This window comes from Snodgrassella alvi, assembly GCF_002777855.1.
GTDB classification, from domain to species: domain Bacteria; phylum Pseudomonadota; class Gammaproteobacteria; order Burkholderiales; family Neisseriaceae; genus Snodgrassella; species Snodgrassella alvi_E.
The window spans coordinates 1-115,343 of the sequence record NZ_MEIK01000029.1 but is presented as its reverse complement, the minus strand read 5'-3'; the positions used below and the strand labels follow the sequence as shown (position 1 = coordinate 115,343).

81 protein-coding genes, 2 tRNA genes and 1 riboswitch (1 of these 84 running past the window's edge) are annotated in these 115,343 nt (G+C 43.3%); of the genes, 53 read left to right on the top strand and 30 right to left on the bottom strand.

Features of this window, described 5'->3' with window-relative positions; genetic code table 11:
- From BHC43_RS04365 to BHC43_RS04355, 3 genes are all read left to right on the top strand, one after another.
- On the top strand, nt 1–700 hold the 3' end of the coding sequence (locus BHC43_RS04365) for a M3 family metallopeptidase (RefSeq protein WP_100156716.1). 1,400 nt of this gene lie to the left of the window's left edge; the window shows 700 of its 2,100 coding nt (coding positions 1,401–2,100); its start codon lies off the left edge, out of view; it ends in the stop codon at nt 698–700.
- Between the two features lie 270 nt (nt 701–970).
- Entirely contained in the window at nt 971–2,650 is a 1,680-nt protein-coding gene (locus BHC43_RS10685) for an McrB family protein (RefSeq protein ID WP_180297425.1), read from the top strand.
- 5 nt (nt 2,651–2,655) lie between these two features.
- Entirely contained in the window at nt 2,656–3,786 is a 1,131-nt protein-coding gene (locus tag BHC43_RS04355; RefSeq protein WP_100156622.1) for a 5-methylcytosine restriction system specificity protein McrC, read from the top strand.
- A 519-nt stretch (nt 3,787–4,305) separates the two neighbouring features.
- On the opposite strand, the gene ftsY is transcribed toward BHC43_RS04355, so the two are convergent.
- From ftsY to BHC43_RS10895, 5 genes are all read right to left on the bottom strand, one after another.
- Complete coding sequence (gene ftsY, locus BHC43_RS04350) at nt 4,306–5,580, bottom strand: signal recognition particle-docking protein FtsY (RefSeq protein ID WP_100156621.1); 1,275 nt, start codon at nt 5,578–5,580, stop codon at nt 4,306–4,308.
- A gap of 414 nt (nt 5,581–5,994) precedes the next feature.
- Entirely contained in the window at nt 5,995–6,543 is a 549-nt protein-coding gene (locus BHC43_RS04345; RefSeq protein WP_100156620.1) for a 5' nucleotidase, NT5C type, read from the bottom strand.
- A 41-nt stretch (nt 6,544–6,584) separates the two neighbouring features.
- Nucleotides 6,585–7,163 (bottom strand): Holliday junction branch migration protein RuvA, encoded by a 579-nt coding sequence (gene ruvA / locus BHC43_RS04340; RefSeq protein WP_100151497.1) that lies wholly within the window; start codon nt 7,161–7,163, stop codon nt 6,585–6,587.
- 78 nt (nt 7,164–7,241) lie between these two features.
- Nucleotides 7,242–7,955 carry a septal ring lytic transglycosylase RlpA family protein gene (locus BHC43_RS04335; protein WP_100141055.1) on the bottom strand — a complete coding sequence of 238 codons (714 nt, stop codon included), beginning with the start codon at nt 7,953–7,955 and terminating at the stop codon, nt 7,242–7,244.
- Between the two features lie 360 nt (nt 7,956–8,315).
- The gene (locus tag BHC43_RS10895) at nt 8,316–9,026 is read right to left on the bottom strand and encodes a ComF family protein (protein WP_100156619.1); all 711 of its coding nucleotides are present in this window, start codon (nt 9,024–9,026) and stop codon (nt 8,316–8,318) included.
- On the opposite strand from BHC43_RS10895, the gene bioH reads away from it, so the two are divergent.
- From bioH to BHC43_RS04315, 3 genes are read left to right on the top strand one after another with little or no spacing between them, the layout of a single operon-like run.
- On the top strand, nt 9,025–9,777 hold the full coding sequence (gene bioH / locus BHC43_RS04325; RefSeq protein WP_100156618.1) for a pimeloyl-ACP methyl ester esterase BioH: 753 nt from the start codon (nt 9,025–9,027) through the stop codon (nt 9,775–9,777). The genes BHC43_RS10895 and bioH overlap by 2 nt on opposite strands.
- Nucleotides 9,774–10,583, top strand: a complete 810-nt coding sequence (locus tag BHC43_RS04320; RefSeq protein WP_100156617.1) for a methyltransferase — start codon at nt 9,774–9,776, stop codon at nt 10,581–10,583. Before bioH ends, BHC43_RS04320 begins: the two co-directional genes overlap by 4 nt.
- Before the next feature lie 21 nt (nt 10,584–10,604).
- A complete protein-coding gene (locus tag BHC43_RS04315; RefSeq protein ID WP_100156616.1) occupies nt 10,605–11,495 on the top strand; it encodes a patatin-like phospholipase family protein in 891 nt (296 codons plus the stop codon).
- A gap of 679 nt (nt 11,496–12,174) precedes the next feature.
- On the opposite strand, the gene metE is transcribed toward BHC43_RS04315, so the two are convergent.
- Nucleotides 12,175–14,448, bottom strand: a complete 2,274-nt coding sequence (metE, locus tag BHC43_RS04310) for a 5-methyltetrahydropteroyltriglutamate--homocysteine S-methyltransferase (RefSeq protein WP_100141050.1) — start codon at nt 14,446–14,448, stop codon at nt 12,175–12,177.
- Between the two features lie 301 nt (nt 14,449–14,749).
- On the opposite strand from metE, the gene BHC43_RS04305 reads away from it, so the two are divergent.
- From BHC43_RS04305 to BHC43_RS04295, 3 genes are all read left to right on the top strand, one after another.
- Complete coding sequence (locus BHC43_RS04305) at nt 14,750–15,682, top strand: LysR family transcriptional regulator (RefSeq protein WP_100151493.1); 933 nt, start codon at nt 14,750–14,752, stop codon at nt 15,680–15,682.
- 484 nt (nt 15,683–16,166) lie between these two features.
- Nucleotides 16,167–18,386, top strand: a complete 2,220-nt coding sequence (locus BHC43_RS04300) for a UvrD-helicase domain-containing protein (protein ID WP_100156615.1) — start codon at nt 16,167–16,169, stop codon at nt 18,384–18,386.
- Between the two features lie 53 nt (nt 18,387–18,439).
- Nucleotides 18,440–18,859: an HIT family protein gene (locus BHC43_RS04295; RefSeq protein WP_100141047.1), complete on the top strand. Its 420-nt coding sequence runs from the start codon at nt 18,440–18,442 to the stop codon at nt 18,857–18,859.
- A gap of 535 nt (nt 18,860–19,394) precedes the next feature.
- On the opposite strand, the gene dnaJ is transcribed toward BHC43_RS04295, so the two are convergent.
- Nucleotides 19,395–20,504: a molecular chaperone DnaJ gene (dnaJ, locus tag BHC43_RS04290; protein WP_100141046.1), complete on the bottom strand. Its 1,110-nt coding sequence runs from the start codon at nt 20,502–20,504 to the stop codon at nt 19,395–19,397.
- 277 nt (nt 20,505–20,781) lie between these two features.
- Nucleotides 20,782–22,656, bottom strand: coding sequence for a ribonuclease catalytic domain-containing protein (locus BHC43_RS04285; RefSeq protein ID WP_100156614.1), 1,875 nt, complete (start codon nt 22,654–22,656; stop codon nt 20,782–20,784).
- 889 nt (nt 22,657–23,545) lie between these two features.
- On the opposite strand from BHC43_RS04285, the gene BHC43_RS04280 reads away from it, so the two are divergent.
- Together BHC43_RS04280 and BHC43_RS04275 are read left to right on the top strand one after the other, a co-directional pair.
- A complete protein-coding gene (locus BHC43_RS04280; RefSeq protein WP_440980600.1) occupies nt 23,546–23,776 on the top strand; it encodes an exodeoxyribonuclease VII small subunit in 231 nt (76 codons plus the stop codon).
- Nucleotides 23,760–24,656 carry a polyprenyl synthetase family protein gene (locus BHC43_RS04275; protein ID WP_257377982.1) on the top strand — a complete coding sequence of 299 codons (897 nt, stop codon included), beginning with the start codon at nt 23,760–23,762 and terminating at the stop codon, nt 24,654–24,656. The genes BHC43_RS04280 and BHC43_RS04275 overlap by 17 nt, the downstream gene beginning before the upstream one ends.
- 98 nt (nt 24,657–24,754) lie before the next feature.
- Here the strand turns inward: BHC43_RS04275 and BHC43_RS04270 are convergent, their stop codons facing one another.
- Nucleotides 24,755–25,324 carry an L-threonylcarbamoyladenylate synthase gene (locus BHC43_RS04270; protein ID WP_100156613.1) on the bottom strand — a complete coding sequence of 190 codons (570 nt, stop codon included), beginning with the start codon at nt 25,322–25,324 and terminating at the stop codon, nt 24,755–24,757.
- A gap of 103 nt (nt 25,325–25,427) precedes the next feature.
- Between BHC43_RS04270 and BHC43_RS04265 the strand changes: the two genes are divergently transcribed.
- Entirely contained in the window at nt 25,428–26,171 is a 744-nt protein-coding gene (locus tag BHC43_RS04265) for a HesA/MoeB/ThiF family protein (RefSeq protein WP_257377981.1), read from the top strand.
- Nucleotides 26,172–26,220: 49 nt separating this feature from the next.
- Here BHC43_RS04265 and BHC43_RS04260 read toward each other — a convergent pair whose 3' ends face one another.
- On the bottom strand, nt 26,221–27,423 hold the full coding sequence (locus BHC43_RS04260; protein ID WP_100151489.1) for a CynX/NimT family MFS transporter: 1,203 nt from the start codon (nt 27,421–27,423) through the stop codon (nt 26,221–26,223).
- Nucleotides 27,424–27,448: 25 nt separating this feature from the next.
- On the bottom strand, nt 27,449–28,348 hold the full coding sequence (locus tag BHC43_RS04255; RefSeq protein ID WP_180295810.1) for a patatin-like phospholipase family protein: 900 nt from the start codon (nt 28,346–28,348) through the stop codon (nt 27,449–27,451).
- 1,111 nt (nt 28,349–29,459) lie between these two features.
- Between BHC43_RS04255 and BHC43_RS04250 the strand changes: the two genes are divergently transcribed.
- The 3 genes from BHC43_RS04250 to BHC43_RS04240 are packed head-to-tail and all read left to right on the top strand — an operon-like array spanning nt 29,460 to nt 36,420.
- Nucleotides 29,460–31,820, top strand: coding sequence for a type I restriction-modification system subunit M (locus BHC43_RS04250; protein ID WP_180297424.1), 2,361 nt, complete (start codon nt 29,460–29,462; stop codon nt 31,818–31,820).
- Nucleotides 31,820–33,178 (top strand): restriction endonuclease subunit S, encoded by a 1,359-nt coding sequence (locus BHC43_RS04245; RefSeq protein WP_100156612.1) that lies wholly within the window; start codon nt 31,820–31,822, stop codon nt 33,176–33,178. The genes BHC43_RS04250 and BHC43_RS04245 overlap by 1 nt, the downstream gene beginning before the upstream one ends.
- The gene (locus BHC43_RS04240) at nt 33,175–36,420 is read left to right on the top strand and encodes a type I restriction endonuclease subunit R (protein WP_100156611.1); all 3,246 of its coding nucleotides are present in this window, start codon (nt 33,175–33,177) and stop codon (nt 36,418–36,420) included. Before BHC43_RS04245 ends, BHC43_RS04240 begins: the two co-directional genes overlap by 4 nt.
- Nucleotides 36,421–37,436: 1,016 nt before the next feature.
- Here BHC43_RS04240 and BHC43_RS04235 read toward each other — a convergent pair.
- From BHC43_RS04235 to tsaA, 4 genes are all read right to left on the bottom strand, one after another.
- Entirely contained in the window at nt 37,437–48,506 is an 11,070-nt protein-coding gene (locus BHC43_RS04235) for an ESPR-type extended signal peptide-containing protein (RefSeq protein ID WP_100156610.1), read from the bottom strand.
- Nucleotides 48,507–49,324: 818 nt separating this feature from the next.
- Complete coding sequence (locus BHC43_RS04230) at nt 49,325–49,684, bottom strand: hypothetical protein (RefSeq protein WP_100141037.1); 360 nt, start codon at nt 49,682–49,684, stop codon at nt 49,325–49,327.
- Nucleotides 49,685–49,793: 109 nt separating this feature from the next.
- A complete protein-coding gene (lpxC, locus tag BHC43_RS04225) occupies nt 49,794–50,711 on the bottom strand; it encodes a UDP-3-O-acyl-N-acetylglucosamine deacetylase (protein WP_100141036.1) in 918 nt (305 codons plus the stop codon).
- A 299-nt stretch (nt 50,712–51,010) separates the two neighbouring features.
- Entirely contained in the window at nt 51,011–51,733 is a 723-nt protein-coding gene (gene tsaA, locus BHC43_RS04220) for a tRNA (N6-threonylcarbamoyladenosine(37)-N6)-methyltransferase TrmO (protein WP_257377980.1), read from the bottom strand.
- An 813-nt stretch (nt 51,734–52,546) separates the two neighbouring features.
- On the opposite strand from tsaA, the gene BHC43_RS04215 reads away from it, so the two are divergent.
- The 10 genes from BHC43_RS04215 (at nt 52,547) to BHC43_RS04170 (ending at nt 73,436) form a co-directional block, all read left to right on the top strand.
- Complete coding sequence (locus tag BHC43_RS04215) at nt 52,547–53,296, top strand: electron transfer flavoprotein subunit beta/FixA family protein (protein WP_100151484.1); 750 nt, start codon at nt 52,547–52,549, stop codon at nt 53,294–53,296.
- 11 nt (nt 53,297–53,307) lie between these two features.
- Nucleotides 53,308–54,252: an electron transfer flavoprotein subunit alpha/FixB family protein gene (locus BHC43_RS04210; protein ID WP_100156608.1), complete on the top strand. Its 945-nt coding sequence runs from the start codon at nt 53,308–53,310 to the stop codon at nt 54,250–54,252.
- Between the two features lie 193 nt (nt 54,253–54,445).
- Nucleotides 54,446–55,498 carry a threonine aldolase family protein gene (locus BHC43_RS04205; protein ID WP_100156607.1) on the top strand — a complete coding sequence of 351 codons (1,053 nt, stop codon included), beginning with the start codon at nt 54,446–54,448 and terminating at the stop codon, nt 55,496–55,498.
- The gene (locus BHC43_RS04200) at nt 55,495–56,103 is read left to right on the top strand and encodes an IMPACT family protein (protein WP_100156606.1); all 609 of its coding nucleotides are present in this window, start codon (nt 55,495–55,497) and stop codon (nt 56,101–56,103) included. The genes BHC43_RS04205 and BHC43_RS04200 overlap by 4 nt, the downstream gene beginning before the upstream one ends.
- A gap of 70 nt (nt 56,104–56,173) precedes the next feature.
- Complete coding sequence (gene purD, locus BHC43_RS04195) at nt 56,174–57,451, top strand: phosphoribosylamine--glycine ligase (protein WP_100156605.1); 1,278 nt, start codon at nt 56,174–56,176, stop codon at nt 57,449–57,451.
- A 477-nt stretch (nt 57,452–57,928) separates the two neighbouring features.
- Nucleotides 57,929–58,002, top strand: a tRNA-Gly gene (locus tag BHC43_RS04190).
- Between the two features lie 764 nt (nt 58,003–58,766).
- Entirely contained in the window at nt 58,767–69,794 is an 11,028-nt protein-coding gene (locus tag BHC43_RS04185) for an ESPR-type extended signal peptide-containing protein (RefSeq protein ID WP_100156604.1), read from the top strand.
- Between the two features lie 97 nt (nt 69,795–69,891).
- A complete protein-coding gene (locus tag BHC43_RS04180) occupies nt 69,892–71,037 on the top strand; it encodes a DUF2827 domain-containing protein (protein WP_100141029.1) in 1,146 nt (381 codons plus the stop codon).
- Between the two features lie 3 nt (nt 71,038–71,040).
- Nucleotides 71,041–72,171 carry a DUF2827 domain-containing protein gene (locus BHC43_RS04175; RefSeq protein ID WP_100156603.1) on the top strand — a complete coding sequence of 377 codons (1,131 nt, stop codon included), beginning with the start codon at nt 71,041–71,043 and terminating at the stop codon, nt 72,169–72,171.
- Nucleotides 72,172–72,248: 77 nt separating this feature from the next.
- On the top strand, nt 72,249–73,436 hold the full coding sequence (locus BHC43_RS04170) for a DUF2827 domain-containing protein (RefSeq protein WP_100141027.1): 1,188 nt from the start codon (nt 72,249–72,251) through the stop codon (nt 73,434–73,436).
- 6 nt (nt 73,437–73,442) lie between these two features.
- Here the strand turns inward: BHC43_RS04170 and BHC43_RS04165 are convergent, their stop codons facing one another.
- Nucleotides 73,443–74,375: a D-2-hydroxyacid dehydrogenase gene (locus tag BHC43_RS04165; RefSeq protein ID WP_100156602.1), complete on the bottom strand. Its 933-nt coding sequence runs from the start codon at nt 74,373–74,375 to the stop codon at nt 73,443–73,445.
- A gap of 100 nt (nt 74,376–74,475) precedes the next feature.
- Between BHC43_RS04165 and BHC43_RS04160 the strand changes: the two genes are divergently transcribed.
- Nucleotides 74,476–74,802, top strand: coding sequence for an FKBP-type peptidyl-prolyl cis-trans isomerase (locus tag BHC43_RS04160; protein ID WP_100151477.1), 327 nt, complete (start codon nt 74,476–74,478; stop codon nt 74,800–74,802).
- Nucleotides 74,803–74,880: 78 nt separating this feature from the next.
- Nucleotides 74,881–76,254, top strand: a complete 1,374-nt coding sequence (gene mnmE / locus BHC43_RS04155; RefSeq protein ID WP_373885631.1) for a tRNA uridine-5-carboxymethylaminomethyl(34) synthesis GTPase MnmE — start codon at nt 74,881–74,883, stop codon at nt 76,252–76,254.
- A 73-nt stretch (nt 76,255–76,327) separates the two neighbouring features.
- On the opposite strand, the gene BHC43_RS04150 is transcribed toward mnmE, so the two are convergent.
- Nucleotides 76,328–76,537: a DUF1653 domain-containing protein gene (locus BHC43_RS04150; protein ID WP_100141024.1), complete on the bottom strand. Its 210-nt coding sequence runs from the start codon at nt 76,535–76,537 to the stop codon at nt 76,328–76,330.
- 132 nt (nt 76,538–76,669) lie between these two features.
- Between BHC43_RS04150 and cysI the strand changes: the two genes are divergently transcribed.
- The gene (gene cysI, locus BHC43_RS04145; protein WP_100156601.1) at nt 76,670–78,439 is read left to right on the top strand and encodes an assimilatory sulfite reductase (NADPH) hemoprotein subunit; all 1,770 of its coding nucleotides are present in this window, start codon (nt 76,670–76,672) and stop codon (nt 78,437–78,439) included.
- Nucleotides 78,440–78,538: 99 nt separating this feature from the next.
- On the opposite strand, the gene BHC43_RS04140 is transcribed toward cysI, so the two are convergent.
- A complete protein-coding gene (locus tag BHC43_RS04140; RefSeq protein ID WP_100156600.1) occupies nt 78,539–79,558 on the bottom strand; it encodes a sulfate ABC transporter substrate-binding protein in 1,020 nt (339 codons plus the stop codon).
- Nucleotides 79,559–79,760: 202 nt separating this feature from the next.
- Here BHC43_RS04140 and BHC43_RS04135 point away from each other — a divergent pair, with 202 nt between their 5' ends.
- Nucleotides 79,761–81,056 (top strand): MFS transporter, encoded by a 1,296-nt coding sequence (locus BHC43_RS04135; protein WP_100156599.1) that lies wholly within the window; start codon nt 79,761–79,763, stop codon nt 81,054–81,056.
- Nucleotides 81,057–81,146: 90 nt separating this feature from the next.
- Here BHC43_RS04135 and secB read toward each other — a convergent pair whose 3' ends face one another.
- A complete protein-coding gene (gene secB, locus BHC43_RS04130; RefSeq protein ID WP_100141020.1) occupies nt 81,147–81,611 on the bottom strand; it encodes a protein-export chaperone SecB in 465 nt (154 codons plus the stop codon).
- Between the two features lie 85 nt (nt 81,612–81,696).
- Entirely contained in the window at nt 81,697–81,954 is a 258-nt protein-coding gene (grxC, locus tag BHC43_RS04125; protein WP_100141223.1) for a glutaredoxin 3, read from the bottom strand.
- 144 nt (nt 81,955–82,098) lie between these two features.
- On the opposite strand from grxC, the gene ftsE reads away from it, so the two are divergent.
- Both ftsE and ftsX read left to right on the top strand, forming a co-directional pair.
- Nucleotides 82,099–82,752, top strand: coding sequence for a cell division ATP-binding protein FtsE (gene ftsE / locus BHC43_RS04120; RefSeq protein WP_100141019.1), 654 nt, complete (start codon nt 82,099–82,101; stop codon nt 82,750–82,752).
- Nucleotides 82,749–83,660, top strand: a complete 912-nt coding sequence (gene ftsX / locus BHC43_RS04115) for a permease-like cell division protein FtsX (RefSeq protein WP_100156598.1) — start codon at nt 82,749–82,751, stop codon at nt 83,658–83,660. Before ftsE ends, ftsX begins: the two co-directional genes overlap by 4 nt.
- A 330-nt stretch (nt 83,661–83,990) precedes the next feature.
- Here the strand turns inward: ftsX and aroG are convergent, their stop codons facing one another.
- A complete protein-coding gene (gene aroG, locus BHC43_RS04110; protein ID WP_100156597.1) occupies nt 83,991–85,046 on the bottom strand; it encodes a 3-deoxy-7-phosphoheptulonate synthase AroG in 1,056 nt (351 codons plus the stop codon).
- A 268-nt stretch (nt 85,047–85,314) separates the two neighbouring features.
- Nucleotides 85,315–85,359: riboswitch (PreQ1 riboswitch) on the top strand.
- Between the two features lie 6 nt (nt 85,360–85,365).
- Between aroG and queF the strand changes: the two genes are divergently transcribed.
- The 5 genes from queF to purB all read left to right on the top strand — a co-directional run bounded on the left by queF (nt 85,366) and on the right by purB (nt 90,138).
- Nucleotides 85,366–85,836 carry a preQ(1) synthase gene (queF, locus tag BHC43_RS04105; RefSeq protein ID WP_100156596.1) on the top strand — a complete coding sequence of 157 codons (471 nt, stop codon included), beginning with the start codon at nt 85,366–85,368 and terminating at the stop codon, nt 85,834–85,836.
- A 94-nt stretch (nt 85,837–85,930) separates the two neighbouring features.
- The gene (locus tag BHC43_RS04100) at nt 85,931–86,590 is read left to right on the top strand and encodes a 7-cyano-7-deazaguanine/7-aminomethyl-7-deazaguanine transporter (RefSeq protein WP_100156595.1); all 660 of its coding nucleotides are present in this window, start codon (nt 85,931–85,933) and stop codon (nt 86,588–86,590) included.
- A 129-nt stretch (nt 86,591–86,719) separates the two neighbouring features.
- A protein-coding gene (gene prfB / locus BHC43_RS04095) for a peptide chain release factor 2 (RefSeq protein ID WP_100141014.1) occupies nt 86,720–87,824 on the top strand; the annotation gives its coding sequence in 2 pieces (ribosomal slippage) (nt 86,720–86,800 and nt 86,802–87,824; 1,104 coding nt in all).
- Nucleotides 87,825–87,885: 61 nt separating this feature from the next.
- Nucleotides 87,886–88,698 carry a glycosyltransferase family 2 protein gene (locus BHC43_RS04090; RefSeq protein ID WP_100156594.1) on the top strand — a complete coding sequence of 271 codons (813 nt, stop codon included), beginning with the start codon at nt 87,886–87,888 and terminating at the stop codon, nt 88,696–88,698.
- Nucleotides 88,699–88,767: 69 nt separating this feature from the next.
- Nucleotides 88,768–90,138, top strand: a complete 1,371-nt coding sequence (gene purB / locus BHC43_RS04085) for an adenylosuccinate lyase (RefSeq protein WP_100156593.1) — start codon at nt 88,768–88,770, stop codon at nt 90,136–90,138.
- 148 nt (nt 90,139–90,286) lie between these two features.
- On the opposite strand, the gene BHC43_RS04080 is transcribed toward purB, so the two are convergent.
- The 5 genes from BHC43_RS04080 to BHC43_RS04060 form a co-directional block, all read right to left on the bottom strand.
- Complete coding sequence (locus tag BHC43_RS04080; protein WP_100156592.1) at nt 90,287–90,676, bottom strand: VOC family protein; 390 nt, start codon at nt 90,674–90,676, stop codon at nt 90,287–90,289.
- Nucleotides 90,677–91,021: 345 nt separating this feature from the next.
- Nucleotides 91,022–92,311, bottom strand: coding sequence for a histidinol dehydrogenase (gene hisD / locus BHC43_RS04075; protein ID WP_100156591.1), 1,290 nt, complete (start codon nt 92,309–92,311; stop codon nt 91,022–91,024).
- A 48-nt stretch (nt 92,312–92,359) separates the two neighbouring features.
- Complete coding sequence (locus BHC43_RS10985; protein WP_180297423.1) at nt 92,360–93,847, bottom strand: NYN domain-containing protein; 1,488 nt, start codon at nt 93,845–93,847, stop codon at nt 92,360–92,362.
- 30 nt (nt 93,848–93,877) lie between these two features.
- Nucleotides 93,878–94,531, bottom strand: a complete 654-nt coding sequence (hisG, locus tag BHC43_RS04065) for an ATP phosphoribosyltransferase (RefSeq protein ID WP_100156590.1) — start codon at nt 94,529–94,531, stop codon at nt 93,878–93,880.
- Between the two features lie 99 nt (nt 94,532–94,630).
- A complete protein-coding gene (locus BHC43_RS04060; RefSeq protein ID WP_100156589.1) occupies nt 94,631–95,281 on the bottom strand; it encodes an SCO family protein in 651 nt (216 codons plus the stop codon).
- Between the two features lie 205 nt (nt 95,282–95,486).
- Here BHC43_RS04060 and BHC43_RS04055 point away from each other — a divergent pair.
- From BHC43_RS04055 to nfsB, 3 genes are all read left to right on the top strand, one after another.
- Nucleotides 95,487–95,571: transfer RNA gene (locus BHC43_RS04055), tRNA-Leu, on the top strand.
- 274 nt (nt 95,572–95,845) lie between these two features.
- A complete protein-coding gene (locus BHC43_RS04050; RefSeq protein ID WP_100156588.1) occupies nt 95,846–96,784 on the top strand; it encodes a nuclease-related domain-containing protein in 939 nt (312 codons plus the stop codon).
- A gap of 270 nt (nt 96,785–97,054) precedes the next feature.
- A complete protein-coding gene (gene nfsB, locus BHC43_RS04045) occupies nt 97,055–97,699 on the top strand; it encodes an oxygen-insensitive NAD(P)H nitroreductase (RefSeq protein WP_100151464.1) in 645 nt (214 codons plus the stop codon).
- Between the two features lie 189 nt (nt 97,700–97,888).
- On the opposite strand, the gene BHC43_RS04040 is transcribed toward nfsB, so the two are convergent.
- Nucleotides 97,889–98,491: a 5-formyltetrahydrofolate cyclo-ligase gene (locus BHC43_RS04040; protein WP_100151463.1), complete on the bottom strand. Its 603-nt coding sequence runs from the start codon at nt 98,489–98,491 to the stop codon at nt 97,889–97,891.
- A 201-nt stretch (nt 98,492–98,692) separates the two neighbouring features.
- On the opposite strand from BHC43_RS04040, the gene rpsB reads away from it, so the two are divergent.
- The 13 genes from rpsB to lpxA all read left to right on the top strand — a co-directional run bounded on the left by rpsB (nt 98,693) and on the right by lpxA (nt 111,486).
- A complete protein-coding gene (rpsB, locus tag BHC43_RS04035; RefSeq protein WP_100141004.1) occupies nt 98,693–99,442 on the top strand; it encodes a 30S ribosomal protein S2 in 750 nt (249 codons plus the stop codon).
- Between the two features lie 115 nt (nt 99,443–99,557).
- On the top strand, nt 99,558–100,430 hold the full coding sequence (tsf, locus tag BHC43_RS04030; RefSeq protein WP_100141003.1) for a translation elongation factor Ts: 873 nt from the start codon (nt 99,558–99,560) through the stop codon (nt 100,428–100,430).
- 171 nt (nt 100,431–100,601) lie between these two features.
- A complete protein-coding gene (gene pyrH, locus BHC43_RS04025) occupies nt 100,602–101,321 on the top strand; it encodes a UMP kinase (protein WP_100141002.1) in 720 nt (239 codons plus the stop codon).
- Nucleotides 101,322–101,451: 130 nt separating this feature from the next.
- A complete protein-coding gene (gene frr, locus BHC43_RS04020) occupies nt 101,452–102,009 on the top strand; it encodes a ribosome recycling factor (protein ID WP_100141001.1) in 558 nt (185 codons plus the stop codon).
- A 28-nt stretch (nt 102,010–102,037) separates the two neighbouring features.
- The gene (locus BHC43_RS04015; RefSeq protein WP_100151462.1) at nt 102,038–102,787 is read left to right on the top strand and encodes an isoprenyl transferase; all 750 of its coding nucleotides are present in this window, start codon (nt 102,038–102,040) and stop codon (nt 102,785–102,787) included.
- A gap of 3 nt (nt 102,788–102,790) precedes the next feature.
- Nucleotides 102,791–103,600 (top strand): phosphatidate cytidylyltransferase, encoded by an 810-nt coding sequence (locus BHC43_RS04010; protein ID WP_100156587.1) that lies wholly within the window; start codon nt 102,791–102,793, stop codon nt 103,598–103,600.
- Between the two features lie 7 nt (nt 103,601–103,607).
- Nucleotides 103,608–104,810 (top strand): 1-deoxy-D-xylulose-5-phosphate reductoisomerase, encoded by a 1,203-nt coding sequence (ispC, locus tag BHC43_RS04005; protein ID WP_100156586.1) that lies wholly within the window; start codon nt 103,608–103,610, stop codon nt 104,808–104,810.
- 14 nt (nt 104,811–104,824) lie between these two features.
- Nucleotides 104,825–106,165, top strand: coding sequence for an RIP metalloprotease RseP (rseP, locus tag BHC43_RS04000; RefSeq protein WP_100156585.1), 1,341 nt, complete (start codon nt 104,825–104,827; stop codon nt 106,163–106,165).
- 3 nt (nt 106,166–106,168) lie between these two features.
- Nucleotides 106,169–108,544, top strand: a complete 2,376-nt coding sequence (bamA, locus tag BHC43_RS03995) for an outer membrane protein assembly factor BamA (RefSeq protein ID WP_100156584.1) — start codon at nt 106,169–106,171, stop codon at nt 108,542–108,544.
- Nucleotides 108,545–108,568: 24 nt separating this feature from the next.
- Nucleotides 108,569–109,069: an OmpH family outer membrane protein gene (locus tag BHC43_RS03990; protein WP_100140995.1), complete on the top strand. Its 501-nt coding sequence runs from the start codon at nt 108,569–108,571 to the stop codon at nt 109,067–109,069.
- Between the two features lie 8 nt (nt 109,070–109,077).
- Complete coding sequence (gene lpxD / locus BHC43_RS03985) at nt 109,078–110,139, top strand: UDP-3-O-(3-hydroxymyristoyl)glucosamine N-acyltransferase (RefSeq protein ID WP_100156583.1); 1,062 nt, start codon at nt 109,078–109,080, stop codon at nt 110,137–110,139.
- Nucleotides 110,140–110,143: 4 nt separating this feature from the next.
- Entirely contained in the window at nt 110,144–110,602 is a 459-nt protein-coding gene (gene fabZ / locus BHC43_RS03980) for a 3-hydroxyacyl-ACP dehydratase FabZ (protein WP_100140993.1), read from the top strand.
- A 107-nt stretch (nt 110,603–110,709) separates the two neighbouring features.
- Nucleotides 110,710–111,486: an acyl-ACP--UDP-N-acetylglucosamine O-acyltransferase gene (lpxA, locus tag BHC43_RS03975; protein ID WP_100151456.1), complete on the top strand. Its 777-nt coding sequence runs from the start codon at nt 110,710–110,712 to the stop codon at nt 111,484–111,486.
- A 471-nt stretch (nt 111,487–111,957) separates the two neighbouring features.
- On the opposite strand, the gene BHC43_RS03965 is transcribed toward lpxA, so the two are convergent.
- From BHC43_RS03965 to BHC43_RS03955, 3 genes are all read right to left on the bottom strand, one after another.
- Nucleotides 111,958–112,371 (bottom strand): ExbD/TolR family protein, encoded by a 414-nt coding sequence (locus BHC43_RS03965; RefSeq protein WP_100156581.1) that lies wholly within the window; start codon nt 112,369–112,371, stop codon nt 111,958–111,960.
- 3 nt (nt 112,372–112,374) lie between these two features.
- Nucleotides 112,375–113,040 carry a MotA/TolQ/ExbB proton channel family protein gene (locus BHC43_RS03960; protein ID WP_100140989.1) on the bottom strand — a complete coding sequence of 222 codons (666 nt, stop codon included), beginning with the start codon at nt 113,038–113,040 and terminating at the stop codon, nt 112,375–112,377.
- Between the two features lie 82 nt (nt 113,041–113,122).
- Nucleotides 113,123–113,890: an energy transducer TonB gene (locus BHC43_RS03955; RefSeq protein WP_100156580.1), complete on the bottom strand. Its 768-nt coding sequence runs from the start codon at nt 113,888–113,890 to the stop codon at nt 113,123–113,125.
- A 330-nt stretch (nt 113,891–114,220) separates the two neighbouring features.
- Between BHC43_RS03955 and BHC43_RS03950 the strand changes: the two genes are divergently transcribed.
- On the top strand, nt 114,221–114,952 hold the full coding sequence (locus BHC43_RS03950; RefSeq protein ID WP_218966450.1) for a DUF3472 domain-containing protein: 732 nt from the start codon (nt 114,221–114,223) through the stop codon (nt 114,950–114,952).
- Nucleotides 114,953–115,343: the final 391 nt, after the last annotated feature.

The following is a 115,343-nucleotide window of genomic DNA, read 5'->3' as shown; positions in this document are numbered from 1 at the left end:
GTGCAATTTTACTCCGCCTGTAGCTGGTAATACTGCGCGTCTGAGCCACGAAGAAATTCTGACATTGTTTCACGAAACTGGCCATGGCTTGCACCATTTGCTGACTCAGGTGGATGAGTTGGGCGTATCCGGTATCAACGGTGTGGAATGGGATGCGGTGGAAATGCCGAGCCAGTTTATGGAAAATTTTGTGTGGGAATACGATGTACTGGCTGGCATGAGCAGCCATCAGGACACTGGTGCCATCCTGCCGGTAGAACTGTACGACAAAATGCTGGCTGCTAAAAATTTCCAAACTGGACTGTTTATTTTGCGCCAGATGGAGTTTGCACTGTTTGATATGGAAATTTACAGCCAGCCTGGCTGTGACTGGCAGCAAACATTGCGGGATGTACGTCGCAAGGTTGCGGTGATGCCGCAACCAGACTTTAACCGCTTTGCCCATTCTTTCAGCCATATATTTGCCGGAGGCTATTCTGCTGGCTACTATAGCTATAGCTGGGCAGAAGTTCTATCGGCTGATATTTATGCAGCCTTTGAAGAAGAAGCTGATGCGTCTGCTACCGGCAAACGCTTCTGGCATGAGATTCTTGCCGTAGGCGGCTCACGCCCGGCCATGGAATCGTTTAAAGCTTTCCGTGGCCGCGAACCCAGTATTGATGCATTGCTACGCCATTGTGGCTTGGATGAAGCTGTCTGAATATAAATGGAAAGTAGAAAACGCGGTGCTTGTACCGCGTTTTTTTTTGGTTTGCGATTGAGTGATGAATTAAATTATTCAGTTTAGTTAGTTTTTTTATTTTAAATCAATTGGCTAATCTGTTATTTACACGTTTTAATATATTTTTTTTGAAATCTGATTTCATAGTCAGACTGGATTTATTAAATTTCCTTCACTCATTAATAACAAAATAGATTAACATGTTAAGATAAATATATTATTTTTTTATTGTCTATGCAGATGGGGAAAATGGTTGATACCAGCAAAAACTACTGGTTTTTAGGTGCCTGCCGAGATGGTAATGATGACCTAAGTGAATACTTTATCAATAGCGGAACGTGGCTATATTACGGTCAAAATAATAAGGATATAAATTTGATCCAGTCTATCCAGACCGGAGATAGGATCGCTATCAAGACTGCTTATGTACAGAAAAATAAATTACCTTTTGATAACAAAGGTTATCCCATTCCAGTATTGAAAATCAAAGCGATCGGTACAGTTTTGCAAAATCCAGGGGATGGAAAAAGCCTGAAAGTTGATTGGGATAAAAATTTTTCTGAAAAAAAATGGTATTTTTACTCCAATCCAAAAACAATTTGGAAAGTAATCCCGAGCAACTGGCAAGCTGAAGAGTTAATTAATTTTACTTTTCATAATCAACTTCAGGATATCAACAGATTTTGCAATGCACCATACTGGCAGAAACGTTTTTGTAACGTCGATATAAATAAGCTAGAACTAACCAAATCTAGATGGAAACAAACTGTTTTAGAATTCATTAAGGAATTGTGTCATCAAAATAACAGTGAGATTTTTAGCCGGCAACAAATTCTCGAATATTATCAGCAAAAGTTGAAAGAACTGTTTCCTGATAACAATACTATCGAACAATCTGTAAGCCGAACCTTACAAGAATTACGTGACCAGAATATTTTACAGTTTGTAACAAGAGGGCAATACAAATTATCTGATTATGATCTAGACATTACTGAACACTTCAGTGCAGATATACAGGAAAACAGTCAGGATTACATAGTGAGACCATTTTATTCTCTCAAGGATTTAATCAACGAAGGCTGCTTTGTTGATCCTCAACAATTAGAAATTATTCTGGAAAGGTTAAAAGAAAAGAAAAACCTGATTTTACAAGGACCGCCCGGTACAGGTAAAACTTGGCTGGCCAAACGTCTGGCCAATGTGATGGTTGGTTTCCAAGATTTCGATAATATTAAAGTAATACAGTTTCATCCAAATATGTCTTACGAAGATTTTATTCGCGGTTATCGACCCTCATGTGATGGCAAGCTTGAATTGATTGATGGTCCTTTTATCGAAATGGCCAATCGGGCCAGATACGATCCTAATACAAATTATGTACTTGTAATTGAAGAAATCAATCGAGGCAATCCGGCACAGATTTTCGGTGAAATGCTGACCTTACTGGAGGCAAATAAACGAAATTACCATGAAGCTATGGAATTAACCTATAAGCGTAATGATGAAACCGTTTTTTTTATTCCGGATAATCTATACGTAATCGGTACCATGAATATTTCCGACCGATCACTGGCCATGTTTGATTTAGCATTGCGGCGACGCTTTGCATTCTTCACTCTGCAACCAAACTTTGGCAAGCAGTGGCTATCCTATATGGCAGAAAAAACGGCCATTGCACATGAGAAATTAGAAGACTGGCAGCAACGCATGTTGCTACTGAACCAGAAGATCAGCGATGATCCGATGTTGGGAAAGGCTTTTACCATTGGCCACAGTTATCTGACCACTAATAAACCTGTTCCAGATGCAGATACTTGGTATAAAAACATTATCGACACTGAAATTCGGCCTTTACTAACAGAATACTGGCTTAATGATCCAAATAAAATTGATGAGGCTATTGAAGCCTTACTGTCTGATGTGTGCTGATAGTAATGCAAAAGCCTGAACGATCCACTACCAATAATACCGTCGCTACGATACCCATCAGAAATATCTGGCTGCTGCTATTGTATGCTTCTGATCTGTATAAAACACTTGGTGCGCAGCAAAGGGTAAAGCTGGAACAAAATCCTCAAGAACTGATTATTCTGGTTGCAAAACTATATTGTCAGGCTGTTAGCAAAAGGCTGATGCGCGCATTATCCTGCGGATATCAGCAACATACACAATCACTAACTCGTGTCAGGGGAAAAATAGATCTGCTGACTACCGCACGCCAGCAGTTATTAGAAAAAGGGCGCATTCGATGCCAGTTTGATTCTTTAACCATTGATACCCCGAAAAATCGCTTTATTCATGCTGCCGCGCATGTATTGCTGGCACAGTTAGAAGATAAAACATTAATCCGGCAATGCCAGAACATTATCAGTCGGTTTACGGCGCTTAAGATAGGGCAGTCGACTCAGTATGATCATTTAACTGAATCTTTTGATCAATCTGGCAAACAAGATAAAACGCTGCTTACTCTGTGCCGGCTGATATTTAATATGGCTATACCCACCGAGCAGGCAGGAAGTTATTTACTGGAGCAAGCAGATAAAAAAGATCAGTGGTTGCGGCATTTATTTGAAAAAGCAATAGTTGGATTTTGCCGCACTAATTTGAGTAGTAAGGATTGGATAATAAGCGCCGGCAAACGATTATATTGGCAGCAGCTACAACCCAGTACTGGTATAAAGGATTTTTTACCCAGTATGCAGTCTGATTTGGTAATTGAACGCCGCCAGTGCCGGCATCGCCTAATTATTGATACCAAATGTACGTCTATACATACCCAGTCTTTTCATAAAGACAAGGTGTTTAAAAGTCCTCATATTTACCAGCTCTATACTTATCTGCGCAGTCAGGAAAATCCTGTTGATCCGCCATCACTCAATGCAACCGGAATGTTATTGTATCCTGCAATTAATGAATCGATTAATGAATCTGTCACCATTCAAAATCATCAGTTCCGATTCTGTACTATTGATCTTAATCTGGATTCCGGTTTAATCAGAAAAAATTTATTGGATTTATTAAGTCAGTGGTGCTGTAGTAGTGGCGGCTTTCAGCAAAATGATTAAAAGAGAAGACTATTATCTAAAATAAACTAAGTTTTTTTCTGCGCCATACAGTTTTTATTCGATAATTATTTAATTTATCCTATTGAGATTTTAAACTTGTTGATTTCTCTCAATATGATTTTTTTAATACAACCTAAATAAATAAGTAAAATCAGTTTTTAAAGCAATTTTTCCAGCTTTCATCTACCATATATAAAAGCTAGTTTATAAATGGTTTTTTGGTTTCTGTGCATTGACCTAAGGAATATAATTAATCGGTGGCAATACCAGCTCTGGCACTTTTATTTAGCCTTTTATTAAGTTCAGATCAGTGGATATAACCAAATACCGGCAGAAACAGATTTTAATGCTCATTACTTTTGTCTGATCCACTTTGAATATATTTTATTGGGTAAATTGATTATATTAATTTAAAAAGGCTGTTTATTTCTTCATATAAGGAAACGTATGATAGTCTGTGCTGGCAAATAAAAAGCTGACTATCAATTTCGACAGCCAGCTTTTTTCTTGCCAGAAAGCTTATTCCTCATCCTCAATCAATGCATCTACAAATGCTTTGGCGTCAAACGGGCGTAAATCGTCGATGCCTTCGCCTACACCGATGAAACGTACCGGTATCGGGCGTTTGGCGGCCAGTGCGGCGAGGATACCGCCTTTTGCGGTGCCATCCAGTTTAGAAACGATCAGGCCGGTTAGGCCAAGGGCGTCGTCGAAAGCGACTACTTGATTGATGGCGTTCTGGCCGACGTTGGCATCGAGTACCAGCATGACTTCGTGTGGTGCTTCGGGTAATGATTTTTGCAACACGCGTTTTACTTTTTTGATTTCTTCCATCAGATGCAGCTGGGTTGGCAAGCGGCCAGCGGTATCAGCCAGTACGATATCGATACCACGTGCTTTGGCTGCTTCAAGGGCATCGAAGCAGACGGCGGCAGAATCACCGGATTCCTGCGCAATTACGGTTACGTTATTGCGCTCACCCCATTGCTGTAATTGCTCGCGCGCAGCTGCGCGGAATGTGTCACCTGCGGCCAAGAGGACGCTTTTACCCTGACTTTGAAAATATTTGGCCAGTTTGCCGATACTGGTGGTTTTGCCTGCTCCGTTTACACCAGCCATCATGATAACAAAAGGTTTTTTATCAGCAGGTATGGACAAGGGCTGCTGAAGTGGCTGCAGTAATTCATATAAGGCTTCTTTCAGAGCGCTGCGCAGTTCGTTTCCGTTTTTCAATCCTTTCAGGGTAACGCGCTGGCGTACCTGTGCCAGTAGTTTTTCGGTGGCTTCGATACCCATATCACTGGTGAGCAATACTGTTTCCAGCTCTTCGTACAGGTCTTCATCGATTTTGCCGCCACCAAATACAGACGCTAACGATTTGGCCATCTGGTTGCGCGATTTGCTTAGACCCTGTTTGAGCCGTGCTGCCCACCCTAGTCGTGCTGGTTTGTCTGTATCGCTAGGGGTTTCTGTGGTTTCTACTGGAATCACGATGGTGTTTTCGCTGGCCGGAGCCTGAACAACCTCTGATTCCGTGCTGGTGGCAATGGCGGCCGGCTCATCTACAGCAGCCGGTACGATGATGTCTTCTGTTGTTTCGGTAGCTGTAGATTCGGAGACGGCTGCATTCGCTGTGTGCTCTTCTACGCTTTGGTGAGTAGCAGCCGGGTCAGGCTGAGTATGAGTTTCAGCCGCTGTATCGGGTTGCTCTACTGATTCCGGCTGAGCGGGGTTAACGCTGGCTTGTTCTTGCTCTGGCTCTGTATTTTTTTTTCTTTTAAAAAATCCAAACATGGGTTATTCCTGATGCTAGGTGAACCAAAGTTCTGTAAAAGCTTGTCTTTGGTAATGAATATATGGGTGCTATTGTAGCTTAGAGCCGCTGGTTTGATAATGTGTTATGGTATTTAGGCCAATTTATACGGCCGGTTTGGTTTGCGGGTATTTGAGTTTTTATCAGTCTCTAAGGTTTTTTTCTACTTATGTTGTTGGCAGTTTCAACGATGTTGGCAGAAAGTATTGCCGAAGCGCTCTGAAAACGGATGGATATTTTTTCCGCCATGCTAATGAAAGCACTGTGCATTTCTGAAATAGCCGCTGACGTTATTTTTATTCGCATGTATGCACTGGTTGCGATTGGTAGTGATGTTCCGGATTACTGTTTTTGTTTCGAGTATTGATGCGGTTTTGAATGCTGTTATTGCCGCGTTATTGCAATAATTCGGACCAGCTTTCCGGTTTTTGCCAGTTTACGCGATGGATGTTGGTTGCGTTGCGGTTGTAGGGCTGATCATAAATCCAGTGCTGCCATTGTGGTTTCAGGCTGCCGCTTATCATGGGTTTGTCATCAATGAGGATATCGCCGCGAATCCATGTTTTGTCTTTGGCTAAAATGATGCGGTTTAGCCATTCATCACCTAAGTAGCGGGCGACCCAGTCAAATTTTTCGGATACGCAGTAATGATAATCGTCGATAGGTGAGGTGCAGATGCGTACGTCGTGTCCTGCTTCTAGTAAGCGTCTGGCCGCCTGAATACCCTGATTCATGGGTGGCAAGGAGGCAAAAAAACCCTTACTGCTGTAAATCTGTGTCAGCTGTTGGTGATACTGTGGCGCCATGTCTTCACGCAGGTAGAAATGTCGGCGCTCTGGCAGGGGTAGGGGCTGCTGGTAGGTTAGTTCCCAGCGCTGTCTTACACCCTGCTCAAAATCAGCCAGAACTCCATCCTGATCGAGTAAAATCAATTTGGCTGCCATACGATTTCCTGTGGTGGGGTCTGCGATTATCAGAGTGTTGTTTATAACATGTTTTTTAAGGCAAGTCGTACACCTTCACTGATGTCGGTACCGGCCGGTATGTCTTTGCAGGCGCTGCGGGCTTCTTTATCGGTATAGCCTAAGGCCAGCAAAGTGTTAATTATGTCTTCGTTTGCGCTGGCAGCTTCGGCAGCATACAAACCTAGGCTATCGCCACTGGCAGCTAATTTGCCGCGTAGCTCAAGTACGAGACGCTCGGCTGTTTTTTTACCAATTCCGGGAGCAGCGGTCAGGCGTTTGATGTCTTCGCTGGCGATAGCTGCCGCTAGTTCATCACTGCTGAGGCTGGAGAGTATGCCCAGTGCGCTTTTGGCTCCGATGCCGCTTACTTTGATAAGTGCACGGAAAGTTTCGCGTTCTTCGCGAGAGCCAAAGCCAAACAGCAGATGGGCATCTTCCCGTATTACCAGCTGGGTGTAGAGCGCCGTTTCTTCTCCGACTGCGGGTAGGTTGTAAAAGGTTTGCATGGACACCTGAGCCTCGTAACCCACGCCATGTACATCCAGTACCACTATCGGTGGATTTTTTTCTAGCACGATACCGCGTAAACGACTAATCATTATGTTCCTTTCCTGACGCGGGACAAACAAAAGCCCGTGCATGATACCACGGGCTTTTGTCTGAGTTTGTTGCTGAGTTTACAGTGTGGTCAGCATAGATTTTCTGGCTTCATCAGCACGTTGTTGTTGCTGGAAAGGGCCCATACGGACAACGTAGCTGTTTTTCACTTTCACCAGTTTGGCCTGCTGTGCGCTGCCAGCAGCCTGCAGATGCTGTGTGGTTGCTTTCAGATACTGCTGTGCCAGCTCTTTGTTGGCAAATTTCTGTAAATCAACATAAATGTTGCCACCACTGCCGGCCGGTTGCAGGCTTTCGCCGGGCAGTACCTGTTCTACGCGTACCTGTGCTGTGCCGGCACGGACGAAACCCAGTTTCTGCGCCGCAGCGTAAGATAAGTCCATGACACGATTCGCGTGGAAGGGGCCACGATCGTTTACTCTCACGACGACAGTCTTGCCGTTTGAAAGATTGGTTACCCGAGCATAGCTGGGAATAGGTAGAGTGGGGTGGGCTGCTGTCAGCATCTGGCTGTCAAACCGCTCTCCAGATGAGGTACGGCGCCCGTGAAAATTCTGACCATAGTAAGAGGCTCGGCCTACCTGACTGAAACTGGCCACTTTTTGTAACGGGTAATATCGTTTGCCCGCTACCTGATAGCTAAGGTTAGCTGTTTTATGCAGATGCTCTGCTGGTGCTACTGTAAGATTAGATAGAGATTTTTTAGCATGATAAACCGGCGCTGACAGATGAGCGGTCTGCTTGGCACTGGCCAGGCTTAACCCCAGTATCATGACAACGCTAACAAATAATACTTTAATCCTGATCAAACCGTATTTCCGTTTCTGTGAGTAAAAGACGCAAACACCAGACATGCAGATTTTGTTGTCCACGACAACACGTTAGTCTGGTAAAACTGTATTTATACTAAGACAGCAAAAAAACAGTGGCAGCCACTAAAAAGTGGCAGGAGAGGCAGTAACCTCAATTGGCGGGAACTGACACCGACTGTGGTTTAATACAGCACATTGGCGGGTTCCGAAAGTTGCTTACTAATCGGCTAAAAGCCGAAATGGTAACGCAGTTAATAATTGAATCAGTAATTTATCAGGGCGACACTATGCCAAACAAGCCTTTGTCTGTCAAAGATTTTTTCAATCCGGATGAGCCAGCGACCAAACAAAAACCTGTGCGGCACCCGATTTTTTAAGGGTTTGCGCTAGTTCGGCAATTGTTGCGCCGGTGGTCACAACATCGTCAATTAACAACAGGTTACGTTTTTTTACGGGCTGCTTCAAGTGAAATACACTGCGTACATTACGCTGGCGGGCTGATTTTTTCAATGTCGACTGGGGCGGCCGGTGGGAGCGATCAATGCAGTACGGTGGCAGCAGCGGTAATTCGTAATGGCGGGCAATGCTGGCAGCAAGCAGCTGGCTTTGATTAAAGCCGCGCTTAAACAGCCGCTGACGGCTTAAGGGCATGGCCAGCACTGCGTCTATTTGTGCGGTTTCTAGCCACTGTGGCGGCCGTGCCAGCATTAATGCGGCCAAGGTATCGAGCAGGGCAAGCTGGCGCTGATGTTTGTACGCGCTGAGTATTTGTCGGAGTGGAGTGGCATAGCGGTAACTGGCATAGAGGCGAGCAAATGGCCAATGCTGCCCGCATTGCTCACAAGTTCCCGCTGTCAGATTGCCGGAATGGCATTGCAAACAGATATCACGTTCTGGGCGCTGAAGGCTGCTTATGTCCTGCCAGCACGGATGGCACAAGCCTGAGCCATCAGCATAATCGTGGCATAATAAACAGTGCGGCTTGCCGATACAGGCGTGCCAGAATGAAGTAAGTAATGAAACTATTCCCATGATCACACCTTCTCAAACTTTACTGATACACGGCTGGGGTGCCAATCATCATATTTTCGACCCTTTTCTGGCCAACCTGCCGCTGCCAAATCAAATGCATATGCTTACACCGGATCTACCCGGCCATGGCAGTGCGCCTTTTAATGGTACTTTTGATATAAATGTTATTGCCGATCAGCTGGCAGCGCAGTTATCCACACCAGCTCATATTCTCGGCTGGTCGCTGGGAGGTATGGTGGCCATCAGTCTGGCCGCACGTTATCCAGACAGGGTTGCCACGCTGTGTCTAACAGCCAGTCTGGCTAAATTACTGGCCAGCAGTGACTACCCACAAGGCCTGCAAAAGGTTAGTCTGCATCAGATGGCAGACAAATTCAGGATGGATTATCCCAAATACATGCAACAGTTTCTACAGTTGCAGATGCTGTATGCGGATACGGGAATACAAACCGTCATGCAGCATCTGCTGCCGGCCATTTGCCAGTACGGAGCACCGGTTGCTCTTAACGCGGCTTTGCATGCGTTAGAACAAGCAGATTTACGCCCGCTACTCAGTAGCTTACACTGTCCGGTATTACTGGTTTACGGTGGTCGCGATACCATAACGCCGCCACGCATGGGCGAATATCTGCATCAGCACCTGCCACAGAGTGAATGGCATCTGCTGCCGCAGGCTGCTCATACACCGTTTTTAAGCCATCCTGATGAATTTGCCCGTGTACTGGGTCGGTTTTGGGAACAATACACATGACAACTCTGCCACACCAGCCAGACTGGTTCCTGCATGCACATCTGGCCGCGACGCTAGACGAACGCCTGAGTATTCTGAAACAGCCGCCACAGCACATTTTGCTGGCCGCTGCTGATGGCAATGAAAGCTACCGCTTACTTAAAATGCGTTATCCACAAGCTTGTTTCCATGAATATGATAGTCGCAGCTGCTATCTTCAGGCAGCACAGGCGATTCGAAAAGCCAAACAGAGCTGGTGGCAGAAGCTCAATAGCAGTCTGCCGGAACAGATCGCATCCGACCGGCTGCCGGATAATCAGGCGGCGGATATGGTATGGAGTAATCTTGGCCTGATTCATCAGCCAGATGCAGTAGCGGTGATTGATAACTGGGCTGGTGCTTTGCGCCCTGACGGTCTGCTGTTTTTTAGCCACTTTGGGCCGGATACATTAAAAGAAGTCCTGACACTGTGGCGCGCTGCGGGTATAGTGGTCAGCGCGCCGATGCTACTCGATATGCATGACCTTGGCGACATGCTGTATCAGCACGGTTTTTATGATCCGGTGATGGATATGAATATGCTTACGCTGCAATATACTAAGCCAGAACGCTTTATCGAAGATATGCGCACAGCCGGTCTGTGGCAGAGTCTGAAATTTGACAACGAAATCGAGGCTGTACGTATTCTGGCACAGGCGTGGCAGAATGAAGATATACAGAATATCACGCTGGAACTGGTGTACGGACATGGTGTGAAAAAACAGATTCTTCCAGAGAACGTTGCACCGATACAGTTTTATCCATCGTCTTCCACTCACTCTTCCTAACCTTAATATAAAAATATAAATATGAAATGTACTGTATTGCTGCGTACCTGTGCTGTGACTATTTCGGTTTTCTGTAGTCTTTCTGCTTGTAAAAGCACTACTCCTGTCACCCCAACGCCGGCAACCAAGCCGCGTGCGGTTATCGGGCTGGCACTTGGTGGCGGGGTTTCTAAAGGGTTTGCGCATATCGGGGTAATAAAAGTTTTACAGGAAAACCATATTCCGATACGGGTGGTGACTGGCACCAGTGCTGGCGCGCTGGTAGGCAGTATGTACGCCTCTGGTATGAGCCCCGACCGGCTGGAGCTGGAAGCAGAAATTCTAAATAAAACCGATCTGGTGGATCCGGTGCTGTCTACTTCCGGCTTTATCAAGGGGCAGAAACTACAGGATTACATCAATGCGAAGGTAAAGAATAAACCGATTCAGCAATTTCCTATCCGCTTTGGTGCCGTAGCCACTGAATTCGGTACAGGCCGCATGGCAGTGTTTAATAGTGGCAATGCCGGACAGGCTGTACGCGCCTCGGCAAGCATTCCAAATATTTTTCAGCCAACGGTAATTGGCAATAAACGTTTTGTGGACGGTGGTTTGGTAGCACCAGTACCGGTCACCGCCGCCCGACAACTTGGTGCCAATGTGGTCATTGCGGTGGATATTTCCGCCAAACCGGCGCGCCTGACCAGTGAAGGCTTTTTTTCTTATTTAGACCAGAGCCTGAATATCATGAGCGCTTCGGCACTGAACAGCGAGCTAAGTAAGGCGCAGGTGGTGATCCGGCCACAGGTACAGAAGCTGGGTACTGTTGGCGGCTTCGACCAGAAAACGCAGGCTATTCAGCTGGGTGAGCAAGCAGCGCGTGCCGCTTTACCACAAATTCGCGCGGTTCTGGCCAAATATCAGGTTAACTGAGCGCTCTGTGCCCGTGTAATTGGATGCAGGCTGCCGCTGTGGCAGTCTGCGTTTTTATTCTGGTTAATCTTGTTAAAAATAATGCAATCCATGATAGTGGCAATTTAATGATTATTAACTAAAATAATCAATAATGTTTTATTCATATGCCATGAAAAACATGAGCTAATTCACAATATTAGCGTTAACTGTAAACTGAATGATTTTCAGGCAATCAAGAATTTCATAATTAAAAAATGATAAAAAGATATTGACACGGTTTGTATTTAGTATAAGCAGGAAACCATCTATGTGAATCTACTGGTTGAATAATATGAATAAAACTATTTCTGGCAATTCATTTTAGTTTTTTATATACGCAAGCTTAGTTGTTACAAAATGAATATCTAATTGTTATCAGCAACAACCAAATACTTCCATTTATCATATAGACAGTCAGCCAAAGCACTATAAACAAAACCGTCATTCAGGTAATGCATTTCCTGCTTATGTGTAACGCAGCCAGTATAAAATAAACTGAATACATACCAATAGACATTACCGAACCCCACTGTCGACTCTTTTTATACTTTTCTATGTGCAGCCGTTTTGCTGCAATTTTTATGATAATTATGGAAAACCCAAAAAGAAAACCGCCTTGATAAACGAGGCGGTTGGATAATATGGTACTGAATCAATTTTAGGCTTTTAGTTCAGCACGCAGTTTTTTAGTCACTTTTACCATCACTTCTAGAGCTGCCGTGGTTTCCGGCCAGCCGCGGGTTTTCAGTCCGCAGTCTGGATTTACCCACAAGCGACGTTGGTCGATAACTTTCAGCGCTTTGCGCAGCAGGTGCTCCACTTCAGCTTCGGTAGGTACGCGCGGGCTGTGGATATCATATACGCCGGGGCCGATATCGTTTGGATAGCTGAATTTCACAAAGGCATCGAGCAATTCCATATCAGAACGTGAGGTTTCGATGGTAATAACATCAGCATCCATGCTAGCAATTGCTGGCAGAATATCATTGAATTCTGAATAGCACATATGGGTATGAATCTGCGTACTGTCGTCAGCATCGGTAGACGTCAGGCGGAAAGATTCACACGCCCAATCCAGATATTCATCCCATTGCGCACGTTTCAGCGGCAAAGCTTCGCGAATAGCCGGTTCATCAATCTGAATGACGCGGATGCCGGCTTTTTCCAGATCCAGCACTTCATCGTTTAAGGCCAAAGCAATCTGTTTGCACACCAAGCTCAATGGTACGTCATTGCGCACAAAGCTCCATTTCATCATGGTCACCGGACCGGTCAGCATACCTTTCATCGGCCGTTTGGTCAGCGACTGAGCATAGGCAGACCACGCTACGGTCATGGCTTTCGGGCGGGCGACATCACCAAAGATAATCGGCGGTTTTACACAGCGGGAACCATAGCTTTGTACCCAGCCATACTGAGTAAAGCAGTAGCCATCCAGCTGCTCACCAAAGTATTCCACCATGTCATTGCGTTCGGCTTCACCGTGCACCAATACATCGATATCCAGTTTTTCCTGCTGCTCAACACAGTAGGCGATGTCTTTTTTCATCGCAGCTTCATAATCAGCGGCACTCAGCTCACCTTTTTTGAAAGCCGCACGGGCCTGCCGGATTTCTTGAGTTTGCGGGAAGGAACCAATAGTTGTAGTGGGCAACAACGGCAGCTTCATCCACGCTTGCTGTTTCTCAATCCGCTCTGCAAACGGGCTATGACGTTGGTCGGCATGAGCACGCAAATTAGCTACACGCGCAGCAACCTGATCGTTATGAATCAGTTTACTGGTCTTGCGTCCGGCAGCAGCAGCATCAGAAGCAGCCAGAGCTTCCTGTACCGTGTCCTTACCATGTGCCAGAGCTTGTTTGATAATACCCAGCTCTTGTAATTTCTGGGCAGCAAAAGCCAGCCAGTTTTTGATTTCTGGGTTAAGTTTCTCTTCTACATTTAAATCCTGCGGGCTATGCAACAATGAGCAGCTCGGTGCAATCCACAGATTGTTGCCCAACTGAGTGGCTACCGGTGCCAGCAAATCGATTACTTCACGCAGATTGGCACGCCACACGTTGCGTCCATCAATCAGGCCTACGGACAGAACTTTGTTTTCTGGCCATACATTGGCAAACTCGGCCAGCTGCTCGGGTGCACGGACACAATCAATGTGTACACCATTTACAGGCAAATTTTTGAGTAAATTCAGGTGTTCGGCCACACTACCAAAATAAGTACCGATGATGATGCGGGTACCAGTAATAGCCAGCTCCTGATAGGTAGGTGCAAACGCATCCAGCCATTCACGCGCAATGTCCACCGCCAGAATTGGTTCATCAATCTGTATCCAGTCTACACCGGCATTGGCCAGTTCACGCAGCAGTTTCTGATATTCAGGCAACAGACGTGGTAGCAGTTCCAAACGGTTATGACCGGCATCTTTTTCCTTACCCAGCCACAGCAACGTCAGCGGACCTACCAGCGTCGGTTTGATATCGTGGCCAGTGGCTTTGGCTTCTTCGATCTGTGCAATCAGATTGGCGGCATTGGCTTTAAAGCTGGTGTCCTGATGCCATTCCGGCACAATATAGTGGTAGTTGGTATCAAACCATTTGGTCATTTCCATAGCCACCTGAGTGGCATTACCGCGAGCAAGCTCGAAATACTGGCTAAGAGTAAGCGTGGCCGCATCAAACCCAAAACGAGCCGGAATAGCGCCAAGCGCACACAGAGTATCCAGCACATGGTCATAATAAGAAAAATCACCAACCGGCAGCAAGTCAGCGCCAGCAGCTATCTGAGTAGCCCAGTTTTTCTGGCGAATATCCGCGGCGGTCTGCCGCAGCTCAGCCTCACTTTTGCTGCCTTTCCAAAACGCTTCAACAGCAAATTTGAGTTCGCGTTTAGCGCCAACACGCGGATAACCGGATAAATGGAATGTATTCATAAGTGTTTCTCCCTATTTGTGAAAGATAAATTTCGATAATAGTCAGTGTGCGGGAGTTAAGACATGACGACAAGCGATAAATTTTGCAGTTCTACATGAAAAATTTTAATATACCAATCAAACACTATGCAGTACGAGAATATGATAAGGTATGTAAGTGTATAGTACGAAAACAGATAAATGGCTATTCGAAGAGAAACAATCAGCATAGCCATATCACTCTTAATTAATAAACAAAACGATTGTTTATGAATTTTTTAACTTGTATTCGTGGTTAAAATAATCATTAAAGGCGGAAAATATGGAGTCGATTATTGAGCTGCGTCATTTACGTACTTTGCTAGCTCTCGAAGAAACCGGAAGTGTTTCCATGGCAGCCAAGCGAGTATTTCTGACCCAGTCTGCGCTATCACATCAAATACGGGTGCTAGAACAGTTTTACGGCACACCACTCTTTGAACGCAAATCCAGCCCCATTCACTTTACACCCGTAGGCGAACGCCTACTGCAACTGGCGCGCGAAATCACGCCTCTGGTCACCGTAGCTGAGCTGGATATGGCGCAGATTATTGAAGGCGAAGCAGGGGAGCTGCGTGTGGCTGTGGAATGCCACACCTGTTTCGACTGGCTGATGCCAGCCATGGATGCGTTCCGGCCGCTGTGGCCGAAAGTGGAATTAGACATCGTATCTGGTTTTCAGGCTGATCCGGTTGGATTACTGCTGACCCATCGTGCCGATCTGGCCATTGTGTCTGAATATGCACCTCAACCAGGAATTCTTTTTCAGCCTTTATTTGCCTATGAAATGGTAGGAATTTGCGCCAAAGACCATCCACTGGCCGCCAAAAGTGTCTGGCAGGCGCAGGACTTCACCGACGACACACTGATTACCTATCCGGTACCGGACGATATGCTGGATTTAATTCGTAAAGTATTGAAACCAGCAGGCGTACAGCCCGCACGCCGCAACAGCGAATTAACTATTGCCATCATCCAGCTGGTCTCAAGCCGGCGTGGTATAGCAGCTTTACCATATTGGACGGTGATGCCCTATCTGGAGAAAGGTTACGTGGTGGCACGCCAGATTGGCGACATTCCATTGCAAAGTGAGCTGTATGCAGCGATGCGCGAATCAGACCACAGCAAAAGCTATCTGGATAGTTTCTGCCAAATTGTGCGTGAGCGCAGTTTCGCCGATTTACCTGGTCTTAGCCCACTGAGCACCCCCGATTAATTTCCAACGACACAGACAATTTACATTGGGAGTGGTCCGACAGTTGTAAAAAGTGTTGGCAGCTTGCCGCATCTGAAGCGAATACCAAAGTAGATACAATACCAATTATATTCATGTTTGCGAAAACCAGATAAGCACTCATGATTTCCATCTGCGCTGAACTGGTAGTGAATAAATAACGGCAACCGGAGTGGCTCCGCTACAAGTTATCTGAAGAAGAATAGAAACAGTCTGAGCAGGATACCGTTCTGGCTGCAGGTGAAGACATGTTCACAGTTTATTTGTATACATACACTGAATGCCAGAAAAGCAGAGTTTTTTTCCAAAAAGCACGGTTTTCGCCTACCGGTATTTACCTTATATAGAATTTTCCTGTTTAAACGTTCAATTAAAGCTGATTATTCCTGTTCACAGAAACTGTTAATAATCCATTAACATATTTTTCCTTGCGATTTTTCAGCCTCAATCGGCTACAATAAGCGCTATGGAAATTCTATCTTCTTCCGGTTTACTAACCGGCCTCAATAGTGAACAATTAGCCGCCGTCACTTGGCCGGCGCAGCCTGCTTTGGTACTGGCCGGTGCCGGCAGTGGCAAAACAAGGGTACTTACCACCCGTATTGCTTGGTTATTACAAACAGGCCAAGCCAGTGTCCACAGCATACTGGCTGTTACCTTTACCAATAAAGCAGCCAAAGAAATGCAATTGCGCCTAAGCGCCCTGTTACCAGTATCAGTACGCGCCATGTGGCTGGGTACCTTCCATGGTCTGTGCCATCGTTTTCTGCGCCTGCATTATCAAGAAGCCGGCCTGCCGAAAACGTTTCAGATTCTGGACATGGGTGACCAGCTATCTGTGATTAAGCGCTTGCTCAAACAACTCAATATTTCTGATGAAATCATTGCTCCGCGTAGCCTGCAAGGATTCATCAATGCTCAGAAAGAAAACGGTTTGCGTGCCTCCCAGCTAAGCGCACGCGACCCGCATGAGCGGCAAATGATTGAATGCTACGCAGCCTATGACAGCCTGTGCCAGAATGAAGGTGTAGTGGATTTTGCCGAGCTGATGCTGCGCAGTTACGAAATTCTGCAAAATAATGATGTACTAAGGAGCCATTATCAAAATCGCTTTAACCATGTACTCATTGATGAATTTCAGGACACCAACAAACTTCAGTATGCATGGTTAAAACTGCTTGCCGGAAAACAAGCAGCGTTTTTCGCAGTCGGCGACGATGATCAGAGTATTTATCGCTTCCGCGGAGCCGAAGTAGCCAATATGACCCGCTTTCTGCATGAATTTAACGTGAGCGAACCCATTCGGCTGGAACAAAATTATCGCTCCGTTGGTAACATTCTTACCGCAGCCAATGCCGTGATTGCGCATAATGCCAGCCGACTGGGAAAAAATCTGCGGACCGAAGCAGGCACCGGAGAAAAAATTCGTGTCTTACAAGCGATAAACGATATAGAAGAAGCCCAATTTGTTGTCGATGAAGTAAAAGCTTTGCACCGTGAAGGACTAGACTATATACAGATGGCAATACTGTATCGCAGCAATGCTCAATCGCGTGTACTGGAACAAGCCTTATTTCGCGCCGGTATTCCCTACAAAATCTATGGCGGTTTGCGTTTTTATGAACGGCAGGAAATCAAAAATGCACTGGCATATCTGCGGCTGGCCGTCAATCCCGATGATGATAACGCACTTTTGCGTATCATCAATGTACCCACTCGCGGAATCGGCGCCCGCAGCATTGAAAATATTCAGGCAGCAGCCAACGAAGCCAATACCTCACTATGGCAGGCTGCTACCAATCTGGCGTCCAAAAACAGCAAAATTGCCGCTTTTGTGCGTCTGATAGAAAATCTTCAGCTTCAAGCTACGCAGATTTCCCTGTCGGAAATCATGGCTGCTGCCATCTACGACAGCGGACTGATGGAATATTACCGTACCCAAAAAGGCGAGCAGCAGGAACGCATCAACAACCTAGAAGAACTTCTCAATGCAGCAGTAGCATTCAAGCCACAAGAATCAGGATTTGAATTTGAATCCGACTATGACCCAAACGACCCATTATTCGCAGTATTATCATTTCTAAGCACCGCCTCACTCGAAGCAGGCGAACATCAGGCAGGGCAGGGCGAGGATGCTTTGCAATTAATGACAGTTCATGCGGCTAAAGGTCTCGAATTTGACGGGGTTTTTCTTACTGGACTGGAAGAAGGCCTGTTTCCGAGCGAATACAGTATGGCTGAGCGCGACGGACTGGAAGAAGAGCGGCGTCTCATGTATGTTGCCATTACCCGTGCACGTAAACGCTTGTATCTAACCATGGCCGAGCAACGGCTACTACACGGACAGACTCACTTTGCCTTACCATCACGCTTTGTGGATGAAATACCCGAAGCAGTACTGCAATACCTGTCAGCACACAAAAACTCTTTGATAGCCAGACAGCAGAGCACACAGCGCACCAATCCATTTCATAGCCGCAGCAAACTGGCTGAAACACAAGCCAGCCCAGATTTCGACGGCTTCCAGCTGGGGCAGAATGTGCATCACGAGCGTTTCGGTACTGGTGTCATTATCGATGCCACACATAAAGCAGAAGGCGCGCGTCTGACCATAAACTTCGGCAAACAGGGAATCAAAGAGCTAGATACCGTATTTGCCAAAGACAAACTGACCATTATTTCTTAAACCGTTACTCAGGTAACGCCAAACACACCGACACTCCAGAGAGGAGACCCATCATGCAGCAGTACGACCAAAATAACATCTTCGCCCGAATCATCCGTGGCGAAATTCCGTGTCATAAAGTATATGAAGACGCACAAACACTGGCCTTTATGGATGTGATGCCGCAGGCGCGCGGCCACGTACTGGTAATTCCGAAATGCGAAGCGGTAGAGTTAACCGACATGCCAGATGATTATCTACAAGCAGTATTCAATGCAGCCAGAAAAATCATCACCGCCCAACGTAAAGTGTTACACCGTGATGGCGTAGTTCAGTTGCAGTTGTCCGGCGAACAAGCTGGCCAGTCCGTATTTCACTACCACATTCATCTGATTCCCGGCCACATTCATGAACTCGCCAAGCATGAGAGCACACCTGCTGATCAAGCAGAGCTGGCACAGCTGGCCGCGCAGCTACGCGGTGAACTGGAATGAAACTTCAGTTTGATACAATAATTATCCACAGATTTATCCACAGATAATCAATTTAATAATATAAGCAAAAAAGAAATTAATCCTTTATTCACAAGGATTTCAGAACAAAAGCTAAATTTTATTCAGACAAATACATTAAATTTGTCCACAATATATTTACCCAGACTGCCACCTTTCCACATCGCTTCTGTAGCAAATCATACAGAAGCGATTTTTTACCTGGAGCTATATCAAACAGATTGCCTGTTGAGATTCAGCTTAATCAGCTTTGGCTCTTCATACCAGCCATAATCCGAGTATTTAGCAAACTTTAAACCGGCCAAACACCGACTAACCTTTTTCCCGAACAAGAAAACGACACCACCCAAATTAAAGCATACTGCCTACCGGCTCAGCCTTAAACAGCCTGATTCTTGGCCAAATACAACAAAAGCCCGCTGATTTCATACCATCAGCGGGCTTTAACGTTGCATAACCAATGTTGATTATTTATCTGTCTGGACTAAACTTTTCTAAACCATTCTTTCATCACAGCTTATTCAAACAGGTCACGCAGCTTGTCCATAAACGACTTCTGCCGTGGGGTCTGTGCGCGGTCCATACCAGTAGAAATCTTCTCAAACTCTTCCAGCAATTCACGCTGCCTATCTGTCAGATTTACCGGCGTTTCTACCACAATGTGACAATACAAATCACCCACAGCGGCCGAACGTACAGATTTGATGCCTTTACCACGTACACGCATACGGCGGCCTGTTTGCGTTTCTTTTGGAATATTCAGCTTAACCTTACCATCCAGCGTTGGCACTTCCACCTCTCCGCCAAGCGCCGCAATCGTAAAGCTGATCGGCAGCTCACAATGTAAGTCCATACCATCACGCTCAAATACCGGATGGGGACGCACATTCACCAGCACATACAAATCACCAGCCGCAGCACCATGCTTACCCGGCTCACCCTCACCACTCAGACGAATACGCTGGCCATCATCAATACCGGCCGGAATAGATACCTCCACCGTCTTACGTGTTTTAACCAGACCTTCACCATGGCATTTAACACACGGGTCTTTAATCTGCTTACCACTGCCATGACAAGTTGGACAGGTTTGCTGTAGCTGAAAAATTGCCTGCCGTACATGCACCACACCACTGCCGCCACACATACTGCAAGTAGTAGCAGAAGTACCCGCCTTAGCTCCACTGCCATGGCAGACATCACATTCCTCATGCGTAGGTATGGTAATTTTTTTCTTAATACCGCGCGCAGCTTCTTCCAGCGTGATTTCCACATGATATTGCAGATCAGCACCCTGATGATTCTGCTGCTGCCTACCACCTGCACTGCCACCAAACATCTGGCTAAAAATATCACCAAAATCGAAACCGCCGGAAAATCCTCCGCCGCCACCCATATTACCGTCTACGCCGGCATGTCCAAACTGATCATATGCCGCACGTTTTTGTGAATCAGACAAAACTTCGTAAGCGCGCTGTACTTCCTTGAATTTTTCTTCCGCACCCTTATCGCCCTGATTACGGTCGGGATGGTACTTCATAGCCAGCTTGCGATAAGCCTTTTTGATTTCCTCATCCCCTGCAGTACGGGTTACACCCAGCACTTCATAAAAATCTACTTCAGTCATAATTTTATTCCAAAGGTTTTCCGGCAGACTGTATCAGTACAACAGGTTGCCTGAAAAAAAACCGGATAATAGAAATGCAGCCCATATATGGGCTGCATCTATAAAAACAAGATATTAAAACAAAGTTAATTCCGGCTGAAGCAAAAAGGCCGGTTAACGCCGGCACCAACAAGCACAGACAAACACCATAACAACGATTGCGAATAATCTAAACCAATCGGCACCTATATCCGCATCCAATAGCTGAATCGGCTTGATACAAAACTCATTTATTCCCTCAGGCACCGTTCTGGGGCAACAAAGCATTGATATAATTTAGTCCCACACTCACCTGCACAAGGTCTACACCAGTTATCGCTACTTTCATCCTGCTTTTAGGCAAAGCATCAACTGGTATCCCGCTCACTCTGCTCACCAATGGCAAACCCTCTATCCGCACCAAATCATCGCGGATTAACTGTGCATTCAATTCCTGCAAATGCTCCTGCTGAATATAAATCAGACTCCAGTATGCCTCCATATGGCGCTGAAAATCATTATAGGTAGCATAAGTAGATTCAAAATCTCGCAATACCGCAAACAACATCGCATCCTGCGGTTCAAAGCGGGGAGAAGCATGCGGGTCAAGCAAGCTAATCAGCTGTTTTTGATTAATATAATCAGTGGCGCGACGCAGCGGTGAAGTAAACCATGCATAATGTTTCAGTCCCAGACCAATATGCGGCTCAGAATGCGTACTCATCCTCACCCGCCCCGTAGGCTGAACACGAAACAAACCCGCCATATCCGCAGCATCCAGCATCTGAGCCCAAGTACTGTTGGCAAAAATCATCAGCTCACTTACCAGCATATCAATTGGCGCACCTCGCTCACGTACGGAGATACGCACCTGATTACCCGCTTCCAGCTTAATACCGTAATCATACTGAGACGGGCGAGCCGGATCATATTTTCCGCGTGCCTGCATTCTGGCTACGGCAAAATCATACAGCCAGTTCATTTCTTGCTGATGCGGAAAAATCTCATCATCTGTACGCATCTGTTGCGGCTGAAAGGCCTGCTCAATATGTTCAATCCGTAAATTACGATCTACATAAACCGACTCAATACACGATTTACAATGCACAACCTCAAACTGAGAATTCACTTCAGCATACAGACTGATCGCCGGCCGGCTATCACCCTCATCCAAACTAAAAGCGGCTACCCAGTTATCCGGCAGCATCGTGATTTTTCCGCCCGGATAATAAACCGTACTTAGGCGTTCAAATATCAGCTTTTCCAGCGCCGAATCAGCATCAATGGCCAAGGAAGGTGCAGCAATGTGAATACCCACCAGCTTATTACCATTGGGCAGATCCCGCACACTAAACGCATCATCTACTTCACTAGTATCCGCATCATCAATCGAAAAGGCCCGCACCGCATCATCAGCAACAGGTAAATTGCCAATATCCGGCAACGGATAATCTCCGAATACCATCCCATTAGGAAACTCGGCTAGTAGAAAACCATCCAGAAAGTAGTCCGGCAGCGCAGGCACAGCACCTACACTTTGCATCAGCGCAAACAAAGATATTTTTTTCTGCTCAGCGGCTTTTATCACCGCCTTATAACTCAAACTTTGCTTATCAGGCGCGTGCAAAATCATCTTTGCATCAGCAGCAATAGCAGCGGGGAGGCGGCCAGCTAGCAATTCTTCAATCCAGCCATTAATTTGTTCTTCCTGCTGTTTGCGCCGTTCAATCGCCGCCAAAGCCTGCTGCAAAGTTTCTGCCGGTGCAGCCTTAAACACCCCTTTATTCTTCTTATAAAAGTACATAGGTGCCGCATAGAGCGCCATTAAAACCGCAGCAAGTTCAACCTGACCACTATTACTACCGAAGTATTCAGAAGCAGCCTCGGCTGCCGTAAACTCAGCTTCCACCCCCACAGCTTCCCACAACAGGCCAATATCAATACCAGCTGCAGCAGCACTGGCCTGCTGTAAAAACTGCTCAGCATCACCCTCAAACACCAAAAAAACATGGCTGGATTTAATTTTCGCCCGTTTGCCATGCTGTGTATTCACCAGAAAAGTAGCCTCATTTTCCTGAACCACTTCGGCTACTTTAAACTGACCGGACTCCTCATAAAAAATATGTTTACCCATAACGCCTACTTAAACCTAAGAAACTACCCAAGCAACCTGTAAAAACGATTCAGAACACAGCATTTATTCGATTATAAACAAATGGACTGACATCCAGCTTACACAGAAACCACCATACTATTAACCTATAGACATATCAGCATGAATAGCCCGCCAATACTTCCCCCTAGGCATTTCTTTTATACATAAATTTAATTATCAAAACATACAAATTAAATAGTTCCATGTTTTAATTTTAAAATAAAACAATCACCCCAAGTTAGCACAACATAATTATGCCTTAAACAATATTATGCTTTAAAACCAGTAAAATAAACAGCAAAAAAACACACACCAGCAAACAAATTTCATCAAAACGAATAAAAATTATATAATTCCATATAAATAATATACACAATATTCATCTTAAAAAACGCTGAAATATTCTATCCTAGCTTCCTTGTCTTATAGCGTCAGACATATTTATTCCAAAAGAATAAATACTGACAACCATACTTTAAACCCATTCTTCCATTCAGTACGTTTCCCTATTTTCAACCATTTTTAAGCTTAAGGCAGATAGGATTTATGAATATATAAATAAAATTTATGGGCAGAATTTTCGAATTCATACAAAACACATTCTTCAGCAGATTCAATCCATGATTTAAAGCATCCATGAATCACAGCCAGACAACCACACCATACCACTTATTAATCAGAAAAAAGTTAACAAAAATTTATTAGTATTATTAACAGCAATTCGCAGCTCAGAAACATAATCTACCAGCAGTCGCATTACACTACAAAACTTCAACCCTACTGCTATTCAGCCGACCACTAAGCATATCCACAGCAAGAGCACCGCAGCCAGTGTTACAATATTCCCGATAATATCTAAAGACCCCACATGATGAAGAAAATCACACCCAAAAGCTATGAAGAAGCCATCCAGCAATTGGAAAAAATTACCGAATCAATGCAAAACAATGATCTGCCACTGGAAGAAGCACTAACCGCTTACGAATATGGTCAGGAATTGGTGCAATACTGCCAGCAAAAACTGGCCGAAGTCGAACAAAAACTACAGGTATTAGACAATGGCGAATTAAAGGAGCTGAAACTTGAAGCAGGGGAGTAACTTTGCCCACTGGCAACAACAGGTACAAAACCATACCGAACAAACCCTAAATCGCCTATTGCCCTTATCTGACGAGCTACCAGCACCCCTGATTGATGCCATGCGCTATGCTGCGCTGGATGGCGGCAAACGCTTGCGTCCGATGCTGGTTTTCGCTGCTGCCGAGCTGGGTAACAACATAGCAGAGGCTGTGGATAACGCCATTGCCGCAATCGAATGTATCCACATTTATTCACTGGTACACGACGATATGCCCGAAATGGACAACGACAGCTTACGTCACGGCAAAGCTGCTTGCCACATTCGCTACACACCGGCCACCGCTTTACTGGTTGGCGATGCGCTGCAAAGCATGGCATTCAGCCTACTCAGCCGGCCCACCACACTCTCACCCGAGCGTCAGCTGCAAATGGTACAGACACTGGCTCAGGCCGCCGGCTGTAGTGGTATGGCTGGAGGACAAGCCATTGATCTGGCCTGTGTTGGTAAAAGCCTGAATCAAAATGAACTTGAGCATATGCATCAGCTCAAAACCGGTGCACTAATCCGGTCAGCCGTAGCCCTTGGCGGACTCAGCTGTAACGATATCGAACAGCACCAACTTACTGCTCTTGATGCCTATGCTTGTCATTTGGGTTTGGCTTTTCAAGTAATAGATGACGTACTCGATTGTGAACAGGATAGCGGCGTTCTGGGAAAAACAGCCGGAAAGGATGCACAGGCCAATAAACCCACCTATGTCAGCCTGCTGGGTCTGGCTTCAGCGCGCCAATATGCTGAAAACTTAATACAAAAGGCCTTGGAAGCACTGGCTGGTTTTGACCATCGCGCTGAGCATCTGCGCGAACTGGCTCAATTTGTCATTGCCCGCAATCATTAGCAACATCATCACCGCACAAACCCGCGTGAATTTTGATAACAAATACTTAGATTTCTGCTTTAGTAAACGCGATCAACGATTCACAAAGAGACCGGCAATCAACGCAGCCGTTTACCTGACGCCCAGTCAATAATCTGGCTGGGTTGCCGGCGACCACCGGTTCGACCGCCAAGAATCAACACCTGACGCCCAAACTGACGTCTAACCTCCCGCTCCGTTTTACAGGCTTTTTTACCAGCCCGATTGCATGAAGTGGAGACCAGTGCCGTACCGGCTGCTTTGCACAAAAACCGTGCCGTATCCAGATCAGGAATACGTACCGCCAGATTGTGTCGACCACGCCCCCGCAGCAAAGGCAAAACTCGCTGCCGTGCTGGTAACAACAAAGTTTTAGGCGCTGGCCATTCGCGCATAATAGCTTTAGATTCAGCTGCAGACACAGGTGCCAACAATGGCCGCAATTGTGCAAAATCAGCACCAATCACAATCAGCCCCTTATGCTGAGCCCTTTTTTTTAGCGCGATCAGCCGGCGTAACGCCGGAGCATAATCAGGCAAACAGCCAAGCCCGTAACTGCCTTCCGCCGGATAGGCAATCAAGCCGCCCTTGTGCAGAAACGCTTGCAGATGATGTAAAAATCGGCCGGCCGGCCGAGCACGATGGTGCATAGGTATTCAGAGAAATATAGCTAAGCCCTTATAATAGCAGGGCACAACCATCCACACTACTACTGCATCTTCGGCCACCATCATTCAATCAAACGAGGCTCTCATGATTACCGATGAACAACTACTGCGTTACAGCCGCCATATCTTACTGGATAAACTGGATATAGCCGGACAGCAGGCCATTCTCAGCGCACGCATACTGATAATCGGAGCTGGTGGCTTAGCACATCCGTCGCTTACCTATCTGGTGTCCAGCGGCGTAGGGCATATCACCGTAGTGGACAACGACAGCATCGATATCAGCAATCTGCAACGGCAATATTGGTTTAACGATTCCGATATAGGCGCAGATAAAGCCAGCGTCTTGTGCCAACGCTTACAGGCTCACCACTCACACACACAACTGTATCCCGTTGTTGCCAGAGCAGATGCCACTCTGCTGCAAAAGCTTGTACAGGATACAGACATAGTACTTGATTGCACCGACAATTTTGCCAGCCGCCGTCTAATTAATCAGGCTTGTTTTACAGCCCATAAACCACTGGTTTCGGCCTCAGCACTGATATTTTCCGGTCAGCTGGCAGTATATGATTTTCGCGACGGCCATGGTCCCTGTTATCAGTGCCTCTTTGAAGGTGAAATGAATGATGAAGGTGCCAGTTGTGCCAAAAACGGCGTATTTGCTCCCTTACTCGGTGTCATGGGCGCCGCGCAGGCTGGCGAAGCATTAAAGATCATCACCGGTATTCAACCTACCGGCTGCTGGCTGCACTGCTTTGATGCACAACGCTTTCAATGGCAACGCTTTCAACTGGCACCAAACCCAGACTGTCCGGTATGCGGATAGCCAACTTTATACACAAAATCCTGTGGATAAACTTGTGGATAATTATCTATTACTGAAAATCAGCCAGCTTCCGATCCTGACCAGCTTTCCAGCCGGATACCGTAATCACCAGCGCAGCAAAAAACATCAGCACCAACGCAGGAAACCATGAATGCATGATATCGTGTAACGCCCCCATCAAAACCGGCCCTACAGCAGCAAACAAATATCCACAGGTCTGTGCCATACCAGACAACAATACGCCCTCAGTTACACTGCTACTGCGCAGACTGAAAAACATCATACTCAGACAGAAAGCACCACTGATACCGAGACCCAGCAGCAGCACGGCTGGAAAATAACAGCTACGCCATGGCGACATCAGCAATAACACAGACAGTATCAGCGATACCCCACACAATGCGCCAATCCACTGCTGCTGTTTTAATCTAGCGGCATAAATTGGTATCAGCAGATTAGTTGGCACCATTACCAACTGCATCAGCCCAAGCCAGCCTCCGGCCTCAGTAGCAGACACACCGGCTTTAGCTACAATCTGCGGCAGCCAGCTTACCGTGGAATAAAACAAAAATGATTGAAATCCCATAAACAGCGTCACCTGCCACGCCAGCGGATTACGCCACAAATGTACCGTTACCGGCCGTGAACGCACAGCCGCTCTAGGAATGGCATTCGCTGTTTTAAAAGGCAGCCACCAGATCACCATCGCTACCAGAGCTGGCAATACCCACGCCACCAAAGCGCCACGCCAGCCCCACAAGTTACTATGCGCTAAAGGTGCACTCAATGCCGAACCGGCAGCACCACCCACATTCATAATCAAGGCATATAATGCAGTCACCAAGCCCATCTTAAACGGGAAGTACTGTTTCACCATACTGGGAATCAGCACATTACCCACAGCAATAGCACAGCTAAGCAAAGTTGTACCCGCCAGCAGCAAAAATAGCCCACTGCCACAACGCAACACCAGCCCCAGCGTCAGCACCCACAGAGCAAAAAATACCATCTGCTCCGAACCAAAACGCGCTGCCAGTCTAGGAATAAAAATAGAAAACAAACCAAAGGTCAGCAGCGGCACCGTTGTTAGTAAGCCAGCCAGCGTACTACTGATGTGCAGCTGTGCCTGAATATTCTGCAATAAAGGTCCAACACCCGTCAGTGGACCACGAAGAACAAAAGCCAGTGCCAGAATAGCCACAAAAAGACTAAGACGATGCTGTGTTTTCGATACAGTCGAATCTGTTGTCATTACTTCACCAAATTACCCATTCCCCTTAATCCTGTACATTAAGGCTGAAGAAATCTTTAAATACTGGCCATTGCTGCAGAAATTTTTGTCCACACTCCAGCCCAGCCGCATAACTATAACGCAAACGGCTAGCATCCTGGCACAGGCGTCCAGCCATTTTGCTATTTTCCGGCGGATTGATTTCAAAAATATACCGCGAGTGTTCAGGCCGGCGCATCCATGCCAGCGTAGCATTATAATGCTTTACCCGCTGGCGCAAAGCCCGAGCAAACCCACTGTCAGGCAAGCGCCGTGCCAGCAAAGCATCACCAAATCCACCTTTCTTAACATAAGCATGCGCACGTGTACGGATAACAATAACACCGCCGATATTCGGCTGCGACAGCGCCCACCGCACCGGCAAGGCATCAGCCACACCACCGTCATAATAAGTATCACTACCGATGGGTACCGGTTTACGAATAATAAATGGAATAGAGCTAGAAGCACGCAGCACATCTAAAAAATTTTTGGGTTCAGCCACAGCATAATGTGCCTCCCCTGTAATAGCATTACTAAGCACAATTCTGAAATCACGCTTCTGTGCAAACATACGTTCGCAGTCGAGCGGATTTTCCTGCTGTACCACTCGCCATAACCAGTCAATATCCAATAAATCACCACCAAGGATAAAACGAGACCAGCTGATAAACTGCCGTCGGCACGACTGATTCATCAGCACATCCAGATTACGACCGGTTTGCCCAGACAAATAGCTGGCAATCGTACTGGCACCAGAAGATACACCAACCAGCAAAGTAAACGGATTAAAGTCTGCCTGCAAAAAAGCATCTGTTACCCCGCTGCTGAAAGCGGCACGCATACCACCGCCTTCCACAACCAAAGCAACCTGCATCCCAGACGGTTCCCGCTGCGCATTACACATGGTTTATCATATCCATGTTTATGTAATAATAGATAAATATTAATAAATATATAATACACATAGGCATAAGACAATAAAAGCTGATTCCAACTACATATTATCCACCCGCATTTAACCAGCTCTTTTTGAAAACAACTATACAACACACTATTTGTACCGCCGTCAGTAACTTCCGTTTTATCACCAGATAAAACAAAATCAAACCGGCGTATCAAACAGCGAATTATCGCTTTTTGGTTACAACGGCCGCTGGATTAGAATCAGTAATGTTGAAATCACAAATAACGATTAGCGGTTCTACACCAAATGTCATCGTCCTTTGAAACTGCTTAATGAAATTTCAGAAAAAGAAGCTTAGTTTAATTACGCATCTGAAGATGCAATATCAAACGCACCGGCCCAAAAATATAGCCAAGTGTTAACACAAATCCAAAAGCGAACCGACATGATACAACTCATCATCTTGAGCAACAGAACGAATAAAGAAAAAACACGCTCAAATATTCGACACAGAGTTACACAGCGTCACATAGCACTTAATTATGACAAAAATATAAAAATATTCAGATACCGAAAGGATTAACATCCCATTTCTAAAAACTGCGCCTGACGCTTTCTACTAAAATAATATGTTGCCCCGTTTATCCTTGGAATACATCACGTTTTGTTATTGCTCAAACATCAACACAAACAGAAGCAATTATTTTCATTTGAGCACCCAATTTTTAAATAAAACTTAGAAGCCGCTTATCAAAAGCATCTTCATTAAAATCAGCCCAACTCATCTCACCAACATACCAATAGCATCAAACCAATATCAAAATTTTTATTTAGTTAATACTCTGATTCGAGTGTAAAATTCAAGCTATATCTAATCTTTGGGCTCAGAGCAACCATCACCAGCGCTATGGTTTCTCATCCATATATTACTGTCCAGCCTAAGGGGTTTGTACATACATCTTTGTCATACGTCACCCCCACTGTATCTTTCTTTGTTTTGCATCGCTTGCGATGGCACACAGAGCAGGTATCATCTCGCCTACAGCATTCTGAATTGAATTTTTTGCCTGGGCGCATTTGTACTCTGGCTGCAATCTTTTCCGAGGAACTCATGACAAACACTAATTTTTCCCAAACGGCTGCGTTTATCTGGTCGGTGGCAGATTTACTGCGTGGAGATTTCAAGCAGTCTCAGTACGGGCGCGTGATCCTGCCCTTTACTCTGCTGCGCCGCCTAGAGTGTGTATTGGCAGAAACGAAAGATGCAGTGGTGGCAAAATATGATGAATTTCAAACCAACACACTGCCGGAAGAAAGCTTAGAAATGCTTCTGCAGCACGCCAGCGGACTTACTTTTTACAATACGTCTAAGATGGATCTAGGTAAATTGGGGCAGAACGACATCAAAGCCAACCTAGAAAGCTACGTACAGGCGTTTTCACCTGATGCGCGTGAAATCTTCGATCACTTTAAATTCAGTGAGTTTATCGGCCTGCTGGAAGATGCCAACTTGCTGTATAAAGTGGTAAAAAAATTTGCCACTACCGACCTTAGTCCAAAAGCGATATCCAACTATGAAATGGGGCTAGTATTCGAAGAGTTGATCCGCCGTTTTGCAGAAAGCTCAAACGAAACCGCCGGTGAGCACTTCACCCCACGTGATATCGTCCGTTTAACCACCTCTCTGGTATTAATGAAAGATGATGAAGTGCTGGTCAAGGACGGTATCATCCGCACCATTTACGACCCAACCGCCGGCACAGGTGGTTTTCTCTCTGCCGGTATGGAATATGTGCACGAGCTGAATCCTAAAGCTGTCCTATGTCCTTTTGGCCAAGAGCTAAACCCAGAATCCTACGCCATCTGTAAAGGCGATATGCTCATCAAAGGTCAGGATATCAGCCGAATTAAACTGGGCAACACCCTCTCTAACGACCAGCTACCACTGGATAAATTTGACTATATGCTCTCTAACCCGCCATTTGGCGTAGACTGGAAAAAAATAGAGGGCGAGATTATTGATGAGCATATACAAAAAGGATTTAGCGGCCGCTTTGGCCCTGGCCTGCCGCGGGTTTCCGACGGTTCGCTATTGTTTCTACTGCACCTGATCAGCAAAATGCGCAACAGCCATAATGTAGATGATAGCGTCAGCCACGGCAGCCGTATCGGAATTATTCTTAACGGCTCTCCGTTGTTTACCGGTGGAGCGGGCAGTGGTGAAAGCGAAATCCGCCGCTACATTTTGGAAGCTGATTTGCTGGAAGGCATCATCGCATTGCCAACAGACATGTTCTACAACACTGGCATTGCCACCTACATCTGGATACTCTCCAACAAAAAAGCGCCTGAGCGTAAAGGCAAAGTACAGCTAATTGATGGCACCAACCTGTGCGGCAAAATGCGTAAATCATTGGGCTCCAAACGAAATATGATGGGCGAAGATGATATCAAACTAATCGCCCAAACCTTTGGTGATTTTGCAGTAGTAAACGCCGCCACTCTAGAAAAATTGGGTTTGGAAAAAGCCACCGAGCAAAAATCCAACTGTGGCCGCCAGCCTGCCACCACCAAAACCGAAGCGCCGAAAACCTTCGCCAGTAAAATCTTTAACAATACCGACTTTGGCTACCGCCGCCTGACCATTGAGCGCCCGCTGCGAATATCTGCTCAGGTGACGGATGAAGCAATTGCAACCCTACGCTTTGCACCGAAACCATTTAACGCGCCGATGGAACGCCTGTATAAAGAGTTTGCATCCCAGTGGCAGGACAACACCTACGGCGATTTCTCGGAGCTGGAAGCCGATGCGCGCGCCATCATCAAAGCTGAATTTGCCGAGCTGAAAGAGAAGCAGATTAAAGACCTGCTCGACAGCAAACTGTGGCTGGCGCAGCGTGGGTTAATGGAAAAAGCACAGCAGATACAGGCAGCTCTGGGTACACAGGCGGGTGGCAAAACGCTGGTGAGCAATGACTTCAACCAGTTCCAGTTGACCCTGAAATGTGCCATCAAAACGGCTGGCGTGAAGCTGGACGCTAAAGAGAACAAGCAGTTTATCGACGCCATCACCACCAAAAACCCGGATGCCGAGCCGGTAGTGAAGAAGGTGCTGAAAGAAGCCACTCAGCCGTTGTACGGGGCGTTTGAGTACAAAGGCAAGGTTGTTGAGTTCGAACAGGACGGTGAGCTGCGCGATAACGAAAACGTGCCGCTGAACCCTGCATCGTCCACCAGCGACCTGATTGAAAACTACTTCAAAGCAGAAGTACTGCCGCACGTGAATGACGCGTGGATCAACGCTGATAAGCGTGATGCGAAAGATGGCGAGGTGGGGATTGTCGGTTACGAGATCCCGTTTAACCGCCATTTCTATGTCTATCAGCCACCGCGTCCGTTAAAAGAGATTGATGCCGATCTAGACGCGGTCAGCGCCGAGATTATGAAGCTGCTGCAGGAGGTACATTCCTGATGGCTAAGTATAAAGCGTATCCGGAGTATAAGGATTCTGGAGTTGAGTGGTTGGGGGAGATTCCAACATATTGGCAAACGTTACGTGGCAAATATGTATTCAAAGAGGTAAGAGAGTTATCTACTACTGGGGATGAAACCCTACTTTCTGTTTCTGAATATTATGGAGTGAAACCTAGGCAAGATACCATTGAAGATGGCGACTTTATCTCAAGAGCTGATTCTTTAATTGGCTATAAAAAATGTCAGGTCAATGACTTAGCAATGAATATTATGCTGGCTTGGAAGACTGGTCTTGGCGTTTCAAATTATGACGGAATCATTAGCCCAGCATATTCTGTTTTCAGATTTGACACGGCAAAAGCACAACCTGAGTACATGCACTATTTACTTAGAACTAAAATATACACAACCCAGTTTAAATCGCTTTCTACGGGGGTTATTGATTCTCGTCTTCGATTATATCCAGAAACGTTTGGGATAGTTGAAATTTTATTACCTAGTCTTGGTGAGCAGAAGAAAATATGCGCATTTTTAAGTCACGAAACCGCAAAAATCGATAACCTCATTGAGAAGCAACAGCAACTGATTGAACTTTTGAAAGAAAAACGTCAGGCAGTGATTAGCCATGCTGTCACCAAAGGACTAAACCCTGATGTGCCGATGAAAGATTCTGGTGTGGATTGGTTGGGGGAAGTGCCGGAGCATTGGATACCCGCACGCCTAAAATATCATACACGCCAAATTGTAGATGGTGCACACTTCACACCTACTTACACTGAAAAAGGTATCCCATTTTTACGGGTGACTGATATTCAGGATAAATACATTGATTTTGATAATATAAAATTCATTCCTGAGCATGAGCATAAAGAATTAATTAAAAGATGCAGGCCAGAAAATGGTGATTTACTGTTGTCAAAAAATGGTACTATTGGCGTTCCTAAACTTGTTGACTGGGATTGGGAATTCAGTATTTTCGTTAGCCTGTGTCTGATAAAGTTTAAGGGCACGCTAACACCTGAATATTCAGAGTTTTATTTCAAAAGTCACGAAATCAAAGAACAAGTTTTTGGTTTAATTAAACAAAGCACTGTAATTAACCTGCACTTGGATAAAATTCAGAATTTTTGGTTCTGTATCCCTCCATTAGAAGAACAATATAAAATTGTTAACTATTTAAATGAAAAAATAGATACTCTTGAATGTTTAATTGAAAGTGCAGAATTGACAATCCGACTTGCACAAGAACGCCGCACCGCACTGATCTCCGCCGCCGTCACCGGAAAAATCGACGTCCGCGATTGGGTTATCCCGGACACGCAAGATGTGGAGGAGCTACAGGAGTCCACCGTATGAGCATGGACAGCACCAAAGAGCTGATTTTCCAGAATGACATAATCGCTCAAATGGAAGAGAGAGGCTGGATCCGTGGAAAAACCGACGGCTACGATCGCGAACGTGCGCTTTACTCACAGGATGCACTGACCTTTGTGCAGACCACACAGCCACAGGAGTGGGAGAAGTTTGCCAACATTTATCCCACCGATACCGAGCGTCATTTCCTCGATGCGCTGGTGGCGCAGCTGAAAAAAGCGGATATCAACGCTACCGATAGGCAGTCGCGCACCTACGGCACACTTGGCGTGCTGCGCCATGGTATCAAAAACCATAGTGCGCGTTTTTCTCTGTGCCAGTTTAAGCCAGAACATAACCTCAACCCAGATACGCTAACGCGCTACAAGCAAAATATCTTTCGTATCGTACCGGAGCTGATTTACAGCCCGCATGCGTCAAAAGCGGCATTGGCAGAAACGGGGGTCAAAGCCAAGAAATGGCGTATTGACCTGGTATTGTTTGTTAATGGCCTGCCAATCGCAACACTAGAACTGAAATCTGAATTTAAGCAGGCAGTACAAAACGCCATTACACAGTATAAACAAACGCGTTTGCCCAACTCTGGTACCAATAAGTCTGAACCACTGCTCACCTTCAAACGCGGCGCACTGGTGCATTTTGCAGTTAGCCAGTACGAAGTGTTTATGACTACCAAACTCGCGGGTGATAAAACTTTCTTTCTGCCATTTAACAAAGGCACTCATGATGGCGGGGCGGGGAACGATAGCCCGCAAAATACCAACGACTACGCCACCAGCTACCTGTGGAATGAGGTGCTGTTGCCAGACAACCTGCAGAAAATTCTGGCCAGCTTTATGCACTTGCAAATCGTTGAAAAAGAAGATGCCATTGGCGTGAAGTACAAAAGTGAAAGCCTGATTTTCCCACGCTATCATCAATGGGACGTCGTAAACAAACTCATCACCGCCGCCACAGTAGAAGGCACCGGCAATAAATACCTGATTCAGCATAGTGCGGGGTCGGGCAAATCAAACTCTATCGCATGGACAGCCCATCAGCTTTCGCGCCTATACGATGAAGATGGCGAAAAGCTGTTTAATTCGGTAATTGTGGTAACAGATCGTACTGTGCTTGACGATCAGCTACAGGATACCATCTATCAGTTTGAGCATCAGGATGGTGTGGTCGGCCGCATCAACAACAAAGAAGGGGACGGTTCAAAATCGGAAAAGCTGGCAAGTGCACTGGAAAACTCGCAACCAATCATTATTGTCACCATTCAAACCTTTCCATTTGTCCTAAAAGCGATTGAAAACAGCGTCAGCCTGAAGCAGCGCAAATATGCTGTGATTGCCGATGAAGCACACTCATCACAGAGTGGCTCTACAGCGCGTCAGCTAAAAGAAGTATTGATGACTGACACAATGGATGACGATGTAGAGATATCTTCAGAAGATATTCTAGATGCTACCATTGCCGCACGTAAAGGCAGCAACAACCTTAACTTTTACGCTTTTACCGCCACACCTAAAGCCAAAACGCTGGAGTTGTTTGGCCGTCGACCAAATCCGCAAGAACCAGCTTCAAAAACCAATAAGCCACAAGCTTTCCATGTTTACTCCATGCGTCAGGCCATCGAAGAAGGCTTTATTCTGAATGTACTGCAAAACTACATCAATTACAAAGTGGCCTACAAGCTGCTGCAAAAGCTGGATGATGAAGACCAAGAAGTCGACAGCAAAAAAGCCAAAATCAAATTAAATCAATGGGTCTTGCTTCACGAGCATAACGTATCACAGAAAGTAAAAGTGATAGTAGAGCATTTCCGCAAACATGTGATGCAATTACTGGGAGGGCAGGCAAAAGCGATGGTGGTAACCAGTTCGCGTAAAGCGGCAGTGCGCTACAAGCTGGCATTCGATAAATACATTGCCGAGCAAAAATACGACAAAATCAGAGCCATGGTAGCGTTTTCCGGTGAAGTGGAATTCCACGAAGATGACCATAATAGCTTCGCACTGCTAAATCAAAAGTTTACTGAAATCAATATGAATCCAGGCTTAAAAGGCCGGGATATGCGCAAAGCGTTTGATACTGAAGACTACCAGATAATGCTGGTAGCCAACAAATTTCAAACTGGTTTTGACCAGCCTAAGCTATGCGCCATGTATGTGGATAAAAAGCTGGGTGGTGTCGAATGCGTGCAAACACTATCGCGGTTAAACCGTACCTATCCAGGCAAAGCGGAATCAGACATATTTGTACTTGATTTCTACAACCAGCCCGAAGATATTTTGGGTGCTTTCCAGCCGTACTACCAAACAGCAACACTCACGGATGTTAGCGATCCACAACTCGTCTTTGATTTGTTTGCAAAGCTGCGTACCAGCGGCATTTTCCTATGGAGCGAAGTAGAGCAATTCTGCAAAGTATTTTTCAACAATCATTTACCCATTGCGGCCTTAAGCAATATCTGCAAACCAGCTGTGCAACGCTGGCAGCAACGCTACAATTCGGCGGTTGAGGCGTATGAGAATGCCAAAAAAATTGTTGAACGCACTAAGCAAACCGGCGATGTTGTACTGATTACCAATGCGGAAAACACCTACAAAGCATGCGAACAAGAAAAAAGTAAGCTGCTTATTTTCAAGAAAGATCTCGGCAGTTTTGTCCGTTTTTACGAGTTTATGTCCCAAATCGTCGATTATGATGATAAAGACTTAGAAAAGCTGAGTCTGTTTGCCCGCCATCTGCGTCCGTTGCTGCGTGAACAGCGCATTGAAGATGATAAAATTGATTTAAGCAACGTTGAAATGAGCCATTATCGTATTTCGAAGCTCTATCAGCAAAGTTTACAGCTACAAAAAAATGCTGAAGATGGCAAAATCAATCCAAGTAATGATATTGGTACGGCAAAACCAAAACACAAAAAAGAAGAGTTTCTGTCAAATATCCTAAAACGTTTGAATGAGCTGTTTATCACCGATAATCTAACCGATAAAGACTTAATTAATTATGCTTTCACAGTGCGCGATAAACTGTCAGAAAACCAAACTGTAATGGCACAGATTATGAACAACTCACCAGAACAGGTGATGCTAGGTGATTTCCCGAAAGCCATTGATAATGCCGTGTTGGAGAGCAATGACGCCCAGAAGGAAATGATGATGCAATACCTTTCTAATCCTGAACTGGCAAAGAACTTCGCTCGTGTAGTGTTTGATATGTTGAAAGGGATTTAACGCATTTTCATCAAAGATTAAAGTAAGAAATCCCAAATCCACTTGTGATACACCAGGCATTAAACAAATTTAGTTTTCAGCTTGAGGCGAGAATATTCGGGCCAAACTAAGCCTCAGCATATGCACTCCGGTATAAAAATTATTTATATGGCAAGTGTTGTCAGAATGGTGTTGTTAATAAAATCATGTTAGCCCATGCACCAAAAAACTTTGCCTTAAAAGCGAAAATTAAACTTATTGCAGGCATTCACCACTGCCTTTGGGAAAAGTAAACAGCACAACTACTGCCTTTACAAGAAAAATATAAGCATAGTGATATTTATCGTCTCCGATTTAAATCATAAGTTTCGTGCCATATTGCCTATCTGTGGCCAGACAATCCAACTCATGATGCTATAAGCGATAACAAATATTTCCTTGGCTATCGCGCTAAAGCGCCATGGTGCTGGCCATTCTTAAACAGATAAATCTAGATTTTCAACATGATTCGCATCATGGCATCTTTTATCGTTTCCTATACAGAAACCATATAAAGGCTGAGTAGGGTACGGCCTAGTGAAACATTGCATCACCATTACCAGCTCATAAAACAAACTTAAAGCCAGTACCTCGCCTCGTAGAGCATGCTCTTATCGGCGAAAATTACCTTACTAATCGTTAATGTTTAAATCAGACTTTCTATTCACCAACAGGCAACCAGTAGTTTCAATGCCGAATAGAAATGATTAGATAGTGAGCGGATGAAAGTCTGAAAAACATGAAAACAGCCAAAATTTATTGTTTTAGCAAACTAAAACAAAACAGCAAACAATCCCTAGCAGAAAATATTTCGGCCTTAAATCTATACTCATTATTTGGATAAATATTCATCCAGTCTGGAGCAAATCAACTTCACATTAAATGCAGGCAAACAAATGCATTGCCTGATAAATCTATCAATAAAAGTCACAATCAAACAAAAAACTTCCGGATTTCTTTCGAATCCGGAAGTTTTATTCACGATTCAGCTAAAAGGTTTAGTTGTTGCTCCACTTGAAGCCAACACCGGCATTAAAGCCAACCTCTTTGCCAGTAGTAGAAACACCTGCACCCCAGCCGATATTACCACTATTACTCATTGCCTTGTAGTTGGCGCCTACAGCGGTATAGCCACGATAAGTACCTACACCCACACCAACTGCCTGCTCACCGGCATTCAGAGAAGGCAGATAAGCACCGGATAAGGCCATGGCCAGAGCAGTACCAGAATAAGCACGACGCTCAGTACGCTGAACACGCTCATTTACTTGGTTCACATACTTATTGATGTTCGTAATCTGATTATTAACACCTTTAAGTTGAGCCACATTCACAGCATCAGTGTCAGCAGTACCAGCTGCCACACCAGTTATCTGACGGTATACACCCTTAGATGCATCACCCACAGATACCGCTCCTTCCGTACTTCTTGTGGCACGGATTGCTGCTGCCTGCTGCGATGTTGCCGTTACTGGAATATATCCCACTTTACCAGCAGCTGTGCTTGCTACTGATCCGGAGCCCAGAGCCACACCACCGGACTGTTTCACCTGAGCATTGCTGCCCAAAGCCACGCCATTGGCAGCAGGAGCACTGGCTGAATCACCAATCGCAATCGCTGATGTACCACTAGCCATTGCTGCGCCACCCACTGCTATTGAATCAGCACCTTGAGCAATTGATGCAGCTTTAGCAGAGTTGATCTTCGCATACTTGGTGCCATAATTCTGAATGTTTTGCAAAGCATCAGCGACATTATTTGCTGTTACATTGCCACCAGTAGGCGTAGACGTATCGTATTTAGGTGGATTGATAGCATTCGAACCCGGTGTGTAAGACGTACCCAGACCTGATGCTATGGAAGCAATCTGGCTGCCAACAGCTTGACTGATCGCGGTAGACAGACTATTCAATTGTGCGTCTGAAACCGTACCTGTTGGCAAACTATGTACCAATGTACTCAGATTATCCAGGTCTGTTTTCACATCCCACAACTGACCAGCATTAACTGCCTCTAAAGAACCTTTGTACATTCTACCGTCAGCCACATTGGTAATACGCTGAGCTGTACCGCTGCCATGACTGGCATCATAAGCTCCCAACGTGCCATTCCACTGCAAGGCATTCTTCGTCAGGTTAGTAATATTAGTGATCATTTCGCCTGTCGGAGTATCTTGCAAAATACTGGTGATTGTAGATAATCCGGTCGAAGTAGATGTTGATAAACTTGTCAGTCTTGATCTTTCGATATACAACTGGCCGCCATTTACTGCATCATGTGAATCTTGGTCAACTAAACCATCAGCCACATTGATAATCTTGCCATATTTTCCGTCAAAATCTCGAGTAAGTTTATTTGGTCTTCCAGCATCAAACCCGTTTTTATCATCACTCCATTGCAGGCTCTTATCCTTCAGCTCTTTCACATCTTTTTGAGTATTGCCAAAGCTGGTAGACAGGCTGCTCAGACTGGTGCTCGTGTTTGTAGCCAGCTTATCCAGACTGTCACTGGCTGTACTCAAACTACGTGACAAACTCTCATATCCGGTAGACATAGAGTTACTGATACTGTTGATACCTGAAATCACAGTTGATGAAACTACTGTTGACAGACTATTCAGGCCAGTGGAAGTAGAACCAGACAATGCATACAGCTGGCTACCATTTACCGCATCAGTAGAATCCACTGCTACTCGGCCTGCAGCTACATTGGTAATACGCTGAGCTGTACCACTACCATGACTGGCATCATAAGCGCCCAGTGTGCTATTCCACTGCAAGGCATTTTGCTGCAGGGTAGTCAGGTTTTGATTCGTGCTGCTTAAGCTGGCCGTCAGACTAGTCAGACCGGATGAAGTACTGCTGCTCAGGCTGCTTAAGCCTGTGCTGGCACTAGCCAGTCCTAATTGAGTGGTGCCAGTCAGCGTATCCACTTTGTTATTAACCGTAGTTAAACCTGCTGATGTGGCACTACTTAAGCTGCTCAGTCCCGTACTGCTACTGTTCAATCCTGCCTGCGTCAGAGTAGACAGGCTGTACATCTGAGCACCATTAATGGCATCACTAGAGCCGGCACTGATATTTCCGTCGGCAATACCGGTCAGATTCTGCGCACGACCACCGCGAGTGGCATCATAAGCATTAGCTACACTGTTCCATTGCAGTGCATCCTTTTGCAGATTACCTACATTGGTATTGGTATCACTTAAACCAGTAGACAGACTGCTTACACTTTTTATTACTGTACTGAGGCTTTCAGTAACGATGGTAGACAGACTACCTAGCTGATTTTTAGTTACTTCATTCAGATTAGTAGACAGGCTGCTTAGTCCAGTTGAAGTAGAGCCAGACAAACTAAACAACTGGCTACCGTTAATTGCATCAGTAGAATCCAAGGCTACCCGGCCGGCCGCTACATTGGTAATACGCTGAGCTGTACCACCGCCATGACTGGCATCGTAAGCTGTTAGCGAACTATTCCACTGTAAGGCATTTTGCTGCAAAGTGGTCAGGTTTTGATTCGTGCTGCTTAAGCTGGCCGTCAGACTAGTCAGACCGGATGAAGTACTGCTGCTCAGGCTGCTTAAGCCTGTGCTGGCACTAGCCAGTCCTAGTTGAGTAGTGCTGGTCAGCGTATCTACTCGTTCATTGACAGTAGACAAACCAGCTGATGTAACACTACTTAAGCTGCTCAGTCCCGTACTGCTACTGCTTAGTCCTGCCTGTGTCAGAGTAGACAGGCTGTACATCTGGGCACCGTTGATGGCATCACTTGAAACAGCGCTAATATCGCCACCAGCAATACCGGTCAATTTCTGAGCATGGCCATTACGGGTTGCATCAAAAGCACCGCTCACACTGTTCCACTGTAATGCATTTTGCTGCAAGGCTGCTACATTAGTATTGGTTTCTCTCAGACCCGTAGACAGGCTGCCGATATTATCGGTTACCGTACTGAGACTGTTTGTCACTATAGTAGACAGACTACCCAGCTGATTTTTTGTTACCTCATTCAGATTAGTAGACAAGCTGCTTAGTCCGGTTGAGGTGGAATTAGATAAGGTATACAGCTGGCTGCCATTTACTGCATCGGTAGAGTCTGCAGCAAGACGTCCGGCACTAATATTGGTAATGCGTTGTGCAGAACCATCACGACCAGCATCATAAGCTGAAAGTGAACCATTCCATTGCAAGGTATTAGCCTTCAGCGTCGTCAGATTTTGATTGGTGCTGCTTAAGCTAGCAGTCAAACCAGTCAAGCTTGTTGCTGTATTACTGCTCAGCGTACTCAGATTACTGTTTGTACTACTCAAGCCTGCCGCAGTTACCGTAGACAGACTATAGAATTGTCCGCCGTTAATAGCGTCTGTTGAAGCTGCATTGACTGCACCAGCACCAATACCACTCAATACTTTGGCTTCTCCATTACGGCTGGCATCGTACACACCCTTGCCTGCATTCCACAGCAGCGCATTAGCCTGTAATGAAGATACACTAGCATTAGCTGCCTGTAATCCTTTATCCAAAATCTGTAGATTGGATGAAGTCGTACTGGTTATGGTGCTTAGGCTGTTGTTGATGCCAGTAATACTGTTTGTCGTTGTATCAGACAATTGATTCAGCGCATCTTTAGTGCTACTCAGGCTTGTTGTAAGTGTACTCAGGCTAGTGCCATAGGCAGTAGACAGTGTATTTAACGCTAAATTAGTAGAGCTCAGACTTTGATTCAAAGTATTGACACTGGCTGTTGTACTGGTGGACAAGTTATACATCTGAGCACCATTGACAGCATCAGTAGAGTCTGCAGCTATAGAACCTGCAGCTACCTGAGTAATATTCTGTGCCTGACCTGTACCATGATCAGCTACATAAGCTCCTTTAGTTTTATTCCACTGTAATGCATCTGCCTGCAATGAAGTGACATTACCATTAATCTTACTTAAGCCAGTAGAAAGGCTGCCGATATTATCGGTTATCGTACTGAGACTGTTAATCACAATGGTAGACAAACTGCCCAGCTGATTTTTGGTCACTTCATTCAGATTAGTAGACAAACTGCTTAGTCCGGTTGAAGTAGAGCTAGACAATGTATACAGCTGGCCACCGTTAACGGCATCGGTAGAATTCAGAGCTACCAAGCCCGTAGCTACATTAGTAATACGCTGCGCTGTGCCACCATGTCCAGCATCATAAGCTGACAGCGAATTGTTCCAAAGTAGGGCATTATCTTGCAAAGCAGAAACTTTGGCTGTCGTGGAGCTTAGATCGGTATCTAGTTTATTCAGGCTGTTCGTTGTATTAGCAGTGAAAGTATCCAGTTTGCTGCCAACAGTACTAATACTATTACCTAATATAGTGGAAAGACTGGTATAGCGGTTATCTACCGTTGTTCTGATGCCGGTAGAAAGGCTGTACAACTGAGTACCATTAATTGCATCAGTTGAATCCGGAGCTACGTTGCCGGCAGCTACATTAGTGATTTTCTGTGGCTTATCTGTACCATGATCTGCACTATAGCTACCATTTTTCCACTGAAGAGCATCCTGCTGTAATCCAGCTACGGTACTAGTAGTTGAGCTCACAGTGCTGCTCAGGCGTCCTAGTGTTGTGGATGAACTATTGGATAAACTACTCAGGCTGTTTTGAGTAACAGTAGATAGATTAGCAATATTGTTTGAAAAACTTGTAGATAAGCCGCTCAGCCCAGTAGAGAAGCTAGAAGACAGAATAGCTACACTGTTTGATGTCGTAGAAGACAAGCTGTTGAAAGCATTCGATACCGTAGTAGACAAGCTACTGAAAGTAGTAGAAGTACTAGAAGACAGATTGTTTAGTTTTTCCGGCCAAGATGTAGACAGGCTATCTAATGTCTGTTGGGCTGAATTCAAACCAGATGATAGTGAGCGAGATACATTTGCCAAACTGGTAGAATATCCTGCGGAAGCACGATACAGTTGTGCACCAGTAATCACATCACTTGAATCTACTGTTTCAGCACCTTCTGCAACACGGGTAATTTTAGCTGGCTTGCCAGTAGCATGGCTAGCATCATAACCTACCAGAGCAGAATTATACTGCAGCGCGTTCTGTTGCAACTGGCTTACTTTGCCGCTAATCACCTCGGTAACAGTTGAAAGACTAGATACACCACCGGCTTTGACAATCGTGCTTAAAGAAGATGAAAAATTGTCAAATCCTGTGCTAACACTGTTTGAAAGGCTAGATATTTTGGTATTGGTAGTAAACAACTGGCCAGCAGTCGCTACATCACTGGAATCCTGCGCAAGTGTACCTGCAGCAACATTGGTAATCTTACCTAAAGCACCTGCTGTACCATGACGGGCATCGTAGGCACCTCCATTACCTAAACTATCATTCCACAGCAATGCGTTCTGCTGCAATGTATTCACATTAGCGTTAGTTACTTTCAAGCTGCTGGAAGCAGTAGTAGATAATTCAGTTAGCCTGTTATTGGTGTTGTTCAAACCAGTTGAAAGGCTGGCCAGATTATTAGTATTCATCTCAGTTAGAGAAGAAGACAAGCTGCTTAAACCATTTACCACACTGTCTGAAATCGAGCTTATGCTACCAGACAGTTTGCTAACATTAGTATTGGTTGTAAACAACTGGCCACCAGTAACTACATCACTCGAATCTGCACTTAAAATGCCATCTTTAACATTAGTAATACGCTGATAGATACCATTATGACTTGCATCATAAGCACCTTGACCACCATTCAGATCCTTATTCCACAATAAAGTATTTTGCTGCAGCACACCAATATTGGAATTGGTAGTTTGAAGAGAAGTAGAGGTTGAGGTAGTCAGATCATTCAGTTTGATATTGGTTTTATTTAATTCATCTTTCAAACCAGCAAGACTATTGTTGCTGATATCCTGAAGCGAACTAGATAATTCACCAAATGTAGTACTAACACTTCCAGACAAAGTTGTAAGATTACTATTAGTGGTAAACAGCTGACCACCAGTAACCACATCACTGGATCCAGCTATGGCATTTCCATCCAAAACATTAGTAATCCGCTGAGCCTGTCCATTATGAGTAGCATCATAAGCTTTTAAATCACCATTCCACAGCAATGCATTTTGCTGCAAAGTTGAAAGGCTGGTATTGGTTGCAGTCAGCTTAGAGTCAAAACTACTAGACAGACTACTAATTTTACTATCAGCAAAATTGTTCAAAGCTGTGGATATACTACTGATACCGGTTGAGGCTGATAATGAAATCGAACCAAGAGTACTAAAAGTACTGCTAGATATATCGCTCAAAGTACTATTAGTAGTAAACAACTGGCCACCAGTGACTACGTCACTTGAATTAGCTCCTAAAGTAGCATCGGCCACATTAGTAATTTTTTCTGATCCACCTATCGCACCGTGGCTAGCATCATAAGCATTAGCAGTACTATTCCATTGTAAAGCATTCTTCTGTAATGCTGTCACATTAGCACTGGTAGAAGCCAGACTATTATCCAAAGTTGTAGATAATGATCTTAGTCCAGATTTCAGTGAGTTATCCAGAGTATTAGTCAGATCGATCAAATTATTACTAGTAGCAGTAGATAGTGTATTTAATCCAGTAGACATACTAGTAGACAAGCCACTGACTGCGGTATTGGTAGTATACAACTGGCCACCGGTAACAACATCACTGGAGCCTGCTACGGCACTACCATCAGCTACATTGGTAATTCTCTGTTTTTCATTTGTAGCACCATGACTGGCATCATAAGCATTTACAGTATTATTCCACTGCAATGCATTCTGCTTTAATGAATTCAAATTAGTATTGGTTGTAGTCAGACTGTTTTCAGCAGCAGTAGAGAGAGAACCCAAACCTGTAGACAGGGATTTATTCAGATTAGCTGAAATATTATCTAGACCGGTAGAAGCAGAACCAGATAAGCTTTGTAGTCCATTATTCAGTTTGTCAGTCAAACTACTAACACTAGTATTGGTTGCAAATAGCTGCTTACCTGTAACCACATCACTTGAATCAGCGCTAAGTGTGCCATCTGATACATTAGTAATTTTCTGTGTGGTATTGGCCAAACCATGGCTAGCATCATAAGCACCAATATCATTATTCCATTGCAAAGCATCTTTTTGCAAAGCTGAAATATTTGTATTGGCAGATTGCAGACCAGTACTGAGAATAGTAGACAGGCTTTGTATTCCTTTTGCAGACAAGCCTTCTAATGAAGTAGATAAGCTGTTTAGACTTTCCACCGTAGAGCTAGAAAGCGTATACAACTGTCTACCTGTTGCTACATCTGTTGAATTAGCTGCAAGTGTGCCATCCATTACATTGGTAATACGCTGATTTTCGCCACCATTTCTGGCACTGTATGCTTTATCAGCACCACTCCATTGCAAGGCATTTTTCTGCAGATTAGCAATATCTGCCTGGCTATCACCTACTGCAGACGATAAGCTGCTGATTACAGACTTGGAAGAATTCTGTAATGCAGTATTCAGGCTACTTAAACTATTCGTTGTTGATAAAGACAATGTATCTAGCTTGGTATTGGTTGTGTATAACTGAGCGCCAATAACCACGTCACTGGAATCTGCTGTCAGATCGCCGCCTGCTACCCCTGTAATCTTCTGAGCATTACCACTGCGGCTGGCATCATAAGCAGGTACATTTAGATTTGAATTCCACAAAAGCGCCTGATCTTTCACAGCAGTTAATTTAGTGCTGGTATCTGCCAGACTGGAATTAACTGTTGAAGTAGTACTCGCTAATTTGCCAGCCGTAACAGTGGAAAGACTATACAGCTGACCACCATTAATCGCATCAGTGGAAGCCTGATCAGTACTACCTGCTTTAACATGAGTGATCTTCTGATCCACATCACCATGTCTGGCATCATACGCACCTTCTTTCCACAGCAATGCATTACTCTGCAGCCCAGTAACACTATTACTAATAGTACCTGCTACCAGAGAAACTTTATTAATATCTGCAGTGGTTGAAGAAATTATCTGATCTGAAAGCTGAGACAATCCAGTTGAAACACTACCGGATAAAACTGTCAGATTTGAATTAGTCGTATATAGCTGAGCACCATTGACAGCATCAGTAGAAGCGACAGATGAAATATCACCCGCGGCAACCTGAGTAATTTTTTGAGGGCTGCTACCACGCAGGGCACTAAATGCTTTTAAGTTATCATCCCATTGTAAAGCATCAGATTTCAGATTTTTAATACCTGTAGAAGTAGAACCCTGCACGCTTGATAAACTAGCGCTAACATTACCCAGATTAGTGTTAATGTTAGACACTACATTATCCACACGGCTGGATAGTGCAGTAGATAAGGTTGTAATATTAGTATCAATACTGGTTGATAAAGAAGACAAATCAGCGTTTGCAGACTGTAGGTCTGAACTTGTTGTTGATGTTAAAGTACTGATACTTTTATTAGTGGTAAATAATTGTCCACCTGTAACTAAATCTGAAGATGTAGCCTTGCTGATGTCACCAGCAGCAACATTAGTTACCTTACGATTTGTACCTGCATAGCTGGCATCATAAACATCACCATTAAGCTGCAAAGCCACATCACTAAGATGGCCAATACTGTTTCCAGTAGCCACAGACAATGAAGAAATAGTCTTATTCGTAGTATCAAGTACTGTACCCACAGATGTAGATAGTGAGTCTCTTTTAGTATTTGCGTCCTGAATACTTTGGCTGGTTGAAGTAGACAACCGGCTGAGACTTGAATTCGTTGTAAACAACTGCCCACCGTTAACTACATCAGTAGACGTAGCTTTAGAAATATCGCCGGCGGCAATATTGGTAATTTTTTGTGCTTCACCATTACGGCTGGCATCATACATACCGTTTTTCAATTGCAATGCATCAATATTCAGCTGGCTTAGACTAGTGGACGTACTGGTTACAAGAGTATTCAACTGATTAACAGAAGACGACAGCGTTGTGCTAACAGAAACTGAAGTCGAATTAAAATTATTTACTGCACTACTGATGCTGCCTAATGAAGATGTGCTTAAAGAAGCTAACTCTGTATTAGTAGCATATAACTGCCCACCATTCACAGCATCTGTCGAACCCGGTGCACTAATATCACCAGCACTAACATTAATGATTCTTGCTGTTTTTGCTCCACTGGCTGCATGAGATGCATCATAAGCCAATTCTTTTGTATTCCATTGCAACGCATCATCTTGAAGGTGCTTAATTCCCGTAGATGCTGAAGTATTCAAGGAAGTAATATTAGAATCTGCTTGATTAAAACGAGTGGTAATACTGTTTGTCAGATCAGTTAGATTACTTGTAGTTGTACTTATTGATGTAGAAGCAGTTGCCAGAAAATCAGTTAAATTACTGTTTGTAGTTGATAATCCGGTTGATGTAGACGAAGAAAGTGAACTCAGACTGGTTGATGTGGAAGTGCCCAGACTTTTAAGCTGAGCTACATTCACTGCATCTGTATCTTGTGTACCAGCAGCAAGTCCAGTAATCTGTCGAGTCAAGCCTGAAGCAACGTCCCCAATTGCTACAGCATTTGCTGTGCTGTTCCATACAGGTGAAGCAGTTGCAGCATCGCGGGTAACACTTGTTGATGGATTATACCCGGCCATACCTTTTGAAGTAGAAGCGACAGAACCACTACCCAAAGCAATGCTATCGTCAGATTTGGCAGAAGCACCCTGGCCAATTGCCACACCATTGGTACCACTTACCTGAGTATTATTACCCAATGCCAAAGCATTGGCTGCACTAACTTTAGCCGTATTACCAACAATCATGGCTCCAGTGGCTTGTGCAGAAACAGTGTTACTGCTACCCAGAATTCTTATGTTATCAGCTTTACTAATTCCTTCTGGATCAGTCTGGATAGTATTTTTATTACCAAAAATACCAGTATTATCAGCGGCAATCGTGCCGTTCTGATTACCAAAAGAATAAGTTCCTTCACCGTTGACTATAGTTACACCGGTTGCAGCAGTAGTCTGGGTACCATCTGTACTGTTAAAGCCTGTAGTAGTACCGGAACCACCAATAGCTCCGGAACCTTTACCATTCACCTGATTAGCTGAACCAATACTGATACTCTGCTCCGCATTTGCCTGAGCTGAATTACCGATGGCAAGAGCAGAATCTTTTTTGGCCTGAGACTGTACACCTAAAGCCACCGTACCATCTGCGCTGGCTTGAGACATCAAACCAGCAGCCACACTACCCACGCCATCAGACGAAGCCACAGAGCCTAAAGCCACACTAGATACACCAGTAGCCTGAGCGCCAATACCGAAGGCAACTGCCGCGCGTCCAGAGGCAAGAGCCGCTGTACCGATAGCCATTGCACCACCAGCTGTTGCCGTAGCATTGGTACCAAAAGCTACAGAATAATTACCTGATGCATAGGCACCACAACCAGAAACAAAAGAATATACACCATATGCTACAGGCATTTTACTTTTAGCACCGCCTGTTAATAATCCCTGCATACCGGAGGTGCCTGTAGTTGTAATACCGTCTGTGCTAGCATCTACAGAAGTGGTAGTTGTACCATAAGGAGTATACTTGGTACCTACCCCATTATTTTGAAAAGTCTGATTCTGGGCAAACCGCAGGTATTCATCTAGAGCACTGATACTTGTGCCTGAAATAGTGCGGTTTGGATCTCCTCTTCCTACAACTTCATCTGCACCACATGTATAAGGATAGGCAGCACTACCTGTAGCGTTAAGGTCATTAGCTCCATTAATTACCATAGAACCATGACTGCCATAAGGATAGTTTTGGCTTACACCGTCACTACCTTTATTAGTTCCACCAACAATTGCTGCATTAGAAGCATACGCACTTGGAACAAATATTGATAAATTCAAAACCGCAGTAATAACACCCAGTTTGGAAAGGATATTCTGTTTAGATTTACTGCCACCTTTATTGGTAGCAGGTAATAAGGAAACTGTATCAGACTTGGTTTTGCTTTTAGCTAGTTCGGAAGCAGCTACCCAAGTCTGGGTCGTTTCATTCCATATAGCACGATATATTTTATTCAATTGGTTTACTCCTGATTAGAAATCATGCCGTCAAACAAAATTCTGGATAACTTAAAATAAAGTTAAAACTCAAGTTAAATCTTTAAGTAATATAACATAAATATTTGTTTGGATGTAGTAAACGAGACCGAATATTATTTAACAGTATTGATCAAATTATTTTTATCTTTTTATATAACATTATAAAAATAAAGATATTTTTTTATCTATCATTAAGTCTCATCAAACTAAGGACTGAAGAAATACTTTGTTTAAATGTTATTATTGTCTTATTCTAACCACAGTACCCATGTTGTTAACACTTAATAATTACATAACTTTAGAAAAACATTCATTCCAGGAAATGAATGTTTACATGAGGGTAAGCAAATGAAATAAGAATGATATATTAATATTGTATTTTTAATTTTGTAATTTATATTTATTCTTCTTTAGTTAACCAATTAAAAACATGTATGTGTTTGATAAGCTATCTTTTTAGATTACATAAATGTTATTTGTAGATGAAATGATTTATTCATAATATAAGGTCATTTTGATTGAGAAGAACTAAGCGATGAATCTGTAATTTCACATACATCAGAGAATCTTGATTTCATATAAATAACAATGATAATTTCAATAATATAATTTGATAGTTATGATATTAAATAAAGTGAATTTCATTCCAAGCTTAATAAATATGAACTTTATTATCAAAAATATCTGTTGATGAAATTTTTAAAAGTTTCATCATAAATTTATTTAATTATCATATTTAAATATGTAAATTTCCAAAAAAACCCGAATTGGGATTAATATGAATTTACCAAATAAAATCAATGTTCCATTTCTTTTTCAACATCTATTAAAGCGCGACGTGACAAAGCCAAAGTAGCACGATTACTATCCAGTACAGAATATAAAAACAGGCTACCTAATTTTTTTAGCGGTCGGATAAGATGATATTGATGTCCGACAGTAATAAGAATATCCTCAATTTCATCATTCAATTCCAGCATCTGCATGGTTTTGATTTTAGAGCGGATAACTTCTGTACTGCTGGCTGCGGCAATTTCCAAATCTATTTTATTGATGGCACTGCCAGCCATCAGCATACCATTATCATAATCAACCACTGCAGCTGCTAGTGCACCTTCTACGTTTAACAATTGTGCTACCACAGCCTGATAGTTCATTCTCTTATCCTGCAAAAATTAGAAATTAGGCCAAATTATATCAGTTATTGTATTCAAATTTTCTTACCCATTGCAACATATTCTTTAGCTGATTTTAAATTCAGTAGTTTCATGCTACCTGAGGTAAGTGATGAAATGCCGAAGGCAGTAGCCGATTATGTGGAAAAGTTACCCATTCATATGCTTCTGGCTGATTAAGTAGTTGCCGTAAAAGTGCATTATTAATAGCATGCCCAGATTTATAGCCCTCAAAAGCTCCGATAATTGGATGGCCCAGTACATACAAGTCACCAATTGCATCCAGAATCTTATGGCGTACAAATTCATCTGGATAACGCAAGCCTTCAGGATTAAGAATATCCATATCATCAATCACTATCGCATTGTTTAAATTTCCTCCCAATCCCAGATTGTGACTACGCATCAGTTCTACTTCCTGCATAAATCCAAAAGTTCGTGCCCGCGAAATTTCATCGATATAAGATTGCCCCGAAAAATCAATCTTAAAAGTCTGATTACTACGGTTAAACACTGGATGATCAAAATCTATGGTCAAAGTTACCTGAAATCCTTCATATGGAGTAAATTTCACCCATTTATCCTTTTCTACAAGTGTTACTGTCTCTTTAATACGTAAAAAGCGCTTTTCTACAGGCTGATCAACTACGCCTGCATCCTGTAATAAATAAATAAAAGGTAAACTAGACCCATCCATAATGGGAATTTCCGGTGCGTTCAACTCTACCAGAATATTATCAATTCCATAGGCAGCAAATGCGGACATGATATGCTCAATGGTACCAATACGAATGCCATCTTCTGTCACAACAGTCGAAGAAAGGCGGGTATCGTTAATCAGTTCTGGTGTCAGTTGCACAATACGGCCTTGTTCACCGGTCAAATCTATCCGCCGAAAACGTATCCCTGTATTAAAAGCAGCCGGATGTAATCCGAGTCTTACTCGCTCTCCCGAATGCAAACCCACACCAGTTACACTAATGCTTTTCGCTAATGTCCGTTGCAACATAATTTTTCCTGACTAATCTGCATACCTTATGGTAACGAAATTTTCTTATGGCAGTAATGAATTCTGCCAAACAGTGGATAAATTATTGCTATCAAGGTTCATTCCAATGAGTTTTCCACTGCAAACAAAAATTTCGCAAAAGTTATCCACATAATCCACAAAATATTCCCAAATCAAGATTTTAACTTATCAACAATTAAACATATGATAAATATAGATATTTTAAGTTATCCACAGAATGTATGGCTTCGTCTTTGTCTTCATCATTTTATTATTTATATTTTTATTAGAATAATAAATTAAGTTTCTATGTGCTCACGTATTCCTGTTATTTCTACAATATTATCGATAACTCTGAAGAGCACATCCCAATCAAAAAGATTCACTACAAAAATCTTATTAGATTTATATTGATGAGCTGGTCTTGGATCATGAGCTAAACTCTGATTAATTAAATCATAATGTTTTGTATCTAAAGAAAATAATCTTACATGTTGTAAAGCTTCTGGTGACCAGTACACTCTCAGCTGTTCATGTTCACGAGCAAAACCACAACGTGCATGAGGTTTTGCCTCAACAAAAGGAATATAAGGTTTGATATCAATAACTGGTGTCTGATCTAAAAAATCCACACCACTGATGTGTATACGAACATGTTTATTACATTCGATTCGTTCCAGTTTCACCAATGATAAACCTAGATGATTTGGTCGATGTGGGCTACGAGTCGCAAAAATCCCTTTTTTTTCTTTACCTCCCAATTTAGGTGGACGAATTAATGGCAGCCAACCTTCTTTCACGGTGGCATGAAAAATAAACTGTACCCAGATATATTCATAATCTTCTAGTCCGCGTACACAATCAGCTGTGAATTCTTTGGATAAGTCTATATATGCCAAAGCAGCTGGAACAAGACCAGGCTGCCTGGCTACACCAAATTTCTGTTTATAGGGAGAAGTAATATATCCAATTGGCTGGATTGACCAATATCCTTTGGATACTTCACAAGAATGAGACATCATACTAAATACATATTTATTCACTTGAGCATATTGTACGGGAATCAGTGTATATATCTGTATATAAGTTGTGGATATTGATATAATGAATTGTTTTATTTATATATTTTTGTAATAAATAGAAAATAGCTAACCTGTTTCCGATGTACATAGCCAATTCAAATCATTTGAATAAAATGTTATGTTATAAGTTTGAAGTTTTCCCATATAACTTAAACAAATTCAATGTAATATAGATAATTTATTATCTATGCTGACTGATGGATTCTTAACTAAATTCAGTTCTGATTAATAAAATAAAAAGTATCAGGCTTCTAAAATCAAAGCTTTGATTTAGGGAAATAAGAATAATGATTGAATGCGGTATGTGGATAAATAAAAAGAGTAGGGAAGAGGTTGAATACTAAATTTATATTAGAAAATTATTTTCCAAATTATGATTTTGTTAGTGGATGTAGGTAACTAACTTTGACATAAAAGTTTTCTATTATTTAATGTTAAACCATGCCACTTTATTTGTGATTAAAAGGGAAATTTTTTAAAGTAATAAACACTCAAAGTTTAATAAAATCTCATCAATAAAATTCTATTAAATACTATTAGATTCTGTTCATTGCCAGACAAATAGGTAGTTAATAGTGGTTTATCGGCAGTGTGTTTATATTTCTGATACCATGTCGAGTTATTAGGAAAGAAGATAGCAGTATAATTATTTAATTTGACTGATTTATCCATTTTAAGATGGTTATTCTGTAATCAGAATGCTGGTAACACCTAAGATTGTTGCTGGTTTTGATTAATCTAGGGATAGTTCTGATGAAAATATTGGTAGCAATAAAGCGTGTTGTTGACTATAACGTGAAGGTACGCGTTAAAGCTGATGAATCAGATGTGGATATTGGCAATGTTAAAATGTCAATGAATCCTTTTGATGAAATTGCTGTTGAAGAAGCAGTGCGTTTAAAAGAAGCAGGAAAAGCCTCTGAAGTAGTGGCCGTATCAATTGGGGTAAAGCAATGTGAAGAAACCCTGCGAACAGCTTTAGCCATGGGCATTGATCGTGCCATACATATTGAAACCGATGAAAAACTTCAGCCACTTGCAGTGGCCAAGTTGTTAAAAGCTGTAGCAGACAAAGAACAGCCGCAATTGTTTTTGCTGGGAAAACAGGCAATAGATGATGATGCCAATCAGACGGCACAAATGCTTTCAGCTTTAATGAAGGTTTCTCAGGGTACGTTTGCCAGTAAAATTGAATTAAATTCTGATGAAGTGTTGGTTACGCGTGAAATTGATGGTGGGCAGGAAGAAGTGGCACTTACATTGCCAGCTGTAATTAGCGTGGATTTGCGCCTGAATGAACCTCGCTATATTAAATTACCTAACATTATGCAGGCTAAAAAGAAACCGCTGGAGAAAAAAACGGTAGTCGAACTAGGTGTGGATATTTCTTCGCGGCTGATTCAGTTGAAAGTAACCGAACCGCCAGAGCGTAAGGCGGGTATCAAAGTAGCTGATGTAAGTGAATTAGTTGATAAACTGCATCATGAAGCTAAGGTTATTTAAAGGAGATATAAATGTCTGTATTAATTATTGCTGAACATCAGCAGTCATGTATAGATGAAGCTACGTTGCATGCCGTAACAGCGGGAAAGCAATTGGGCGATGTGGATATTTTAGTTGCGGGATATGAAGTAGCTGATGTTGTGGCTCAGGCACAGAAAATCTGCGGTGTACGAAAAGTGATATTTGCAGATGCTGCTATTTACGCTCATACACTGGCAGAAACATTAGCTCCTTTAATAGTACAACTTTCTGAGTCTTATAGTCATATAATAGCTTCTGCCACTAGTTTTGGTAAAAATTTACTGCCTCGCGTGGCTGCATTATTAGATTGTGAGCCCATATCTGATGTGACAGCAATCATTGACTCTTCCACGTTCGTACACCCAATTTACGCCGGTAATGCTTATCAGACCATACGAAGTGAACAGCTCAAACAGATCCTCACCATTCGGACCACTGCTTTTCCATTGGCTGAAGCAACTGGAGGCCAAGCGCTCAAAGAACAGATCACACCGGTGGAAGTACCAAACCTAAGCCGTTTTATTGGCCGAAAGTTAACAAAATCTGAACATCCAGATCTCACCACTGCTAAAATAGTTGTTACTGGGGGGAGAGGCTTAGGCAGCGAAGAAAATTTTGCTCTTCTTTTGAATCCATTAGCAGATATTTTGAATGCAGCTATTGGTGCTTCACGTGCTGCTGTGGATGCTGGCTATGCGCCAAATGATTATCAGGTAGGGCAAACGGGTAAAGTAGTTGCTCCTGATTTGTATATAGCTATCGGCGTATCGGGTGCTATTCAACATCTGGCTGGTATGAAGGATAGTAAAATTATTGTTGCCATTAATAAAGATACAGAAGCTCCCATTTTTAATGTAGCAGATTATGGTTTGGTTGCTGATTTGAATACAGCTGTTCCAGAATTAATTGCACAGTTAAAATCAATTTTGCATTAAAGCATTAAAAAAATTTGCTAATGTTCCACGTGAAACATTACTGTATTGTGTGAATAAAGCAGAATTAATGGAAACTATCTTGAATTAATGCTATTTTGGGATAGATAAGATTGTCTGATTCTAAAAATTGCCTGAATAGTTTCTATTCAGGCAATTTTAATGAGATATCAAAGAAATTAATAGGCTATATACAATGAATTGTTTACATGATAAACAAAGTTTTGCCTTTGCTTCAGATAATTATGCAGGCGTACACCCAGAAATTATGCAGGCTTTGCTAGTGGCTAATGATGGACATCAGCCAGCATATGGAGCTGATGTTTATACCCTAGCTCTTCAACAAAAAATAAAACAGTTATTTGGGGAAACGGCTGAAGCATTCCCCGTTTTTAATGGAACGGGAGCCAACGTAACTGCATTGCAGTCGCTATTGCCTCGCTGGGGTGCTGTGATATGTGCCGAAAGTGCACATATTCAGTGTGACGAAGGCGTGGCACCAGAACATTTGGCCGGTGTAAAGTTGCTAACCATTCCTACTGCAGATGGTAAATTAACCCCGCAATTGGTATCCAAACAGGCATGGGGTTTTGGTGTAGAGCATCGAGCGCAACCAGCAGTGGTATACATCAGCCAGTCCACTGAATTGGGGACTTGTTATAGTGTAGCTGAGATTCGGGCTTTATCTGATTACTGTCATCAGCATAATATGAAATTATATATTGATGGTGCGCGTCTGGCGAATGCACTGGTTGCAGAAAATACAGATGTTAAAACCATGATTACGGCTACTGGTGTAGATATGCTTAATCTGGGCGGGACTAAAAATGGCCTGTTACAGGGAGAGTGTATTATCAGTATGCATCCAGATACACATGCATCTATGCCATATCTGCGTAAAATTAATGCTCAGCTGGGTGCTAAAATGCGGTTTATTTCTGCTCAGTTTTTGGCATGGTTTGAGCATGATCTGTGGCTGAATCTGGCTGCTAATAGTAATCAGATGGCTACCCGTCTAGCGAATGCACTAGATGAAATTGAGGAAATTACTGTTACTCAGCAGACGCAGGCCAATGCTGTGTTTGCTGTGTTACCTGCACATGCACGTGCCAAGCTACATCAACAATTTCATTTTTATGATTGGGATGAAAGCAAATGTGAAGTACGGTGGATGACCAGTTTTGATACAACAGAAAAACAAGTGGATACCTTTATCGCTGCTATTAAACAGGCTTTGGTACAGACATGAAAGAAGTTTATCAGTATACAACGCTGGCCACACCGGCTCAGGCAGAATTTAAAGATAAAGGCAGTCGCTTTCTAGGGTTTGCTTGGTCCGTGCAAGATGAAGCAGAAATTCGTCAGCATGTACAGATATTAAGAGAGCAGCACCATAAAGCACGACATTGCTGTTATGCATGGCGTCTAGGTGTGGATGGCAACCGATACCGTGCCAATGATGATGGAGAACCTGCTGGCAGTGCTGGTAGGCCCATTCTCGGACAAATTGATTCTGCGGCAGTGACTGATGTTTTAGTCGCTGTTGTACGTTATTTTGGAGGTACCTTACTTGGGGTGCCTGGTTTAATTCATGCATATAAAACCGTTACAGCAGCTGCTATTGATGCTGCAGAAAAAATACAACAAGATATCTGCCAGCAATTACAGCTTCATTGTGAATATGCTCATTTAAGTGAAGCCCTGCGCTGGTGTAAGCAGCATCAGGCACAGGTTTTGAAACAGGACTTACAACAGAATTGCTCGCTACAGGTGTGTATACCGCTTAGACGGCTGGAAAATGCTCTGGCTGTTTTGCGTAAGATGCGCATAATTGATGTTAAACTGGATAATTAAATGATATATTGATGCTTATAAAAGCTAGTATTTCCTGACTAATTGTAATGATATTAAGGGAGAAATAAGTATGAAATTATTGGTTATTGGTAGTGGAGGGCGTGAGCATGCTTTAGCATGGCGTCTGGCTCAGTCGCCTAAAGTCAGTACTGTTTATGTAGCACCGGGAAATGCCGGTACAGCTACCGAACCAAAGCTGCAAAATATTGACTTCACTAATCATCAACAGCTAATTGACTTTTGTCGGCAGCAGCAGATTGAATTTACCGTAATTGGTCCAGAAGCGCCTTTGGCTGCAGGCATTGTGGATGATTTTATTGCTGCTGGTTTGGCGGTTTTTGGTCCAAGCCGTTATTGCGCTCAGCTAGAAAGTTCCAAGGATTTTGCTAAGGAATTTATGATTAGGGAAGGTATTCCCACCGCAGCATATCAAACATTTACTGATGCTAAGCAAGCACACCAGTATGTTAGCCAGAAAGGTGCACCGATTGTGATTAAAGCTGATGGTCTGGCATCAGGTAAAGGTGTATTAGTTGCCATGACTCTGGCTGAAGCCCATCAGGCAATAGATGATATGCTATTGGACAATGCTTTGGGTACAGCTGGTGCCAGAGTTGTTATCGAAGAGTATCTTCAGGGAGAAGAAGCCAGTTTCATTGTGATGGTAGATGGTGAACATGTCTTACCTATGGCAACTAGCCAGGATCACAAACGTTTACTTGACCATGATAACGGGCCCAACACTGGTGGGATGGGTGCCTATTCTCCGGCTCCTGTGGTCTCTGCTGCTGTGCATCAACGAGTAATGGATGAAATTATTCTGCCGGTAGTTCAGTCTATGCAAAGAGCCGGTCATCCGTATCGTGGTTTTTTATATGCTGGTCTGATGATTGATCAATCTGGTGTGCCTTATACGATTGAATTCAATTGTAGATTTGGTGACCCGGAAACTCAGCCTATTATGTGTCGTTTGCAGAGTGATTTGGTAGAACTAATACAAGCAGCTTTAGCAGGAAAACTAAACAACGTTGCTGCATCATGGAGCGAACAGGCAGCTGTGGGTGTGGTGCTGGCTGCTGATGGTTATCCACAAGCGCCACTTAAAGGTGCTGTAATTTCAGGTATAGAAGTAGCTAATCAGCTTGGCAAAGTTTTTCATGCTGGTACAAAATTGAATGCACAAAATGAAACGATTACTAATGGTGGCCGCGTATTGTGTGTAGTGGGAATGGGATCAGATATTCATACCGCACAAAAACAAGCCTATACAGCTGTAAACCCTATCCATTTTGATGGAATGCAATATCGACATGATATTGGATCTAAAGCAATAAAGTATGGCAATTAATATAGTTGTTGAAAAGTAAGCTAATCCTTGCTTCAGGCTTGTTAGGATGGATTACAAACGATTGAATTTTATTTTCAGAATACAAAAAAATTCATATGAACAAAATATAATAGGTAGTTAGTATGCTTAAATTTTAAGCTTATTGCTTTTTATAAATTAGCGAATGTATATAATTTATTATGTATTACACATATAAAATTGGTCTACAATAAACTTTAATTTTTAGTAGATACATAAATGTATAAAATTTTGGTATTTGGCTATCAGCGAATAAATATGAACTAAAAGTATAAATGCTATGCTTACCTAATTGATTAATTATTTACAAATGGAATTTATCTGGACTTATTTGTATATATAGAAAATACTAGTCATAAAGCCTAATATAAATGTTGATGATTTCCTGACGATAAAAGAGTATAAATTGTATTACACTGATCTGAAGTATGTGAGTTAATAAAGCTGTAAAAAATTTTTGCGGATATGATGTAGTGGTAGCATAACTGCTTCCCAAGCAGTTCGGACGGGTTCGAGTCCCGTTATCCGCTCCAAAGAATATATTCAGTATTTATTTGTAATATTAAAAATGTATCTGCCTAATCTAAAAACTAAAGTATTTGCATCAGTTGATAAAAAAATAAGCTAGGTCACATGCTTGTTCTTAATAAAATACCTCAGCAGATATTGATTGTTCTGAAAGTCGCCTTTATTGAATTCTTAATAAACTATTGGTTATGTTTGGATGAAGTCTGATAAGGTGAAATTTTTTATAAGCTAATCAAAGCATACAAAAAGTAAAATACAGCAACGTAAAAGTTGGATGCAGGATAAAGTAAAATTTTATTAACTAAAACATAAAAGATTACTTGCTTTGAATATTGCTTTTTTACCTGATTAATAACTTACCAAATAAAAAATTTTAAAACCCTTATAAATATACATAAACCAATTAATTGTTAAGAATATGTATTCTAAGGCAAGAATCAATAAAAATTAACAATGCCAAAAAAGAATTTTATTAAAGATTGTCGCTTTTATAAGACATTCAATAACAGATAAACAAACAATGTATTAGCTATGTAAAACCATTGCAGAGCTAATAAAATCATATAACTTATTGTATCTTATTAATTTAATATAAAAGAAGTAGGCGTTTTTTCCATATAGGTTCTATTCGGAACTATCTCTGATTAACTACATTTATACAAACATTTATGTTATATTACTTAATAATTTAACTTAATTTTAACCTTTCTTTAAGTTATCAAGATATTTTTGATAAACGCATGATTTTAAAAAATTAGGAGTAAACCAATTGAATAAAATATATCGTGCGATATGGAACGAATCCACTCAAACTTGGGTGGCTGCTTCTGAGTTAGCTAAAAGTAAAACCAAAGCAAATACAGTTTCCTGTCAGATGCCTGTTGTATCTACAGTATTAAGTAAATTAGGTTCTAAAGTATTTAAAATCGGATTAATCGCTTCCGTTGTAAATATGACTATAGGGATGCCTATTGCGTATGCTGCAGGCCGTGCGCAAATAGTGGGTGAAATCCCGACTCGAGGTTCTGATAATAGAGTATCTGGATACCTTAATACAGCAAGCATTAATGCTGTTCAGATAATGGGAGATAATAGTGATTTTTGTGGTTATGATAGGGTTGCAGGACGAGATATAAACGGTACTCAGCGTAATCAAGGTCCCTCAGGGCTTCCTGCTATTTCAGCAATGGAAGAATATTTGCGGTTTGCTCAAAATTATACAGTAACCGGTACCAGAGGAGCTGTTAGTGGTAGAACCCTCAATCCGTATGGTACAACTAACCATGTTGAAAATTGGGGTGGCCAAGGATGGACAACTGACCCCACTAATGGTTCAAATGGGACTGCTACTTCCAAAGCTCCTATATCAGGTTATATGGATCAATATGCTACAGGAGGATATCAAAATGGTATGGGGAGTGCCTTTGGTGTAAATTCAGCTGTTATGGGATGTGGTTCCTATGCTTCTGGTAATCATTCATTATCATTCGGGACTGGTGCGTTTAATACTGGCGGCGGGGCACAGGCTGTAGGTAATTTTGCTTTGGCTGGTGGACGAGCTTCCAATGCGATTGGTATCTCATCGCAAGCTACTGGAGTTTCTAGCGTAGCTTTAGGTTCCGTTGCTAATTCAGATGGCGTAGGAAGTGTGGCACTTGGTTTGATGTCACAGGCTTCTATAGATGGAGCAGTTGCTGTTGGGGTGAAATCTCAGGCAAGTGGCGACTCTTCAGTGGCCATCGGTAATGACACTATTGCTACTGGTAAACAAGGTATTAGCATTGGTAATGGTAATGTGGTTTATGGAGAACAATCCATTGCCATAGGTGGCTCTACCACACCTACTGCATACAAAAAAGAGGATGGAACGGAAGCATCTGGTCCAGATGGCTATACCTTTATTAATGCGAACAACACTTTATCTTTGGGTAATAGTAATAAAAGTACAAGCCCAAATAACGATATTACTGCAGCCAATACGGCTATATTTGGTAACCAAAACACCATTATCAATGCTATTTATGATGTTCATGTAATTGGTAGTGGCAATACAGTTGGTAGTACTGATAGCAGCGGTATTGGAGCAACCATAATCGGTAACAATGCTTCTGTTACCACAGATAACGGCTTGGCACTCGGTAACAATACTATTGTGAATGGTACTGGTGCCATTGCTGTAGGTACAAATGCCAAAGCTATGGCAGATGGTTCCGTAGCTTTGGGATCGGATTCAATAGCTAATACAGCTGGTAATGTTTCTGGCTATAATCCAGATACCAATGTGGCTGCTACTGATCCTTCCCTTAGTACGCCCACATGGAAAAGCACTACCGGGGCGGTAGCAGTAGGTAACTCTGCTAAGAATATTACCCGTCAAATTACGGATTTGGCTGCCGGTACGCTGGATACTGATGCTGTCAATGTGGCGCAGCTAAAGAGCTTGTATTCATCTATCTCTGGCAGTGCATCCAGTCTTTCGACAGTGTTAGATACTAATGTATCTGTGGTAAAAACTAAGATTAATAGTGCTTCTATTTCAACATCTGATGTTATAACTAATCTTAATCAAAATATTACAAAGGCTTCTGGCGATGCTGATGATAAATTAGCACAAATAAATACCAATATTTCTTCTTTAAGTACCTCTACATCTAGCTCTATTGGTGCATTACAAACCAGTACTTTAGTATTTAAAAATGGTGTTTATAATGTCGGTTCGGACGATGGCAGAGAAACTAAAAAAATAACAAATCTGACAGATGCTCGTCTTACTGAAGACTCCACTGATATGGTTAATAGTGGCCAGTTATTCAGTACCAATTCTATGCTGAGTTCTATCTCAACTGCTATTTATACTAATATCAGTAACCTTAACGAAGGTACTTCTAAATTAGTATCTGTCGTTAATACTTCGATATCAACAATTGATAGCAATATTAATAGCTTTACTACAACTACTGATACAGGTATAAAAAATTTACGTGCAGCTATACTCAAATGGAATGGTTCGGATGCATTTGATGCGGGTAATGAAAAGAAAATAACGAATGTAGAAGCAGGTAGTATTGACAGCGCAGATTCTACTGATGCTGTAACGGGTGCACAGCTGCGTGCCACCAATATGAAGCTTAATAAGCTGGATAGTGATATTCAGGATAGCCTTACAGACAACAATCTTAAAATTGATAAATTTGTAACCGATACAAATATAGCATTATCAAGTTCGAATAAGTCATTAGATGGTCTGTCTACTTCAATTTCGACTGGATTAAGCCAGATTACACGAAATGCTCTTTTATTTGATGCCACTACAGGGGCATTTGTTGAAGATAAAAACAAGACGCCGCAAAAAATCTCAAATGCTGCAGAAGGTGATGTTATTGCGGATTCTGATGATGCGATTACAGGTGGCCAGTTATACACTGTAAACTCCAATCTAGCGAGTCTCTCTGTATCTGCTTCCACTGGCTGGCTCAATATAAGTAGTAAACGCAGCAGCTTGACAACAGACACTGCCAATAGCCTTACTAATCTTTCAACTGCAATAACAAATAACTTAAACAGTTTAACAACTTCGGCTAATTCAAGTCTGAGTACATTAAGTAATTATTTACAAATATTGTCAGATTCTGCATCTACTGCTATTAGTGGTTTGCAGGAAAGTACCATATTGCGTGGTGAAGACGACTATTTTCATGCCACTCATGATGGTACAGCGCAAAAAATCACCGGTGTTGCGCCTGGTGATATAAGCAGTCCTAATTCAACAGATATGGTTAATGGTGGCCAGTTATTCAGTACCAATACTGCGATCACTAATTTATCTAGTACTGTAAATACACAATTTGGTAGTTTTTCTGTTTCGGCTTCTTTGTCTGTTGGCCAGAGTCTTGATAAGTTGTCTACGAGCCTGGCTACAACTGGCAGTAAAGTTGCTGCATTGCAAGAAGATGCTTTGCAATGGAACGATGATGACGCAGCATATAGTGCCAGTCATGGTGGTGCAGATGCAAAAATTACACATGTCAGTGCAGGTGACATTACCAGTGCAACTTCAACTGATGCCGTTGTCGGCAGCCAGTATTATGATTTGAATGCTTCAATAGATACACGAGTAAATACGCTGACCACATCAGCTTTAAGTACGGTGGGAGAAATTAATAGTAGTATTTCCTCTTTGCAACAACAAATGCTCCAGTATACAGATGGCAAATACAATGCTAAAAGAGTAGAAAAAGAGCAGAAAATTACAGGTGTTGCTGATGCTACTTTAAATAGTGCTTCAACCGATGCTATTAATGCTAAGCAGTTATATACTACCAATTCAACTTTGGATACAGTTTCAACCACTATTTCCAGCGGTTTATCCACCTTGGCTGGTAATATAAATCAAACAGCAGTGAATACCTTGCAAAGTGGCATGGTTCTGGTTAATGGACTGAATTCAAGTATCAGTACTTTGAAGAATAATGCTCTGCTGTGGAATGAAACTGATAAGGCATTTAGTGCTACTCATGATATTGACGGTAATACTAAAATTACTAATGTGGCCAATGGTTATGTAGCAGCTGGTTCTACAGATGCAATCAATGCTGGCCAGATTTTTTCGTTTTCTACATCTGCTTCCACAGGAATACAATCTTTAAGCACTGGATTGAATGGATTATCAGCACAAAAAATTAAAGAATTGTCTAGTTCTATTCAGTCAGGACTTACTGAAACCAATAATAAAATTGCTACGCTAAAGCAGAATGTTTTGCTCTGGAATGGTGATGCATATGATGCTAGCCATGGCAGCAGTAGAGGTAAAATTACACATGTAGCTGATGGCAGTGTGCAATCTAATTCAACAGATGCTGTAACCATGGGGCAGTTATACACCACCAGCACAAGTATCAGTACATTGAATACTGATGTGGTGACAAAACCAGCTGAGTTATCCACAAAATTAGATGCCGCTATGGCTGCTACTAATACCAGTCTGAATAATACTATTTCAGGTAGTATCAGCAGCCTGTCAGATAAAATTAATACCGATATTGGCACAGCTAATTCCAATATTAATGCACTAAAACAGACTGTATTGCAATGGAATGGTAGTTCTTATGATGCCAGCCATGGCCAAGTTGGCGGTAAAAATAAAATTATTAACGTTGCACAAGGCAATGTGAATGATAAATCATCCGATGCGGTAATTGGTGACCAGTTGTCAATGACAAATACCAAAATCTCTGGGCTGACTTCAGATTTAACGTCGCAGCTTCAGACTTTGTCTGGTTCTTTATCTGGAAGTCTGGCTAGTGTTTCAACCACCATGGATAGGTCACTTTCTAGTGGTTTGAATACTTTTGCCTCAACCATTGATACCAGTCTGGTTCCTGTAAATGCTAGTCTAAGTACTATTAAACAGAATGCATTGCAATGGAATGGCAGCGCTTATGATGCCGGTGGTACTCAAGGTATAAAACGAAAGATTATAAATGTGGATAAAGCTGATTTACAGGCTAAGTCCAGTGATGCGGTAATTGGTGCTCAGTTGTATAGCACTAACAGTCAGATTAGTGCATTATCTTCTTCGTTTGATAACAAAGTATCGGATTTTACAAGTTCAACTTCTAGTAGTCTAAATAGTCTATCTACAGCATTAGAGAATTCTTCTTTTTCTGGACTGGAAAGCCTTTCTACTACAACAGAGCAACGCCTTCAAGAAATTAACGGCAAACTCCCTGCCCTTCTGCAGAATGCATTGCAATGGAAAAATGGAGCATATGATGCCAGTCATGGTGTAGTAAATGGTAAAAACCGGATCACCAATGCTGCAGATGGATCTTTAGCTAAGGGCTCAAAAGACGCGATTACTGGGAATCAGCTGTATAACACCAATACTGCCATCAATGATCTGGCTAATGAGGTTAAAAGTGGCATTGGAAGTTTATCCAGTGCTCTGAGTACTATATCTGATAAAAATATCTCTACTTTAACTGGGTTGCTTGCTCAAACGAATACTAAAGTTAGTAGTCTTTCCACAGCAGCAGGAACACAATTAGGAGTGATTAATAATGGTGTATCTGATTTGCAGAAAGACGCTTTACAATGGAAGCGTTTAGATGAATCAGGTGCAGGAGCATATGATGCTAGCCATGGCATTGCAAATGCTAAAAATACACTGACACACGTATTTTCAGGTAATGTGAAAGAGGGATCGTCTGATGCGATAATCGGTGCACAGCTATATAGTACAAACAACAGTATTTCTGTTTTAAACAATAAATTAGCCGATGTATCGGGCAGTATGGAAGCCGGTATCAGTAGTTTATCAACTTCTTTGGATCAGGTAACCGGTTCTAATTTGGCCAAACTGACTCAAAGCAGAAGTACTATTGAAAACAATATAACTAGCCTGTCTTCAAGTATTTCTTCAGCTTTAAGTACGGCCGACGGAAGTTTGGGTACTCTCAAAACGAATGCCTTGCAGTGGAAAGACGGAGCCTACGATGCAAGTCGTAATGATAAAAATAGCCGTATAACCAATGTTGCTAAAGCTGATATTTATGATGGTTCAACAGATGCCATCACAGCAGGACAGCTGTATAGTACCGAAAATAGTTTTGACACTTTGAACAGTGATATTAATAAGCGTTTTGAAAGTTTTTCAACGACTTTAAGCAGTCTTGTTGATATTGGTATAAGCAGTCTGTCAGCAGGTATAACGGGTATTAATACCGGAGTAAGCACATTGCAGCAGAATGCGTTACAATGGGATGCGAGTATTAGTGCTTATGATGCCGGTTCTGCAACTGGTGCCAGAGCTAAAATTACTCAGGTTGCCGCCGGTCAGGTAGGAGAAAGCTCGTCAGATGCTGTTATTGGTGCACAGCTGTACAGCCTGTCCACGGTGTCTGATGCAAATCTGACCAGTTCCTCCAATTTAATGTCTTCCAGCTTAAGTACAATACAATCTTCATTAACGGGTATTTCTGATAAATACTTTACCCAACTCAGTTCTTTGTCAGACAGTATTCTAAGCAGTACTATTAATCTGTCAGGTGCATCTGCAAATAGCTTATCAACTCTTTCTGATACTCTGTCCAATAGTATTACCAGTTTATCCAACAGCACGAATACTGGCCTGAATAGCCTGTCTGCTGATGCCGCAAATAGCCTGAGTAGTCTATCCACGGTGGCTGAATCTGGTATAAGTAGCTTGTCGCAAAGTATTTCAACTTCAGCAGGCACCCTGATAACTTCTCTGTCTACAGTTAGTCACGATGCAGGCTCATTGAAACAAAATGCACTTCAATGGAATGATTATGCAGCTGCGTATAATGCTGATCATGGAACGGGTACTGCTCAAAAAATTACAAATGTGTCTACTGGTTTGATAACATCAGGTTCAAACGATGCTGTGAATGGTGCCCAGTTGTACAGCTTGTCTACCAGTATGGAAAACACAGCTAATACAGCGTTCACCGGTTTATCAGATGCACTGGTTAGCAGTATTTCTACTGTTGATAGTAATTTGCAGAGCTTTGCTGACACTACAACTGACAATTTGAGTAGATTGGATACCAATCTGCGTACAGCTACAGCTCGTGTAACTACCTTGCAGGCTAATACTTTGCAGTGGAATGGTAGTGTTTATGATGCCGGCAAAAATGGCACTCCACAGCGTATTACCAATGTTAGCGGTGCTGCTAGTGTGGCTGCAAATTCCACTGATATGATTAACGGCGGTCAATTGTTCAGTCTTTCTAGTTCTACCTCAACTGGTTTGAGTAGTCTTGCAAGTAACCTGAGTGAGATGAGCAAGAATCAGCTGGGCAGTCTGTCTACCGTTGTTACCAATAGTCTCAGCAGTATCACCAACAATATAGATAGTCTTTCTACTGGCTTGAGTTCTACTACCAACAATGTTGCTGCATTGCAAAGAGATGCGCTGCAATGGAACAGCGCTAAAGGGGCTTATAGTGCGGATCACGGTACCAATACAGCTCAGCTGATTACCAGTGTAGCTGTAGGCTCCATAGCTGCAGATTCTACTGATGCTGTCAATGGTGCTCAGATGTATAACTTGTCCACCAGTACAACAGCCAGTGTCAATACTTTGAATCAAAGTCTGAGCTCTACCAATTTAGTGTTAAATACACTCTCTACTGCCTATGGCACTAGCCTGAGTACACTTACAACAAGCCTGAGTAGCACTAAAGATGCGCTGAATCAGTTGTCTGTTACAACGACAAACAGTATTACTGGCATCAACAACAGTCTAAGCAGCATAACCAGTACGACTTCATCCAATCTACAGATTTTGGATAAAGGATTACAGGCAGCTAATGCTAGTGTATCTTCATTACAGGCTAATGCGCTGCTGTGGAATGCAGGCAAGGGTGTGTACGATGCCAGCCGTAATGGAGAAGCCAAAGTACTAAGTGGTATCGATGCTGGTGCAGTAAGTGTTGGCTCTACCGAAGCTATTAACGGTGGACAATTCTATAGTCTGTCTACGGTAACTGCGGCAGGTTTGAACATTACCAATAGCAATCTGAGCACGCTGAGTAGTAGTACATCATCAGCTCTTGCTGGTTTGACGGGCAGCTTAAGCAGTATCAATCAGAGCATGAATAACCTGCAGACAACTGCTTTACAATGGAATGGTAGTTTTTATGATGCTGGTCGTGATGGTACTGCACAACGCATTACCAATATTAGTGCCGGACGTCTTGCTGCAGACTCTACTGATGCAGTAAATGGCAGCCAGCTGTATACCTTATCTAATTCCACCTCAACCGGACTAAGCAGCTTGTCTACTAATCTGAATGAGGTAACAAAAAATCAGCTGGGTAGTTTGTCTACTATAGTGACAAACAGTCTCAGTACGGTAACCGATAATATCGGCAGCCTGTCTACGGGTCTGAGAGAAACCAATACTAATGTAGCAGCCTTGCAGCAAAATGCATTACAGTGGAATAGTACTAGTAACGCATATGATGCAATACGTAGTAATCGTGCTCAAAGACTGACCGGAATTGTTGGTGGCGATATAAGCCTCACTTCAAGTGATGCCATCAATGGCGCTCAGATGTACAGCCTGTCTACTCTGACACAGGCAGGACTAAGCAGTAGCAGTACGGGGCTGAGCAGCTTAAGTAGTGCTTCATCAGCAGCTTTGACTGCTGTCAATGATCGCGTGGATACGCTGACCAGCACCACTCAATTAGGACTGACTAGTGCCAGCACAGGCTTAAGCAGCCTGAGCAGCAGTACTTCATCCGGTCTGACTAGTCTGGCATCCAGTCTGAGTAGCACAAATCAGAACCTGACTACCCTGCAGCAAAATGCTCTGCAATGGAATGGTAGTGCTTATGATGCCGGTAGAAATGGTGCGTCTCAGCTTATTACCAATGTAGCGGCTGGCCGGGTTTCAGTGGATTCTACCGATGTAGTCAATGGCGGTCAGTTGTTCAGTCTGTCTAGCTCTACTTCAACCGGACTAAGCAGCCTGTCTACTAATCTGAATGAGGTGACAAAAAATCAGCTGGGTAGCTTATCTACTATTGTTAATGACAGTCTCAGTACGGTAACGAAAAATGTAAGCAGTCTGTCAACCGGTTTAATTGAAACCAATAGTAATGTGACTGCATTACAGCAGAATGCTTTGCTGAGAAACAGGATAAGTGGTAATTTCGATGCCAGCCGTGAGGGTAAAGATCAAAGACTGACCGGTATTGCAGCTGGAAATATCAATATTACTTCAAGTGATGCTATCAACGGTACTCAGATGTACAGCCTGTCTACTCTGACTCAAGCAGGATTGAGTAGTACTAGTACCGGATTAAGTAGCTTGAGCAGTGCCTCATCAGCAGCTTTGACTACAGTCAATGATCGCGTGGATGCGTTGACCAGCACCACTCAATTAGGATTGGCTAGTGCCAGCACAGGCTTAAGCAGCCTGAGCAGCAGTACTTCATCTGGTCTGACTAGTCTGGCATCCAGTCTGAGTAGCACCAATCAAAACCTGACCACCCTGCAGCAAAATGCCTTGCAATGGAATAGCACACTGGGTGCTTATGATGCTGGCCATGGTAGTGGTACAGCTCAGCGTATTACTAATGTAGCAGCTGGTAGCGTGACAGTAGATTCTACCGATGCGGTAAACGGTAGCCAGCTGTATGCTTTGTCTAGTTCTACTGCTACTGGTCTGAGCAGTCTGTCAACCGTAGTTTCATCAACTGTAATTTCAGGTATCAATAGTATCAGTAGCTCTATGTCTACCGGATACGAGAGTCTGTCACGCAGTATGAGTACAACAAGCGATAGCCTGAACAAACTAACTTCTAGCACTAGTACAGCTTTAAGCAGTCTGTCTACCAGCTATGATCTGACTCAGAAAGATGTAAAACAGCTGAAGGATAAGAGTCTGCAATGGAATGAGGATAAAGGTGGATTTGATGCTGGAAAGACAAATAGTCTCACTCGAGCTGCTACTTATGGCAAGGTTATCAATTTAGCTGATGGTTTGGTTGATCAGGGATCACATGATGCAATTAATGGTGGACAGCTATACTTACTGAAAAATGATGTGACCAGCCTTTCTACAGGTACCAGCACTAGCTTGTCTTCATTAAACAGTGCTTTAAGTGAGTTATCCACAGGTAATATTATTACTAACATTACCAACCTGACTCAAAATGCCTTACTGTGGAATGGTAGTGCATATGATGCTAGTCATGGCAGTGCTACGGCACAGCGTATTGCCAATGTGGCTGACGGTAACATGGACAAAGGATCTTTAGATGCTATTAATGCTGGTCAGCTATGGGCTGTAAGACAAGATTATAATAATTTGTCTACAATGGTTAATAGCCTGCCAACCAGTAATGTTTCTGATGATTCGCTGAATAGTCTGTCTACATCAGTTAGCACAATTGTTGCTAGTCAGATTGCATCGATAGCTTCTGCTCTTGGTACTTCACGAAATTCAGCAGGAAGTATCAATCCACCTAAGTATGATATTTCTACACCAACAGGTGGTAATGTATCAGCAGATAATGTCGCTGATGCACTACAAAATCTGGAGAATTATGGTACGAAATATGTGAAGGTCAACTCTGCTAAAGCTGGATCAATTGCCCAAGGTGCAAATTCAATTGCAGAGGGCGGAGCAGCAATGGCTAGTGGTACATCAGCTATTGCGATAGGTGATTCAGCCAGTGCTCCCGCAGCTAATGGTGTGGCTCTGGGTAGCAATGCTCAGGTGAAACAGACTGGAGGTATAGCACTAGGAGCTGGATCAGTTGCGAGTGTAGCTGCTGGACAAGAAGGATATATTCCAGTAACTGCAACGTCGCAGCAGGCAGCAGCAATCCGTGCCACAAGAAGTACGGAAGGAGCGGTATCTGTGGGTGATGCATCTAAGGGTGTATACCGTCAGATAACTGGTGTTGCAGCTGGTACTGCTGACACTGATGCTGTGAATGTGGCTCAACTTAAAGGTGTGGATAATCAGGTTAGCAGAGTTAGTGAATATGTTAATCAGTTGAATGATAATATTCACCATGTTGAGCGTAGAGCTTATTCAGGTACAGCCATGGCCATGGCGCTGTCTGGGGCTTATTTGCCTTCACTGAGTTCCGGTGAGCAGACCGTCGGTATTGGGGTAGGTGCATATCGTAGCTATGGTGCCGTTGGTGTAAACTATAAGGCAGCCAGCAAAAACGGCAAAGTTACGTGGGGTGCAGGTGTTTCCACTACTGGTAAAGAAGTTGCTTTCAATTCAGTACTTGGCTTTAAGTGGTAATTAATCCTGACTAAACAGACTTCTGGACTTCCGTGTGAAGTCCGGAAGTCTTATTTATTCATCATTGACAGTATTTTTAATAAGAATACGGGATAATATGCGCATCGGTATTTCTGTTATTACTCATGCCAACCAGAACATCTGGGAAAATGGTATGGGTCAGAATGTTATATTTTTGGTTCAAAGCCTGAAGGCTATACCTTTTGTTAAATCAGTGGATTTAATTAATGTTGGTGGTCAGCCCCGTATGGCTGAACAAATTGATTTGAATCTGTTTGATCTGCGATTGATGTCAGAACAGGAAGCTATAGATGCTTTTGATGTCATTATTGAACTGGCTGGTGCGCTATCTCCACAATGGTTAGCCTTGCAGCGTGCTCGTGGTAAAAAGGTGGTGTTTTATTGTGTTGGCCAGCCTTATGTGGGGTTGTCAGAATATAATGTGTTTGAAAAACCAACTAGTTTTCCGCCAGTAGATCGTTGTGATGAAGTATGGCTTTTGCCAAAAGACAAAGCTTATATTCCCATGCTGCGGACAATGTATCGTTGCCCGATATACATTACGCCTTATTTGTGGGATCCAATGTTTGTTTCCAGACGCAAACAGGAAATTAGTGAACAAGGTCTTAATTACGGCTGGCACAGCAATGTGCATGATGGGGCAAAAACACCTCTGAGTGTGGCTATATTTGAGCCCAATATTTCAGTTGTTAAAACTTCTTCTATTCCCATGTTAGCTTGTGATGAAGCTTATCGTCACGAACCGCAATCAATTGAAATGATGCATGTGCTTAACACTTTGCACATGAAAGATCATTTAACCATGCTACATCTGGCCAATTCTCTGAATCTTGTTAAAGATCATAAGGCATGTTTTTATGGCCGTCACGATATAGTCGGTTTTATGGCACAACACGCCAATGCTGTGATTTCACATCAATGGTGTAATGACCACAATAATCTTTATATGGACGTACTGTATGGAGATTATCCATTGATTCATAATACTCCATGGTTAAAAGAGTTTGGTGCTGGATATTATTATCCAGATTTTGATGCACTTGAAGGTGGCAGACAAATAATACAGGCTTGGCTACATCATGAAGAAAATCTGAGTAGTCAGCGTCAAGCTTCACAGGCACTTTTTAAAGCAACGGATCCTTTATCAGATGCCAATATTAAAGCCCATGTACAACTATTATCTAATTTGTGTGCTGATCGTCCAGAATTATTAAGAGGTTAACCCATGTCGTCCGTGTCTTCACTTCGTGTAGGTGTTTCGATTTATGTACGTAAAGGAGCTCAGTCGCTTTGGGAAAATGGAATTTTCCAGAATTGTCTGTTTCTGGCAATGTTGTTAAAAAAATCTCCAATTGTCAGTAACGTGGTTCTGGTAGCTGGATCAGGTGATGGTGATATGCAGGATGCTATGAATTTTCTGCAGGATTCACCAGTACCGGTAATTGATATGGCCGCTGGTTTGAATGAGTTGGATGTCATGATAGAGATGAGCGCCCAGCTTTCCAAAGAATGGATGATAGAGTTCAAAGCCAAAGGTGGAAAAGTAGTCAGTATGCGCGTGGGTAACGATTATGTAATTGATATTGAGCGTATGCTGTTTGATAAGCCGCCTGCCTTGCTGATTACCGGTGCGCCTTATGATGAAGTATGGACATTGCCAGAGTATGAAAAAACCTGTAAACCATATTTTGCCAGTACATTTCGTACGCCGGTAAAGATCATGCCGCATTTATGGAGTCCGGTTATTCTTAATCGTGCTTGTGAAAAATTACCAGAAGGCGAGCAGTTTGAATACCAGCCGGGCCGCAATCGCTGGCGTATTGGTATGTTTGAGCCGAATATGTGTATGGTGAAAACCAGTTATATTCCTATGCTGGTATGTGAAAATGCACATCGACTGAACCCCAATTTCATCGAACATATCTATGCGTGCAATACTATGAATTTGAAGGATCAGACAGCTTTTAATCTGTTTGCTCAAAGTCTGGATATTGTCCGCCATGGCTTGACTTCGTTTGAAGGCCGCTACCCGATCTGGCAGGTGGTATCTATCTATTGTGATGCAATTGTTTGCCATCAATGGGAAAATGCTCAGAATTATATTTACTATGAGGCTTTATATGGTGGTTACCCGCTAATTCATAATTCGCACTTGATTGGTGACTGTGGCTATCGCTATCACGATTTTGATTGTGAAGAGGGTGGCAAAGTATTGGCAGAAGCCTATAAAATGCATGATGAAAATTTGAGTACTTACCGCGAGCGTGCAAAAGTTTTTCTGGCTACACTAGATCCTGAGGCAGAAAGTAATGTCCGCTGTTATACTGATGCTCTTGAGTCATTGTTTAAAGCCTAGATTTTACTAATTTTGCTTACACTTTAGTATAATGTATACATAAAACCTGCCAGCAATCAAACATTTCTAATGAAATTATGAACTTATCTAATACTCCGAATTTAATTTCCAGCCATGGCCAGGATGCTGCACCAGCACGTTTGCGTGTTGGCATTACCATTGGTCTGAGTCACCCCAAAGAAACATTGTGGAATAATGGCATCAAGCAGAACGCAGTTTTTCTTGCTGACGCACTGAAAAATTGTCCTAATGTTGATTCTGTGGTGTTGGTAAACACAACTGATGTACCAATTACATCAAGTTTGCCATGGGATTTGGAGATATGGCCAACTAAGAGCTTCTTAGAGGCCAAAGATCAGATAGATGTATTGATTGAGCTGGGTGGGCAAATTGGTGCTGAGCAGACGGCTTATATCAAAGACAGAGGAGTACGCTTAATATCTTACTGCTGTGGCTTTGAATATATCCATATGATGGAGTCGGTTTTATTCTCTCGCAATATGGGTGGCGGTAATCTATTTATCAACCAACGCTATGATGATATTTGGATGATTCCGCAGGTAGCCAATTGCAGCAAGGCATATTTTGAAGTATTCCGGCGTCATGATGCGCGTGTGGTGCCATTTGTTTGGAGCCCGGTATTTCTGATTCAGAAAACCGCTGCAATGCCATTTCAGGGCTTATGGCAGGTACCGGTATCTCGTAAGGGGTGGCGCCTGTCTGTAATGGAACCGAATATCGATGTTGTGAAGTTCTGTTTATATCCGATTTTGATTGCGGAAATGGCTTATCGTTCCGAACCGGAAGCTATTAATATTCTGCAGGTATGCAATACATTGCCGATGGCTCAAAAATCCATGGAATTCATTGCTTTGATGAATCAGCTGGATATTGTGAAAAATCGAAAATCTGTTTTTCTCGGTCGTTATGATACACCAACTTTTCTGGCAACCAATACTGATGCAGTAATTTCACATCAATGGGAAAATCCGCTTAACTATTTCTATTTGGAAGTATGTTGGCAAGGTTATCCGTTAATTCACAATGCTGAGCTGATTTCAGATTTGGGTTATTATTATGCTGGTAATGATGTGGAAGCTGGTGCAAAACAATTATTTGCCGCAATGAGCGATCATGCTTATAACGCTGCTCATTATGTATATGACCAGCGTCAACAGATTGCTCGCTTTTTACCAAATAATACTGATCTGGTGGCCAGTTATTCTGCATTGCTGACAGAAGTAATGGCCAGACCATTGCGTTAATAGTTTTTATTCACGCATAAATGTATTGATATTATTTTCAAGCATGGTGCAGATGCGCTGTATAGCTTCTTCACTGCCCCATGCCATATGCGGGGTAATAATCAGATTGGGCAGGCGGGCATTCAATAAGGGATTGCCATGTACAGGCGGTTCTTCACTTAGTACATCCACGCCAGCTCCGCCCAACTGCCCGTATTTCAACGCTGCTACCAATGCCTGCTCTGCCACTAGACCACCACGCCCGACATTAATCAGGACGGCCTGTGGTTTCATTGATTTCAATTCTGTTTCATCTATCATGTTGCGAGTTTGCTCATTCAGCGGACAATGTAAAGAAATAACATCTGCTTGCTGTATCAGCTGATTAAACGGTGTGTAGCCATTACGACAATCTTTTGCATTTTTATGTTCACCCCAGAGCACATGCATGCCGAAAGCTTGAGCTCGTGCTGCCAGCGCCTGCCCGATACCGCCTTTGCCGAAAATACCCAGCGTTTTACCATTCAGGTCGCGGATTGGGGCGCCGAAATGGCAAAAAAATGGACTACTTTGCCATAAGCCAGCGGCTACATCTCGCTGATAAGCCGGTAATTGGCGCATTAGTGCCAGAATCAGCATCATTGCATGTTCGGCTACGGTGTCATTACCGTAGCCGCGCACATTTCGGATACCAACGTTATGCTGTTGAGCAGCCTGTTGATCAATGTGATCCAGTCCGGTGGCGGGTACGGCAATCAATTTCAATTGCGGGCTATTTTTGATGGCTTCTGCGTTTATACGAACTTTATTGGATATGACAATATTCGCTTGAGCAATACGGCCTGCTACCTCATCTGAATTGCTGTGGCTGTAGGTTGTGATGTGATGAGGAAAATCGAATTTGAATGGAAAGTCTGGCAGGGTGGCGCGGTCAAGAAAAACAATTTCGCTGGTACTCATGTTGTCTCCTAATATATAAAAAATGCTATATACAATCACATGCATGGGTCTAATGTCTGTGTTACAGTGTACGCTAATTTGTTTGTAAGGATAAATGTGTATGGATTTGGTAATTGAGGATTTAGAGCAGGGAACAGGCCCTGAGGCTGTGAAAGGTAAAGAAATTACGGTGCATTACACAGGTATGTTAGAAGATGGCACAGTTTTTGATTCTAGTATTACCCGCCAACAGCCGCTGTCGTTTACGTTGGGTGCCGGTATGGTAATTGCTGGCTGGGATGAAGGTTTTAATGGAATGAAAGTAGGCGGCAAACGTAAATTGACTATTCCTCCTCATATGGGGTATGGCAGCCGTGGAGCTGGTGGGGTGATTCCACCTAATGCTACACTGATATTTGATGTGGAATTGTTAAAGGTTGATGATTGATTTGCAGTGATATGCAGGTTTTGTTCAGGCAGCTTTTTTCGGCTGCCTGAACTGTTTTATTTAGCTGGAGTTTTGATAATGGACAATAATCCGACTATTGCTGCTATTGCAACTGCACCGGGACGCGGTGGTGTAGGGGTGGTGAGGTTATCCGGCAAAAATCTGCTTCCTATGGCTCAAAAATTAAGTGGAGGCAAAACGCCGCAACCACGTAAAGCGTTATATACCGATTTTGTTGATGTAGAAGGCACGGTTATTGATAATGGTTTGCTACTGTATTTTGCAGCTCCGGCCAGTTTTACGGGTGAAGATGTAATTGAACTACAGGGCCATGGAGGCCCTGTGGTATTGCAGATGTTATTGCAATGCTGCCTGCAACTGGGTGCCCGATTGGCCGAACCGGGGGAATTTACTAAACGAGCATTTTTAAATAATAAACTAGATTTGGCTCAGGCAGAAAGTGTGGCTGATTTGATTGATGCTTCTAGTCAGTCGGCAGCACGTATGGCGGTAAGGAGCTTAAAGGGTGTATTTTCACAGGAAATAAACCGATTAGTAGATGATCTGATTACGTTGCGTATGTTGGTCGAAGCAACTTTAGATTTTCCGGAAGAGGATATCGATTTTCTTCAGGCTGCGGACGCTAGTGGCAAGTTAGATCATTTGTGTATTCAGTTGGATAAGGTATTGCGGCAGGCGCAACAGGGTGCGCTTTTGCGTGAAGGTATGAATGTGGTGCTGGTGGGAGCACCTAATGTGGGTAAATCCAGTTTACTTAACGCTCTGGCAGGTGATGAGGTGGCCATTGTGACTGATATTGCTGGTACCACGCGCGATACCGTCAGGGAACAGATTACGCTTGAGGGGGTGCCGGTACATATTATTGATACGGCCGGATTGCGTGAAACCGAAGATGTAGTCGAACGGATTGGTATTGAACGAAGCCAACAGGCGGTACAGCAGGCTGATGTGGCGCTGGTGCTGGTTGACCAACGCGAAGGGATTAATACCACTACGGCGGCGATTCTGGCGCAGTTGCCAGCCGGTTTGCACAAAATTGAAGTACATAACAAGATTGATTTAACTGGTGAAGCCGCATCCAGTGTTTCACGTGAAACTGGCGATTTAGTTGCTTTTACTGACGCTAGTCAGGTAATTGCTTTGTCTGCTAAAACCGGTGCTGGTCTGGATTTGCTGCGGCAAGCGCTGTTGCAACAGGTTGGTTGGCAGGGTGAAAGCGAAGGGCTATTTTTAGCACGCACTCGTCATATTCAAGCACTAGAGATGGCTCGGGAAGAGCTGGAAAATGCAAGTTTATGTCAGAATAATCAGATTGAATTATTTGCGGAACATTTGCGGTTGGCACAGAACGCTTTAAACGAAATTACCGGTGAATTCAGCGCTGATGATTTGCTAGGGGTGATTTTTAGCCGCTTTTGTATAGGTAAATAAATATTTGACTGAATCCGTTTTTTATCGCACTGATTATTGCTCGTAAATAGTCAGTGTTTTTTTTCTGCTTCTTTTACAGTGGCCGGATCAGGGCAAAGCGAGGCTGTGTCTGGCCATTGTGGATGATGTTTTCGTTGAACATGCTTTTGGGACGTGCCCAGAACGAATAATCACCATATAGACACTGATAAATAACCAATTCTTCTTCGGTTTCACTATGGCGTGCAGTGCCAGTTACCTGATACAGGTTGCCTTTGTAATGTTGGTAGATGCCACGTTGCATGTGTGTGTCCTGCATGGTTGATATAACTAAAATCTCTTTGATTACAACTCGGTATTCTTTTGGCTGTTTGCTGATTGATTATACAATGTTTTGAATGAATTATAACAATATGCATATTAAGGAATACAGAATATGAATAATGATCAGCGTGCCAAAATACCGGATGCACCATTGTCGGATAATGAGCGTCTAAAAGGAGAAAGTAATTATTTGTATGGTGAAATTGCCGCTGATTTGAATGATGGTATTACCGGTGGATTTAATGGTGATGATTTTCAGTTGATTCGTTTTCATGGTATGTATGAGCAGGACGACCGTGATGTGCGTGCTCAGCGGCAGGCAGCTAAACTGGAACCATTGAAAAATGTAATGATGCGTTGCCGGTTGCCTGGTGGCATTATTACGCCGCAACAGTGGCTGGGTATTGATGAGTTTGCTACGGCGCATACTTTGTATGGCAGTATCCGGCTGACGACACGGCAAACATTTCAGTTTCACGGGGTGTTAAAACAGGATATCAAGCCGATGCATCAGTGGCTGCATCAGCTGGGGCTGGATTCGATTGCAACTGCCGGCGATATCAACCGCAATGTGTTGTGTACCAGTAATCCGGTTGAAAGTAGTTTGCATCGTGAAGCTTATGAATGGGCGTGCCGGATTTCTGAGCATTTATTGCCTCGCACCCATGCGTATGCTGATATTTGGCTTGACGGAGAAAAGGTACTCAGCAGCGAACTGGATGCGCCGCTGTCTGCGGGTGTGAGCGGGGATGCGGTAGAACCGATTAATGGCAAGACTTATCTGCCGCGTAAATTCAAAACTGCACTGGTGATTCCGCCATTGAATGATGTGGATTTACATGCCAATGATTTAAATTTTGTTGCTATCGGTGAAAACGGTCATCTCGTGGGATTCAATGTGCTGGTGGGCGGTGGCCTGTCTATTGATCATGGTAATCAGCGTACTTTTCCAAATACTGCTAAGGATTTCGGTTTTATTCCGGTAGAGCAGGTATTGCGTTGCGCAGAAGCGGTGGTGACTACACAGCGCGACTGGGGTAATCGAAGTGACCGCAAGAATGCGCGCACTCGTTATACTTTGCAGCGGGTGGGTGTGGATGTATTTAAACAAGAAGTTGAAAGGCGGCAAGGGTTTGCCTTTGCACCAAGCCGCCCGTATACACTCACGGAGCGCGGAGACAGGATTGGCTGGGTAGAAGGGGAAGATGGGCACTGGCATCTGACTTTGTTTATTGAGAACGGCCGCTTGCTAGATTATCCGGGGCGGCCATTGAAAACGGGTATGCGTGAGCTGGCCAGAATTCATCAGGGTGATTTCCGCCTTACTGCCAATCAGAATATGATAGTAGCCGGTGTGTTGCCTGAGAATAAAGAAAAAATTGAGCGCATCGCACGTGAATACCGTTTGATTGATGATGAGGTGACAGAACAGCGCAAGAATAGTATGGCTTGTGTGGCTTTACCGACCTGTCCGCTGGCCATGGCTGAATCGGAACGTTTTTTGTCGGGTTTTATTGATCAGGTTGATGAATTAATGGCCAAATATGGGCTGGCTAAGGAGCATATTATTCTGCGTGTGACTGGCTGTCCAAATAATTGTGGCCGTGCATTGCTGGCTGAAATCGGGCTGATTGGTAAGGCCATCGGCCGTTATAATCTGTATGTTGGTGGTAATCGTGCTGGTACACGGATTCCGCGTTTGTTCCGTGAGAATATCGACGTAGACGAAATTATGCTGATTTTGCAAGAATGGATTGCACGCTGGGCACAAGAACGACTGGATGCAGAGGATTTTGGTGATTTTGCTATTCGTGCCGGTATTGTTAAACCGGTAGTGGATGCGGCAGTAGATTTTTGGGATCCAGATAAGGTGCCAGTATAGCACTCTATCTGATAGGGACAGTGTGGTGTTGTTGATTATGGTCTGAACTACTAAAAGATTCAGACCATTTTTGTTAGTTAGAGGTATTTGGGCTTTTGTTTAGGGCTCTGGTTTGGCATAGAGCTGGTCAAACAGGCCGCCGTCACTGAAAAAGCGTTGTTGTGCTGCACGCCAGCCGCCAAACTCTTGATCAATGCTGAGCAGTTGCAGGTTGGGGAACTGGTGGCGATATTCTGCCATGATTTTCGGGTTAACCGGCCGGAAATAGCTTTGTGCTATTAGGCGCTGGGCGCTGTCACTGTATAGATGTTGCAGATAGGCGTTAGCCAATCTGCGCTTGTCAGCACTGGTGATATTGCCGTCAACTACGGCTACGGGAGGTTCGCACAGAATAGATAGTGACGGTGTGACGATTTCAAATTCATCCGGCGCCTGTTTCATGGCGAGTTGAGCTTCGTTTTCCCATGCCAGCAAGACGTCTCCTAGTTGTCGATGGGTAAAGGTAATGGTGGCGGCACGGGCACCGGTGTCCATCATCGGCACATGCTGAAGCAGGGCACGTAAATAAGCTTCTGCGCTGGCATCGCTTCCACCGGGCTGGTGTTTGGCCCATGCCCAAGCTGCTAGAATATTCCAGCGTGCGCCGCCGGAGGTTTTCGGATTAGGGGTGATAATCTGTACATTGTTTTGAATCAAGTCACCCCAATCGCGGATGTGTTTGGGGTTGCCTTTGCGTACTAGAAATACGATGGTTGAAGTATAAGGGGTGCTGTGGTGGGGCAAGCGCTGTTGCCAATCAGATGGCAGTAACGTTTTTTTACCACGGTTGATGGCGTTGATGTCGCCGGCCAGAGCTAAGGTTACGACATCGGCTTTTAAGCCGTTCTGTACAGCTATTGCCTGTTTGCCGGAGCCACCATTTGACTGACGAATATGTATTTTTTGCCCAGTTTGCTTGTACCAGTAGTGCTGAAAATCAGTATTGTAATGCTGATACAGTTCGCGTGTGGCATCATATGAAGCATTGAGCAAAGTAGTGTTGCTGTTGTTCTGGCTGTTGCATGCGTTCAGCCCCATTGCTACTGCTGCTAGCAGACCATAACGCCAAAATGTGTTCATACTTGAAAATTTATTGTGCCGTCAAAGTTTTAATGTAGCAATGCTGCTGTGGGGACGGAAATACTGTTTTTTTGTTTGTTTATAACTAAAAGCAAGTTGTTGGGCGGTTTGTTGCTGCGGTAATCGGCCTAAATTTGAAAAAGTTGCCTGGGGCTGTTATAAACCGCATTTGATTTTTAATCTGTTTGATTGAGAAAGTTAGATGAAGAGCGGGAATACAGAGGTTGCAGCACACAGAAAGCTGCTGACACGGGAAGATGTGCGTACGTTGATGCTGTCATCCTTTGGTGGCGCGCTGGAGTTTTATGATTTTGTAATTTACGTATTTTATGCCAAGGTGTTGTCTGAGCTGTTTTTTCCAGCTGGTATGAATCCGTTTTGGGCGATGCTGAATACTTACGGTATTTTTGCTGCCGGCTATTTGTTCCGACCGCTGGGCGGTATTGTAATGGCACATTTTGGCGATTTGTTTGGGCGTAAACGTTTGTTTGCCCTGTCTATCATGATGATGGCTTTGCCAACGCTGCTGCTGGGATTGATGCCTACATTTGACACAATTGGCTATGTCGCGCCCGTGTTGCTTTTAGTATTACGCATGATACAGGGTGTGGCCATTGGCGGTGAAATTCCGGCGGCTTGGACGTTTGTATCTGAGCATGTGCCTGAAAAACATGTGGGTATGGCCAATGGTTTTCTTACCGGCGGGTTGTCGCTGGGTATTTTATTGGGCTCGTTGATTGCATTGATGATGTCCAGACAGTTTAGCAGCGCAGCGATTCTGGATGGTGCATGGCGTATTCCTTTTATTCTGGGAGGTCTATTTGGTCTACTGACCTTGTATCTGCGTAGTTATCTGCGAGAAACACCGGTTTTCAAGGCGATGCAGCAGCGTAAGGAGCTGGCTACGGATATGCCATTAAAATTACTGGTGACTCAGCATAAGACTGCCGTGATTATTGGTATGCTGCTTACTTGGTTTTTGACAGGATGTGTCGTTGTAATTTTGCTGGCCATGCCACAATTGCTGACTGCAGGCTTTGGCTTTTCCAGTGCGCTTGCTTTTGAAATGCAGAGTATGGCGATAGTGATGCAGATGATCGGTTGTGTACTATATGGTGTGTTAGCCGACCGTGTAGGCAGTGGACGCATGCTGATTTGTGGGATTGTTTTGACTGGTGTGATGGCAGTTTTATTCTATCCGGCACTGGGAAATAGCAGCGAAGGTATGGTTTTTGCTCTCTATATGCTGTTGGGACTGGCTGCCGGAGTAGCCGGTATTGTATCTGCTGCGATGATTAAAATGTTTCCACCCGCTATTCGCTTTACTGGAATTTCTTTTTCCTACAATGTGGCTTATGCGATTGTCGGTGGTTTGACTCTACCTGTCGTGCAGTGGTTAAGCAGCTATAGCCCGATTGGTGCCATGTATTACATCCTGCCATTGTGTGTGGTGGGGTTGCTGTCGGCTTTTGCATTCCAATTTCGTTATCAGCGCTAAAACTATCTCGCCAAAAATGTTAGACACAAAAAAGCTGCTTTATCCATACGTGTTCATCATGTCAGGATAAAGCAGCTTTTTTATTAATAATCAGGCATTACCGGCATTAGCTTGTTCGGCCTGATACATGGCTTCGAAGTTAATCGGAGCCAGCATCACTGGCGGGAAGCCGGAACGGGTGATGGTATTGGATACGGTTTCACGGGCATACGGGAACAGAATATTCGGTGCTGCTACCGCCAGCAGTAATTCCACATCATCTTCTGGAATATTGGCAATGCGGAAAATACCGCTCTGAGCCACTTCGTTCAGAAATAGTATTTTTTCTTCGGTCATCTTGGCAGTAACCGTTACTGTAACGGTAACATTATAAAATTCATCCTCTAGTTTCTCAGCAGCAGAAGTCACACGCATTTCAATTTGAGGTTCTCCACCTTCAAGAAAGATTTGTGGTGCATGGGGCACTTCTAGTGACAAATCTTTCAGGTAGATTTTTTCAATGCTGAATACCGGCTGTTGTTCGTTTTTTTCTGGTGCTTGTTCTTTTTTGCTCATGCTTTTCTTTCAACAAAGGGATAAGGGTTAGGGTGGCAGTACTATCCGGCACAGCCGGATAACGGAGAAGAGAAATAGTCTGCTCTTAGCCTGCCAGCAGAGGATCTAGTTTACCTGCTTGGTTCAAAGCATTCAAATCATCAAAACCGCCAACGTGTACTTCTCCGATATAGATCTGTGGTACGGTACGGCGACCGGTACGCTGCATCATCTGCTCGCGTGCCTGCGGATCGGTATCAATGCGGATTTCATTGATGGCTGTGACGCCTTTTTGTTTCAGTAAGGCTTTGGCCATCTGGCAATACGGGCATACACCCGTGGTATACATGGTAATCGCTTGCATCGTGTTTTCCTCGTCTGCGTACAGATACTGATTAGAATAGCCTAGCATACCGCGAACTGAAGCTACTGAACAGGTGCAGGCTTTCTTTGCGAGTATGCTGCGGTATAATTAGTGAATATTTATATCACAAACGGACACCTACAGATGATTCGTTTTGAGCAGGTATCGAAAACGTATCCGGGCGGTTTCACCGCAGTGAAAAACCTTAGCTTTTCTATCAGTAAAGGGGAAATGATTTTCATTGCCGGCCATTCCGGAGCAGGTAAATCAACCATTCTGAAACTGATAAGCGGCATTGTGAAGCCTACCAAGGGAAAAGTGTGGCTAAATAATCAGGATTTGGGACGTCTGAACGACAATCAACTTGGCTATCTGCGGCAGCATATCGGTATTGTGTTTCAGGACCATAAACTGCTTTTTGACCGCAATGTGTTGCAAAATGTGATGTTACCCTTGCGAATTACCGGTTATGAACGCAAGCAGGCAGAGCACCGAGCCCGTATAGCAATTGAGAAAGTTGGCCTGAAGGGACGAGAAATGGCCGACCCGGTGACCTTATCTGGCGGAGAGCAGCAGCGCCTGTGTATTGCTCGTGCAGTGGTGCATCAGCCTGGTTTGCTGATAGCTGATGAGCCCTCAGCCAATCTGGATCGGGCCTACGCGCTGGATATTATGGAATTGTTCAAGACCTTTCATGAGGCCGGTACCACAGTAATGGTAGCCGCTCACGATGAAACTCTGATGGCTGATTACGGCCATCGCATTATTCGATTGCAGGAAGGCAGGTTATACGCATGATTCAGTTTGTTTCCCTGCATACAGAAGCGGCGTGTAAAGCATTACGGCAGTTATTGCGCCAGCCGGTGGCCACAATGTTGATTCTTGTCATGCTGGCTATCGCCATGACGTTACCACTGGCATTGTATCTCGGTGTACAAAGCGGACAGCAGGTGCTGGGACAGATTAACGATGCGCCCACCATGACTCTGTATATGCAGATGGAAGCGAAAGCCAGTGATAATCAGGCTGTAGAAAAAGCCTTACGGGCGAATAAACAGCTTGAAAAAGTAGTGTTTGTGAGTAAGCAGCAGGGGCTGGAAGAATTGCAGCAGAGTATGGGGAGTCAGGATCTGGTTTCTATGCTCGATAGTAATCCGCTGCCGGATGCGTTTACGGTCACACCGCAAGTGGACACTCCAGAAGAATTGGCGGCATTACAGACACAGCTGGCAAAGCTGCCGATGGTGGAAAGTGTGAAAATGGATGCCGAATGGATGCAAACCCTGTATCAGATTAATCACTTTGTGCATCAATTGTTGTGGTTTCTTGCTATAACGCTGGGACTGGCGTTTGCGCTGGTGGCGTATAACACCATTCGCTTACAGATTCTTAGCCACCGTGAAGAAATAGAAATTACGAAGCTGCTCGGTGCCCCAGCTTCTTTTATTCGCAGGCCTTTTCTGTATCTGTCCATCTGGCAAAGCCTACTGGCTGCCGCTATTAGTATCGGCTTGTGTTACTGGCTCTGCTACATGACTCAGCCAATAGTCAGTGCCATTCTGCAACCTTACGGCGTGCATATTGCCTGGCGGTTTTTCAATCCCTGTGAAATAGTGGTAATTTTATTGCTGGTTTGCGGACTGGGTGTTGTGGGTGCATGGCTGGCTACGCGTCAGCATCTGCTCAGTTTTAAATCCGTACGCTAAATATTTTGTCTATCAGTAACAGAAATCCTCAGTAAGCTTGCTTTTACTGAGGATTATTTTCAAGAAAGTTCTCTACAATTTCTATCATAAAAAGCCTGCATAATGTTTTGCTAAATTTAATTATGTGCTTTCACTACAATACTAACCATTATTGAATATTCAGCAATAATCGCTACCATTCCTTTATTCATAAATTTGTTGCCCAGTATCTAACAAAACAGATTTTTTATTTGCTCATACATCGCATATCAGCAGGCATAAAAAAGCGGCACTGATTCACCCTTAAAGTAATTCAGCAACCGCTCATGTATATTTTCAATGTGTTAAAGGCTATTGATTCTGACGAGCCTGAGCTGCCTGTGCCAGTAGTTGCAGCATCGTTTCTGTTTCTTCCCAGCCAATGCAGGCGTCTGTAATACTCTGACCATAATTTTCTGGATTATCCTGCCTGCCTGCCATCAGGTTGCTTTCCACCATAACGCCCATTATATGCTGCTCACCGGCCTGAATCTGTGCGGCGATATCCTGAGCCACTTCCATCTGCCGACGATAATCTTTGCGGCTGTTAGCATGACTGCAATCAATCATCAAATATGGTGTAACCTGATGTTTATTTAGCTCGTCTACTGCGGCCTCAACATGCTCATGGCTGTAATTAGGTTCTTTACCACCGCGCAAAATAATGTGGCAATCTGGATTACCGCTAGTACGCACAATAGCCGAATGGCCGGCTTTGGTTACCGAAAGGAAATGATGTGGATGGCTAGATGCGCCAATGGCATCAATGGCAATTTTCAAATTACCGTCGGTGCCGTTTTTAAAACCTACCGGACAGCTTAAACCAGAAGCCAGCTCGCGGTGTACCTGACTTTCCGTCGTACGGGCACCGATGGCACCCCATGAAATCAGATCGGCAAAATATTGTGGAGTAATCATGTCCAGAAATTCAGTTGCTGCTGGCATACCCATATTATTTAATTCTAAAAGCAATTTGCGAGCCAGACGCAGACCGTAGTTAATATCGTAGGAACCATCTATTCGCGGGTCGTTAATCAAGCCTTTCCAGCCCACAGTGGTACGTGGTTTTTCAAAGTATACACGCATCACAATCAGCAATTGCTTGGCATATTTTTCGCGTAATACATTTAGCCGCCGGCCATATTCCAGTGCAGCGACTGGATCATGGATGGAGCAGGGGCCGATAATAACCAGTAAACGTTTATCATGGCCATGCACCAATGCAGCAATTTCTTCGCGCGTATCGTGGACTACTTCAGCAGCTTTGTCGGTAATCGGCAATTCATATAGATGGGCAATCGGTGGCAACAATTCTTTAATTTCTTTAATCCGGACATCATCTATTGGTCTGGTTACTGCCTGATTCATAATCTTTCCTGTCGAATGCTATTATTTTAAATTTTAATGATTTACCTATCAGGCTATAATGAATAAGTTTAAAAAGCAAGATTCAAACTTTTGTATCGATATAATATTGCTTAAATATCAAGTTATCTGGTAGATAATTATATTCTAAGCTGGATTTATATATATTTTCGACATAATATTTTAATAAAAACCATTTTATTGTTTGATACCTTGTTTAAAATATTGCAAGTGCTGTTTTAAGCCTGTATTGGTTTCGGGTACAATCGCTTACCCTGTGGTTCGTAACCCTCCCACATAAAAAAACTAGGAAATCAATTATATGCGTGCACAAAATAATCTGGGCACAGTTAGTTTGCTGGGTAATCAGCACACGCAGTATTGCAGCGATTACGCACCGCAGCTACTGGAAGCCTTTGATAATCAACATCCCGATAACGATTATTTCGTTAAATTCATCTGTCCTGAATTCACCAGTCTTTGCCCGAAAACCGGTCAGCCAGACTTTGCCACTATTTACATCAATTACCTACCCCGCATGCGCATGGTAGAGAGTAAATCATTGAAACTGTATCTCTTCAGTTTTCGCAATCATGGTGATTTTCATGAAGATTGTGTCAACATCATCATGAAAGATTTGATTGCATTAATGCAGCCTAAATATATAGAAGTATATGGAGAATTTACGCCGCGGGGCGGCATTGCCATCCATCCGTATGCCAATTACGGCGAACCCAATACGCGCTACAGTGACATGGCTGCTCAGCGTTTGCTGCAGTTTCAAGTGAAATAAACCTGTCACTGCTGCATAAAACTTTTCTGTATGGCTAGCTCGGGTTATCTGATGATTACCTGTTGCACAGCCACATGAATAAACAGGATTACCTATGTATGAATTTTCCGATGCGCAGCGTTTCAAGGCGTTGCGCTGGCTGACTTTCTGGCACATGCTGGTTATCGTGGCCAGTAATTATCTGGTGCAGTTTCCCTTTACTCTGTGGGGGCTGCACAATACTTGGGGCGCATTTACCTTTCCGTTTATTTTTCTAACCACTGACTTAACCGTACGCATATTCGGCTCAGGTCTGGCGCGAAAAATTATTTTCTGGGTGATGTTGCCTTCATTGTTGTTTTCCTATGCTATCTCCGTATTGTTTCAAAACGGACACTGGATGGGCTGGGTGGCATTAAGCCATTTTGATTTATTTGTAGCGCGTATTGCTCTTGCTAGTTTTACTGCTTACGTAGTTGGACAGCTGATGGATATTCTGGTGTTTAACCGGCTACGCCAATGCAAGCGCTGGTGGCCGGCTCCAAGTGCCTCCGCTGTGCTGGGTAGTGCCGTCGATACATTACTTTTTTTCGCAGTAGCATTCTATCACTCACCAGATGCCTTTATGGCGGCCAACTGGTTACAGATATCCTTTACAGATTATGCATTTAAAATCACTGTGGCCGCACTGTTTTTCCTGCCTACGTATGGTGTGATACTGCGTTATTTACTCTATCGGCTGACCGTCTTAGCGCCGCGTACCGTAAACGGTTAAAACGCATTAAACACGTTGTTACAGCGTAGTATCTTGCATTCAACAGGCCGCTTGATAAGTGGCCTGATTGGCGTGAAGGCATCTGTTATAATACGCGCCTATTTTCAAATACCTGGCTGAAAGAACATCATGGAAGCGGAGCAGATTAATCAGTTAAACAATATTCTGGATGATATGGCATCCCGTAGTCACGATTTACGGAGGTATCTTTGACTACGCTGGCAAAAAAGATCGTCTGGAAGAAGTAATCGGTCTGTCAGAAGACCCTGAACTCTGGAACGACCCGAAAAAAGCACAAGAAGTTGGCAAAGAGCGTAAAGTACTGGAAGGCATTGTGCTGACGCTGGATCATCTGCACAGCGGGATTGAAGACAACCGCATACTGTTGCAAATGGCTGTTGAGGAAAACGACAGCGACGGTTTCGCAGCAGTGCAGGCTGATATCACCGCACTGCAAGAAGAGCTGGCGCAGCTAGAATTTAAGCGTATGTTTAATCAGCCAGCCGATGTGAATAATTGCTTCATAGATATCGTGGCTGGCGCAGGTGGCACCGAGGCCGAAGATTGGGCCGGTATGTTATTGCGCATGTACGTACGCTATGGCGAACGCAAAGGTTTCAAAGTAGAAGTTCTTGAAGAAGACGAGGGTGAAATTGCCGGGGTTAACCGCGCTACCATCAAACTAGATGGTGAATACGCCTACGGATTGCTGCGTACCGAAACCGGTATTCACCGGCTGGTGCGTTACTCACCGTTTGATTCTAATAACAAACGACATACATCGTTTGCTTCCGTATTCGTTTATCCGGAAGTGGATGACAGCTTTGAAATTGAGATTAATCCCGCAGATTTGCGTGTCGATACCTATCGCGCGTCCGGTGCCGGCGGCCAACACATCAACAAAACCGATTCGGCTGTTCGCATCACGCATGAACCAACTGGTATTGTCGTACAGTGTCAGAACGACCGTTCCCAGCACCGCAATCGCGAAGAGGCGATGAATATGCTCAAAGCCAAGTTGTTTGAGCTGGAAATGCGTCGCCGCAATGAGGAAAAACAGAATCTCGAAGCCAGTAAGGATGATGTGGGCTGGGGACATCAGATTCGTTCCTATGTATTCGATTCATCGCGTATCAAGGATTTACGCACTGGTTATGAAGTAGGCAATATCAAGGCCGTAATGGACGGCGACCTTGATGGCTTTATCGAAGCCAGTTTGAAACAAGGTGTATAAAAAATATGTCATAAGGCTGCCAGCTATCAGTTAGGCGGCCTTAATTGTTAAGGTAGCCTGTATGAAATCTATTGATGTCATTATTCCCTGCTATAACGCCGAAGATACATTGGCACGAGCAATAGATAGTGTATTGGTACAGCCGGAACTGGGCTGTCTGTGGCTGGTGGATGATGCGTCTGCAGATGGAACAGCCAGTTTGATTCGGCAGTGGCAGCAGCGCCATCCACAACTTATACGAAGTGAGTTTCTGCCTACAAACCGTGGTCCGGCTGTGGCGCGTAACTGGGCCGCCTTGATGTCAAGTCGTAACCACATAGCATTTCTGGATGCAGATGATGCCTACCAACCTCATGCACTACAGGCTGCCAGCGCCGTGTTCAGTTTCCGGCCGCAAACCGGTTTATTGCGTTTACCGGTCAAGGGACATAATATCCCTGAACGGTACCGAACGCATGAAAAATTTGCCGTGGCATGGCGTACGTTTGAAATGATTACTGCCACCAATACAGTTTTTAACCGTGCCTATTTCCTCGCCTGTGGCGGTTTCCCAGTTGATGCTCTGTTTCGGCAACTTGGTGGCGAAGATGGGGCGCTGGGGCTGGCCACAATAGAAAGCTGCATGGTGGCCACACTGTTTGATGAAGCTGGAATGCCTGATATCGGTGTCGATTTTTATGGCCACGATGGGATGTATGTACGCAAACTGCTTGATGCTATGCTATATGGGCAAAAGCGGGAGGAATGCGATGATACAGCGATGCAACAGGCCGATGCGGTAACACAAAGTATTGTGCAACGGTTACACGATTTGCATGAGATACTTGCTTACCCTCACCCTGGTAAACAACCCCTGAAATTGTTTACCGATTAAGCATGGCACTCAAAGTGCCAGTGCATTAACTGAATTTCGTCTTATCATTACTCTGGAAGTAGAAGAAACATGATCAATCCATTAACTGCCTTGTCACCGTTGGATGGGCGATATGCCTCGGCTGTCTCTGAATTACGGCCAATTTTTTCTGAATACGGTCTAATACATGCTCGCATAAAAGTTGAGCTGGAATGGCTCAAAGCACTGGCTGCCGAAGCCGCAATTAGTGAAGTTCCACCCTTTACAGCCGCTACTATTGCCGAAATCGACGGTGTAATTACCGATTTTTCAGTTGAAGATGCGCAGGCAGTCAAAGCCATTGAGGCCACAACCAACCATGATGTAAAAGCCATCGAATACTGGCTGAAACAGCGTTTTGCTAATGTCCCCGAAGTACTGGCCGTGAGTGAATTCATTCATTTTTCCTGTACCAGTGAAGACATCAATAATTTATCGCATGCACTAATGCTGAAACAGGCTCGTGACGAAGTATTGCTGCCGAAACTTTGCGAGCTGATTGAGGAATTGCGTCAGCTGGCACATACTCATGCTGCCTTACCGATGATGTGCCGAACACATGGGCAGCCTGCTACACCTAGTACGCTAGGTAAAGAAATTGCTAATGTGGTGGCGCGTCTTCAGCGCCAGATTCAATCAGTTCAGCAACAACAGTTTCTGGGCAAAATTAATGGAGCGGTAGGTAATTACAATGCGCATCTGGTCGCTTATCCAGATATAGATTGGGAAGGCCATTGCCGCCGTTTTGTTGAATATAATCTGGGACTGACATTTAATCCTTATACCATCCAAATAGAGCCGCATGATTATATGGCCGAATTTTTCCAGAACATTAGTCGTATCAATACCATTCTGATTGATTTTAACCGCGATATTTGGGGTTATATCTCGATTGGCTACTTTAAGCAGAAAGTGAAAGCCGGAGAAGTTGGTTCTTCCACCATGCCACATAAAGTCAATCCGATTGATTTTGAAAATTCAGAAGGTAATCTGGGTATGGCTAATGCCATACTGGGTTTCCTGGCCGAAAAGCTTCCAGTATCGCGCTGGCAGCGTGATCTAACCGACAGTACTGTATTGAGAAATATGGGCGTTGGTTTCGGCTACACCATTCTCGGGTTAACCTCGCATTTACGTGGATTGCATAAACTGGAAATCAATGCAGCTGCATTTGCTGCTGATTTAGAGGCAACATGGGAATTACTGGCTGAACCAATTCAGACGGTTATGCGTCGCTATGGCGTAGCCAATCCCTACGAGCAGCTCAAAGAGCTTACCCGTGGCAAACACGGCATCACGCCACAGAGTTTACAGGCATTTATCAGCCAGCTTGCTATTCCGGACAACGCCAAAGCACAATTGCTGGCGCTGACTCCGTCATTATATGTTGGTAAAGCGCAAGAACTGGCAGAGCGCATTTAAAACAATACAAGAAGAAGGTGGGCATAGCCCGCCTTTTTTTATTTATGGCCGGAAAATATTTTTATCCACAGCTATACCCTTTCCGCTCAAATCTCATAGCTCAACGATGGTTCAGCTTATTGTGGATAAATTAAAAACTAGCTCAGAATTAAGAATTTTGTGGATAATTAGCCAGTTCAATCAAATTATTATCCGGATCACGAATATAAATGGAAGTCATTTTTCCACAGGCACCATGTCGGCTACTGGGTTGCTTCTCCAGCGGGATATGATGCTCCTGCAACATAGCTATCACTTCCTCCAGCGCTTGTTCCACGATAAAACATAAATCTGCTGAGCCTGGCGTAGGATAAAGTGCTTTCGGATTAAATTCATGTCCTTGCTGGTGTAAATTAATTTTCATTTGGCCAAAATGCAGAGCAGTACGATTGTCGGCAAACCTACTTTCGAGCATGCCCAGTATCTTTGTATAAAAAGCAGTTGAAGCCTGAATATCTTTAACTGTCAAAACCAGATGATCCAGCGTTTTAATCTGCATTACCGGCTCCTTAAATAGCATTTCACAAAATTTCTGTCGAAAAATAATTTTTAATTATTGATTATATTATAAAAAATAAAATTCTCTGACACAGCAGATAAAGCAAAAATTATTGTAAAAGGTCAAAATACCTTATTTGTAAGAAAATATTTTTATCAATTAAAATGCTATTTTTTAATGATTATAAGGCAGTGTTGCAAGCATTAAAAAAATTCAAATGACTTTATCCAGACATAAAAAGAAAAACAAACAATAATATTTTATGCTCAAAGAATAAAGGATTTGTCAGAAATTAATAAAAAAGCCAATGACATTTGTAGCATTGGCTTAAATAAGTCAGGCGTTTTATTCCATACGTAATTCTGCTGCACGAGCATGCGCCGTCAGTCCCTCACCATGCGCTAGAATACTGGCAATCTGTCCCAATTGCTTCGCTCCCTCCGCAGATACCTGAATTAGGCTGCTACGTTTCTGAAAATCATAGACACCCAGAGGAGATGCAAAACGAGCAGTACGGCTGGTCGGTAAAACATGATTGGGCCCAGCACAATAATCGCCAAGACTTTCACTGGTATACTGACCCATAAATATAGCACCGGCATGGCGTATTTTCGGTGCCCATTCCTGCGGATTGGCTACTGAAAGCTCCAGATGTTCCGGAGCCAAATAATTGGCAATTTCACAGGCTTCGTCCAGATTCTGCACTTGAATAATGGCTCCGCGATTAGCCAGCGATGCTTCAATAATAGCTTTACGTGGCATCTCTTTCATGAGCGTCTGCATTTGTGCTTCTACTTCAGATGCATAGTTTGCATCTGTGGTGATCAGAATTGCCTGAGCGATTTCATCATGTTCTGATTGACTAAACAAATCCATCGCCACCCATTTAGCCGGCGTGGTACCATCGGCAATAACCAAAATCTCGCTCGGGCCTGCAACCATATCGATACCAACCACACCAAACACCCGCCGTTTGGCAGCAGCCACATAAGCATTGCCTGGGCCGGTAATTTTATCGACTTGCACAATACTTTCCGTACCATATGCCAGCGCTGCCACAGCTTGTGCCCCGCCGATGGTAAAAACCTGTGTGACTCCGGCTACATAAGCAGCACCCAGTACAATATCATTGCGTTCCCCGTTTGGCATGGGCACGACCATAATAATTTCTTTTACCCCTGCCACATGTGCCGGCATCGCATTCATCATCACCGAGCTTGGATAGGCTGCCTTGCCGCCAGGAACATAAATACCCACTCGATCCAGCGCACTAATCTGCTGTCCCAGTAAAGTACCGTTTTCATCTTCATATTGCCATGATTGTTGTTTCTGGTGCTGGTGATAGCTCTCAATCCGTTTTGCTGCCGTTTGCAAAGCAGACTGAACATCTGCAGGCAGCCGTGCAAATGCCGCAGCCAAATCGGCCTGACTTAAAGTCAGGTCAGCCATAGATTGTGCCTGTGTGTGGTCAAAGCGGTTGGTATATTCGACTACTGCTGCATCACCACGTTTCTGTACATCTGCACATATAGCTGCCACTGCTGCATCCACTTGAGGATCCTGTGCGGTTTCAAATGCCTGAAGAGCAGTCAACTGAGCCTTAAAGTCAGTATCCTGCGAAGAAATATATTTCATACCTTTGTATAACGGGCAGCCTATGCTGCCCGATCCTGATAGATTTAATTAAATATTATTACCGAAATTATCATCATCCACATCGATAACCGGAGACTTTGTTTTAGCAGCTAGCTCATGTGCTGGAATGGTATTGCCATCTACTTCAACATCATACGGTTTGACTACCCGTACTCTCAGACCACGGCCGGCTTTGCGGCTGTCGATCCATTCATTGCTGATGGCTGAAATAGCATTATTGGCATTATCAAAGCCATAGTCTTTAGCATTGAACCCACCATCACTGGTTACCAGCTCTCGTGCTACCGAGCTTACTGTTGCCCAGCCTTCAATATCACAGGTTCGTTCAATCGCTTTCTGTACCATCGGTACCAGACGGTTCCAATAATGCTGGCTGGAAGTTTCGCCAGAAGACCGATTGGATTTAGCAGTGCGGCTGTTGAAACTAGTTTTAGCTGGCCTGCCGCGGCCGCGACTGTTTTCTGATGCCGTCACTGCCGTTTCAAATACAGCTTTGCGAGGACGGCCACGTCCGCGCTTAGTCTGATCATCACGGCTTTTATCAAAGCTGGTGAATTCAGGCGCCTGGGTTTCAATTTGTACCAATACCGGTTGAGTATTCTTCGTTTTTTCTTCCGGCTCAATCTTGACACTCACTTTTTCCGCCGGTGATGCTTTGCTGACAGCCGGAATCGTAATCACCAAAGGTGCGTCATTGTTCTGCTGAAAAGCAGCTGGTTCAGCAACTGGAGCAAAAGATTTATTTTCTGTTTTCGGCAGCAGATTATTACTGCGTTTTTTCAAACGCAGCCATAAATGATTTCCATGCATCTGCGTTTCAAAAATATCGATGGCATTAATTAGATAGGACAGTTTAGTATAGCCATAATTACGAGCATCAAAATCAGAATTAACCTTATTGATGTATTGTCCCACTACCCCCAGCGACGTCCAGCCATCATCATCAGCGTGTTCCTTCACTGCATTGCGAAACAGATTCATCAATGCTGTGTCCTGCTTCAGTTCAGTCGGAGATTTACGCTTGTTGCGGAATATAGGTGTCTGGGATTTGTCTTCACCAAGTTCTACCGTTGTATGACTAAGCAGATTTTCAGTATAAATAAATTTATCACAGGCTTTACGAAAAGATTCAGGCGTTTTCTTTTGCCCGAAACCATAAACAGTCAGGCCATTTTCACGAATACGTGATGCTAAACGGGTAAAATCACTGTCGCTGGACACAATACAAAAACCATCAAAAGTATTGCTGTAAAGTAAATCCATCGCATCAATAACCATGGCCATGTCGGTAGCATTTTTTCCCTTTGTGTAGGCAAACTGCTGCACCGGTGTAATAGCATGCGGAAGCAATGCATCTTTCCATTTGGATAGGCCACTGCTCCAGTCACCATAGATACGTTTGACACTGGCAATACCATATTTGGCGATTTCTTCCAGTAGAGATTCAACCGTACTGGCTGAAGTGTTGTCTGCATCTATAAGTACTGCCAGTTTGGCCGAATTTTCCGTTGTCATTTAAATAATTCCTGTTCAATATAAATAAAACTAAATTTTTTGATTTTTTGCCTGTGCAAAAACATCAATAATTGGTTGTATACATGAATATTTCAATTTTAAAGCTGCCTTATTCACCACCAGCCGGCTGGATATATCCACTACATGCTCTACAGCCTGCAGATTATTTGCCTGTAATGTATTACCGGTAGAAACCAGATCAACAATTGCATCAGCCAAGCCCACCAGCGGTGCCAATTCCATCGATCCATACAGCTTAATCAAATCAGTATGCACACCTTTACCGGCAAAATGTTCTGCCGCTATATTCGGATATTTAGTAGCTACCCGCAAACGGGAGCCGGGCTGCGAAGCTGCCGCATAATCAAAACCTTTTCGTACGGCTACCATCATCCGGCAGCGGGCAATATTCAAATCCAGAGGCTGATATAGACCATCTCCATCATGTTCAATTAAAACATCTTTTCCCGCAATTCCAAAATCAGCTGCGCCATATTGCACATAAGTAGGCACATCTGTTGCCCGCACAATAATCAAGCGGATATTGTTATGATTCGTATTAATAATCAGTTTGCGGGATGACTCCGGGTCTTCAATAGCCTTAATCCCCGCTGCTGCCAGCAAAGGCAGCGTTTCTTCATAAATACGACCTTTAGATAACGCAATAGTTAATTGTGCAGTCATTTTTTTATCAGTATCTAGACACTGCAAAAATCTTTAGCTATAAATTTATTATTGCGTAAAAATTAATTTGCATATTATAAAAATATTAATTACATAATTTTAATCTAACAATTGTTTCATGTCATGAGCCAATTGTGTTGCTGTCTGGCTGTGTGGTTCATACACCACGGTATGTCCCTGTTTGTCCAGCAAATATGTCCCAGTACTATGATCCAGCTGATAGTCTTTTGCACTACTGCCTGCTATTTTATGTACCGCAATTTTATATTGGGTAATCACACTATTAAGCGCCTGCAAACGCGGTTTGTCTACCGTTAAACCGATAAAATTCGGATTAAATGCTGGTGCATACTCAGCCATAACTTGCGGTGTATCGCGCAGAGGGTCAAGTGTAATAAATAGCACCTGTACTTGCTTACCCTTTTCTCCTAGCTGATTTATCGCATCCGCATAAGCTAGCAGATTAGTGGGGCATACATCTGGACAATGCGTGTAGCCGAATACCAGTGCAACCACTTTACCGCCAAAATCACGCAAATGTACTGATTTACCTTTGCCATCCAGCAAAGAAAAATCATCTCCGCCCAGACCGGCATCGCGCACATCGCTTCCTTCAAAAGAATATTGCTGATGCTGCGGCATATCTGCACTGGCAGCCGGCTTGGCTGTAGAAGCCGGTACTTGCGGCTGACATGCTGATAGCATGATTGCCGAAACAATTAACGCCGCAGATAAATGGATTTTAAACATAAATTGATTTGTATTACAAAATTGTACTTTATAATGTTCAGCTAAAAAATACAATACAGATTTTTAATTTTAAATTAATAAGTAAAATATAAAAAAATCCAAATATAAAATCAATATTTTATTCATAAATAATTAAAAAAATTCCCTACCAAGAAAAAAACCTTTACAACTATAGAAAATCCGTTATAATGCCGATTCTTCGCTAGCCCAGATGGCGAAATTGGTAGACGCAGGGGACTCAAAATCCCCCGCCGCAAGGTGTGACGGTTCGAGTCCGTCTCTGGGCACCAGATTTAAAAAACCGCTGAAATCAGCGGTTTTTTTTACGTCTGCCGCCTGTAGAGACAACACAATAAAAGCAGCACAAACTATTTGCCGCCCAAATCATTACCGTGTATAAACTTCAACAAAAACGTTTACACAAAAGTGATTAAAATAAATATTGGCAGATATGAGCAATAAACTGAGTAGAAAGAAAAATATCTTAAAAGAACCAAACATTAATCAGCAGGGCAGATATAGCTAAAATATATGCCAATCTAAATTATTAAAATTGACTACAAAATGATTATTAAGCAAATTGATAGTAAACAAGAGGATTTAGAAATATTGCAACAGCTCTTGCAGCGGCCTGATTTATCACCGCAAACGCAGCGGAAAATTGAGCAACGCATCCGTTTATTGTGTGCTGGCATCAAAGGTGAAGAAGAGTCAGCCTATCTAATGCAATTTCATTTTGGAAATCACCCAGATTGGGTAATTATCAACGATTTAAGGCTGCAATTTCAAAACAAAGTAGCTCAGATAGACCATTTACTGATTAATCGCCATTTGCAGATATTTGTTTGTGAAAGCAAAAGAATAGCAGGTGAATTGATAATCAATGAATTTGGTGAATTTTCGCGCCGATATAATGGGCAAGGACAAGGCATGCCTTCACCACTGGAACAAAACAAACGCCATATCAGTATCCTGAAACAATTGTTACAGAAAAAGCTGATTCAATGCCCCAGTCTTTGCGGATTGTATTTTAAACCTTTGATATACAGTCTAATTTTAATATCAAACGATAGCTCTATCCGGCGCCCGAAAAAAACAATAGCCGGAATGGATAACATTATAAAGAATGAGCAGTTGCAAGAAAAAGTAAAGCAGTTGAGTAAACCTTTAGGCATATTCAGCATTATTCGCACTGTTTCCCGTAGCCGGCTAGAAGAATTTGCTCATCAGTTGGTCAAACTACATCATCCACAAAAGCATGACTGGTTGGCATGTTTTGGATTAAATAAAATAAATAACCATTCAGCCAATATTGCTACGTCTCCACAGCTGCAAACAGAAACCCTAACCCCAATGAAAAAGCCTGTCAGCTATTTTTGCGTAGCTTGTCGTAAAAATATTAGCCCAGATGCTGCCAATTATTGCTGGAATCATAAAAACATATTTGGCGGCAAAGCCTATTGTTATCAATGCCAGCAAATAATTAGACAAAAGCATCAATAATATCCTGTCCACGGCAATTTCCGTATACAGTCATAAAACAGTAGCATTTTGTTTAAAAAAATTTAGTAACTGCAAAAAAAATATTCAACAATACTTTTTCTAAATTATCAGATAACATTAACTACATACAGAAATTAAACTGTGGTTAGGAAATGGTAATGATTTACAGCATGGCTGTCATAGCAGCACACTACCAAGGATAATAAACTGTATAAAATTAAATATCTGAATTATTATACAAATATAGTAGTTAAGTAACAGGAGCCAACTATGAATATTGCTGATATTTCTAAACAGCGTTATACCACGAAACATTATGACAAAACCCGCACAATACCACCTGAACAATTAGCTCAGTTATTTGAAGTAATTAGAAACAGTCCCTCATCGGTTAATTCACAACCTTGGCATTTTTTTGTAGTAGATAACGATACTGCGCGGGAAAAAATCATGCCAGCCATCCTAGAACTGAATCATCCGCGTGTCGCTGATGCATCCCATACATTAATATTTTGTGCCAAAAAACCGTTGGACGAAAAGCATTTACAGCAGGTGTTGGCACAAGAAGAAAAAGATGGCCGTTTCGGTGAAGGAGAAGTAAAAGAAATGATGGACAAAGGTCGCCATTTCTTTGTAAATAAAAACAGTTCTACTCCGCAAAGCCAGCTTGAATGGGAAAGTAAACAACTTTATATCGTGCTAGGGCAACTATTATTTGCGGCCACGGCTGTCGGCATCGATTCTACAGCTATTGAAGGATTTGATGACCAGAAAATGGATGAAATACTTGGTCTACCGCAGCAAGGTCTGAAAAGCGTTTTGGTGGTATGTCTAGGCTATCGTGCAGCCCATGACAGTAATGCCAGCCGCCCAAAATCACGCTTACCGGAACAAGAGATTTTTACGCATTTATAATAATCAGATCTGACTGTCTTCAGACAGCTTCAAGGGCAGTTACATGTAACCTATATTGCGTAACTGCCCAATTATTTTTTCATAGCTGGATTGCCGACGACTACTTAAAAGTGGATTTATTTAATCGATAAATAGCCAGTGAGAATAATAAGCACAAATAAATATCTTCATTCTGACCAGAAAATCATATTAAAAATTTCGAATTCCCTCTTCACAGATAAAAAACGGTATTCTGATATCGTGTTTTTCCGATTCTATTTTATCAATCAACTGGCATTTAAAACCCACGCCGGTCAATCTCAAATGCCATGGTGGTAAAGCTGCAAGCGTAGCATCATAATAACCTCCACCCTGACCAAGCCGGTTACCCTGCTGGTCAATGCCAAGTAAAGGGACAATAACTGTGTTTAAGCTGCGGGCGCGTAGGCGTGGTCCGCCAAACTGCGGAATTGTCTTCCGTCTGCGCTTAAGCCCATGCAAAATCAAATAGCGAGCTGTGGCAGGCTGTCGGGGTAGGTGCGGGCAACGTGTAAACCATAATTGGCGCTGCTTGGGTGCAATACTGGGTAAATAGACTTCGGCTCCGCGGTGCTGTGCCGTGGCAATAAAAGACCACAATGATAATTCGCTACCAATGGCCCAGTACGCTGCAATCCGTTTGCCACGTCTTATCAAGGGATAAAGCAGGCGGTTAATTTGCGATGTGGCCTCTTTGCGGAGCTCCGGCTTTATTTGTTGCCGCTGCTGTCGCAAACAGCGGCGTAGTAATGTTTTATCGTAATGCTGGTGCATAAATAAAATAGACGGCTAAATAAATTGATTAACAGAGGTAGTATCGTGCACTTGCCGAAACAGCTTTTTTTCTGTATCATCCGAACGTTTTACCTCGGTAAAAAATAAATAACGCTCGCACCGTACGCGAAAGGGTGCTCTTTAATTTATAGAGTTCTATGCGTGGCGGTGTCAGGCTTTAACCCTTTAAGGATAGATATTATGTCACAAATTACTATGCGCCAGATGCTGGAAGCAGGCGTACATTTTGGTCACCAAACCCGCTACTGGAACCCGAAAATGGCTGAATACATTTTCGGTGCGCGTAACAAAATTCATATCATCAATCTGGAAAAAACCCTGCCGCTGTTTATTGAAGCACAGGATGTTGTGCGCCGTCTGGCTGCCAACAAAGGTACCGTATTATTTGTTGGTACTAAACGTCAGGCTCGTGATATTGTTAAGGAAGAAGCAACCCGCGCTGGTGCACCTTACGTAGATCATCGTTGGTTGGGTGGTATGCTCACCAACTACAAAACCGTTAAACAGTCTATCAAACGTCTGGAAGAAAAAACCGCTGCGCTGGAAAATGCTACCGAAGCTGGCTATGGCAAAAAAGAAGTGCTGGAAATGCAGCGTGAAGTAGCCAAACTGGAACGTTCTTTGGGCGGTATCAAAGACATGAAAGGTCTTCCGGATGCTATTTTCGTTATCGATACCGGCTATCAAAAAGGTACACTGGTAGAAGCCGCTAAATTGGGTATTCCAGTTATCGCTGTAGTCGACACCAACAATAGCCCTGACGACGTTAAATATGTAATTCCTGGTAATGATGACTCAGCTAAAGCCATCCGTCTGTATTGTCGCGGTATTGCTGATGCTATTCTGGAAGGCAAAGCCCAATCATTGCAGGAAGTGGTTCAGGCTGCTCAGGCTGCTGAGGAAAAACAGGCTGCAGCAACTGCCGAATAATTAGCTCTTTCGTATTTTTCGTAAAAGAAGGGGGACATTAGTGCCCCTTTTTTTAAAGTATTTTTTCAGTCTGATATCCATCGGGCTGAGTATAATCAAGTTTAAGGAGTAAAACATGGCTGCAATTACTGCAAAAATGGTTGGTGATTTGCGTGCTGCTACTGGTCTGGGCATGATGGAATGCAAAAAAGCACTGGTGGAAGCCGAAGGTAATATGGAAAAAGCCGAAGAAATTTTGCGCATTAAATCCGGTGCCAAAGCTGGTAAATTGGCTGGACGTACAGCTGCAGAAGGCGTGATTGCCGAATATGTAGATGGTAAAGTAGGTGCCGTAGCCGAAATCAACTGTGAAACTGACTTTGTTGCCAAAGATACCAGCTTCATGGCGTTTGCTCAGGCTGTGGCCAAAGCCGTTGCCGTACATAATCCAGCTAGTCTGGAAGCCTTGGCTGAAGCTAAAACCGACGACGGTGTAACCATTGAAGAAGCCCGCAAAGCTGTGATTGCCAAACTGGGTGAAAACATCACCGTGCGCCGCTTTGAACGCATTGAAACCGACAATAGTCTGGTTACCTATATGCACGGTACCAAAATCGGCGTATTGGTTGAGCACAAAGGTGGCGATACTCAGGCTATTCGTCAGGTGGCTATGCACATTGCAGCTTCCAAACCACAGTGTGTCTCTGCTGCTGAAGTAAATCCGGAAATTGTGGCTAAAGAACGCCACATTTATGAAGAGCAAGCTGCTGCTTCCGGCAAGCCGGCAAACATCATTGAAAAAATGGTGGAAGGCCGTGTACAGAAGTTTCTGGCAGAAGTAACTCTTCTAGGTCAGCAGTTTGTCATCAACCCTGACCAAACCGTGGAAAAATTTCTTAAAGAACAGAATGCCGAAATCAGCCGTTTTGTAGCTTTCCACGTAGGTGAAGGTATTGAGAAAAAAGAAGTAGATTACGCTGCTGAAGTAGCCGCTGCTTCCAAAGTATAAGGCAGTAAATGCCAAGGGCACTCTGGATTCAGATTTCTGAATCAGGGTGCTTTTTTTTGAGTTATCTCTTTCATCGCATTGAGATAGCTGAAATAAAAGTTCCCAATATATTTTGAAAATTATAGTAATAGCTGTTAAAAATCTAATGGCAATCAGATAGAAAGAATGATCATGACCAAACCAGCAAAATACAAGCGTGTATTATTGAAGCTATCCGGTGAATCCCTGATGGGGCCAGATGCTTTCGGTATCAACCGCGATACCATCATGCAAATCACCGCACAGGTTAAAGAAGTGGTCGAAATGGGGGTAGAAGTGGCTATCGTCATAGGTGGTGGTAACATCTTTCGTGGTATGGCTCAGTCTGCCAAGGGCATGGAGCGCGCCACCGCCGATTACATGGGCATGATGGCCACAGTAATGAATGCCCTTGCCTTAAAAGAAGCCTTCGAAACCCAGCAGATAAAGGCTCGCGTCCAGTCTGCCTTGAGTATGCAGCAGGTTGCCGAAACTTATGCGCGTCCCAAAGCCATCCAATATTTAGAAGAAGGTAAAGTAGTCATTTTTGCTGCCGGCACCGGCAATCCATTTTTTACCACCGATACTGCAGCCAGCCTACGTGGTGTGGAAATGAATTGTGATATTATGTTAAAAGCAACCAATGTAGACGGTGTATATACGGCCGACCCCAAAACCAATCCAGAGGCTAGACGTTATCAGCAAATCACCTTTGATGAAGCAATCAGCCAGAATTTAAAAGTAATGGATGCCACAGCCTTTGCCTTATGTCGTGAGCAGAAATTAAATATTGTGGTGTTTGGCATCTTCAAACCGGGTGCATTGAAAAAAGTCATCATGGGTGAAGATGAAGGTACACTGGTGCATGTTTAAAAATCGCCAGACAGATTAACTTAACTTGAGTTGACGCGTATAACTGCGTTAGTATGCGCGTTTGCCCTTTTCTGGTTGCCGAAATTTCAACAAATTGAAATAAATGCAATCAGTTCAGACAGGAATGTTCATGATTAACGAAATTCAACACACCGCTGAAACAAAAATGCAGAAATCCTTGGATGTATTGCGCGATAATCTGGCAAAAGTTCGTACCGGCCGTGCGCATACCGGTCTGCTGGATCAGGTAGAAGTAGAATACTACGGCAGCATGGTTTCTGTAAGTCAGGTAGCCAGCATAACTCTGCTAGATGCCCGTACCATCGGTGTTAAACCCTTTGAAAGTAAAATGGCCGCCGTTATCGAAAAAGCCATCCGCAATTCCAATCTCGGACTGAATCCAGCTGCCATGGGTGATTTGATACGCGTGCCGATGCCAATGCTTACTGAAGAGCGCCGAAAGGATCTAATAAAAGTAGTACGTGGCGAAGTAGAAGATGGTCGCGTTGTGGTACGTAATGTTCGTCGTGATGCCAATAATGACCTCAAACGGCTACTCAAAGACAAAGAAATCAGCGAAGATGAAGCCCGCCGCGGTGAAGAAGGCATTCAGAAGCTGACTGATAAATACATAGCTGAAATTGATAAAATGCTGGCAACCAAAGAAGCCGACCTGATGGCCATCTAAGCTTGTAAATCCCCGTAAAGGATGTATCTTGACTACCAGTAGTACCCAAACCGTACCAGAACACACAGACATACCTCGTCACATTGCCGTTATCATGGATGGAAACGGGCGCTGGGCCAAAAAACGGTTGATGCCCCGTATCATGGGGCATAAAAAAGGTCTGGAAATGCTGGAAGACATGACAGCAAACTGTGCCCGTATGGGTGTCGAGTATCTGACTGTTTTTGCTTTTTCAACCGAAAACTGGCGGCGGCCGGTAGATGAAGTTAACTTCCTGATGAATCTGTTTCTGCAATCCTTACAGAAACGTGTACAGAAATTGCATAAAAACAACCTGCGCCTGCGAGTTATCGGTGATCGTAGCCGGTTTGCTGCAGAAATTGTACAAGGTATTGAAGATGCTGAAGCATTAACTGCAGCCAATACCGGCCTTACTCTGACCATTGCTGCAGATTACGGTGGTCGCTGGGATATTCTGCATGCAGCCAATCAGGCCATTCAGGCAGGAGCTACCGAGCTAACTGAAAGCAGCATTTTGCCCTATCTTTCACTTGGCGATGCACCAGAACCAGACCTGTTCATCCGCACCGGTGGTGAAACACGTATCAGTAATTTTCTCTTATGGCAACTTGCCTACACCGAATTATATTTTACACCGGTGCTGTGGCCAGATTTTGACGAAGACCATCTGGCTACTGCCATCCGCTCCTATCAGGTGCGGGAGCGGCGCTTTGGTAGAACTTCGGAGCAGCTGCCTCTTACTCAACAGCGTCCCTGACATATGCTCAAACAACGTATTCTCACTGCACTAATCCTGTTGCCCTTAATGATAGGTATGTTGTTTGGGGCCAATAACAGCTTATGGGCTGCTTTCAGTGGCCTCATTGCATTGCTGGCTTTATGGGAATATGCCCGTATTGTCCATTTCACCCATGTACAAAACCTACTCTATTTACTGCTGAGTGCAGCAGGTGGTTTCTGCCTGTATCTTTATCATCAACAGACTTACACACCTGTATGGTTACAGATAGTTGTATTGCTGTTTTGGCTGATAATCGTACCCTTCTGGTTAAAATTTAAATGGAAAGTTAAAGCAAACTTGCTTGGTGTATTGACCGGTTGGATCTTAATGTTGCCTTTCTGGCAAGCTTTAATTTCTCTGCGTCCAGATGCCAGATCAGCCACTGCACTACTGTCGATCATGGCTTTAGTATGGATTGCTGATATTGCCGCCTATTTTGTTGGCCGGGCATTCGGTAAACGTAAACTAGCACCGACCATCAGCCCGAATAAAAGTTGGGAAGGGGCAATAGGTGCCGTATTCTGCGTTGCAATATATACATTAATATTGCAGCAGCGCGAATGGCTACCTGTTAATCTGCCGGCGTGGCAAACCATGATTCTGGCGGCTATTCTGACCGCTGTCAGTATCTGTGGCGATTTGCTTGAAAGTTGGCTCAAACGTGCAGGTGGTGTAAAAGACAGTAGCAAGCTTCTGCCTGGACATGGCGGTGTATTCGATCGGGTAGATTCCCTGATAGCCGTACTCAGCGTTTATGCCGCTTTAGTGGTATGTTTTAATATAAAGTGATTTACTGATGAATGGTTGTAATCCGATATCAATTACCATTCTGGGTGCTACCGGCAGCATAGGCCTGAATACGCTAGATGTTATAGGCCGCCATCCCGAACGCTTTGTTGTCTTTGCTTTGACAGCGTACCAGCAAATTGATCGTTTGGCCGAATTGTGTTTTCGTTTCCAACCGGTGTACGCAGTGGTGGCCACCGCCCAGCAGGCCTGCGTATTGCAGGCACAATTACAGACAGCGGCACTGAAAACCGAAGTATTGTATGGTGAGCAGGCGCTGTGTGATGTGGCACAGGCCAGTGAAACTGATGCTGTAATGGCTGCTATTGTTGGCGCGGCCGGACTAAAACCGACTCTTGCCGCAGCTAAAGCCGGTAAAATCATATATCTGGCCAATAAAGAAACTTTAGTAGTGGCTGGAGCCTTATTTATGCAAACTGTACAGCAGTACGGTGCGCGTCTATTACCGGTTGATAGCGAACACAACGCCATTTTTCAGTCTTTGCCTGCTGATTATCAGGGTAATCCTCAACTGGCTGGCGTGGAATCGCTGATTTTGACGGCTTCAGGTGGCCCCTTTCTGCATACACCGTTGGATGAATTTGCCACAATTACCCCAGAAGCAGCAATAAACCATCCTAACTGGAAAATGGGACGTAAAATTTCAGTAGATTCTGCCAGCATGATGAATAAAGGGCTGGAATTGATAGAAGCTCGCTGGTTATTCAATGTAACAGCTAAACAGCTGGAAGTAGTTATCCATCCACAAAGTGTGATACACAGTATGGTACGCTATATTGATGGGTCTGTACTGGCACAAATGGGTAAGCCGGACATGCGCATACCGATTGCGCATTGTCTGGGGTTGCCAGATAGAATTGTTTCAGGTGTCAAACAACTGGATTTTACGCGTTTAAGTGGCTTAAACTTTTTTGCACCGGATTTTGTACGCTTTCCCTGCCTGAAATTGGCATATGATGTACTGAACAGCAGCAATGACGCCAGCTCTTGTGTCCTGAATGCAGCTAATGAAATTGCCGTGGCCGCTTTTCTGGATGAGCAGATTCGGTTTACTGAATTGGCACAGGTCGTTGAAAGCTGCCTGCAGCAATTCAGCGGCTCTATAGCAGCATCCATCGAAGAATTTCTGTTTCTGGATGAGCAGGTGCGTAGTGCTGCTAAAACATGGGTGGCCGGTAGGGCTGCCAGCTGAATACAGGATAAACCATGTTACTAACCATAGTTGCTTTTATCGTAGCCATTTTACTTCTGGTCAGTTTGCATGAATTAGGCCATCTGCTGGTAGCGCGCTGGTGCGGTGTCAAAGTGCTGCGATTTAGCATCGGTTTTGGTAAACCTTTCTATTCTATCAAACGTGCCAACATTGAATGGTGTCTGGCTCCCATTCCGCTAGGCGGTTATGTCAAAATGGTAGACACACGGGAAGGGGAGGTCAGTGAGGCTGATTTACCTTTTGCCTTTGACCGTCAGCATCCTCTGAAACGAATTGCTATCGTCATTGCCGGTCCATTAACTAACTTGATTCTAGCGATAATTTTGTATGCGGCCAGTTTCAGCATCGGCGGTATTACTCAGATGCGGCCATGGGTTGGGATGGTAGAGCCAGCAAGTGTAGCAGCAGATGCCGGTTTTCGGTCTGGTGACCGTATCTTAAGTGTGAATGGACAGCCAGTTACCGATTGGTCAGATGCTCAAGCCAAAATCATGCTTAATCTGGATGCTGGCAAAGTTTTGGTAGATGTCATCAGCGCCGCAGGACAACCTGGAAAGCGTCTGTTCAACATTGCGGGTACCGAAGCAGCGGCTAATGTAGCTAAAACAGGATATCTTGGTATCGTGCCGTTTAAAGTAATCAACCAGATAGGCATGGTCGTACCTGACAGCGTAGCTGCCAAAGCAGGTCTGCAAGCCGGGGACATATTGTTAACCATAAATGGCCGCAAAATTAGTAACTGGCAAGAATGGGTGGATAATATCCGAGCCAGTGCCGGAGCACGACTAGATATTAGTTATCAACGCAATGGACAAATTCAACATACCAGTCTGCGCCCTGAGTCTGTACTCGAAAACGGCACCATCATCGGCCAGGTTGGTGTTGGAGCCATGCGTGATAAAGCATGGGATCGCCAGATACGCCAACATTATCAGCCCAGTTTTTTTCAATCAGTGCAGCTGGCTATGCAGCGCACATGGGATTACATTACACTCACTCTTTCCATGTTTGCCAAATTACTCACTGGTCAGGCATCCTTACATTATTTATCCGGTCCCCTGACCATAGCTGATGTGGCTGGAAAAACTGCAGCCATGGGCTGGCAGAGCTATACTGAATTTCTGGCTTTGGTCAGTGTCAGTCTGGGTGTACTGAATTTATTACCCGTTCCCGTGTTAGACGGCGGGCATTTATTGTATTATGCGATCGAATGGATTCGCGGCAAGCCCCTCAGTTTACGCATTCAGGAAATGGGGCTGCGTTTTGGTATTGCTGCCATGTTAATGTTGATGCTGGTGGCTTTCTTCAATGATATTACCCGCTTGTTTGGATGAATGATGAAATTAAAACAGATAACTGTCAGTTTAATGGCCTTAGGCCTGTCTTCACTGGCTTTGGCAGTCGAACCGTTTACCATAAAAGACATTCGGGTAGAAGGTTTACAGCGTACCGCACCGACAACCGTTTTCAGTTACCTGCCAGTTAAAATCGGTGATACATTCAATGATGCCGAAGGTGCAGAAATCATTAAAAAATTATACGCTACCGGTTTTTTTGATGATGTTCGAGTGGAAACAATGGGGAATCAGGTTCTCCTGACAGTTGTTGAACGCCCGATTATCAGTAGCTTTGATGTTACCGGCGGTAAATCAATCAACAATAACGATATCAAGAAAAATCTTAGTAATTTTGGTCTGGGTCAGTCACGTGTCTTTAATCCAGCCACACTAGAGCAAGCCCTGCATGGCCTGCAGGATGCATATCATCAACGAGGTAAGAATGCGGTTAAAATCACTCCCAAAGTGACTCGACTTGAACGTAACCGTGTAGCACTCGAACTAAAAATTGATGAAGGTCCGACTACTACCATCAAGTCTATTAACTTCAGCGGCAACCAACAGTTTTCCGCTCATACCTTGCGCAATCAGATGTCTTTAAGCCAGAAAAGCTGGACCAGCTGGTTGACCCGTGATGACCGCTACTCTGACAGTCAGCTACAGCAGGATTTGGATAAAATCAATAACTTCTATCAAGATCATGGCTATCTGAATTTCCGCATTGCCGATGTCAAAGTTAATAGCAGTGAAGACAAAACGGCGCAAATGATTAATATCAGCGTAAACGAAGGTTCTCGCTATCGTTGGGGCAAGGTAACCATAAGCGGAGACACACGCGAAGTACCCATAGATTCATTGCAGAAGCTGGTTAAAATCAAACAAGGCAAATGGTATAACCGTTCCAAAATGATTGATATCATCAAAGCCATTCAGGAAAAAATGGGTAGTTCCGGCTATGCTTTCTGTCAGGTAGATGTTCGACCCATCCCGAATGAACAAACACACGTTGTAGATTTCGTACTCAACGTCGTGCCAGACCGTAAAGTATACGTCAATCAAATCAACATTACCGGTAACAACAAAACCCGTGATGAAGTCTTACGGCGTGAGTTAAGACAGATGGAACGCGCACCCTATGACGTATCCAAAATCAATCGTTCCAAAGAACGTATACAGCAACTGGGTTATTTTGATAATGCGCAAGTAGATGTCAAACCAGTGGCCGGTACACCCGATCAGGTTGACCTGGATATGAGCGTGAAAGAACGCTCTACTGGTTCCATCAATGTTGGCGCTGGCTGGGCTCAAGATGACGGTCTACTCCTGTCGGCTGGTATTTCTCAGGACAATCTGTTTGGTACCGGTAAATCCGCTAGTCTGCAATTATCCCGTTCCAAGGTAAATCAGGTTGCTGCCTTGTCCTTTACCGATCCGTACTTTACCCCCGACGGCGTCAGTCTGGGCTACAACGTCTATTATCGAGGTTACAACCCCAGTAAATCTGACAGTAATTCCATGGATTATAAAACGACCACAATTGGTGCCGCTATGACCATGGGCGTACCCATTACTGAATACGACCGCGTGAACTTCAGCTTGGGTGCAGAACATCTCGCTGTTAATCTGTATGGCGACTATGCTCCTCAACGTTATGCTGAATTTGTTCAGAAATACGGAAAAGATAACTGGATATTTAAAGGTACCGTAGGCTGGGGACGTAATACCACAGACAGCGCATTGTGGCCCACGCGTGGCTACATAATGAATGCTAATATTGACAGCGGTTTACCAGGTGGTGATTTACAATATTACAGCCTAAGCCATGACCAGCGCTGGTATTTCCCCGTTAGCAAAAACTTTACTGTCATGCTGTACGGACAGCTTGGTTATGCCGATGGCTATGGTAAAACCAAAGATCTGCCATTTATGTATGCCTTCAATGGTGGTGGGTTGGGTTCTGTGCGCGGTTATGAGTCCGGCACATTAGGTCCGAAATATTTCAATCGTTACAGTGATGGTTCCTATAGCAGTGATTCCAGCAGTTATGGTGGTAATTATATCGCCACAGCTACTGCTGAACTGTTATTCCCGTTTCCGGGTATTAAAGATCAGCATACAGTCCGCTTGAGTATGTTTGCTGATGCCGGTAGCGTATGGGACAACAAAACTTATAACTATTTTGATGAAAAGAACCCTTATGGTGGTTCCAAAACCCATAAATCCAGCTTTGGTAACGAAGTACGTTATTCAGCTGGTCTGGCTGTAACATGGTTATCACCCATGGGGCCATTAAAATTCAGTTATGCTTATCCGATACACAAAAAACCGGAAGACCAGTTACAGCGCTTCCAGTTTCAGTTAGGAACCACGTTCTAATCGCAGTCAGATAAGGACTAACAAATGCTTAAGAAAATTTTTTTAACACTCGTAGCTACTCTGTTTTCATACAATTTGGTATGGGCAGAAAGCATACAGAAACTTGGCTTTATTGATACTGGTCGAGTCTATCAGCAATCAATTCAGGCTCAATCTATTCAGAAAGACTTGGATAAAGAATTTGCTCCGAGGCAGAAAAAACTGCAAGCCATGCAGACTGAAGGTCTGAAATTAAAAGAAGCGATTGAATCTGGAAAAATTCCCGTCGCTGAACGAGAAAACAAAATTAAGCAAATGCTGCAAATGGATGAGCAATATAAAACAGCAGCAGCAGAACTAGCAGAAGATTACAATCTGCGCCGCAACGAAGAGTTTGCTTCACTTCAGCAAAATGCCAACAAAGTTATCATCGATATGGCAAGAAAAGAAGGCTATGATTTAATCATACAAGATGCCATATTTGTTAACAGCAAATTTGACATCACTGATGCCGTCATCAAAGCACTTAATGCTCAGAAACAGTAAGGTAAAAAATGGCTGAAAATCACCTAACTGCCTCAGCGTTGGTTAAACAACTTGGTGGGGAACTGCGTGGCGATGATGTCATTCTCACACGCATTACTTCATTGCAACAGGCACAGGAGCATGATATCAGCTTCCTGAGCAACCCCCGGCTGCGGGAAGATGCAGTAGCCAGCCGTGCAGGCGTCTTAATTGTTACCGAAAAATCAGCGGCAGCATTAGTGGGGCGTACACTGATCATTACTGATGATCCTTATCTCTATTTTGCTCGTGTAGCACGTCTGTTTCATCCACTCCAACAAGCTAGGTCGGGAATTCATCCGAGCGCCATTATCTCACCATCAGCACAAATTGCCGACAGTTGTGAAATCGGAGCTAATGTTGTTATAGGAGAACGTTGCGTTATCGGTGAACACACACGCGTACTGGCAGGTACGGTCATCGAAGAAGACTGCATCATAGGTAATGATTGCGTCATTCACGCCAACGTTACCATTTATCATGGTTGTCAGCTAGGCAACCGCGTTGAACTGCATTCCGGTTGTGTCATCGGTGCCGATGGATTTGGTTTTGCCTGGGATAAACAAAAAAATGAATGGTTTAAAATCGTTCAGACCGGCTGCGTGATTTTGGGGGATGATGTCGATATCGGCGCTAATACCACCATTGATCGCGGTGCCATCGAAAATACCATTGTTGAAAAAGATGCCAAAATCGACAATCAGGTAATGATAGGCCATAACGGTAAAATTGGTGCTCATGTTGCTATTGTTGCCTGTACCGGCATAGCTGGCAGCACAGAAGTCGGTGATTTTTCCGTAATCGGTGGTGCAGCGATGATAGGTGGTCATTTAAATATACCGCCCAAAACGACTATAGGCGCAGCTACTGCTGTCAGCCACAGCATTAAAGAAAGCGGTTACTACGCCTCAATTTTTCCATTACAAAAACACAATGACTGGGTGAAAAATGCCGCACACATTCGGCATTTACACGAAATGAACCAGAAAATAAAAGCTTTGGAACACCAGTTAGCCGAGCTAAACGGCACTTCATCAAACCAACAGGATTAACGCAATGGATTGGTCTCTACCTTTAGACGTTCGAACACTTCAGAAATTATTGCCTCACCGCTATCCATTTTTACTGATTGATCGTGTCACAGCTTACGACAGTGAAGCCATGACCTTAACTGCAATCAAAAATGTTACCGCTAACGAACCTTTTTTTCTAGGTCATTTCCCTGATTTCCCAGTTATGCCTGGTGTACTCATCATCGAAGCCATGGCTCAAGCCTGCGGTACACTGGCTATCCTGAATCACGGTGGACGGGATGATGATGAAATTTATTTTTTTGTTGGCATAGATAATGCCCGTTTCAAACGCCAGGTCATACCGGGAGATCAGCTTAGATTTGAAGTTAATCTTGTGGCCAACAAACGGGATATCGGAAAATTCAAGGCAGTAGCTTGGGTGGATAATCAGATAGCCGCAGAGGCAGATATCATGTGTGCTAAACGAAAAGTTGATAAATAAAAGCTATCCAACAGCCACAAATATTCATGACTCTTATAAAATTTATAATAGTATCATTAATCACTTATGATTAAACTGGTCGTAAATCACGAATGTAGGAAATATACATGACGCAGATTCACCCCACAGCCATTATTGATCCCAAAGCCGAACTCGATAGTAGCGTATCTGTGGGTGCTTATACCGTAATTGGTGCCAATGTGCAGATTGGTGCTGATACCGATATTGGACCGCATGTTGTCATAGACGGGCATACCACTATTGGAGAAGGGAACCGTATTTTTCAGTTTGCTTCGCTCGGAGCAATACCACAGGATAAAAAATACCGTGGGGAACCCACACGACTGATTATCGGTAACCATAACACTATTCGTGAATTCACTACATTCAATACCGGTACTGTTACTGGTATTGGAGAAACCCGCATTGGTGACGACAACTGGATAATGGCCTATGTCCATCTAGCGCATGATTGCGTCGTTGGCAGTCACACAGTCTTTGCCAACAATGCGTCACTAGCTGGTCACGTAGTGATAGGTGACTATGTAATACTGGGCGGGTTTTCACTTGTACATCAATTTTGTCATATCGGCGATTATGCCATGACAGCTTTCGCAGCTGGTGTACATAAAGATGTGCCACCATATGTCATGGCAGCTGGATATCGTGCTGAGCCAGCAGGACTCAATACCGAAGGCTTAAGACGACATAAATTCACAGCAGACCAAATTGCCAACATCAAACGCATATACAAAATTCTTTACCGACAAGGATTAAGTTATACCGAGGCCAAGTCCAGAATTATTACAGAAGCAGATACAGCAGCGGAATTACATATCTTTAAAGAATTCTTTACTCATTCAACCCGTGGCGTCATTCGCTAAAACAGCATAAATAAAACTGGTAGATTATAAAATCTACCAGTTTTATTTATTAAATCCAGCTTTGCCTGTATAAAGTTATTATCACATCTCAACTCAGATTTATTATTGTTTAATATAAATTTTATCCAGTCCAGCCGACAATTTTATTATCCTGCATAATAAATAATTTTATTTTTCATATAAAAGTTCTGATTGGATACCTGCTTCTATAATTTCATAGCAATTACACAAAATTTTAATAAAAAAATTTAACCCTGTTTATAGTAAATACATATTTAGCTTTCCCAACAAATTGTGCAGAATATTTAAAATCACTAAGGAATTTTTTATATTCATGAGCAAATAAATGGCTTAAATTGATAACCAATTTCATTAAAAATATGAAGCTGAACAAAAAAGGACTTTCTTTTATAAGAAAGTCCATCTATCTTCCAGTAAAATTAGTCTGTATTACAAATCCAAATTAAACCTCTACTTGTCTTCTGTAACAAAGCCAACCTTCACCAAACCTGCATCCCGTGCTGCAGCCAAGACCTGAGCAACATGATCATAAGCAACATGCTTATCAGCAGCTATTGCCAATACCACATCAGGATTAGCTTGCACTTCTGAATGTAAATTATTTTGTAGTTGTGTCAATGTAAGAGACTTGTCACCCAGCTTATATTCTCCATCAGCCCCAATCGATAATCGCAATGGCGCTTTGGGCTCAGCCTTTTGCTGCGAATTTGCTGTAGTAGGCAAGGTTAATGGTATAGAGTGAGTCAGTACCGGCATGGTAATCATAAACACAATTAACAGTACCAGCATCACATCAACCAGTGGCGTTACATTGATATCTGCTGACTCATGAACCTCATCATCGCTAAAATGACCAAATGCCATCACTTATTCCCCATTATTTAATAGCTGCGCATGCAGGTCATGAGCAAAACCATCCAGATCACGACTTAAATTTTTCTTGCTGCGAACCAAACCGTTATAAAACAACAAAGCCGGAATAGCAGCAAACAAACCAATGGCGGTAGAAATCAGCGCCTCCCCTATGGGACCAGCAACAGCAGCAATACTCATTTGCCCACTATGCCCGATATTAATTAAAGCATGATAAATACCCCATACCGTACCAAAGAGCCCGATAAAAGGCGCACTCGAACTAATAGAAGCCAAAACGGTTAATCCGCTTTCATAGCGCCGTAAAATCTGCTCCATACTATTGCGAATCTGACTGGTAAGATAGCGATTAAAAGGCATTGCCGCAGCTAAAGAATGATTAGCCTGATCATGATATAGCTTGCTCGCACGCAGAGCATCACGGGTAAGACTTGCTACCGGAGACTGATTATCAGCCAACTCATGCTGTAACTGAGTCAGATTTTCTGCTGAAGCAAAACAATTTAAAGCAGTGCGATTATCCCGTCTGGCACACCATAAGCTCCAGCAACGCATCAATGCAATAATCCAGGTCATAATGCTCATCAAGACAAGAATGGCTAAAACAGTCAGCAAAATCCAGCCACTCTGAGCATAAATTGAAGCAATATTACCGTCCATAAAAATAATTACCTTCAAAGTTAATAATGATTTAATTAAATCATCTAAATAGATATAAAAACTAAATTACCGCTAGCTACTCTTAATTAGGCATTCTAAAAGCAACATTAAAATGATATTTATACGGAATAGGTATACCGCCACGAGTAGCCGGTTTAAATCGATATTTCAGTACAGCCTGTTTGGCTGAACGATCCAAGCGGCTAAATCCACTACTTTTGCTGATTGCTACATCTAGGGGTTTACCATCTGCAGATACTGATACGGTGATTCCAACAACTCCTTCTTCACCGTTATTCATCGATTCAGGAGGATAAACAGGCCGTAAGGCAGCTAGATAGCCGCCCTGATAGTCTTTGGGTACCACTAAACTACCGCCAGCTTGGTCAGCGTTATTTTTATTACTTGTAGATGTTGAGTCAGATTTACCTTCATTATTAGAAGAAATAGAGGCAGATGAATTATTTTCAGAAGTCGGCTTGATAAGACTGGGCTTCGCCGTTGTGGGTATTAATTTAGGCTTATCTTCTTTAGTAGGATTAACACTAAATTCACTTTGTCTTTTAATCGAAGCCACAGGTTTAATTATCGATTTATCCGACATCATTTTCTTAGTTGCCGAAACCTTCATGATCTGTTTCTGTACGACAGGTTGTTTAGTTGGTGAACTAGGTGCAACATCTGGAGTAGCCTGATGTCCACTCATACCTAAATCGACAAAACTAAGGGATTGTATTTTTGTATCAATATCAATTTTTTGAGAATGAATAGCAATTGCCCAGAATAAAAGCACATGCATGCTGAGAACAAAAACAACAATCAAAAAATTGGCTTTACGTTGGTTTTCCATATCTTGATTATGATAATAGAAACCATTCCTATTTGCAACATGACTTAACACTAAAACACATGCCTATTCCGATAGTGCAAACTAAGAAATTTACGCTGATTAGAGTCAAGCTAGCTAAATATTAAGCTCCATTACCAAGCAAAAAATCTTCTTAATAAGACAAATATTTTAAGATTCTAATCTCAACACCTACATATATCTAATGAAAATTTTAAACATTTGAATAATTACTATTTTTTGATAAAATATTAAAGAGACAATATGCGCAAGCATAAAAGGCATAAGATTGCTCAGACTCAGATAATTAATAAATATTTTAAGGAGAAAGTTATGAAAAGACGAATTATAGCAATGGCAATGGCATTTACTACTGGTTATGCTTTAGCCGCTACCCCTACACTAAACTGGAATATTCCTACTAATAAAGTAATAGAAAATATAACCTTTGGTATTACCATTAATCAGGCTGCTCCCGTTGATGAGTTTTATTTTTCAAATCAGTTCGGTTTCACAGGTGGTGGTGGGATTGGGTATACCGGTATTCAACCTACTAAAAACGCAAAAGATGGTTCTCGTCAGTTTATGGTGTTGTTTAGTAGTTTTCGTAAAGACACCATTGCCAGGCATGCAAATTGTAAGGGTGGGGCTGATGGCGCTAGAAGTGGTGCCACTTGTCGTATGTATATACCAGGAGAGTTAGGCGATACATTTACGTTTCGGGTTCAGAAAAATGGAAATTTGCTGATGGGAACAGTAACAAATCTAACTACAGGACGCCGAGATATCATAGGACAGTGGGAAGTAAGTCCATCTGCGGGTAATTTGGCCAGTAAACAAATTTCATGGATCGAAAACTATAAAATGAATAATCCCTCCTTCCATTTGACGTGTGATAAAAAAGGATGGCCTTACTATGAGGTTAAATTTTTGCCACCAACCGCCAACAATAACACCATTAAAGGTACTATTTCTACATTGTCCAGAGGTTCAGCTGCATGTCCTGGGGCGATCACTTGGCAGCATGACGAAAGTGGAACCTTAGTTAAAGGCGGATATAAATAATTTATAAACCATATGATAAAAGCACGCTGTCGGCGTGCTTTTATCTTTAATAAAATACAACTTATATAAAACATTTAACCAAAAGATTCCCGTATTATGTGAAAGGAATCGTGTCAATCAAACAAAGATCAACTTATGGTCATATTCTTGGCAAGCTAAAGCAAACTTCAATGCAGTCATAAAGACCAAAAATAAAACTTATTAAAACAGAGAATTGGCAGATTGTATAAAAATAAAAGGGGGAAGTAGTTGACAGGGTGTATGTAGGGGCGTATAGTTCGCCTTCTTCGCTGAGACGCGAGCCGAAACGAACGAAACAGTTTAAAGTAGAACGCAGTCGAAAGCAACGCTCTTTAACAGAACAGATTACCGATAAGTGTGAGTGCGGATA

Bases quoted from the DNA above. Each gene is read 5' to 3' on its own strand.
- BHC43_RS10685 (WP_180297425.1), top strand. From the start codon at position 971: ATGGTTGATACCAGCAAAAACTACTGGTTTTTAGGTGCCTGCCGAGAT.
- BHC43_RS04355 (WP_100156622.1), top strand. From the start codon at position 2,656: ATGCAAAAGCCTGAACGATCCACTACCAATAATACCGTCGCTACGATA.
- ftsY (WP_100156621.1), bottom strand. From the start codon at position 5,580: ATGTTTGGATTTTTTAAAAGAAAAAAAAATACAGAGCCAGAGCAAGAA.
- BHC43_RS04345 (WP_100156620.1), bottom strand. From the start codon at position 6,543: ATGGCAGCCAAATTGATTTTACTCGATCAGGATGGAGTTCTGGCTGAT.
- ruvA (WP_100151497.1), bottom strand. From the start codon at position 7,163: ATGATTAGTCGTTTACGCGGTATCGTGCTAGAAAAAAATCCACCGATA.
- BHC43_RS04335 (WP_100141055.1), bottom strand. From the start codon at position 7,955: ATGATACTGGGGTTAAGCCTGGCCAGTGCCAAGCAGACCGCTCATCTG.
- bioH (WP_100156618.1), top strand. From the start codon at position 9,025: ATGATCACACCTTCTCAAACTTTACTGATACACGGCTGGGGTGCCAAT.
- BHC43_RS10895 (WP_100156619.1), bottom strand. From the start codon at position 9,026: ATGGGAATAGTTTCATTACTTACTTCATTCTGGCACGCCTGTATCGGC.
- BHC43_RS04320 (WP_100156617.1), top strand. From the start codon at position 9,774: ATGACAACTCTGCCACACCAGCCAGACTGGTTCCTGCATGCACATCTG.
- BHC43_RS04315 (WP_100156616.1), top strand. From the start codon at position 10,605: ATGAAATGTACTGTATTGCTGCGTACCTGTGCTGTGACTATTTCGGTT.
- metE (WP_100141050.1), bottom strand. From the start codon at position 14,448: ATGAATACATTCCATTTATCCGGTTATCCGCGTGTTGGCGCTAAACGC.
- BHC43_RS04305 (WP_100151493.1), top strand. From the start codon at position 14,750: ATGGAGTCGATTATTGAGCTGCGTCATTTACGTACTTTGCTAGCTCTC.
- BHC43_RS04300 (WP_100156615.1), top strand. From the start codon at position 16,167: ATGGAAATTCTATCTTCTTCCGGTTTACTAACCGGCCTCAATAGTGAA.
- BHC43_RS04295 (WP_100141047.1), top strand. From the start codon at position 18,440: ATGCAGCAGTACGACCAAAATAACATCTTCGCCCGAATCATCCGTGGC.
- dnaJ (WP_100141046.1), bottom strand. From the start codon at position 20,504: ATGACTGAAGTAGATTTTTATGAAGTGCTGGGTGTAACCCGTACTGCA.
- BHC43_RS04285 (WP_100156614.1), bottom strand. From the start codon at position 22,656: ATGGGTAAACATATTTTTTATGAGGAGTCCGGTCAGTTTAAAGTAGCC.
- BHC43_RS04280 (WP_440980600.1), top strand. From the start codon at position 23,546: ATGATGAAGAAAATCACACCCAAAAGCTATGAAGAAGCCATCCAGCAA.
- BHC43_RS04270 (WP_100156613.1), bottom strand. From the start codon at position 25,324: ATGCACCATCGTGCTCGGCCGGCCGGCCGATTTTTACATCATCTGCAA.
- BHC43_RS04265 (WP_257377981.1), top strand. From the start codon at position 25,428: ATGATTACCGATGAACAACTACTGCGTTACAGCCGCCATATCTTACTG.
- BHC43_RS04260 (WP_100151489.1), bottom strand. From the start codon at position 27,423: ATGACAACAGATTCGACTGTATCGAAAACACAGCATCGTCTTAGTCTT.
- BHC43_RS04255 (WP_180295810.1), bottom strand. From the start codon at position 28,348: ATGTGTAATGCGCAGCGGGAACCGTCTGGGATGCAGGTTGCTTTGGTT.
- BHC43_RS04250 (WP_180297424.1), top strand. From the start codon at position 29,460: ATGACAAACACTAATTTTTCCCAAACGGCTGCGTTTATCTGGTCGGTG.
- BHC43_RS04245 (WP_100156612.1), top strand. From the start codon at position 31,820: ATGGCTAAGTATAAAGCGTATCCGGAGTATAAGGATTCTGGAGTTGAG.
- BHC43_RS04240 (WP_100156611.1), top strand. From the start codon at position 33,175: ATGAGCATGGACAGCACCAAAGAGCTGATTTTCCAGAATGACATAATC.
- BHC43_RS04230 (WP_100141037.1), bottom strand. From the start codon at position 49,684: ATGAACTATCAGGCTGTGGTAGCACAATTGTTAAACGTAGAAGGTGCA.
- lpxC (WP_100141036.1), bottom strand. From the start codon at position 50,711: ATGTTGCAACGGACATTAGCGAAAAGCATTAGTGTAACTGGTGTGGGT.
- tsaA (WP_257377980.1), bottom strand. From the start codon at position 51,733: ATGATGTCTCATTCTTGTGAAGTATCCAAAGGATATTGGTCAATCCAG.
- BHC43_RS04215 (WP_100151484.1), top strand. From the start codon at position 52,547: ATGAAAATATTGGTAGCAATAAAGCGTGTTGTTGACTATAACGTGAAG.
- BHC43_RS04210 (WP_100156608.1), top strand. From the start codon at position 53,308: ATGTCTGTATTAATTATTGCTGAACATCAGCAGTCATGTATAGATGAA.
- BHC43_RS04205 (WP_100156607.1), top strand. From the start codon at position 54,446: ATGAATTGTTTACATGATAAACAAAGTTTTGCCTTTGCTTCAGATAAT.
- BHC43_RS04200 (WP_100156606.1), top strand. From the start codon at position 55,495: ATGAAAGAAGTTTATCAGTATACAACGCTGGCCACACCGGCTCAGGCA.
- purD (WP_100156605.1), top strand. From the start codon at position 56,174: ATGAAATTATTGGTTATTGGTAGTGGAGGGCGTGAGCATGCTTTAGCA.
- BHC43_RS04180 (WP_100141029.1), top strand. From the start codon at position 69,892: ATGCGCATCGGTATTTCTGTTATTACTCATGCCAACCAGAACATCTGG.
- BHC43_RS04175 (WP_100156603.1), top strand. From the start codon at position 71,041: ATGTCGTCCGTGTCTTCACTTCGTGTAGGTGTTTCGATTTATGTACGT.
- BHC43_RS04170 (WP_100141027.1), top strand. From the start codon at position 72,249: ATGAACTTATCTAATACTCCGAATTTAATTTCCAGCCATGGCCAGGAT.
- BHC43_RS04165 (WP_100156602.1), bottom strand. From the start codon at position 74,375: ATGAGTACCAGCGAAATTGTTTTTCTTGACCGCGCCACCCTGCCAGAC.
- BHC43_RS04160 (WP_100151477.1), top strand. From the start codon at position 74,476: ATGGATTTGGTAATTGAGGATTTAGAGCAGGGAACAGGCCCTGAGGCT.
- mnmE (WP_373885631.1), top strand. From the start codon at position 74,881: ATGGACAATAATCCGACTATTGCTGCTATTGCAACTGCACCGGGACGC.
- BHC43_RS04150 (WP_100141024.1), bottom strand. From the start codon at position 76,537: ATGCAACGTGGCATCTACCAACATTACAAAGGCAACCTGTATCAGGTA.
- cysI (WP_100156601.1), top strand. From the start codon at position 76,670: ATGAATAATGATCAGCGTGCCAAAATACCGGATGCACCATTGTCGGAT.
- BHC43_RS04140 (WP_100156600.1), bottom strand. From the start codon at position 79,558: ATGAACACATTTTGGCGTTATGGTCTGCTAGCAGCAGTAGCAATGGGG.
- BHC43_RS04135 (WP_100156599.1), top strand. From the start codon at position 79,761: ATGAAGAGCGGGAATACAGAGGTTGCAGCACACAGAAAGCTGCTGACA.
- secB (WP_100141020.1), bottom strand. From the start codon at position 81,611: ATGAGCAAAAAAGAACAAGCACCAGAAAAAAACGAACAACAGCCGGTA.
- grxC (WP_100141223.1), bottom strand. From the start codon at position 81,954: ATGCAAGCGATTACCATGTATACCACGGGTGTATGCCCGTATTGCCAG.
- ftsE (WP_100141019.1), top strand. From the start codon at position 82,099: ATGATTCGTTTTGAGCAGGTATCGAAAACGTATCCGGGCGGTTTCACC.
- ftsX (WP_100156598.1), top strand. From the start codon at position 82,749: ATGATTCAGTTTGTTTCCCTGCATACAGAAGCGGCGTGTAAAGCATTA.
- aroG (WP_100156597.1), bottom strand. From the start codon at position 85,046: ATGAATCAGGCAGTAACCAGACCAATAGATGATGTCCGGATTAAAGAA.
- queF (WP_100156596.1), top strand. From the start codon at position 85,366: ATGCGTGCACAAAATAATCTGGGCACAGTTAGTTTGCTGGGTAATCAG.
- BHC43_RS04100 (WP_100156595.1), top strand. From the start codon at position 85,931: ATGTATGAATTTTCCGATGCGCAGCGTTTCAAGGCGTTGCGCTGGCTG.
- BHC43_RS04090 (WP_100156594.1), top strand. From the start codon at position 87,886: ATGAAATCTATTGATGTCATTATTCCCTGCTATAACGCCGAAGATACA.
- purB (WP_100156593.1), top strand. From the start codon at position 88,768: ATGATCAATCCATTAACTGCCTTGTCACCGTTGGATGGGCGATATGCC.
- BHC43_RS04080 (WP_100156592.1), bottom strand. From the start codon at position 90,676: ATGCAGATTAAAACGCTGGATCATCTGGTTTTGACAGTTAAAGATATT.
- hisD (WP_100156591.1), bottom strand. From the start codon at position 92,311: ATGAAATATATTTCTTCGCAGGATACTGACTTTAAGGCTCAGTTGACT.
- BHC43_RS10985 (WP_180297423.1), bottom strand. From the start codon at position 93,847: ATGACAACGGAAAATTCGGCCAAACTGGCAGTACTTATAGATGCAGAC.
- hisG (WP_100156590.1), bottom strand. From the start codon at position 94,531: ATGACTGCACAATTAACTATTGCGTTATCTAAAGGTCGTATTTATGAA.
- BHC43_RS04060 (WP_100156589.1), bottom strand. From the start codon at position 95,281: ATGTTTAAAATCCATTTATCTGCGGCGTTAATTGTTTCGGCAATCATG.
- BHC43_RS04050 (WP_100156588.1), top strand. From the start codon at position 95,846: ATGATTATTAAGCAAATTGATAGTAAACAAGAGGATTTAGAAATATTG.
- nfsB (WP_100151464.1), top strand. From the start codon at position 97,055: ATGAATATTGCTGATATTTCTAAACAGCGTTATACCACGAAACATTAT.
- BHC43_RS04040 (WP_100151463.1), bottom strand. From the start codon at position 98,491: ATGCACCAGCATTACGATAAAACATTACTACGCCGCTGTTTGCGACAG.
- rpsB (WP_100141004.1), top strand. From the start codon at position 98,693: ATGTCACAAATTACTATGCGCCAGATGCTGGAAGCAGGCGTACATTTT.
- tsf (WP_100141003.1), top strand. From the start codon at position 99,558: ATGGCTGCAATTACTGCAAAAATGGTTGGTGATTTGCGTGCTGCTACT.
- pyrH (WP_100141002.1), top strand. From the start codon at position 100,602: ATGACCAAACCAGCAAAATACAAGCGTGTATTATTGAAGCTATCCGGT.
- frr (WP_100141001.1), top strand. From the start codon at position 101,452: ATGATTAACGAAATTCAACACACCGCTGAAACAAAAATGCAGAAATCC.
- BHC43_RS04010 (WP_100156587.1), top strand. From the start codon at position 102,791: ATGCTCAAACAACGTATTCTCACTGCACTAATCCTGTTGCCCTTAATG.
- ispC (WP_100156586.1), top strand. From the start codon at position 103,608: ATGAATGGTTGTAATCCGATATCAATTACCATTCTGGGTGCTACCGGC.
- rseP (WP_100156585.1), top strand. From the start codon at position 104,825: ATGTTACTAACCATAGTTGCTTTTATCGTAGCCATTTTACTTCTGGTC.
- bamA (WP_100156584.1), top strand. From the start codon at position 106,169: ATGAAATTAAAACAGATAACTGTCAGTTTAATGGCCTTAGGCCTGTCT.
- BHC43_RS03990 (WP_100140995.1), top strand. From the start codon at position 108,569: ATGCTTAAGAAAATTTTTTTAACACTCGTAGCTACTCTGTTTTCATAC.
- lpxD (WP_100156583.1), top strand. From the start codon at position 109,078: ATGGCTGAAAATCACCTAACTGCCTCAGCGTTGGTTAAACAACTTGGT.
- fabZ (WP_100140993.1), top strand. From the start codon at position 110,144: ATGGATTGGTCTCTACCTTTAGACGTTCGAACACTTCAGAAATTATTG.
- lpxA (WP_100151456.1), top strand. From the start codon at position 110,710: ATGACGCAGATTCACCCCACAGCCATTATTGATCCCAAAGCCGAACTC.
- BHC43_RS03965 (WP_100156581.1), bottom strand. From the start codon at position 112,371: ATGGCATTTGGTCATTTTAGCGATGATGAGGTTCATGAGTCAGCAGAT.
- BHC43_RS03960 (WP_100140989.1), bottom strand. From the start codon at position 113,040: ATGGACGGTAATATTGCTTCAATTTATGCTCAGAGTGGCTGGATTTTG.
- BHC43_RS03955 (WP_100156580.1), bottom strand. From the start codon at position 113,890: ATGGAAAACCAACGTAAAGCCAATTTTTTGATTGTTGTTTTTGTTCTC.
- BHC43_RS03950 (WP_218966450.1), top strand. From the start codon at position 114,221: ATGAAAAGACGAATTATAGCAATGGCAATGGCATTTACTACTGGTTAT.